Origin of the sequence: Thioalkalivibrio sp. ALMg11 (assembly GCF_000377905.1) — a bacterium.
Lineage (GTDB): Bacteria > Pseudomonadota > Gammaproteobacteria > Ectothiorhodospirales > Ectothiorhodospiraceae > Thioalkalivibrio.
In genome coordinates this window covers 1-113,586 of the sequence record NZ_KB898877.1, presented here as the reverse complement: position 1 = coordinate 113,586, position 113,586 = coordinate 1, and the positions used below count along the sequence as shown (strand labels likewise).

The window sequence follows — 113,586 nt, the reverse complement described above, 5'->3', positions numbered from 1 at the left end:
TGCGGGTGTCGGACTGTGCGCGAATGGCTCGGGTTTGCCGGATTTGTGTCGAGGTCGAGCGAATCGCGTGCGGTTTCTGTACGGAATAGCATGCAGATGCCGTGCCAATGACTGATCAGCCGGCGCCTCGCGCGCATTCAAGGCCTGTCGCGGGCGGCCGTTATCCCCATGAGGCGGCGCCAGAAGGCGCATGCACGCGAATGCAAATGACAGGCCGGGGTTGCGCGGTGCACACTTGGCCTTTGAGGCCTGTCCGGTGCTTAGAGCAATCGGGGCAAGGAGAGCGGCACGATGAGTCAATTCATTGACGATGTGAATCAGCGAACCCAGTTGGTGGGGCAGAACCGCATGGAACTGCTGCTCTTCCATCTGGGCGGGTCGCAGACCTTCGGGATCAACGTCTTCAAGGTCCGCGAGGTGATTCCGTCGCCGCCGCTGCGTCAGATTCCCGGCTCCATGAGCGTGGTACGCGGGGTGGCGTCGCTGCGTGGTGGTACCGTGCCGATCATCGACCTGGCGCGAGCGATGGGCCTGCGTGGCGCCGTCGGGGCGGCCGACAACGGGGATCAGAAGGTGGTGGTCACCGAGTTCAATCGTTCGGTGCAGGGCTTCTGGGTGTCAGCCGTGGATCGCATCGTCAACGTGAACTGGCAGGATGTGAAATCGCCCCCGCGCGGAACCGGGCGCGAATCCTTCCTCGTGGCCGTCACGGAGATCGACAACAAGCTGGTCGAGATCATCGACGTCGAACGGGTGCTCTCCATCGTCAATCCGCTGCCCAGCGAGGTCTCGCCATCCATCCGCGAGAACGCCAGAGAGGCCAGCGGGCGCAAGGTCGTGATCGTCGATGACTCTGTGGTGGCGCGCAAGCAGATCGAGGGCGCGATCAAGGGGCTTGGCTTCGAATACGACGTCTTCAAGGATGGCCAGGAGGCACTGGATTTCCTTGAACAGAAGGCCGCGGAAGGGCCGGTGGGTGACCAGATCGAGATGGTGATCTCGGATATCGAGATGCCACGTATGGACGGCTACACCCTGACCGCGCGCATCCGGGACAATGCCGCCCTGAAGGACCTGAAGGTGCTGCTGCATTCCTCGCTGAGCGGGGAGTTCAACACGGACATGGTCAAGCGCGCGGGCGCGGATGCCTTTCTCTCCAAGTTCAATCCCGACGAGCTGGCCAATGCCGTACTGGATCAGACCGGACGCGAGAGTCAGCAGGCCGAATGACCGATGGGGCGGAATCGGGTTGCCGCTCGGCAAGCCCGGAGCGGCGATGCGTGGCCGGAAGTCGGTGCGTGTCGTGCCTTGTGCGCGACGCCGTATACTGAGGCTGAATTGTTGCGTTTTTCGCCGGTTTTCGGCCAGGCTGCCCCCTTGTCAAGGACTCGTCACCAGGATGCCTAATCACGATGAACTGCGCTCAGGGATGAATCGGTGATTGATTCCCGCGACTACGAGGAGTTCTCCCGCTTTCTGCAGGCCTGCTGCGGCTTGGTGCTGGGCGACAGCCGCCAGTACCTGGTTTCCAGTCGCCTGTCGCGGCTGCTCGATGAGTTCGACTTCAAGACCGTTCCGGAACTGCTGCATGCCATGCGCCAGGCGCCGAATCCACGCCTGCGGACTCGCGTGATCGACGCGATGACGACCAACGAGACGTCCTGGTTCCGCGATGGCTTTCCGTTCGAGATCCTGCGCCACGTGCTGTTGCCGGAACTGGCCGCGAAGGGGGGCAGCATCAAGGTCTGGTCCTCGGGCTGCTCCAGTGGGCAGGAGGCCTACACGATCTCCATGGTGGTCTCGGAATGGGAAGAGTCGCGGCCCAGCCGGAAGGTGCCGGTGTCCATTCTGGGGACGGACCTGTCAGAGAAGATCCTGGACGATGCCCGACGGGCCGTGTACGACGGCCTGAGCATCGTGCGCGGGCTCAGCGAGAGCCGGCGCGAACGTTTCTTCGAGACGGTCGCGGATGGCCACAAGGTGGTCCCGGATGTCCAGCGGCGCTGCCGTTTTCAGAAGCTCAACCTGATCGACAGCTATGCGGCGCTGGGTAAATTCGACCTGGTGTTCTGCCGCAACGTGCTGATCTATTTCTCCGGAGACACCAAGCGACAGGTTCTTGACGCTATCGCCCGGCAGATGAATCCGGGTGGCTATCTGTTTCTTGGCGCTTCCGAGACCGCAGGGCCCTACACCCAGGCCTTCGAGACGGTGCGAACCGATTATGGATCGGTACTCCGCCTGAAGTCCTGACGTAATACCGCCCCGGGACGGAATCCCGGGAACGCCCGTGCAATGCGGGCGGCGAGTCGTTCCATCCCTTCCCCTGTCTGCCCGCTGTGCCTGCACCCATGTGGCACGTCGCTCGAGAATGGCATAACGATTGCATCAGTCCCCCTGCGAAGGGCCGCAACAGTTGCGTCCCGGTTCTCCAAGCGAGGGTCCGCCACGGGCGGACAGGGCGGAAGCGATGAGTCTCTCTCTCGACAAGGCGATGGGCATTTCTCCGCAGGCGGTGAATGTGCGGGCGCAGCGCATGGAGCTGCTGGCCTCGAACATCGCCAATGCGGATACCCCGAACTACAAGGCGCGGGATATCGATTTTCGTGCGGTGCTCGAATCCGCGGCCGGCGGCGGCAATCACTTGCCCATGGCGCGCAGCCAGGCGGCGCATCTCGACCCCAACGCTGGCGCGATGAACGGGCAGGTTGAGGCGCTTTACCGCGTCCCCTCGCAGGCGTCCCTGGATGGCAACACGGTGGACCCGCAGATGGAGCGGGCCGCCTTTGCCGAGAACGCCGTTCAATACCAGAGCAGTCTGGAATTCCTCAATCGCCGGGTCTCCGGCATCCGCGAAGCCCTTAGGGGCGATCGCTAACGTGACGCGGACCTGATCGGGAGATCGATGTCGTGAGCAACCTTTTCAGCCTGTTCAATACCTCCGCCTCGGCGCTGTCGGCGCAGTCGGTGCGCCTGAACACCGTGGCCTCGAACCTGGCCAACGCGAATACCGCGGCGACCAACCCGGACGAGGCCTATCGTGCCAAGCAGGTGCTGTTCCAGAGCGTGATGGACCAGGCCAACCCGAACGGTTCGTCGACCGCGGTGCGGGTGGCCGGCGTGACCGAGTCGCAGGCGGCGCCGCATGCGCATTACGAACCGCATCACCCGCAGGCCAACGAGGAGGGCTACATCTTCCGTCCGGCCATCAGCGTGGTGGAGGAGATGGCCAACATGATGTCCGCCTCGCGCAACTACGAAGCGAACGTGGAGGTGATGGAGACCTCGCGTCAGCTGCTCCAGCGCACATTGCAGATCGGTCAAGGCTAGGGAGCCCTCGATGACACAGATATCCCCCGAATTGCTGGATCGCCTGGGCCTCTCGCGCCCCGAGCAGAAACAGGACAAGGACATGGACCGCCTGGGCCAGTCCGACTTTCTCAAGCTGATGACGACCCAGCTGGAAAACCAGGACCCGATGGAGCCGATGGACAACGGCGACTTCCTGGGCCAGATGGCGCAGTTCTCGACCGTGACCGGCATCGAGGAACTGTCCAAGTCCTTCCAGCAGCTGGCGCAGTCGTTGGGCCAGAACCAGACGCTGCAGGCCGCCTCACTGGTGGGCAAGGACGTGCTGGTTCCCGTCGAGTTCGGCGAGCTGGGTCCGGACGGCATGGTCAAGGGTGCGGTGGATCTGGATCGCTCCACGGAGGAGTTGCAGATCGATGTGTACAGCCCGAACGGCGAGCGCATCCGCCGTATGAACATGGGGGCCTCCGGCAGCGGCCTGCAGGAGTTCAGCTGGAACGGCATGCGCGACGACGGCACCTTCGCCCCGCCGGGGGTCTACGAATTCAAGGCCACGGCCCGCTCCGGGACCCAGTCCGAGGCGGTAGATACCTTCCTGGATGCCCGCGTGGAGAGCGTCGCGGTGGGCAACGATTCCGGGCTGGCACTGACCGTGCAAGGCCTGGGCGAGATCAGCTTTTCGGATGTACGGCGGATTGGCGGTTGACGCCCAAACCGCGACGAAAGAACCCTAACGGAGGAAACACCCCATGCCCTTCAATATCGGATTGAGCGGACTGAACGCGGCCCAGGCCGACCTGCAGACCACCGGCAACAACGTCTCCAACTCGGGGACCACCGGATTCAAGCGCTCGCGGGCGGAATTCGGTGACGTGTTTGCCCAGAGCTTCGGCGGCATCAGCCAGACGGCGATCGGCTCCGGCACGCGCCTGCAGGCGGTGACCCAGCAATTCTCGCAGGGCCGCACGGAGTTCACCGAGAACGGCCTGGATCTGGCCATCAATGGCGAGGGCTTCTTCGTTCTGAACGACCAGGGCAGCACCGCCTATACCCGTGCCGGGGAGTTCCAGGTCAATCGCGACGGCTTTCTGGTGAACAACCAGGGTCAGCAGTTGCGGGGCTACCCGCCGCAGGATGCCAATACTGCCGATCCGAATTTCAACACGGGGCAGCTCGAAGACATTCGTTTGCAGACCGGTGCGGCACCGCCCAACGCCACCACCGATATCGAGGCTCTGGTGAACCTGCGTTCTGATGCCGAGGTGCTGGGTGAGGAGTTCGCGCTGAATGACCCCGAGAGCTATAACTTCTCGACGTCGCTTACGGTTTACGACTCGCTCGGGACCTCGCGCGACGCGAGCATCTACTTCGTGAAGGGTGACGAGGACCTCAAGTGGACGGCCCATGTCGGGGTGGATGGCGAAGTGTACGATCCGCCATACACGCTTACCTTCGATGGCAGTGGCGCGCTCGACGCCGTGCAGCGTGACCCGCCTGAAGTGACCGTGGCCTTTGACAATGGCGCGAACCCCCTCGAGTTCGAAATCGATTTCGGCGGCACGACGCAGTACGGCGGGGATTTTGCGGTCAATGACCTGAACCAGAACGGGTTCGCATCCGGGCGCCTGACGGGTGTGGATATCGATGACTCCGGGGTGGTTTTTGCCCGCTTCACCAATGGTCAGTCGACGGTACTGGGGCAGGTGGCGATGGCCAGCTTCACCAATCCGCAGGGGCTGGAACAGCTGGGCAACAACAACTGGGCCGAGACCTTCGCGGCCGGCGAGCCGGTTTTTGCGGCACCCGGGACCGGCAACCTGGGAAGCATCCAGTCCGGGGCATTGGAGGCCTCCAACGTGGACATCGCCCAGGAGCTGGTGAACCTGATCACCGCGCAACGCAACTTCCAGGCGAACGCGCAGACGATCTCCGCGGCCGATCAGGTTACCCAGACGATCATCAACATCCGCTAAGTAGTGGATGAGACGCTGAAGAGGGCTTGAGCATGGATCGATTTCTGTACATCGCGATGTCCGGTGCGAAGGAGACGATGCACGCACAGGCCATCAACAACCACAACCTGGCCAACGCCAATACCGACGGCTTTCGCCAGGCGCTGGCAACGGCAGATACCTTGCCGGTACGCGGGCCGGGCCATGCCTCGCGCGACTACACCCAGATCGGCAACGATGCGGTGGATTTCAGCAAGGGCAAGATGCAGAGCACCGGGCGTGACATGGACATCGCCATCGAGGGCGAGGGCTTCATCGCGGTCCAGGGCCCGGACGGGGAGGAAGGCTACACCCGCGCCGGCTCGCTGCATGTGGACGCCTTCGGGCTGCTGCGCACCGCGCAGGGCCACCAGGTACTGGGGGATGGCGGCCCGATTGCCATCCCGCCGGCGGAGCAGATCGAGATCGGCACCGACGGAACCATCAGCGTGCGCCCGCTGGGCGTCGGGCCGGAGGCGCTGGCGGCGGTGGAACGCATCCGCCTGGTCAACCCGGACACCGACGAGCTGCAGCGCGGGGATGATGGCCTGTTCCGCCTGGCGGAAGGGGGCGAGGCGCCGGCGGATGCCGAGGTGCGCGTGGTCTCGGGGATGCTGGAGGGCAGCAACGTGAACACTGTGGAGGCATTGACCCGGATGATCGAGCTGTCTCGCCACTTCGAGATGCAAGTGAAGATGATGGACAGCGCCAACACGCTGGAACAAAGCAGCAACCGCCTGCTCGGCCTCGGCTGATGGGTGGCTTCGAGAGTAACGACAGGAGAACACCATGAACCAGGCACTGTGGATCGCCAAGACCGGCCTCGACGCGCAGCACACGCGCATGTCGACGGTCTCGAACAACCTGGCCAACGTGAACACCACCGGCTTCAAGAAGGACCGGGCGGTGTTCGAGGACCTGATCTACCAGACCGTGCGCCAGCCAGGTGCCCAGGCCACCCAGGATCAGCAGCTGCCCTCGGGCCTGCAGATCGGTACCGGGGTGCGCGCCGTCTCCACCGAGAAGATGTTCCAGCAGGGCAACCTGCAGCAGACGGACAACTCGCTGGACATGGCCATCGAGGGTCGCGGGTTCTTCCAGATCCTGATGCCGGACGGGAATGTCGGCTACACCCGGGACGGCAGTTTCCAGCTGAACTCGGACGGCCAGGTGGTGATGTCCAATGGCTATCCGCTGCAGCCGGGCCTGTTCGTGCCGGAGGACACCCAGTCCCTTTCGATCGGCAAGGACGGCACGGTGACGGCGCAGATCCCGGGGCAGGCCGCCCCGGTGGAGCTGGGCAATGTCCAGCTGGCGGACTTCGTGAACCCGGCCGGCCTGCAGGCGGTGGGCGAGAACCTGTTCCGCGAGTCCGCGGCCTCGGGTGTCGCGCAGCAGTCCCTGCCGGGCATGAACGGCACCGGCACGGTGGTGCAGGGCTCGCTGGAGACCTCGAACGTGAACATCGCCGAGGAACTGGTGAACATGATCGAGACCCAGCGCGCCTACGAGGTCAACTCCAAGGCGATCTCCGCGGCCGACCAGTCGCTGCAGTTCGTCAACCAGACGATCGGGTGATCTGATGACCCGCCTCGGAATCGTTTTCCGCCCGGCCCTGGCCGTGACCGCCGCACTGCTGCTGTCCGCCTGCGCCGCCACCCAGCCGACCAAGCCGGACGACAACCCGGACTATCAGCCGGTGATGCCGGCGCAACCGGTGCCGCAGTCACAGAACAACGGCGGTATCTATCAGGCTGCGCACTCCCAGGGACTGTTCGAGGACTACAAGGCGCGCAACGTGGGCGACCTCCTCACCGTGATCCTTGCGGAGAGCACGAACGCGCAGAAATCGGCCTCGACCTCCACCGGCAAGGATTCGAATCTGGAGCTGGGCAATCTCTCGGCCTTCGGGCGCGATGCCACCTTCAACGGGCGCCCCCTGTTCGGAGCCAGCAACTCGAGCTCGCGGGACTTCGACGGTTCCGGGGATTCCTCGCAGAGCAACCAGCTCGATGGCGAGATCACCGTGACCGTGGCCGAGGTCCTGCCGAACGGCAACCTGGTGGTGCAGGGTGAGAAATGGCTGGGCATCAACCAGGGCGAGGAGTACGTGCGCTTTCGCGGCATCGTGCGCCCGGTGGATGTGACCACCAACAACACCGTGCTCTCCACTCAGGTGGCGAACGCCCGCGTGTACTACGGCGGCTCCGGCGTGCTGGCGGACAGCAACACCCCCGGCTGGATCACGCGCTTCTTCAACAGCCCGATCTGGCCCTTCTGACCCGGCATGACCGCGGCGAGGTACGACATGGACTCCACACGCACGACACAACGCGCTTCCGGCTCTTTGGCCGCGCCGTTCGGCGATTGGCGCCGATTGGGGCTACTGCTCCTCGCGGCGCTCCTGGTCGCGGGGCTGGGGAGTGCCGCCGTCTCGGCGCAGACCGCGATCCAGCAGCAGGCGGCCATGCAGGAGCGCAGCTACATGGAACGGGTCAAGGATGTGGCCAGTGTGTCCGGCGTGCGCGACAACCAGCTGATCGGCTATGGCCTGGTGGTCGGCCTGGACGGGACGGGGGACCAGACCACCCAGACCCCGTTCACCGTGCAGAGCCTGAACAACATGCTCGGCCAGCTGGGGCTGACGCCGGACGCCGGCAATCCGCAGCTGCGCAATGTCGCGGCCGTGATGGTCACGGCGGAGCTGCCGCCGTTCGCCAAGCCCGGACAGCGGATCGATATCACTGTGTCGTCGATGGGTAACGCGACCAGCCTGCGCGGCGGCACGCTGCTGATGACGCCGCTGAAGGGTGCGGATGGTCAGACCTACAGTATCGCCCAGGGCAATCTGATCGTGGGCGGTTTCGGTGCCGAGGGCAGCGATGGCTCGCGCATCACGGTGAACGTGCCCAGCGTCGGGCGTATCCCCAACGGCGCCACCGTGGAGCGCGAGGTCCCGACGGCGTTCGCCCAGGGTGATCACGTCACCCTGAACCTCAACCGCCCGGACTTCACCACCGCCAACCGCCTGGTGCAGACGGTGAACGATACCTTCGGCCATGGCGTGGCCAATGCGCTCGACGGCTCGTCGGTGCGGGTGCGGGCGCCGTCGAACCCGGATCACCGGGTCGGCTTCGTGGCCGAGCTGGAGAACCTGCCGATCGAACGCGGCACACCGCCAGCGCGAGTGATCGTGAACTCGCGCACCGGTACCGTCGTGATTGGCTCCAGTGTGCAGGTGACGCCTGCGGCCGTCTCCCACGGCAGCTTGACCGTCACCATCAGCGAGGCCCCGCAAGTGGTCCAGCCCGCGCCCTTCGGCGAGGGCGAGACGGCTATCCAGCCGGATACCGACATCGCGATCGAGGAGGGCGACAACACCATGTTCCTGTTCGACCCGGGCACCTCGCTGGACGAGATTGTCCGCGCGGTGAACAACGTGGGCGCGGCCCCGGGTGATCTGGTCGCGATCCTGGAGGCCCTGCGCGAGGCCGGTGCGCTGCGTGCGGAGCTGGTGGTGATCTGATGATTGGCTCGGGCATGGATACGCAGATGCAGGCCCGTTCGGCCCTGGCCCTGGACCCTAGCGGTCTGCAGGACCTGGCCCGGGGTGCGCGTTCCGGCGACCAGCAGGGTCTGGAGGCCGTTGCCCGCGAGTTCGAGGCGATGCTGATCGGGCAGATGCTCAAGCACATGCGCGAGGCCTCGCTGGGTGATGGCCTGTTCGACAATGACCAGAGCAACATGTATCTGGAGATGCAGGATCAGGAATTCGCCAAGGCGATGAGCCAGGGCGAAGGGATCGGTCTGCGCGATGCCCTGATGGCCCAGCTCTCGGCGCAGCAGCCGGTCGATCCGGAGACGTTGAACGACCCGGATCGCCAGGCGGGCCTGGAATTGCCGCGTCGCCGCTCGGAACTGGACACCCTGCGGGCGCTGCAGGGCGAGACGGAGCCGGAGTTGCGCCCGGTGGGCCCGCAACGCCCGGAAGCCGAGGTCCCGGAAACCACCCCGCAGGCGGCGCCGCAACCGGCCCCCATCGCCTGGCCGCCGCGGGACGCCGCGGACTTTGTGCAGACCCTGGAACCCCTGGCGCGGGATGCCGCGGCGGAGCTGGGCGTCGAGCCCGGCATCCTGCTGGCGCAGAGCGCGCTGGAGACCGGCTGGGGGCAGCACGTGCCGTCGCGGGCCGACGGCCAGCCGAGTTTCAACCTGTTCGGGATCAAGGCCGACAGCCGCTGGGATGGCGATCGTGTCTCCGTGGGCACGCTGGAGTTCCGCGAGGGCGTCGCCCAGCGCGAACAGGCACGCTTCCGGGCCTATGCCGATCCGTCCGAGTCGTTCTCCGATTACGTCGAGTTCATTCGCAACAATCCGCGTTACCACCGGGCCCTGCAGGCCGGCGATGACGCGCAGTACATCCGCGAGCTGCAGGACGCCGGCTATGCCACCGACCCGGCTTATGCGGACAAGGTCCTGCGGGTGCGCGACCAGATGGCCGCGCATCGTGACAGTGGATCGACTCAAGTCGCGGCGGATGCCGCCGTTACCCGTACCAAGGGGTAGAGCATGAAGAAGAAATGGCCCAGTCCGGTGATTGAACAGGCGTTGTCGCGGGAGGCACGGGCATGAGCGCGTCCGGCATCGGCACCTCCGCGCTGCTGGCGTTCCAGCGCGCGATCGGCACGACCAGCAACAACATCGCGAATTCGGCGACCGAAGGCTACAGCCGCCAGCGCACCGAACTGTCCAATCTGACGCCGCAGTTCCTGGGGGGCAGCTTTCAGGGCCAGGGTGTGCAGGTGGACACGGTTCGCCGCATCTCCGACGACTTCGTGAACACCCAGCTGCGCAACTCGATCTCCGATCAGTCGAATGCCGAGTTGAAGGCCTCACTGGCCGGGCGCATCGACGACCTGCTCGGCAGCTCCAGCTCCGGCCTGACACCGGTGCTGCAGGACTTCTTCGATGCCGGCCAGGATCTGGCCAACGATCCGACCTCCAGCGCCGCGCGCACGGTCTTCCTGACCGAGGCGGAGTCTCTGGCCGAACGATTTGGCTCGATCGACCGTCGCATCGAGGAGCAGCGCGACATCATCAACGGCCAGATCCGCACCAACGTCGACGAGATCAACTCGCTGACCGAGGCGGTCGCCGGGCTCAACCGCGAGATCGTATCCAAGTCGACGCAAGGCAGCCCCAACGACCTGCTGGACCAGCGCGACCGCGTGCTGAACCAGCTGGCGGAGAAGGTGAACGTCCGCATCACCGAGCAGGACGACGGCGCGGTGAATGTGTTCGTCGGCAATGGCCAGGCGCTGGTGCTGGGCGGCAACAATCGCGAACTGGTCGCCGAGTCGCTGACCGGGGACCCGCGTTCACCGGATATCGGGCTGGCCACCAGCGGGGATCCGGTCAATATCTCCCGCTTCGTCCAGGGCGGCGAGCTGGGCGCGCTGCTGGAGACGCGCGGCGGGATCATCGACGAGGCGCAGAACACCCTGGGCCGCCTCGCGATCAGTATCGGTGAGGAATTCAACCAGCAGAACAACCTCGGGCTGGACCTGGAGGGCAATCTGGGTGCGGATATCTTCGGGATCGGCGATCCGGCAGTGCGCGGATTTCCGGGTAATGATTCCAATGACGTTCCCGGGGTCGAATTCACGGATGTTCGCGCGATCACCACGTCCGATTACCGCCTGCGCTATGACGGCAACGAATACGAGTTGACCCAATTGTCCGATGGCACCTCGGTAACATCCGACAACGGCGTGCTCAAATTGGACGGGATCAGCGTAGATACCGCCGCGATCGGGGGTGCCGCGGACGGGGACGAGTGGCTGATCCAGCCGACCCGGAACGGTGCCCGTGATTTGTCTGTGGAGATGACAGATCCCTCTAGGATTGCAGCTGCGGCCGCTGTGCGGGCCGACCTCGGCAAGGACAACAACGGGGATGCAAAGATCGCTTCGGTTCGAGCCGTGGATGCCGATGACCTCACATTGGACCCGATTACCGTTGAATTTAATGATGACGAGGGTCGGTTTGAGATCAATGGGAATACGTTCTTCCCACTAGATCCCGATGGGCACGGGGTGACAACCATCGAGCATCAGGGCTGGGAGATGGAGATCCGGGGCACGCCGGAGGACGGGGACACCTTCGATGTGAGTAGCAACGTGGGCTATCCGGGCGATAACCGCAACATGCTGGCGATGAACGATCTGTCGGATGAACGGCTGGTGGGCGGTGACCGTACCTTCGGGGATGGCTACAACAGCCTGCTGGCCAATGTCGGCACGCGCACGCGCCAGGCGCAGGTCGCGCAGGAATCCGCCGATGCGCAACTGGAGCAGGCGCGCGCCCAGCGCGAGGCGGTCTCTGGCGTCAACCTGGACGAAGAGGCCGCGGATCTGATCCGCTACCAGCAGGCCTATCAGGCGGCGGCCCAGGTCATCTCGGTCAGCAATTCGCTGTTCGATACATTGCTCGGCGCAGTTCGCCGCTAGCGCCCACCGGGAGACACGGACATGCGCATTTCGACCACCCAGATCTTCCAGACCGGAATCGACCAGATCCAGCGCGGCCAGACCGAGCTCAACCGGACCTCGCTGCAGATGGGGCGGGGCGAGCGCATCCTGTCGCCGTCCGATGACCCGAGCGGTGCGACCCAGGTCAATCAGTTCGAACGCATCATCCAGGCCACCAAGCAGTACCAGCGCAATATCGACAACACCCAGCCGCGCCTGCAGCAGGAGGAATCGGCCCTGCAAAGCGGGACCGACCTGCTGCAGCGCGCGCGCGAACTGGTCGTGGCCGGGAACAACGACAGCCAGACCAACGAGACCCGTAGCTATCTCGCCGGCGAGCTGCGCCAGCTGCGCGAAGGGATGTTCGATATCGCGAACACAAAGGATCCGAACGGCGAATATCTCTTCGCTGGCACGAAGTCCCTGGATCAGCCCTTCCGCCAGAACGGCGACGGGGAAGTCATCTACGATGGGGCCAAGGGAACGGGCAGCGTTCGCGAGGTCGCAATCTCCCCGAACCGGAAGGTTGCGGTGGGTGACACCGGCGAACGAGTGTTCATGGCCATCCCCGAGAACGACGGACGGGTTGGGGCCGCCGCGCATCCCGAAAACACCGGTCGGCTGGTTGTGGAGCAGACTGGGGTAAGTGACCAGGCCGCCCTGAACACCACTGATAACTTTCTGATTCGGTTCGAGGGAAACGAAGATGGCAGTTTTAGCTATGGCGTGTACCAGGCGGACGAGAATGGCGAGGTGGCGAACGAAGACGATGCAGTTGTAGAAGGCGATTACGTCCCGGGAGCGGCGATCGAGTTTGAAGGCCGTTCCGTCACGGTGAGTGGCACGCCTGATGAGCTGGACATGGTCCTGTCCAGGCCGGCGCAGGACAAGAGTGTCTTCGATACCCTGGATGCGGTCATCTACGCCCTGGAACAGGGCGGAGCCGATGGTGCCAGCCGGGCGAATCTGGCCACGGCCAGTAACACCGCGCTGGCGGATCTGGATGCCGTGCTTGGGAATTTCAGTGACATCCGCGCCGAGGTGGGGTCGCGCCTGAAGACCTTTGACCAGCAAAAGGACCTGAACGAGGACCGCCTGGTGGACCTGAACAGCGCGGTCTCCGAGATTCGCGACCTGGACTATGCCGAGGCGATCAGCCGTTTCAACCAGCAGCAGGTGGCCCTGCAGGCCGCGCAGCAGACCTATACCCAGGTGAACCGCCTGTCGCTGTTCGACTTCCTCTGATCAATCCCCGGTCGGGCGGATCATGGTCGTGCCTTTGTGCGACCATGACGCCATTGTGATCTGCGAGAGTCCGGCATGGCCAAGAACAACGAACCCTCCGCGCCCATCCAGTACCGTTCCACGGGGCGTCCCCCGCGTTATCTGATTGTCCTGCTGATCCTGGCTGCATTGTGGGCGGGCTTCTGGGGTGTGATCCACCTGCAGTCGGGCGAGCCCGAGGCGGTGACGCTGGACGTCGAGGAGCAGGCCGAGCTGGAGGCCAAGTTGCAGGCGCTGGGGCCGCGCGATGCCGAGCCCCGCCCGGATCAGGCGCCCGGAGACCCGATCATCGATCTCGACGCCGAGGCCGAGCCGCTGGTCCCGGAACTCTACGAGGAACGCGCCGAGGCGCGCGAGGTGCGCTTCAGCGAGCGCGAACTGAATGCCCTGATCGCCCAGGACCCGGACTTGGCCGGGCGCGTCGCCATGCGTCTGACGCCGGGGCAGGTCAGCACTCGGGTGCGTATTGATGTTCCGGCCGATATCCCACTCCTTGGGGGCCGTGTCCTGAATGTCCGCTCGGGTGTCCGCTTCGAGACCGAGGATGGGCGGGTGCATGCGCGCCTGGTCGGTGTCAGCGTCGCCGGAATCCCGCTGCCGGATGCATGGCTGGGCGGGCTGAAGGACGAGGACCTGCTTGCGCTGGAGCCCTTCCAGCAACTGCGCGCGGGCATCGAGTCCATCGAGGTGCGTGACGGCGAGCTGGTGCTGGAACTCGCCCGCTAAAGCCGCCCCCGAGTCCGTCCGCGAATCACACCGTTTCCCGCACGCGTTCATTTTTCCGTCAATGCCTCTACTAGGCGCGGAGGAGTGCGGGGCGGTTGCGGTGCCCCTGATGTGCTTCGATCCTCAGGGAGACGCAACGCATAAAGGGCGATGGCATGGAGTCCCAAGCCCATCGGCCGCCCGGATCCTCACCGTGAGCCCGTCATCCCGGAAACCGCGCAGGGGTTATCCGGGATCTCCATCGTTGGAAGGCGTAGAGACGCCGGGGTGTTCGTGCGTGAGGAGATCCCGGCTCTTCGCTGCGCTACGGCCGGGATGACGGGGAGGGGAGCGCTACGGCCGGGATGATGAGAATGGGAGCGCTGTGGCCGGGATTATGGGAAAGGAGGATCCCACCGGGATAACGGCCGGGGGGATTCGGGCTGGATGGATGCACCCACGTTCGGAATGACCGTCTGACCCTCAGAATGACCACCCAACCCTCGTCATCCCGGAAACCGCGCAGCGGTTATCCGGGATCTCCATCGTTGGAGGTGGCAGAGACGCCGGGGTGTTTGTGCGCGGGGAGATCCCGGCTCTTCGCTTCGCTCCGGCCGGGATGACGAGAAGGGGAGCTGTGGCCGGGATGATGGGAAAGGAGGGTCCCGCCGCGATAACGGCCGGGGGGGGTGGGGCTGGATGGATGCACCCACGTTCGGAATGATCGTCTAACCCTCGGAATGACCACCCAACCCCCGTCATCCCGGAAACCGCGTAGCGGTTATCCGGGATCTCCATCGTTGGAGGTGGCGCAGACGTCGGGGTGTTCGTGCGTGGGGAGATCCCGGCTCTTCGCTGCGCTACGGCCGGGATGACGGGGAGGGGAGCGCTACGGCCGGGATGACGAGAATGGGAGCGCTACGGCCGGGATGACGCTTGGGGGATGTTTGCTGCGGGCGTCGGCTTGGGCTGCGTACGGCCTTGTGGCGCTCGTTGGTAGCCCGCTGAGGGGCGGTTTACGGACTCTACATATCCGAGGGCTATCCCTGATCATGAACGACGTAGGGTGCCAATGAGCGCAGCGAATTGCACCGATCGAGGCCGGGGGTACCCGGGGGTCGGGGCCCGCATGGATCGGTGCGGTTCGGCTAGCGCCTCACGGCACCCTACGGGATGGACTTGCGCGCTAACGCGGGCCGACGCGCAGGGTCTCGGCGCCCAGGGCCTGCAGGCGTCCACGCACGCTGAGGTTCAGGGTGGAATGCCCGGCCTCCAGTGACGGCTGGCTGGCCGACTCGTCCATTGCGCGCATGGCCATCATGGGTTGTGGCCGATCGTAGTGGTCGTCCGGCAACTCCACTTCCAGCGTGCGCAGGTGCGTGGCCCCCAGCGAGCGGGCGATCAAGCGCGCCTGTTCCTTCAGGTCTTCCATTGCCTCTTCGATCATCGCCTCGCGATGTTCCTGGCGTGCCTCGGCACTGAGGGAAAAGCGGATCTGGCTGACGGTAAGGTCCCGCTGCTGGAGTGCGCCGACCAGTTCGGTCAACGGGTCGAAATCACTGCTGGTCAGTTCCAGGTTCTGCTGGACCTGCCAGGCACTGATGCGGCTGCGGTCATCGGCGTCGTGGATGGCGCGGGTGGAATAGCCGATGGTGCGGGCTTCGATGTCATCCTGTTCGGCGGCGCGCTCCAATGCGGCCTCCATATTTCGGTTGACGGTCGCAGCGGCCTCGGCGGCCTCCGGGGCGCGCGCCTCGGTCGTCATCAGCACGGTCATGTGATCGTTGGCGACCTGGCGCTCGGCCTTGCCGGTCAGGCTGAGCGTGGTACTGCCGTCACCGGAGACGGCAGCACCCGGTAATGCCAGGACCAGGGCGGCGAGCCCGGCCAACATCCAGGGTAGCCGGGCGCCGTTACGGATTGCGTGGTGTCGCATCATGAGAAGCCTCTAGAGGTCGCGCGCAAGCCGGAGGCCGGCGAACACGTGGCGTTTTTCCGGGGTGAAGAAGTTGCGCATTGTAGAGCGGGTGAGCAACGGATCGCTCCAGGCGCTGCCACCGCGCAGGATGTAGTGCTCTCCGTCGAACCAGGGCAGGGAGTATTCCTCGTAGGGGAACGGCTGGAAGCCCGGGTAGGGCTGAAAGGTGTTGCCGCACCATTCCCATACCTGGCCCGTGGCGCGCAAGCGGCCGGCCTGGGCGGCGTGTTCCCACTCGTGTTCGTGGGGAAGGCGGGCACCCACCCAGCGGGCATAGGCCGAGGCCTCGAACCAGGATAGCCCGACGGCGGGTGCATGCGGATCGAGTGCCTGGGCGCCCTGGGGGAGGGTTTGTACCTGCGTCCCGTCGGGTAGCCGCCACCAACCCAAAGGGGCCTTGATGCCCGTTTGTTCCAGCCAGGTTCGACCCGCAGGGCCCCAGTGGGGACCCGGGCGGTAGCCTCCGGCCTCGATGAATGCGGCGATCTCGGCATTGGAGACCGGATGCGAGCGGAGGGCGTGGGGCGCCAGCGGGACGGTGTGGAGGCCACGCTCGTTGTCGAAGGCGGTCGCCGCGTCGCTGCCGGTGACATGTTCGCCACCCGGGCACTCGATCCAGTCGCCGCTGGCCGCCAGTGCGCGTTTTGACTCATACGTTCGGGGTGGCTCGGGGCGCTGCAGGCGGGCGAACCAGCGCACCTGTTCCAGGCTTTCCAGGTGCATGGCGTGGTGCTGCGCGAGGAAGCCGGTCAGGTAGTCCCGCTCGAGCAGGGGGTGGCGACGCACCTCCGGATGGGAGCGCAACAAGTCCATGTGGTGTTGCTGGCATGCCTGGCCCCATTCCAGGAGGTATTCCCGCGGCGGAAGTCTACCGCCACGGCGCCATTTCGGGCTCTGTTCCGGGAAGTAGAGATCGTGCCAGTCGCGCCGCTCGGGCGGTGGTTCACCCAGGATGCGTTCGTGCAGCCACACCGCTTCGATGAAATGGCAATGGGCGTAATGCCAGCCGATGGGGCTGAGGTCCGGGTGGTATTGATTGCGCCATTCGTTCCCCGACGTGGACGCCAGCGCCGCGTTCAGGCGGTCGTGCTGGGTCGCCAGGCAGTCCATGAAGTCGGAGGGGTGCGGGTTTGCACCTGGCTGCGGATGGGCGGCATTCATATCCGATGGAGCGTGTTACAACGCCAGGAGTTCCGGCGGTTCGTCAGGATCGAGGATCAGCAGGTGGCCGGGCGGGACCGGGCGCCAGCGTTCGCGGTCGGTGAGGGGCTCGGAGGCCACGACCACGCTGTCGTCGGGGAAGGTCTCGTCATCGGTGGTGTAGTAGAGGCTGGGGCAGGGCGCATTGACCGCGTGGCGGCTGGCGATGATGCGGCGGCCGTCGGACAGGATCACGTTCAGCAAGGCGGTGTCGACACCCAGCCAGGTCTCCACGGTGGAGAACGCCTCGCCCAGGGCGCCCTCCAGCGTCGCGTTTTCGTCATCGGCCAGGTACTGCCGGACCAGTGCGAACAGGTATTCGGAATCGGTGGTCCCCTGGATGCTCGATTCGACCTCTTGGCTGAGGATGTTCTGGATCTGGCGCCGGATATCGGGACGGAAGCGGCTGATCAGCCCGTTGTGGCTGTACAGCAGGCCATCGCGGGCGAATGGCTGGGCGTTGACGGTGTCCCCGCCGAAGCCGGGGGTCGCACTGCGGATGGCCGCAACCCATAGGGGCTGGGTCATGTCGCTGGCCAGATCCTCCAGGTTGGGATCCTGCCAGAGTGGATCGGCGCGGCGGTAATGACGTGCAATACCGTCGTCGCCAAACCAGCCGAAGCCGAAGCCGTCGGCGTTGACGCGCGCATACACCAGCTCCTGCGGGGCCATGGCCTGTTCGATCAGGTTATGCGGTGGGTCCAGGATCAGGCTACGCAGCGTGATCGGAGGGCCCAGATAGGCGAGGTGTCGGCACATGGCTAGGGTCAGTTGGGGCGTCCGGGGTTTCGTGCTAGCGTGCCGCAAACCACCCCGATACGGAAGCCCGTATGTCCGCCGACCCCAGCGTTGTCTCCAATTCCCCTCGTTACAGCCGCCAGGTGGTGGAGGAACGCGACGCCCACGCCGAGTTGCTGGCCGATTTCCGCGCGGGGATGCTCGAGCCGCCCCGGTCCCTGCCGCCGAAGTATTTCTATGATGCGCGCGGATCGCAGCTGTTCGATGCGATCTGTGATACCCCGGAGTATTACCCCACGCGCCTGGAGGCCGACCTGCTGGAGCGGCATGCCGAAGCGATCCTGGAGGCGTCCGGGGCGCGCACGCTGTTCGAACTGGGCAGCGGGACTTCGCGCAAGACCGAGTACCTGCTGGCGGCGCTGGAAGCCCGCGTCTCCGCGCCCCATTACGTCGCGAACGACGTCTGTGCCGAGATCCTCGACGAGGCCGGCGCGCGACTCCTGCAGCGCTTCGATCACATGCGGGTGGACAGCCTGTGCGGGGATTATGCGGCGGCGCTGACCCATCTGGCAGACGTTTCCGGTGGGCAAGCTGACGGTCCGCGTCTGTTTGCCTTTCTCGGCAGCAGTCTGGGCAATTTCGAGGACGCCGAGGCGGCCGCGTTGCTGCGACGAATCCGCGAGACCATGAACCCCGAAGACCGGCTGCTGCTGGGGCTGGATCGGGTCAAGCCGCGCCCGGTCCTGGAGGCGGCCTACAACGATGCGGCGGGGGTGACCGCGGCATTCAACCTGAACCTGCTGTCGGTGTTGAATACCGAGTTGGGGGCGGACTTCGATCCGGACGGTTTCGAACATCGCGCTCCGTTCGTCGAAGAACTCTCGCGGATCGAGATGCACCTGGTATCGCGGCGGCAGCAGACGGTGCGCGTGTCGGAGCCGGAGGCACTTCTGGAGATCGCCGCAGGCGAGGTGATCCGGACCGAGATCTCGCGCAAGTTCAGCCGCGAGGCCATCGACCGTCTGCTGACGGCCGCCGGGCTCGAGCATACGGCACAGTGGTCGGCACCCGAGGACTGGTACTCCCTGTTTCTGCTGCGGCCAGGGGCGGCCTGAGCGGGATGCGGGCACCGCGACTGGTGTTGGTCCGGCACGCCCAGGCCGGGAATCCCGGTGACTGGGACGGGGCGGATCGTGACCGGCCGCTGACCGAAAAGGGGCAGGTGAGTGCGGTACGCATGGCGCAGGCGCTCGGGGATCTGCTGCCGGGATCGGTCGAGCTCCTTTGCAGCCCCTATCTGCGCGCCCGTCAGACGGCGATCCCCCTGTCCCAGGCGCTGGACGTCCCGGTGCGGCAGAAAAAATGGCTGGCGCCCGGGCAGCCCACGGGGCTGGAGGTCGAGGCCCTGGCCCGCAACCTCCCGGCGGATGGCGGCCTGGTGATCGTTGGACACGAGCCGGATCTGTCGCTGCTCGCGAGCTGTCTGCTGGGCACGACGGGCGGGCGCAGTCTTGTCCGTATGGGCAAGGGTGATGCCTGCGGACTGACGGGCGCACTGCCGGGCCCGATGCAGCTCGCCTGGCACCTGCCCCGACGTATCCTGGAACGGTTGGCCGGCGGTGAGGCGGATTGAATATGCGCACGGAGAACGATGCGGAGACGGTTGCGGCCGTCGATCTGGGTTCCAACAGCTTCCACATGATCGTGGCCCGGCGTCAGGACGGCGAGGTCCTGAAGGTCGACCGGATCAAGGAGACGGTGCGTCTCGCCAGCGGCCTGGATCCCGACGGACAGATGGATCCGGAGGTGGGGCAGCGTGCCCTGGATTGTCTCGATCGCTTTGGCCAGCGACTGCGCCAGCTGCCGCGCGGCCGCGTGCGCGTGGTCGGGACCAACACCCTGCGCCAGATGGGCGACAGCCGCGCGTTCCTGCGCGCGGCGGAAGAGGCCCTGGGGCATCCGGTGGAGATCATTGCCGGGCGCGAGGAAGCGCGGCTGATCTACCTGGGCGTGGCGCATGCGCTGGCGGACGACAGTGGCCGCCGGCTGGTGATGGACATCGGGGGTGGCAGTACCGAATTCATCATTGGAGAGCGCTTCGAGCCGGTCCTGGCCGAGAGCCTGGAGATGGGCTGTGTGACGTTCACCCGCCGCTTTTTCGCCGATGGAAAACTGACGCGCAAGGCCTTCACGGCCGCGCAACTGCAGGCGCAGCGGGAGCTGCAACCGATCGCGAGCGCGTACCGCGAGGCCGGCTGGGATCAGGCGCTGGGGGCTTCCGGAACCATCCTCGCCATTGATCGCATGGTGCACGAGGGCGGACTGGACGAGGCACCCGGCGTGAGCCGCGAGAACCTGGAGCGGCTACGCGATGCCCTGATCGAGCAGGGGGCCACCAAACGGCTGAAATTCCCCGGTCTGGCCGAGGACCGGGCGCCCGTGATTGCCGGTGGTCTTGCGGTGCTTCTGGGTGCCTTCGAGGCGTTGGGTATCGAGCGGCTCCACCCCTCGGACGGGGCCCTGCGCGAGGGCGTGATCCATGACCTGCTGGGGCGTTTTCGGCACGAGGACGTGCGTGGCAGCACCATTCACCATCTGCGCCGGCGCTTCGCGGTCGATTCGTCCCAGGCGGACCGGGTGCAGGCAACGGTGGCGCGCCTGGTGACGGCCGTTCGCGCCGCCTGGGAGCTCGGCGAGGATGACGCCGAGCGCCTGGAATGGGCCGCCGAGTTGCACGAGATCGGCCTGGCGCTGGCTCACAGCAAATACCACAAGCACGGCGAGTACATCCTCACTTGGGCCGACCTGCCGGGTTTCTCGCAACCCGAACAGGCCGAGTTGGCGTGGCTGGTGCGCCTGCACCGGGGGGGGCTGAAGCCCAAGTTGTTGTCCGGGGTGCGTGAGGATCGTGCGCGGCCGCTGCTGTTCATGGCGGCGCTGCTGCGTCTGGCCGTGTTGCTGCATCGTTCGCGCGCGCCGGATCCGGTGCCGCTGGAGCGCATCGAGGCGACGCCGGAGGGTCTGACGCTGACCTTCGCGCCCGACTGGCTGGACGCCCACCCGCTAACGCGCGCCGATCTGGATGCAGAACGCGAGGACTGGGCCCGTCACAAGCTGGATCTGGAGTTCGAGTGAGCACCCATTCCGAACCTGAGCAAGGAACCCAGGATGCTGACATTGGTGGTCTGGATCTACGTACTCGCGGTGCCGCTGTGGATCGGCATCTGGTGGTCGGCGACCGGGTTTCGGCTCATGCGCGACAACAAGCTGTTGGCGCTGCCGTTCTTGCTGAGCCTGGCCTACGTGATTGGCAATGCCATCCTGGTGGCGGGGTTCGGTGGGCTCAGCGAGGCGACGCACGAGGAGAGCCGCACGATCTTCATTACCGATCGGGCGATGATCGCGGTTCAGGCCACTGCGAGCGTGTTGATTGTGGCGACCATCGTGTACGGGCTCAGCATCCGGCGGGTGCCGGTCCACTTCATCCGCTTCATGGTGTATGCCTTCGTGGCGCTGCTGGGCATCATGGCGCCGATCCTGTGGATCCCGGCGCAGGAGGCCGAGTTCTTCTTCGTGTTGCGCCATGTACAGTCGATCGGCCTCAATTTCGGCCTGTTCCTGTTCCTGTGCGTGGCGGGCATCGTGGTGTTGTTGCAGGACCTGCTCCGACACGGTGATGCCGAGGTCAGCCTGCTGGGCGGGCTGCATGACGTGCCACGTGCGCAGGACCGGGAGGGCGAGGAACGCTGACGCAGCGTCTACGGCATTCCTGCAATGCGGGATCAGCCGGTGGCGGGCCCCGCGAGCTTCGCGTTAAGGAAATCCTGGGCGGAAAAGACCTCCTGCCCGTCGGCGGGGCGCGTGCGGGTATAGCTCCCGTCGGGTTGCAGCACCCAGGCGGTGGCGTTGTCGCGCAGGTAGATGAACAGGGATTCCTCGGCGACGCGGTCGCGCAGTTCCGGGTCGCGTATGGGGAAGGCCACCTCGACGCGGCGGAAGAAGTTGCGCGGCATCCAGTCGGCACTGGACAGAAACACCTCGGGATTCCCGTCGTTTTCGAAATAGAACACGCGCGAGTGTTCGAGGAACCGCCCCAGCACCGAGCGCACTTCGATGGTCTCCGAGATGCCCGGGACCCCGGGGCGCAGGCTGCAGATGCCGCGCACGATCAGCTGGATGGGTACGCCTGCCTGCGAGGCCTGGTACAGGGCCTGGATGATCTTGGTCTCGTTCAGCGAGTTCATGCGCGCGACGATGCGCGCGGGTTTCCCGGCGCGGGCATTCTCGATCTCGCGTTCGATCTTCTCCAGCATCGCGTCGTGCAGGCGGAACGGCGCCTGGATCAGTTGGCGCAGGCGCGTCACCTTGCCCAGGCCGGTGAGTTGCAGGAAGACGCGGTGGACGTCCTCGGTGAGCACGGGGTCGGCGGTCAGCAGGCCGAAGTCGGTGTAGGCCTTGGCGGTGCCGGAGTGATAGTTGCCGGTGCCCAGGTGGGCATAGCGGGTGATGCGGTCACCATCACGGCGTACCACCAGCGCCATCTTGGCGTGGGTCTTGTAACCGACCACGCCGTAGGTGACATGCACCCCGGCGTCCTGCATGCGGTTGGCCAGTTCGATGTTGTCGGCCTCGTCGAAGCGGGCGCGCAGCTCGATGACGACGGTGACCTCCTTCCCGGCCTGGGCGGCCGCCATCAGGGTCTCGACCAGCGGCGAGCGGGTGCCGGTGCGGTACAGCGTCTGCTTGATCGCCAGTACCCGCGGGTCGGCGGCCGCCTGGCGCAGGAAGTCCACCACCGGCATGAATGACTGGTACGGGTGGTGTAGCAGCATCTCCTGCTCGCGGATGGCGGCGAAGATGCCACTGCCGGTGGCCTCGCTGCGCGGCAGGGCCGGGACCAGCGGCGGGAACTTGAGATCCGGGCGTTCCACCAGTTCGTGCACCGCCATCAGGCGGTTCAGGTTCACCAGGCCAGTGACCTGGTAGAGATCCTCGGACGCGAGCTGGAATTGCTGCAGCAGGAATTCGGCGACCTCTTGCGGGCAGTTGTCGGCGACCTCGAGGCGCACGCCGGCGCCGTAGTTGCGCTGGGGCAGCTCGCCCTCCAGGGCATTCAGAAGGTCGTCGATCTCTTCTTCCTGCACGAACAGGTCCGAGTTGCGGGTCAGGCGGAACTGGTAGCAGCCGGTGACCTTCATCCCCTGGAACAGTTCGTCCACGTGCGCGTGCAGGATGGACGACAGCAGCACAAAGTCGTTGTCGCCGCTGGCGACCTCGCGGGGCAGGCGCACCAGGCGCGGCAGCGAGCGCGGGGCCTGGACCACCGCCCGGCCGGATTCGCGCCCGAAGGCGTCCTTGCCCTTGAGCGTGACGATGAAGTTCAGGCTCTTGTTGAGGATGCGCGGGAACGGGTGGGCCGGGTCGAGGCCGATCGGGCTGAGGACCGGCTGCAGTTGCTCGCGGAAGTACTGGCGCACCCAGTCCCGCTGGGCTGCGTCCCAGTGCGTGCGCCGAACGAAGTGGATCCCCTCCGTTGCGAGCGCCGGGATCAGCTCGTCGTTCAGCGTGCTGTACTGCTGTTCCACCAGGTCGTGGGCGCGCGGCGCGATCTGGCGCAGCTGTTCGGCGGCCGAGAGGCCATCCGGCCCCGGGGCCTGCACGTTCAGCTCGACCTGCTGGCGCAGCGAGCCCACGCGGACCTCGAAGAATTCGTCCAGGTTGGTGGAGGAGATGCTGAGATAGCGCAGGCGTTCCAGCAGCGGGAAGGCCGGGTCCTGGGCGATGGCGAGTACCCGGCGGTTGAATTCCAGCAGGGACAGCTCGCGGTTGAGGAACAGGTCGGTTTGGGTCACGTCGGCATCCGGCATGCACGACTCGCGGCAGAAGTGGGACCGCGAGTCTATGACAGCATTATGTCAGTTCCGTGACCGGGGTTGGTTGGGACGGCCGGAAGGGGCCTGGAAGTCCCCGGGCGGCGTACCTGAACTGCCCTGCCTCGGCGCTGGTGGCTATACTTGAAGACTTGATCATGCAGCGCAAAACCCGCTGCCGTAAGGAGAAGTCCGTTGGCCGAATTTACCCTGACACTGCACGCGCGCGACGAGGCACAGCCGGAGCTGCACAAGGTCTCGGTGGTCGCCGAAGGCGAGCTGCCCGAATACGGTCAGGTCTGGGTCTGGGACATCCTCTACGCTCGGCAGTTGTTTGCCCTGGGCGAGGTGCAGGCGGCCCAGGATCTCAAGGAGACCCTGGAGCTGTGGGCGGTGAACATGTCCAGCAAGGTGTTTCAGCCCCACGGTCATATCCTGTCCAAGGGCTACCTGGACCTGTCCGAGAACCTGCAGCTCGTGACTGGGGACGATATCCCCGCTGCGGCCGAAGGCGATCGCCAGGTGGTGGTCTCGGTCGATGGGCAGGCCGGGCAGCTGCCGGATGTCGTGGTGTCGCCGGAGAGCCTGACAGCCGAGGAGCGCCAGGATCTCGTGCTGGGGCTCGGGCAGTACTTCAACTTCGAGAACCCGATGTTCGCGCGCGAGTTGCCGATCCATGTGCTCGCCATGCGCAAGTACTACGCGGACATCAACTTGCCGCATACGCAGATCGCCCTCGACGAGGCCCCGTTCTTCGCCATCCAGAAGGCGATGGAGTACTTCCAGGCCGCCAACCAGGGCACCGTGCAGTAGGCGCCGCCGCTGCGTCGGGTCCGGGCTGCGTGCTACGGTCGCGCTCATGAGGACCGTCTATTCCGCCGCCGACCCGGTGATGGCCGGGTTCATCGAGACCCTGCTGCAGGATGCCGGCATCCCGGCCTATGTGAACCAGGCCGGCCTCTATAGCGCTGCCGGCGGAGTCCCGCCGACCGAGACCTGGGCCCGCATCATGGTGGTGCACGAGGAACAGGCCGAGGAGGCGCGCGCCATCATCCTGGAGTACCTGGAGGGCGAGCCGGAACACGACGGCAAGGACTGGAAGTGCCCGCGCTGCGGCGAGGTGATCGAGCCACAGTTCACCCAGTGCTGGAACTGCGGGCGGGAGAAGCCTAGTGTCCTTTAACATTAGATCGCATCAATAATAATGCGAACTAATGTTAAAGGACACTAAGGTCTGAGACCGGTCAGTCGAGTCGTCCGTTGCCGCCATACTGGGCGCGGATGCGCTGGATGTAGTTCTGCGTCTCGCGAAACGGGGGCACGCCGCCATGCCGTTCCACCGCGCCGGGGCCGGCATTGTAGGCGGCCAGGGCGAGATCCAGATTTCCCTCGAAGCGATCCAGCATGGCGGCCAGGTAGCGCGTTCCGCCATCGATATTCTGGGCGGGATCGAAGCGGTCGGTAACCCCGAGATCGGCCGCGGTAGCGGGCATCAGCTGCATCAGGCCGTGGGCGCCCACCCGCGATACTGCCTGCGGATCGAAGCAGGACTCCACGTGAATCACCGACTGCACCAGCGCCGGGTCCATGCCCTGGCGGTGGGCGGCGTTGTGGATGAGGTCCGCGAATTCGCCACCGCCGGTGGCCAGGGCATGGCGGGCGCGTGCGCCGCAACGTGCGCGGGCGGTGGGTCGACCGTAGGTAGCGATCAGCTCCATGCCGCTATCCTGCTGGCGCTGGTTGGTGATCAGGCGCTCGCCCCCCGGGCCCTGGAATACGAAGATCTGACTGGGTGACCAGTTTCCGCCGCCGGGCTCCGAGGTGCCCGTGCCGGCGCCGCCGCGCGAGCGGATCGTCTCGTAGGGAATGCCCTGCGGGCGCTCGTCGGTCAGGACGCGGGCCCCGGAGGCATCGCGAAAGGAGTAGAGCTCGGCCGCGCTGGTGCCGGCCAGGGTCAGCCCCGCCACCAGCGTCAGCAGCAGGCGCAGCACCGTCCGACCGGAATGCTTACCATGGTGCCTTGTATGCAAGCCCTGTTCCCCCTGGCCCGGATGCGAGCCGAGTACCGATCCCGATGACCGAGACCCCATTCACAGTCTGCATTATGGCGCCGGAGAGCGCACGCCTGAAAGAGCGTGTCGATTGCCTGGTCGACGGGGCCGGTGTGACGGCGCCAGCGGTCGAGGTGCTGGCGTCGGTGGACTCGACCAATCGCTATCTGCTGGAGACCCGGCCCGAGGTGGGTGACATGCCACGCGCCTGTGTGGCGCAGGCCCAGACAGCGGGTCGCGGGCGGCGCGGTCGCGCCTGGCATTCGCCTCCGGGGGCGAGCCTGGCCCTGTCGCTGGCATGGCCCATCACGCAGGGGCGGGTGCCGCCCGCCTATCCGGTCGGGGTCGGAGTTGGCGTCATCCGTGCGCTGGAAGCGCTGGGTCTGGAAGGTGTGCGGCTCAAGTGGCCCAATGATCTGATGGTCGATTCCGCCAAGCTGGGCGGCATCCTGGTGGAGCAGCGCGCGGCGAGTGGTGGCCAGCCGGGCTGGCTAGTGGTCGGGATTGGTCTCAACCGGGAAGGCGCCGATGCCCTGGAACTGGAGCGCGCGGTGACCGATCTCGCGACCCAGCTCCCCGGCCCGGTTCCGGATCTCCCGGAGCTTGCAGCCCGGGTGATCGCGGAGCAATGTCGCCTGCATCCGCTGTTGATGCGCGAAGGGATTGTGCCGCTGGAGCGCGAGCTGGTGCGGCTGGACAGCCTGCGCGGCCGGCCGATCGAAATTCTGGATGACGGCCTCCGCGGGCAGGCGCATGGCATCGATGCGGCGAGCGGCTGCCTGGTTGTGCAGTTCGACGACGGTGCGATCCGGCACCTGCATTCGGGCGAGGTCTCGGTACGGAGTTGTAAAGAACATGTCTGACATTGCTCTGGTGGATATTGGCAGCACCCGCGTGAAGTGGCAGGTGCGCAACGTGGAGGGCGAGGTCCTGGGGTCCGGGGCGAATCGTGACCCGGCCGGTTGTGTCCGCGGTCTGGCCTCCATGGCACGCGAGGCGCCGATCACGGCCGTCTGGCTCTCGCGCGTCGGGCCGGGTGAACGCGAAGTGGCGCTCTCGGCCGAACTGGTGGCTGCCGGGATCGACGCGCCGGTACACGCGGTGACGGTGCCGGCGAACGGGCCGCATGGTCTGCGGATCGACTATGCGGCGGGGCAGCTGGGCGTCGATCGCTACTGCGCGCTGGTCGCGGCGCGGGCCCGCTGCGATGCGCCGGTGATCCTGGTCGATGCCGGCACCGCCGTCACCGTCGATGTCCTGGGGGCGGACGGCCGCCACGCCGGGGGCTATCTGCTGCCGGGGCGCCAGCTCGGCTGGGAGGCGTTGCAGGCGCGCCTGACAGATCGCATTGCGCCGCGCGCGGCCACCCAGTGGCCGGATGATCTGGAGACCGCGCCGGGTCTCAACAGCACCGAGGCGCTGGAGCGCGGATGGAGCCTGGGGCTGGCCGGCGCGCTGGATGGGCTGATCGCGCGTTCACGAACCGCGGAGCGGGCGGGCGCGGCCTGCTGGCTGACGGGGGGCGATGCCTACTGGCTGGCGCCGGTGTTGCGCGAAGAGTCCACGATCTTCCCGAACCTGGTGCTGGACGGCCTCTGGGAGCTGTCGCGCTGGGAGGGCGCCGGATGCGCTGGCTGATCCTGTTTCTCGTTCTGCTGAACCTGGGGTATTTCACCTGGGTCTGGCACGACGGCCGCCTGAACCCCGATCCCTACGCGGACGTGCCCCCGCTGGAGCGCGACCGTGGAGGGGTCAGGCTGCTCGACGCCTGGGTCGAGGAGGATTCGGATTCCCCGCAAGCGCCGAGGATCGATTAGGCGCTGGTGGTGGTCCGGGAGGCGCTCGCTATCCCGCGCCCAGAGCCGTAGCGGTGTCGCTATTCCAGCCGACCCGTACGCCGCCTTGATGCTCGATGACCGGGCGCTTGATGAGCGCCGGGTGCTCGAGCATCAGCGGGATGGCGCGTTCCGCATCCAGTCCCTCGCGCTGGTCTTCCGGGAGCTGGCGCCAGGTCGTGCCGCGGCGATTGACTAGGGTCTCCCAGCCGACGGCCTCGACCCAGTGGCGTAGCCGGTCTTCCTCCAGCCCGTCCTTGCGAAAGTCCACGAAGCGATAGCCCACGCCGGCCGCATCCAGCGACCGGCGTGCCTTGCGGACGGTATCGCAGTTGGCGATGCCGTAGAGCGCGATCTCAGACATCGCGCAGCAGGGCGTTCAGGCCGACCTTGGCCTTGGTCTTCTCGTCCACACGCTTCACGATCACGGCGCAGTACAGCGAGTACTTGCCATCCTTCGACGGAAGGTTGCCGGAGACGACCACGGAGCCGGCCGGCACACGGCCGTAGAGGATTTCGTCGTTCTCGCGGTCGTAGATGCGGGTGGACTGGCCCAGATACACGCCCATGGAGATGACCGCGCCTTCCTCGACGATCACGCCCTCGACCACCTCGGAGCGCGCCCCGATGAAGCAGTTGTCCTCGATGATGGTCGGGGCGGCCTGCAGTGGCTCCAGTACGCCGCCGATGCCCACGCCCCCGGAGAGGTGCACGTTCTTGCCGATCTGGGCGCAGGAGCCGACGGTGGCCCAAGTGTCGACCATTGTGCCTTCATCCACATAGGCGCCAATGTTCACGTAGGACGGCATCAAGACCGTATTCGGGGCAATGAAGCTCCCGCGGCGGGCGGTGGCCGGCGGGACGACGCGCACGCCGGCCTCGCGGAAGTCGCGGCTGGAGGTGTCGGCGTACTTGGACGGGACCTTGTCGTAGTAGTTGGTGAAGCCACCCTTGATGAACTCGTTCTCCGAGATGCGGAACGACAGCAGCACGGCCTTTTTCAGCCATTCGTTCACCACCCATTCGCCGTCCTTTTTCTCGGCGACGCGGGCGCGGCCGGTGTCCAGCATATCCAGCGCCTCGTTCACGGCGTCGCGGACGTTGGTTTCCACGTTGCGCGGGTTGATGTCGGCGCGGCGTTCGAAGGCGGTTTCGATAATGCTCTGGATATCGGACATGAGGAGTTCCCTTTAAGGCAATGAAAAATAAATAAAATATTGGTGTTATCGATAAAGCGCAGTGATCCGTTCGGCCGCCTCGATGCAGGCAGCGGGCTCGGCGACCAGCGCCATGCGCACGTGCCCGGCCCCGGGATTGTGCCCGGTCTCCGGATCCGTGCGGGAGAGGTAGCGCCCCGGCAGGACCGTGACCCCCGCCTCGCCGTAGAGGCGCCGGGCAAAGCCCTCGTCGTCGCCATCCGGCACGCGCGGCCACAGGTAGAAGCCGGCAGCGGGTGTTTGCACTTCGATCACCTGTTCCATGATCGGGACCACCGCAGCGAACTTCTCGGCATAGAGCGCGCGATTCTCGGCCACGTGGGCTTCGTCCGACCAGGCCGCGCGGCTGACCGCCTGGGATGGCGGCGGCAGGGTGCAGCCGTGGTACGTGCGATACAACGCGAAGCGGTCGAGCAGCGCGGCTTCCCCGGCGACGAAGCCGGCGCGCAGACCCGGCAAGTTGGAGCGTTTGGACAGGCTGTGAAACACGATGCAACGCTCGAACGCCGCGTTGCCCATGCGCGCGGCGGCGCCCAGCAGGCCGGCCGGCGGTTCGGCATCGGGGTGGTAGATCTCCGAGTAGCACTCGTCCGCCGCGATGATGAAGTCGTGGCGCTCGGCCAGGCGGATCAGGTCCTGCATTGCGGCCTCGGACATGCAGGCCCCGGCCGGATTGCCCGGGTTGCAGATGTAGACGAGTTGCACGGCGTCCCAGGTGGCTGCATCGACTGCCGCGAAGTCGGGCAGGTAGCCATTCTCCGGCGCCAGGTCGTAGAAGGCCGGCTCGGCCCCGGCGAGCAGCGCCGCGCCCTCGTAGATCTGATAGAACGGATTGGGCATCAGCACGCGGGCGCCGGGTTTCTCCGCAACGACCGCCTGGGCGATCGCGAACAGGGCCTCGCGCGTGCCGCTGACCGGGAGTACCTGCCGTTCCGCGTCCACCTTGTCCAGAGCAAAACGCCGCTGCAGCCAGGTCGCGATGGTCTCACGCAGCGCAGGCTCGCCGCGCGTGGTGGGGTAGTGGTTGTACCCCTGCAGGGAGGCGCGCAGCACCGGCTCGACGAACCCTGGCAGCGCGTGCCGCGGCTCGCCGATGGACAGTGCGATGGGCTCCCGGTCCGCGGGCATTTTCAGGTCCGCGAACAGCCGGCGCAGGCGTTCGAACGGGTAGGGCTGTAGCCGGTCGAGGCGCGGGTTCATGGGAGCTCGGGCGTCGGGAACAGGGGGAGAGTGCGAAAGACCACGCAGTATACCGGAGCAGCCGGGGAGACGCGCCTCCCGCGCGGCAAGGAGATGCGAGGCAATCAATGCCCGCAACCTGCGCGGAAAGTACATGTTGTGATGACTGGTTCTCGGCAGCCGCCCTTTCTACAGTTAGGAGAAAGCGCTCCGGTTCGGGTGGAAACCCAGCGTTTGCGCACAACATAAAGAAGGGCACATCCGAGGTGAACGGGATCGGCGCAAGTCGATCGATGCGAAACCAAAGAATGGAGCCGCCCCGGTGGTTCCGAGAACCCCAAGGAGTATTCCCCATGAAGATTGACCGTCTCGCCCATCGCTGCCTGAAATTGGTGTCGGTTGGCCTGCTGGCTGCACTGCTGATGTGGCCCGCCTCGCAGGCGCTGGCGTTCGATGATCGCAACATCGCCTGGCATGTAGGGTTCGATAATCCCTCCCAGTACAGCTCCATGCTCGGCAGCATCAACAGCATGGTGGAGGCCTACGAGGGCCGCCTGATCGACTACGACATCGTTCTGGTGTTTCGCTCGGCTGGGATCCGCTTTGTGACCGACGACAACCTCGAGGGGACCCCGTTCGAGGTCGATCCGGATCGCGAATTTGCCGAGCAGCGCGACGAGTTGCGCGCGCGGCTGTTGTCGTTCGTGAATATGTACAACGTGCGCCTGGAGCTCTGTGACAACACCCGCCAGGCGGTGGGCCTGCCCCTGGAAGAATTCTACGAGCCCGTGGAACTGGTGGATTCAGGCATCGTTCAGCTGGGTGACCTGCATCATGAGGGGTATGCCGTGATGCATGCCTACCGAAACTGAGGAGAACCCCTACGTGAAACCAATGAAATTTGCTCAAACCATGCTGCGCCGCTCGCGCGGCTTGTTCGCGGGCGCCCTGGTGGCAACCGCGGCGTTCGGCGTCTCTGCGGCCGCGGTCGCCGACGAGGCCCTTTGGGAGGCCCTTGCCGAGGGCGGCAAGGTCGTCCTGCTGCGTCACACCGAGTCCGAAGAGGCGGAGGCCGAGAAGTCCATGCACCTGGCTGCGGACGGCGACTGCAGTACGGAGGTGCAACTGACCGACGATGGGCGTGCCCAGGCCCAGGCGTTGGGCAAGGCCCTCAAGGAGCGCGGGATTGAAGTCGGCGAGGTGCTGAGCAGCGATTTCTGCCGGGCCCGGCAGACGGCCGAGGGGGTGTTCGGTGAGTACGAGCGCTGGGATGCGCTGAACCTGATTGCCGCGATGCCGGAGGGCGAGTCCGAGTGGTTGCTCGAGGATGTACGCGACCGGATGAGCGAGTTCGAGGGCGAGGGCAACCTGTTCCTGGTTACGCACCGGCCCAACATCAACACCATCGTGTTCGAGAATGTGGAAGCGGGAAGCCTGGTCGTGATGCGTCCGGAAGGCATGGGCAGCGTCGAGGTGCTCGGCGTGATCCCGGTGGAGAGCTACCATTAACCGGTTTTGATGCGCCCTCACTGCGATTGCCGTGGCGTAAAACGAAGTGGAACGGGGCCCATTCGGGCCCCGTTCTTTTTCCGGGCGCGCCGTCGCGAGCTATTCCCGAACCAGGAACACGGGTTCCTGGTCCGCCGGCATTTGTTCCAGTTCCTCCTGCGTGAGCATGGCGTAGATCTCGATCAGCGTGCCGTCCGGGTCCTTCAGCCACAGTTCGTGCAATGGCGTTCCACGCCAGGTGGTGCGCGGCGGCTTCTCGACGTGGAAGTCGTTGTTGCGCGCGGAGTGATAGGCGCGCACGACCGTGTGCTTGTCCGCGACGCCCATCCCGAGATGGAACAGCGTGTCGTGATGCAGGGTCATGCCGTCGTTCACCAGCAGCACGAAGTTGGTACGCGTGTCCGGGCGCAGGAAGGTCACGTAGCGGTGGGTCCATTCGGCAGGTTCGACCCCGAACATCCAGGTGTAGAAGCGGGCCGAAGCGGCGAGGTCATGGACACGGATGCTCCCGTGCAGCTCCTGCGAGGCGAAGCCCGGGTCGAGATCCCGCACCGCCTGCAGGATGCGGACGCGCTCGCGCAGCTTGGGTTCGATCTCGCCGTCGACGTCGTCCGCCCCGAGATTGTCGAATAGCAAGTCCCAGTTGTAGAAATCCGTCCCCATCTCGCGCAGGGCGCGCGAGGCCGTTTTGTCCAGTGAGACGGGTTTTCCGTGCCCTGCCTGTTCCACGGTGACCGGCTCCGGGCGCACACCGAACTCGCCCAGGACGCGCTCGAGCAGGGACTGATAGTGCGGTTCCAGTGAGCCGATGACGGGCAGGGTGTGGACCATGTCGTTCCTCCGGAATGTATTTGACAACATTTCAACGATACTTGAAGCTTTGCCCCATGAACAAGAGCACTGCTACCGACATGTTCGAGTCGCTGGCTTCCGGCATACGGCTGGATATTGTCCGCCTGCTGGTGCGCCACGGCCGTAAGGGACTGGTCGCCGGAGAGATCGCGAGTGCCCTGGATCTACCGCGTACCAACTTGTCATTTCATCTGAAGACGTTGACGCGTTCCGGGTTGCTGACGGTGTCGCAGGAGGGGCGCTATCAGCGCTATCGCGCAGACCTGGCAGCCATGCAGCGTCTGATCGGATACCTGACCGACCACTGCTGTGCGGCGGAGGTGGGTGACTGCGAGTTGCCACTCGCAGGCGACTTTTCTACAGGGACGCGAAAGCAGAACGCGTCCTAGTACTTCCGGGGCTCGCAACACGAGTTACTGCGACGTTTCCCCACTAACGGAGTCACGAATGACGGATCAAAACACTTCCGTTGAGGAGGTCTCGACGAAGGAAGGCATGGGGATCTTCGAGCGCTACCTGAGTGTCTGGGTGGCGCTGTGCATCGTCGCGGGTGTGGCGCTGGGGCAGTTCCTGCCCGTGGTGCCGGAGACGCTGTCGCAGTGGGAATACGCGCAGGTGTCGATCCCGGTGGCGATCCTGATCTGGGCGATGATCTACCCGATGATGGTGCAGATCGACTTCTCGGCCATCCTGGGGGTGCGCCGGGAGCCGAAGGGCCTGGCCATCACCACCTCGGTGAACTGGCTGATCAAGCCGTTCACCATGTTCGCGCTCGCCTGGTTCTTCTTCATGGTGGTCTATGCCGCGTGGATCCCCGAGGAGCTGGGGCGCGAGTACCTGGCCGGGGCGATCCTGCTGGGTGCGGCGCCGTGTACCGCGATGGTGTTCGTCTGGAGCTACCTGACGCGCGGCGATGCCGCCTACACGCTGGTTCAGGTGGCGGTGAACGATCTCATCATGCTGGTCGCCTTTGCGCCGATCGTGGTGCTGCTGCTGGGCGTATCGAACATCCACGTCCCCTGGGACACGGTCGCGCTGTCGGTGCTGCTGTACATCGTCATTCCGTTCGCCGCCGGCTACCTGACGCGTGTCTGGCTGATCCGCAAGAAGGGGATCGAGTGGTTCGACAACGTGTTCATGAAGCGTCTCGGGCCGGTCACGCCGATCGGGCTGTTGGTGACGCTGGTCCTGCTGTTCGCCTTCCAGGGCGAGCGCATCCTGGAAAATCCCGGGCATATCGTGCTGATCGCGATCCCGCTGATCATCCAGACCTTCCTGGTGTTCTACATCGCCTATTACTGGGCGAAGGCGTGGCGCGTACGGCACGCGGTGGCGGCGCCCGGCGCGATGATCGGCGCGAGCAACTTCTTCGAACTGGCGGTGGCCGCCGCGATCGCGATGTTCGGCCTGCAGTCGGGTGCGGCCCTGGTAACGGTAGTGGGCGTGCTGGTGGAGGTGCCGCTGATGCTGGCGCTGGTGCGCATCGCCAATCGCACGCGCCACTGGTTCCCGGCCGATGCCAAGGCGCCTTCGGCATGACCGAGGTTACCGTCGCCGGTGCCGCGCGCGACTGGCTGGCCGGCCAGGGCGGCGAGGTGACGTTGCGGCTGTCCACGCGTCATGGCTGCTGTGGCGGCCAGGCCGGGGTGCCGGTGGCCGAACCGGGCGCGCCGCGTAATGCGGACGGCTACACGGCCCGGGAAATCGATGGTGTTCGGGTTTTCGTTGCCGACGATCTGGGCGCGGGCCCCTATCATATTGATGTCGAGGGCCTGTTTCGCTGGCGCCGGCTGGTGGTGGAAGGCGCAATGGGACAAAGCCAGGATTAAAGGCTGGGAGAGTACGATGTTCGAACATATTCTGGTTGCAGTGGACTTCTCGCCTGCCTCGGCCCGGCTGGAGACCCAGCTCGAACGCCTGCGGGCCCTGGGTTGCCGGCGGTTGACCCTGGCCTACGTGCTGGTCGAGGGCTACACCCAGGCCCCCGAGCTGGGGCATGGCCCGTATTACGAACAGCGCCTGGAGGAGATGGCTGCGAGGCTGCGCGAGCGCGGCTTCGAGATGGATACGGCCGTCTGCGCAGGTGCGGTGGCGTCCGAGCTGGAACGCGTGGCCCGCGAGCGCGGCGCCGGCGTGATCCTGGCCGGCAGCCATGGTCACAGCACGTTGCGCGACATCTTTCTGGGCAGCACGGTGCTGGACCTCGCGCGCCGCGCCCGGCGGCCGTTGCTGCTGGTACCCACCGATGGCGACGTGGTACTGGCCGAGGCCCCGGTGTGCCGCCCGCTACTCGCCACCGATGGCTCGCAGGCCGCTGAGGCGGCGGAAGAGGTCTTTCTCAAGGTGCTGCCCGAGTGCCGTCGCGGGGTGGTGGTCGCGGTCGGGCGCTGGGACGATGATCCCGATCGTGCCGACGAACGTCGGGCCATCGAGGCCCATGTCGAGGGTCTGGTGCAGCGAGCCGGGGAGCGCGCCTTTGATACCGTGCTCGTGGGGCAGGGCAAGCCCTCGGTCGTGATCGGCCGGGTGGCGGAGGAAAAGGCTGTGGATCTTGTGATCATCGGCAAGCGTGGCCGTAACCCGGTCACCGACCTGCTGCTCGGCAGCACGGCCGAAGCCGTATGCCGTCAGGCCCGGCGCCTGACGTTGCTGGTGCCAAGCCAACACTGAGCACGCTAACCGTATGCAACACAAGGAGCGGACCATGAGCGATGCACAACGGGCCCTGAAGGTGCCCAAACTGGAACAGGCCTCCATGAATGAGGACCACCACGAGGCGGCGCGCCTGCTCGACCAGGTCGGGCAGGCCCGGGCGGCGGGCGACGACGCGGCCCTGCACGCGGCCTTTGCCGCCTTCGTGGACTACAACCGCGAGCACTTCGCCCGCGAGGATGCGCTGATGGAGCGCGTGCGCTTTCCTCAGGCGGACTATCACCGCCAGGAGCACGCGGCCCATCTGGCGCGCTGGGAGGCGCTGCTGGCCGGGCTGGAGGACGGTTCGGTGCAGGGCGGGGATCTCGCGGCCGCCCTGGATGACGAGATCATCCCCTGGTATCAGCGCCATTTCACCACCATGGATGCCTTGCTGGCCCAGTTTGCGCAAAGGGCCGACGCGTAGGCGTTTTTTCCCTCGTCGTTGCGAGGAGCCAAAGGCAAGGGGGGCAATGAACCCCTGGGGCGGGGCCGTGCCTTGTTTGTGGCGTCAGGGGGCAATCCCCGTGTCCCGTGGCGTGGAGCGGTCAGTCCTCGGCATTGTCGACCTGCAGGATCTGGTACTGCACGCACAGGGTTCGCCCGGCCAGCGGATGATTGCCGTCGAGGATCGCGCCCTTCTCGGTAAGCCGAACGACCTTCAATTGAAAGACATTCTGTTCGCCACGGCTGTAGAGCCGCTGGCCCGGTTCCAGTGCGATGTTGTCGGGCAGATTCTCGCGTACGGCTTCGAAGACCAATTCCGGCCGGTGTTCGCCGAAGGCAAGCACCGGCGGAATGGTGAGTTTACCCCGGTCGCCGGCCTGCATCCCCTGTAGCGCGGGCGCCAGACCGGGCAGGCCGGCGTCCTCCTGGCCATGCACATAGCGTATCGGCTCGTCCGCGGGATGTTTCAGCCAGTCGTCCAGTGGGCTGCCGTCGGCATCGTCGCGAACCGTGTACAGCAGGGTCACGGCCTGGCCGCGTGCAATGGTTCCCGGTATCACGTTATCTCTCTCCCATGCGAAAAATATTTCGGAGGCTCTCGGTCTGCGGCCACGCCTTTGCCGTGCGCGGCGGTAGCGACTCGCTACCCCTCAAACAAAACATATAAAAAAGGGCCGGCGCCAGGCCGGCCCAACAGAGGTGGCGTTGGAAGCACGCCGGAGATGCACATGGGCGTTCGGCTAGGGATGCCGTCGCCTGCAGTGTCCCTAGCAACCATCGGGCCATGTAACGGTATCCGGGATACGTCCTGAGGCCACCGGCATCGCCACAAGGCGCTACGACACAGATTTTGGGTCGCCGATTTGTGGGCCATTTCCGCTACGGCCTGAGCGGCCGCGTGGACGGACCCACTCGGGGTTACCAACCGGTAACCACTTCTGAGCTGGAAATCTCGAAACCGTTACCGCTGGGTAACAAGGCTGCGCGCCGCAAGTCCGGCGCGTCGTTGCCGGAGCCCGTCAGGTGGCCGATGGGAGGCTTCTGGCGTGATCTGGCACACGCTTTGCAACTCGATCCCTATATAACCGAGACGCTGGCCGTGAAGCGGCCTGCCATGGTCGCCGACATCCGGTGAGTCCGGTCCCAACCTGGGGGATTGAATGCGGGAAACCACCGCACCACAGCATGCCTATCAGCGTTTGCACCCGGATATCCCCGAGGTGGCGTTTCTGGCTTCCGCTTGTCTTCCCGGGCGTTCGCCGCTGTCGCGGTGCAGCGACTGCGCCGATGCCTGCCCGGCGGACGCACTGGAAGGCGCAAGGGGAACGCTCACGCTTGCGGACACCTGTCTGCGTTGCGGCCAGTGTGCCGCGGCGTGCCCCACTGGAGCGCTGCGTGTGAGCGGATTCCCGCGTTCCGAGAACCTGGACGGTCCGGTCGAGGACAGCGCGGCAGAGTTGCCGGTCGAATGCTGGCGCGTCCCGCGCGAGGCCATGGACAGTGGGGCATTGCGGGTTCCCTGTCTGGCGGGCCTGGACAGCGGCACCCTGGCCGAATTGTCGGCCCTGCGTGGTGCGCCCCTCGTGCTGATCAACCGCGGCTGGTGCGAATCCTGTCCGGCCGGGGGGCAACCCGTCCCGATGGCGGAGTCGGTGGCCGTTGCTGCGTCTGCTCTGGAGTCGGCGGGGGCCCCGCCGCATCGTTGGCCCCGGGTAGAGGATCGGCCGTTGGCGGCGCGCCGGGCGACGAGCCAATCGATTCCGTTGCCCGAATGCGAGACGCGCTTCGGCCGACGGGAGTTGTTCCGGCAGATGGCGGGACGCTCCGCGGGTGGCGCACTGAGTGGCGCCGGTCTGGATGCCCCTGCGGAGGGCGCCGCGGAAACGCGTCCCCTGGTGGACAAGATCGCGGCCCTGCCGCGCCAGCGACTGTCGCGGGCGGTAGGGACGTTCGCGAGCACGGTTCCGGCGTCGATGGCTCCCCGCCTCGGTGTGGACGAATCGCGTTGTTGCAACCAGCGCGTGTGCGCGTCGCTTTGTCCGACCGGGGCGCTCCGGGCGGTCAACGACGAGGACGGGAGTGGACTCGATTTCGAGCCCGCGGATTGCATCGCCTGCGAGCTGTGTGTCCGCGTGTGCCCGGAACGGGCGCTGGAACTGGCACCCGAGGACGGTGTGTCCGGGCCGCTGATCCGGCATGCGCATCAGTACTGCCGCGAATGCCGGGCGTTCTGCCCCGGCAATCGTGAAGAGGGGCTCTGCGCGTCCTGCGCGAAGAAATACGGGCTACTGGCGGATGGCGGTTACGAGCTGCTGTTCGGAAAGCCCGCCGAGCATTCCCGGGACGCCGCCGTCGCCCCGGGTCGCGACGAAACACCTCCGGGCCACGCCGGCACGGGGCCACGAGAAGAGCTGAAGGGAGTGGAGGAGAATCTATGAAAGCCATCCTGGAAAAAATGCTGAACCGCAGGCGATTTCTGCAGGCCACCGGTGCGACCGGGGCCGTGGCGGGGGTTGCCGGCATGGGCAAACTGGCCGGATTCACGGCCGCCGCGGGATCGGCGGGTGTGACCAGTACCGCGAGCGCCGCGACCTTTGCGGATGCCCAGGTGACCAAGAATATTTGTCACCAGTGCCCGGCCCGTTGCGGAATTAACGTGTACACGCATAACGGCCGCGTGACCTCCATCTATGGCGACCCGGGCAATCCGATCGCGAACGGCAAGCTCTGTCCCAAGGGCCATCTTGGAACCTATTTCCTGTATGACCCTGACCGGTTCAAGGGGCCGATGCGGCGAACCAATCCGCAAAAGGGCCGGAACGAGGATCCTGGCTGGGAGCCGATCTCCTGGGATGAGGCCTATGACGAGATCGCCACCCGTATCAATGAACTGCGCGAGAACGGTGAGGCGCACAAGATCGCGCATTTCTACGGGCGTGGCTGGGGCCCGAGTGATGCAGGGCTGTACGGCGCGTTCGGGCAGTTGGTCGGCACGCCGAATTCCGCCATCGGGCACGCCTCGATGTGCGCGGAGGGGTCGAAGCGGGCCAAGGCCGCCACTGACGGCAACAATTCGTACAACTCTTATGACTACAAGAATGCCAACTACCTGCTGACCTTCGGGGCCAGTTTCCTGGAGGCCTTCCGTCCCTACAACTACCTGATGCAGGTATGGGGACATATGCGCAGCAAGAGCCCGCGCACCCAGGTCACTGCGGTGGATGTGCGGATGAATCCGACCATGGCGGCCGCCGACCGCTATTTGATGGTGAAACCGGGAACGGATGGGGCCCTGGCCCTGGCGATTGCCCATGTGATGCTGACCGAGGGTCTCTGGGACCGGGAGTTCGTGGGCGACTTCGACGACGGTCGTAACCGGTTCCGTACCGGGCAGCACGTGAGTCGCAACCGGTTCGAGGAGAAGTGGACGCTCGGCCTGGCCGACTGGTGGAACGCCGAACTGAAGGACCGCACCCCCGAATGGGCGGAAGGCATCACCGGCATTCCAGCCAGTGACATCCTCAAGACCGCGCGCGAATTCGGTACCACCCGACCGGCGATGGCGGTCTTTGAACGCGGCCCGACTTCGCATACCAATGGTGTGTACAACGGGATGGCCATTCACGCCCTGAACGCGCTGTCTGGCGCGATGTTCGCCGAAGGGGGGCTGTTCTACCAGATGGGGCCGTCCTATGGCTCGGGCCCGGCCGATGCGGGCGACTACATGGACGATATCGCGCGCGATATGGCCGGCAGGCATCCCCGGATCGACATGGCGGGGACTGAACGGTGGCCGTTTGCCGGAACCATGATGCAGGAAACGGCGAAGAACCATAACGCCGGCGACCCCTACAAGCTGAAGATGGCGATGTTCTACACCACCAACCCCATCTGGACCGCGCCGGATGCGCCGGAATGGGAAAAGATGATGAGCGAGATCTTCGTGGTGGATACCTCGCCCTACCCGGGGGAAACGGCGAAGTTCGCCGATCTGATCCTGCCCGAATCCACCTATCTGGAACGCTTGCAGGACTCGCCAACCTATCCGTTCGAGGGTTGGCCGATGACCGCGCTGCGGGTGCCGGCGGTTGAGCCGCTCTACGACACCACCGAGTTCGGCAACATGATGATCGAGATCGGCAAGCGCATTAACGGGCCGACCGGCGATTACTACCGTCAGATCGACAGCGTCGAGAACCTCCTGCGTCACCTGGCGCGGGGCTTCGAGGACGACCCGGGCGATAACGGTGTCGACAGTTACGAGTCCTGGGTCGAGAAGGGTGTCTGGTACAAGAAGCCGTATCACTGGAAACAGCACCGGGGTGTGTTCCTCGAGTGGGATGGTGACGGCTACAACCGCGAGATGTCCGAAGAGGAGGTCGGGGAAAAGCTGCTGCGCACCCAGTCCGGCAAGTTCGAGTTCAAGTCCTCGCATCTCGAGGAACAGGCTGACTACATCACGCAGCATCTGGCTGTGGACCGTGACCGCGTCGGGTTCCCGCAATGGGTGGCGCCCGAATACACGGGCGGTAACCGCGACCTCTTTTTCGTGACGCCCAAGACCCCGATGACTGCGGAGGGGCGAAGCGGCAACATCCCGCACGCCATTGCCCTGATGCAGCCGAGCGTCGGGGGCAATGATCGCACCTACGTGGAGATGCACCCGAGTACCGCACGTGAACGCGGGATCCGGGATGGCGATCGGGTCCGCATCACCGCGGATCTCGGGACCATCGAAGGCTATGTCCGCTTCATGCCCCAGAATCGCCCGGACACCATTGTGCTGCCGTACGAACACGGGCACTGGGCGCAGGGTCGCTGGGCCGAGGCGCAGGAGCGCTCGGTGGCGCCCGGGAACCCCAACGAGATTACCGCCAACGTGTCGGATCCGATCTCCGGCCTGGTTGCCTACTACACCGGCAAGGTGGATGTGGAACGGGTCTAGGCCCGACACCTTGATGCGAACGATTTCAGGAGACTAGAAGATGGCAAAGTGGGGAATGGTCATTGACCTCGACAAGTGTACTGGCTGCCAGGCCTGTACCACTGCCTGTGGCATGGAGAACGACACCCTGCCCGGCGAGAACTGGCAGGACGTGCTGTTTTACACCGAAGGGGAGTACCCGAGCGGCCAGATGAAGTGGCTGCCGCGGCCGTGCATGCAATGCGAGGACCCGTCCTGCGTGCACGTCTGCCCCACCCGGGCGACCTACAAGGATCCCGACGCCGGTGGCATCGTGTTCATCGACTGGGACAAGTGCATCGGCTGCAAGTACTGCATGATCGCCTGCCCTTACGGCGTGCGCTTCTTCGCCGACGAGGCCCCCCTGGTGGAGCCGGACCTCAAGGAGGTCTTTCCCGGCAGTGGCGGGCAGCTCTGGGATCCGCCGGGCCAGAGTCCGGATCAGGACCCGAGGCGTGGCATTGGCGTCCAGCCGAAAGGCGTGGTGTCGAAATGCACCTTCTGCTACCACCGCGTGAGCAAGGCACCGGAAGGTGTTCCGGACCTCGACGAGGACGATCCGGACTTGGTCGACTACGTGCCGGCCTGCGTGCGGACCTGTCCGCCCAAGGCACGTTTCTTTGGCGATCTGGATAACCCGGACAGCAACGTGAACAAGCTGATCGCGAACAAGAAAGGGATTCGGTTAAAGGATCACACCGGTAACCGTCCGCAGGTCTACTACCTCGGTGCCGGCGCCGGTATCCCCGCGTTCCAGCCGAAATCCTAAGGGAGAGAAGTCATGAGTGCAGATACCATTGATCGCAAGAACACGGGGCTGATGACGGGCATGCTTGTTGTGGGGGGCGTCATTGCGGTCGTGACGTTCGCCATCGTTGCATTTGCCCTGCTCACTCGGGGCCATGCGGCCTTCAACATGGACGCCAATGTGGCATGGGGGCTGCCGATCGCCACCTATGTCTATTTCGCCCTGATGTCCTCGGGGCTGACCCTGATTGCCGCACTGGCCATGGTGTTCGGCTTCAAGCAGTACTATCCGCTGATCAAGCGGGCCATCTGGCTCGCGATCGTAACGCTGGTGGCGGGCCTCGCAGTGCTTGCGATGGAGCTGGGTCACACCTTCCGCATGCTGTGGGCGATCCCGCTGAACCTGCAGATCGAGTCCGCGATGTTCTGGATGGGGGTGTTCTACCTCCTGGATTTGATCTTCATGGCCTGGAAGTTCCACATGATGGAACGGGGCGACTGGACCAGCTGGCTCAGCCGCCAGCTCGGGATCGCATCGTTCATCGCCGTACTACTGGCGGCCGGTACGCTTGCGCTGGTGTTCGGGATGATGGGCATGCGGCCGTTCTGGTTCGATCCGACCTTGCCGGTCTGGTTCTACGCCACGGCGGCGCTCTCGGGTGTCGCGGCGCTGGTGTTCTTCACCCATCTTTCCTACGGCATGAATCGTTCGCGTATGCCCGAGGCTCTGCGCATGGATGTCGAGGGCCCACTGCCGAAGCTGTTTCTGTCGCTGGCCGGGATCACGCTGGTGTTGTTCCTGTCCCGGATGACGACCGGTCTGTACGCGAATGCACCCGAGGTCAACGTGGTGTGGAGCGAGTATCTGCTGGCTTCCGCTTGGTTCCACTTCGCGGTGTGGGGTGGAATCCTGCTGCCGTTCGTGCTGCTGCTGGCGCGGGGTATGCGCAACGCGCCGGGTGTCCAGATGCTGGCGGCCATCCTGGTGCTGGTCGGAATCTTCATCGAGCGGCTGTACTTCGTGGTCGGTGGCCAGGTGGTCCCGCTATTCAAGGGAACCTGGGAGCGGGGGCTGGTGGAATATGCCCCATCCCCCATGGAATGGGTGCTGACCGTGATGGGTATTGCGCTGGTTTTCGCCCTGTATGCCCTGGGTGAACGCCTGTTCAATCTTTCCGACAGCCCGATGGCGTTTGCGGGCGATGAGTCCGTGCGCGGCCGACAGGCGACCGTCAGTTCCTGAGTTGGATGCGGCTAGCCGGGAAACCCGGAGGCTCGGATGGTTCCGGGCCTCCGGCGTTTTCCGTTGTGATTCGGATATGAATGCCCGACGGTGAAACCACTTGCGGGAAGCCGTAGCAGCGACCTAGGAGTCGACATGAACGATACGGAGAATCCATCCCTGCTTCCGCTTGGTGAGGCCATGCTCTGTTTGGGGCAGGCCTTTTTGCCACCGCGCGATCGCACCCGGGTCGAGGCGATGCAGGGGCCCCTGATCGAGGACTTGCAGGCGCTGAACAGTGAACTCAATTTCGCCGCGCAAGAGGACCTGGACGGGCTGCAGCACGCCCTGCGCGAAACAGGAGACACGGAGGGCGGGCTGTTGCGCATCTACAGCCGGTTGTTTCTTTCACCGCCATTTCCGGCTCCCCTGAACGCCGGGATTCAGCTCCAGGGCAGCCTGATGGGCTCGTCCACAGTGGAGATGGAAGCCTTCTATCAGCGCTACGGGCTTGCACGGGATCCGGATTTTCGCGATTTGCCGGATCATCTGGCCCTGCAACTGCAGTTTGTGGGTTACCTGCTCGGGCTTGCGGCGGATGCCGAGGACCAGCAGGAGCGCGAACGGATCGCGGCGGAGGCCGGCAATTTCGTCCGCCGGTTTCTGAATCCATGGTTACCGAATTTCCAACGGCAACTGGACGAGGCGGTGGGGCATGCCCCCGCCGCCGAGGGGTATCGACGCCTGGCCATCGTACTGCGCGGTCTGGTGTCGAAAGTGACCGAGTGCCTGGAAGGAATCGCCCCCGTAATCGAGCAGGAGGTTTCGGTAGCCGCGAAGCCTTCACTGGAAGAGGTGGTTCGGGCGCGGATGCCCGAGGGCGACCAGGAGATCGAGACCGGGCCGGCCGCGTGTCGGGTATGCGGAGCAGATTTCATTCCCAGCGGAGACCTGGCCTTTATGGTGCGGCAACTGGAGGAGCGGGGTCTGGCGACCGATCACATGTATGTCTGTCCGAACTGTCGGGACGGCGAGATGGGCCTGAGCCGGATGAAGGTCAAGCTCCCGGAAAGCGCCCGCAAGCAGATGTAGGGTCGACCGGCCTCGAAGGCTCGGGGTAAGCGGGTTGATATACTGCCAATGCTAGGCAACCTCGGAGGCAGGGCACGTCGTATGAAGCGCCGCAACTTTCTGGGGTTGGTGTTCCTCGCACCGGGGATTTCGGGGGCGGCAACGGCGCGGTCGTCCGTGCGGATTGGCCTGACGCCGGTGTTTCTGAACGACCAGACCTTCCTGAATCGCTGGCAGGGGTACCTGGAGGAACGGCTTGGCAGGTCGGTGGAGTTCGTCCAGCGCGGCAACTATCGCGAGATCACCGAACTGGTCCTGAATGGGCGTGTGGATTTTGCCTGGCTCTGCGGGTATCCGTATGTCCGCTATCGGGAGCATATGGATGTGCTGACGGTGCCCATTTATCAGGGCGAACCCTTGTACCGTTCGTACCTGATCGTCGGGGCGGATGATGCCCGGACCGAGACCCTCGAGGATCTGGAAGGGCGGCTTTTTGCCTTTTCCGATCCGCTGTCGAATTCGGGGTGGCTGGTGCCGCAGGCCCGGCTGCTTGCCGCCGGTCATGATCCCGAGGGCTTCTTTGCACGGACCTTCTTTGCCGGTGCGCACCGTAACGTGATCGAGGCGGTTGCGGTGGGCCTGGCGAATGGCGGGGCGGTCGACGGGTATGTCTATGACGCGTTGGCCCGTCTGCATCCGGAATTGACCGAACGCACCCGGATCATCTGGCGCTCGGAGACCTACGGGTTTCCCCCGGTGGTCGCCCGGAACGGCGTCGATCCCGAGTTACGGGGACGGTTTCGGGATGCCTTGCAAGGTATGCAGGGTTCGGGGCAGGGAAGAGCCCTGCTGGAGCAATTCTATCTGGACGGCTTCGGAGACCCGGACGCCGAGTTGTATACCGGTATCGAACGTTTAATGCGGCACGTCGAACGCGGTTGAGATGCGACTTCGGAACCTCAGCTACAGGGTCAAGACGCCATTGAGCGCGGTGCTGGTGATCCTGCTGACGGCGCTGATCCTGTCCAGTGTGCTGCTGGTGCGGGCGTATCAGGACAGTCGCGATGATCTGATCTCGAATGCTCTCGACCTGGGGACGGTCCTCAGCCAGACCCTGCGTCCGGCAATGAAGCGGGACGAGGTGTGGATGGCGTACGAGACGATCATGTCGCCCCTGGAGAGGGATGCCGGCTGGCAGTACGCGGTGGAGCAGGGCGAGCAGCCCGCGATCCCGGTTGAGGGCAAGCCCGAACGCGAAATCTATGTACTGGATACGCGGAGCCGGGTGTATGTGGCGTCGCGTCCACGGGAATACCCGATGCTGGACGAGCTGGCCCGGCGTGGCGCCGAACATGCGGAGCTGGTGCGTCGGATCGAGGCCCGTGACGACCGACGCCCGGTGGTGTTCGATGATGTCTGGCCCGGACGTTACGTGATGGTAGTGCCGATCCTTGCGGAGGACTCGGCCCCCCTGGGGACCCTGGTCCTGAGTTATTCCAGCGCCCTGCTTGTGCCACGGTTCCTCAACGCGCTGGAACAAGTCATCCTCGGAACCTTGCTGGTGCTGGTCATCTTGCTACCGCTCGGCTGGTACTGGGGTAAACGCCTGACCGATCCGCTCGCACACCTGTCTGCCTGCATGGGGCGGGTGGGGACCGAGGTGCCCAGTGATATCCAGTGCGATCTGTACGATGGGCGGGACGAGATCGGTCAGGTCTCGTACCGCTTTCGGCGCATGCTGGACGAGCTGCGCGAGAAGGAGGAGCTGGAACGCAGCATGGTGGCCTCCGAGCGGCTCGCGGCTGTCGGGCGTCTTACCGCGGGTATCGCCCACGAGATCAACAACCCGTTGGGTGGCATGCTGAACGCGATCAGCACCTACAAGCGCCATGGCGACGAGCGCGACCCGGTGGCGGATCGCACGATCTCCTTGCTGGAGCGCGGTCTGGTCCAGATCAAGGGCACGGTGGGGGCACTGCTGGTGGAGGCGCGTCTGGAGAGTCACGCGCTGACACCGGATGATCTGCAGGATATCCGCACGCTGGTGCAGCCGGACATCCAGCGCAAGGGGCTGCGCCTGGTCTGGGACAATGCGATCGATGCGCCGGTGGCGCTGCCGTCGTCCCAGGTGCGCCAGGTCCTGCTGAACCTGCTGCTGAATGCGGTGCAGGCGAGCGACGAGGGCGGCGAGGTGCTCTGCTGGCTGCGGGCAGACAACCGCTTCTTCCACGCTGCCATCTCCAACGGGGGGAAGCACATCAGCCGCGGACGCATGGCCCACTTGTTCGAGCCATTCGCTACCAGCAGCGGCGAGGGGCATGGCCTCGGGCTTTGGGTGACGTACCAGCTGATCCAGCAACTGGACGGACAGATCGAGGTGACAAGCAACGAATCGGTGACCATCTTCGAGGTGACGTTGCCATTGTCGGAAGGGGAGAGCTCATGAACGAACGTCCGCTCCTGTGCCTGATCGAGGACGACGAGATCATGGGCGAATCCCTGTGTGATCGCTTCGAGCTGGAAGGCTATGCAGTGGACTGGGCCCGGAGCATTGCCAAGGCTCGGGAACAACTGGCAAGGGGTGGCTACGCGGTCGTCCTGAGCGACATTCGCCTGGGCGATGGCTATGGCGACGAGTTGTTCCTGGAGTGGCAGGAGGCCCACGGTGTCCAGGCACCCTGGCTGTTCATCACCGCCTACGGCGCGGTGGATCGCGCCGTGGCGCTGCTCAAGCGCGGGGCGGCCGACTACATCACCAAGCCGTTCGATCTCGATGCACTGGTGGACAAGGTCGCGGATCTGGCCAGCGACCATGGCGAGGATGCCTCGGGCGAGACCACGCTGGGTACCTCGGCCGCGATGAGACGCATCGCCGCGCTGCTGGGACGGCTTGCGGAACAGGCCAGCACCGTATTGATTACCGGCGAGTCGGGCACTGGCAAGGAGGCCGTGGCGCGCGAGCTGCACCGCCTCGACCCGGTACGTTCGGATCAGCCCTTCGTGCCGGTGAACTGCGGTGGCCTGACCGAGACCCTGCTGGAGGCCGAGCTGTTCGGCCACGAGAAGGGGGCCTTCACCGGTGCGGTGCGGGCGCGCCCGGGCGTTTTCGAGCAGGCGCATGGTGGGACGCTGTTCCTGGACGAGGTGGGGGATATGCCGCCGGTCATGCAGGTCAAGCTCCTGCGCGCGATCCAGGAGCGCCAGATCGTGCGGGTGGGCGGGGAAAAGGCCATCCCGGTGGAGCTGCGTCTGATCTGCGCCACCCACCGCGATCTGCTGCAGATGGTGCGCGAGGGGCAATTCCGCGAGGACCTCTACTACCGTATCCACGTGATCCACCTGCGCATCCCGCCGTTGCGCGAGCGCCCGGAGGACATTCCCTGGCTGGTACGGCGTTTCCTTGATGGGTACGCGCGGGAGCACGGGGAGCCGCGCAAGATGCTCACGCCCGCCGCGGAAAACGCGCTGCTGCGCCACCCCTGGCCGGGCAATATCCGCGAACTCAAGCACGCGATCGAACGTGCCTGCATCATGAGCCCCGGCCCGAATCTGCAGGCCGACAGCCTGTTCGACGAACCGGGCGAGGAACCCTCCACGGGGGATGATGCGGAAGGCGCGCGCCTCCGTCAGTACCTGCAGGTCTGCGAGGAAAGCTACATCCTGCGCGCGCTGGAGTTACACGATGGCCATATCGCCAATACGGCGGCCAACCTGGGCATCAGCCGCAAGAATCTATGGGAGCGCATGAAGCGTCTCGGGTTGTCGTCGGATACCGGTCGCCAGGGCTGAGGTACCCCGGGTTCCGGTTCCGTCACTGGCGTGGCCGGGTGTACCAGAACCAGCTGAGGCGGCGGGAACGCAGGCTCCAGGGGAACAGCAGGACCTGCGTCACCACGAGGACGTGGCGGCCCGGATGGAACCAGTCCGCCTTGCGGCCGGAGGTCAGGACGGGGGTGTCCAGGATCTCGACGCGCTGGCCGTGCGCACGGCTCCAGCGTCTCAGCGCCCGGGACAGGAACACCTCTTCCCCCGCGTACACGGCCTCGCTGAAGCCGCCAACCGCCGCGAAGGCTTCGCGGGTGCAGAAGACGTAGCAACCCGCCGCCAGGCTCAGGCGCGCGGAGAGGGTGTTCCACGCGGTGGCACCCCAGCGATAGATCCGGTGGCTGAGGTGGTCGAAGGTGACCCGTGCGCCGCCCCCGCAGACGTCGCCGCTGTCCAGTGCTTCCAGTGTCGCCTGCAGCAGGGCGCGGTCGGGCCAGGTGTCGGCATCGACGAACAGGAGGTAATCGCCGCAGGCTGCGGCTGCGCCGGCATTGCGGGCGCGGCTGATGCGGCGCTCGGGTTCGAACACGACACGGCATCCCGCGGCCTGGGCAATCTGTGGCGTGCGGTCGGTCGAGGCGTTGTCGACCACGATGATCTCGCTGTTCCGGTGGATGCCGGATAGCGCTTGCTGGACCGCCGCCAGGGTGCGCGGTAGCCATTCGGCCTCGTTCCAGGCCGGGATAATGACCGACAGGGCAGGTGCGCGGGACAAGCGGTTCAGTAGGTCGGCATGTGGGGATCGACCTCGCGCGCCCAGGCATCGACGCCGCCGGTCAGGTTGATCACGTGCTGGAATCCGGCCCGGTCCAGGAACCCGCAGACCTGCTGGCTGCGCACCCCGTGGTGGCAGATGACGACGATCTCGTCCTCGGCGTTCAGATCCGGATACTCCGTCGGGATCTGCCCCATCGGGAGCAGTTGCGAGCCCTCGATGTGGCAGTGCTGATATTCCCAGGGCTCGCGTACATCCAGGAGCAGCGGCGGGTTCTCCGCCTGGGCGAGGTAGTCCTTCAGTTCTTGGGGAGACATCTGGCGCATGGGTCGATCCGTGCCTGAGTAAGGCCGCCACGCTAGGGTGCAGCGGGCCCGGGTGCAAGAAACACGATCATTACCGCGCCGAGAGGGATCGGCCGGCATGCGGCGGCTGGGGGAGGCCCTGATTAACGCGTACGGCGGCGGGTCGCGGCGCTCGGGATCGAGTCGCCTGGTTTGCGGCTGGAGGACAGGCTGGACATCGCGGCGGTCCTGGACCCTTATGACCGTGGCGGTGGGGAATGGGGGGGCATGCGAGAGCATGCGGATGGCACCCGGACCCGCGACGTTCGTGGTGGATGGGCCCGGCACAAGCCGAGCCACTCAGGTCGATTCAGGGGATGGGCTGGTCAGCGAGACATCGCCAATGTGTCCCTCGGCGCCAGGCCAGGCGGTGTTGACAGTAGACGATGGTATTCGGCCCGGACCGACGCATAGCACTCGCAGGCACACGCCTCCAGCCCGGGCCGGTCGAGCACGGTGATGTGCCCCCGGTGATACTCGATCAGGCCCGCTTTCTGCAATTTTCCGGCGGCGCAGGTGATGCCTTCTCGGCGCACACCCAGGATATGCGCGATCAGTTCCTGGGTCATTTCGAGTGTGTTCGTGTGCAGACGGTCGAGATTCAGGAGCAGCCAACGGGCGAGCTGCTGGTCCAGGGTGTGATGGCGGTTGCATACCGCCGTTTGTGCCATCTGGGTCAGCAACGCCTGGGTATAGCGCAACAGCAATTGCTGCATGTGGCCGCCGTGAGTGAACTCCTCTTTCAGGATCGGGGCCTTCATCCGGAACCCGTGGCCGGCGCTATGCACGACAGCGCGGCTGGATGTGCTCTCGCCGCCCATGAACAAGGAGATCCCGACCATGCCCTCGTATCCGACAATGGCGACCTCGGTTGTTGCGCCGTCCTGCATCACGTTGAGGAGTGACACGATGGCCGTCGTGGGGAAGTAGGCGTAGCGCATCGGGTGGCCGGGCTCGGCCAGGACCTCACCCAAAGGCATGGGCACCGCCTCCAGGTGCGGGGAAAAATGCGCGTACGTGTCGAGCGGAAGTTCTGCGAGCAACTGGTTCTCCCGCGGTCTATCCGAGAACGGCATCCTGGCTCTCCTGCCCTAAGGTTCGATCAGCACATAACCCCCCCCGGTGGCCGCGAGCGCGACTGCGCTCCATCGCTGGCTGAATTGTTCAAGGATTCGGTCGTCGTTGTACCTTCAATTTGTTTTAATAGCCTCACAGGTGCTGGGCGTCAACGTCAACGCACGAGTTAAACAAGCGTGAGTTCGGTAGCGTTTTTTCGGGGGCGTCCACCCTCATGCGTGTCGCCCCGAGCCGCGCGGGCGCGCACCCGAGCTTGAAGGGCGGACAGATCGAGCAACACCCGGGCGCAACAGCGGTTTGGATGTTCCAGGTTCAATGTGTGTGTCCAATTGGCGTGACCAACGGGCCTGCACGCACTCGTGGAGGCACATAGACGGCAAGGTTCGCCGCCGGGGGGGGCGGAAGGTGCCATGGTACCGCGGGCGCAGTGTGTGGGACCGAACATACGGTGAGCGCGCCTGGCCCCAGTATATGTTGCAAGTGTACGGCTTTCGGACCCGGTAGTATCGAGACCGAAAGCCCGATGTCAGAAACAGGCTCGCCGGCAATGGGTTTCGAACCCGGAGGCTGGATGTCGGGCCAAGTACGGAGTCCATGCATGGAGCCACAAGCCGCGGCTGTCGAACCCACCGATGATCCCCGGGCGTTACAGCGCGCACTGTCCGCGTATCGTACGCCGCTTCTCGCTCGCGCCATCTTTGAACTGGTCGTTACCGTGATCCCGTTCGGCCTTTTCTGGTTCCTGACCTGGGCAAGCGTGAGTGCCGGCTACTGGGTCGGCCTGGTGCTGGCCATTCCCGCTGCCGGATTTCTCGTGCGGCTATTCATGATCCAGCATGACTGCGGGCACGGGTCATTCTTCCCGTCCCGGCGCGCGAACGACTGGGTGGGGCGGGCCCTGGGCATATTGACGCTCACGCCCTACGACTTCTGGCGCCACACGCACGCCCTCCATCACGCGCACTCCGGCAATCTGGATCGCGCGGACGAGGGGAGCATCGAAACCTTGAGTGTGCGTGAATACCAGGCGCTGTCTCCCTCGCAACGCCTGCGTTACCGGCTGTACCGGCACCCGCTGATCCTGTTCGGGCTGGGTCCGGTGTACCTTTTCATGTTGAGCAACCGCCTACCCGTCGGGTTCATGCGCGCGGGATGGATGCCCTGGCTGAGCACCATGGGTACCAATGTGGGCATTGCGCTGGTCGTCGTTGCGATGATGTGGCTGGTGGGTGCGGGCACCTTTCTCCTGGTGCACCTGCCGATCGCGGTTCTGGCGGGCGCGATCGGCGTCTGGCTGTTCTATGTCCAGCACCAGTTCGAGAATACGCGCTGGGCGCACGACGAGGAGTGGAGCTTCCAGGAAACGGCGCTCTACGGCAGTTCCTATTACGAGCTGCCTGCGGTTTTGCGCTGGATGACCGCGAATATCGGGGTACACCACGTCCATCATCTCGCCAGCCGCATCCCGTTCTACCGGTTGTCCGAGGTGCTGGAAGACCATCCGCAGCTTCGCAACATCAGTCGTGTCACGCTGAAGCAAAGCCTCCATTGCGCCCGGCTCGCCCTGTGGGACGAGGAACGGCAGCGTCTGGTCCCCTTTGAGCACGCAAGCACGGAGACGCCTCCGGTACGCGCGTAAGCGTACAGAGCGAGTTCTCCGGCAGGGCGCTCGGGGGGGCGTCGGGCACGGAGGCCGGACGTGCGAATGGATCAGGGGTCTCCCTGGGGGTCTCCCTGGCGCGCAACCGGCGAATGGGGGTGCGGCGCCCGGGCCGCACCCCGTCTGAAGGATGGGGGCCTGTGATTGCTTCCTGAGCGGGCCGGTGGGGTGTTCGGCAGCCAGCAAAAGTCGCAGGCGGAAACACCGCCGCGACGATGCGGGGCCTATCGAAGTCCGAAGAAGCCCAGGATGAACAGGACGATAACGATGGCGCCGACGATGTAGATGATCTGGTTCATAAGCTTTTCCTTGGTTTGGACGGGCTCAGCGACATGCTGTCCGAACCCGGTGACTCGCCTTTCAGGGTATGCGTGGCCGGATCGCCCGTCGGTGCGGCACCGCACAGGGAGTTTCGGGGCTCGTTCGAGCTGGCAGCGAGCGCTGAGTGTCCGCCGCATTGTCCGGCTTGTGGCGAACAGACGCCCGCACTGCCGAATGCCAATCTCGGGGCGGGCTGCGTCTGGCTGCCGGGTTGTGTTCGGCAGCAGACAGACGCAGGGCTCGGGGCCCGCGTAGCTTGGCGCTAGCGAAACGCCGAGAACGTGGGCGAGTCGCTCGAGTGCGCCGGAGACCGCATCCGGGACGCGGGCCGGGCCCCCCGTAACTGAATGACGGATGGGCCGAGCGGCTATCCCGGACGTGACTCCTTTTATCGACAACCGTTGACGGGAGAAGGACATGAACAAGGACCAGATCAAGGGCCGCGTCGAAGAGGCCAAGGGCCAAGCGAAGCAGACCGCCGGCAAGGTCGTTGGCAACAAGGAACTGGAAGCGAAAGGAAGCGCTCAGAAGGCGGGCGGAAAGCTTCAGGCGGGATATGGCGACCTGAAGAAGGACGTCAAGGATTCCACCTGACCCGGGCTTCCCGCGGGTGATCCCGGTCACCGGCTTCGCTCGCGGTGCCGCCCCCGGGAAGCAGAATGACCAGGGACCGGGCTATCATGCGCGCACCAGGGGCGGTGATCTCTGGTTGATTTAATTGGAGGACCGATGCGGAAGCTGAGCCCGGAATACGAGAGACAGTTGCAATTGCGCCAGGACGCCGAGTCCCGGCTTAAAGAGGGCTCGGCTCCGACCAACGGTGGCTGGACGGTTGGCCCGGATTCGCTGACGCTCCTTTACCGGCTAGCAAGCGATCCCGATACCGCCGCGGACGCGCTCAGGTTGTTGAGTGAATTGCAGACCCACCAGGTCGAGCTGGATCTGCAAAATTCCCAGCTGAGAACCGACCAGGAGGAACTGGAGCAGGCCATGGCTCGTTATCGGGGCCTCTATGAGTTTGCGCCAGTGGGTTACCTGGTCGTCGGGCTCGATGGAAGAATCCTCGAAGGCAATCGTGCGGGCGCCGAGCTGCTCGGCACGGAACCGAATGGACTCGAGGGCGAGCCCCTTGCCTCGTGGTTCGCACAGGGCAGCCAGTCGGCGGTTAAGGGCGTGGTCGAAGCGTGCCGTGAAGGCGCCGCGGGGGTCTGCTGCTCGGTCGAATCCAGCGGTCTAGGGAGCGGCGGCGCAGAACCCTTGCAAATGACCGCGAGCCTGGGGCCGTCAGGCGAGGAGGTGTTGCTGATTGTATCGAGGTGCGAGCCATCGCCGCGATGAACCTGCTTGGGGGACCGCGCATGGGTGACCGATCCTTTGCAAGCCGTCCGGAGGCGCCGCGCATGATCGGTATCGGCGCTTCAGCCGGGGGTTTGGTCGCGCTGGAGGAGTTTTTGGAGCGGATGCCACCCGACAGCGGTATCGCTTGTCTCGTGGTGCAGCATCTTGATCCGACTCAGAAGGGGTTGCTGCCCGAGCTGCTGCAGCGGGTCACCGCCATGCCGGTGTGTGCGGCCGAACAGGACATGCGCATTGAGCCCGGTCATGTGTACGTGATTCCGCCGAACACGGAACTCACGGTGGTCGGCACGACGCTGCATCTGGCCGCACCCGGGGCGCCGCGGGGTATGCGCTTGCCGGTCAACATCCTGTTCTCGTCGCTGGCCAGTGGGCAGGGTGAACGCGCCATCGGGGTGGTGCTGTCCGGCATGGGCTCGGACGGTACGGCGGGTCTGCAGGACATCAAGGCCGTGGGCGGTCTGACTGCAGTGCAAGACCCCGAATCGGCGCAGTTCGACTCGATGCCCAGAAGCGCGATCGCGGCGGGCTGTGCTGATATCGTTGCGCCGCCGAGTGAGCTGCCGGAGCGGATTCTGGCGGTCGTGGCGGCGCAGCCGAGTGGTCAGGGCGCGGTCACGGATGACACGCCACCCGCGGAAACTTCCCCTCCTCTGGAACGGATCGTCGCCTCGCTGCAACAGCGGATCCGCCATGATTTTTCGATGTACAAGACCAGCACGCTGCTGCGCCGGTCGGAACGGCGCATGGCGATCCATGGGGTTTCCGCCCTGGAGCAGTACGCCGAGTTCCTCGAACACAACCCGAAGGAAGTCGAACTCCTGTTCAAGGAACTGCTGATTGGCGTGACCAATTTCTTCCGCGATTCCGCAGCCTGGGAGCGTCTGGCGGAGACGGTATTGCCGGACTTGCTGGCGCGGCCGACGGGGGAGCACAAACTGCGCGCCTGGGTGGTCGGCTGCTCGACCGGCGAGGAGGCCTATTCGCTGGCCATGGTTTTCCGCGAGGTCATGGATCAATTCCCGCAGCCGCATGCCTTCACGCTGCAGATCTTCGCATCGGATCTGAGCGCGGACGGAATTGCGGTGGCGCGGCGGGGCCAGTACCCGCTGGCGATCGCGGACGACGTGTCTCCCGAGAGGCTGGCCCGTTTCTTCACCGCCCATGAACGCTACTACCAGATCAAGCAGGGTATCCGGGACATGGTGCTGTTTACGCGGCATGACGTGATCCTGGACCCGCCCTTCACCAAGCTCGACCTGATTGCCTGTCGCAATCTGCTGATCTATTTTGGGTCGGAGCTGCAGCGCAGACTGCTGCCCCTGTTCCACTACAGCCTGCGCCCGGGTGGGGTGTTGTTTCTGGGGACTTCCGAGACCATTGGGCAATTCGACAATCTGTTCACCCCGATCGACTCGCGGCTGCGGCTCTACCAGCGCCAAGATCACGCTCACAAGGGCGGGGGTGTTTTTTTGCAACACGCCTTCCCGCCCCTGTCAGGCACGAACAAGGAGCATTCCGTGTCCCCAGCCGAGAGTTCCACGCGACACATCGATCCGCTGCAGGCGGAGGCTGATCAGGTCCTGCTGCAGGTGTACGCCCCGGCCGCGGTCGTGCTCAACGCCGAAGGGGATATCGTCTACGTCAGTGGCCATACCGGAAAGTACCTCGAGCCGGCCGCCGGCAAGGCCAACTGGAATATCTTCGCAATGGCGCGCGAGGGTCTGGGCACACCGCTTTCCAGTGCATTGAAGGAGGCGGCCAAGGCCGAGCGCCCCGTACACCTGCACAACCTGGAGGTGCCCACGCCCGCCGGCGTGCAGCGTGTCGATATCACCGTGCAGGCGTTTCATGACCCATCCCCCTTGCGGGGCATGAGCATGATCGTATTCCGTGATCTACCCCCGGGTAAGGCGGGCAAGCGGGGTGGACGCACGGACGAGGGTAGAACTGCGCATGACGCCGAGCTGCAGCAGTACCGCGCCGAGATCGAGTCCTTGCGCGAGGAGGCGCGTACCTCCCGGGAAGAATCGCAGGCGGCCAACGAGGAATTGCAATCCGCCAACGAGGAACTGCAATCGACCAACGAGGAACTCAACAGCTCGAAGGAAGAGATGCAGTCGATGAACGAGGAACTGCAGACGATCAATTCCGAGCTGCAGGCCAAGCTGGATGATCTCGCGCTCGCGCAGAGTGATATGCAGAACGTGCTCAACAGCGTCGACATCGCCATCCTGTTCCTGAATCAGAATCTGCATGTCCGACGTTATACCGAAAAGGCGGCCAAGCTCTTTTCTCTTCGGGAAAGCGATGTCGGCCGGCCGCTCAGCGATCTGACCACCAGCCTGGAATACCCGGAATTGCAAGACGACGCGTACGAAACCCTGCGCACCCTGACCCCTTCGGAGAAACAGATCACGACCGACGACAGCTGCTGGTTCGAGGTGCGCATCATGCCTTATCGGAGGCTGGACAACGTGATCGACGGGGTGGTGATCACGTTGCTCGATATCACCGAGACCAAGAGGCTGGAAGCCGCGTTGCGGGAGTAAGCAAACCGTAGACGGCCCGCCCAAATGGGCGGGCCGTCATGGCGAATGGACGAGTGGAGGCGCGCCACCGCGATCGCGACCTTGGCATGGTGGCCGAGCGTGCGTATCGGGGGGGCGGCCTGTCGCGTCCGGCCGCTATTTGAGCTGCATGTTGTTCTCGACCGACCTTACGCCCTCGACGCCACGTGTAATCTCGACGGCCTTGTTGATGTCCTCCTGGGAACTGACAAAGCCGCTCAACTGCACCCGCCCCTCGTAGGTCTCGACACTGACTTCGAATCCGCTCAGGGATGGCTCGTTGAACAACGCCGCCTTCACCTTGGTGGTGATTACGCTATCGTCGACGTACTCGCCGACAGTCTGTCTTTCATTCGATGCAGCGCAACCCGCGAGGAGCAGGGCCAGCAAAAGGGTCAGGAAGATCGGGGGTACAACTCGCAACTGTCTCATTTCTTGTTCTCCAGATGGGTACAGGCCAGGTCGACATGGACCGGGTCGGTCAGGTGCCGCCCTGGGTTCGGGGGCGTCGGTTGTTGCATGTCCTTCGTCAGGAACGCTCGGATCTAGATTCGGCCAGTTAGTAGCAGTATGAGCAGGATGATCAGCACGACACCGATCACGCCGCCCGGGGCATAACCCCAGTTCCGGCTATGCGGCCACGTGGGGATCACGCCGATCAACAGAATGACAAGGACGATGAGCAGGATGGTTCCCGTTGTCATGGCGTTTCTCTCCGTGTGATGGGCCTTTTGGGTCGAGCCTTCATGGCTCGAACCTGTTGAAAAGTCTGGCGCAAGTGCAGTGGCCCGTCTGTACGATGTCGCACACATAGCGGGTCCTTTCGGGAGACGGGAAAGGGGGCGGTTGCGAGGACCAGGATGCGAAGCCGACGGGCAAGCACGCGGCCTTGGCTTCCACCGGCGTGCGGACGATCAAACCCGCGTCTGGCCATGGACCGGGGCAGGTTCGGATCTCCTGCGGGCCTGGGCGGTGGCCGGGGGTGGCCGGGTGGCCCGTGCACGGATGATCACTTTGTTCGGCGGCGAACAGAGCTGGCTCCGGCGGTATGGCATCCTTCCCTTGTACCGTTGCTCGGATTCCATGTCGGGTCAGTCGGCGAGGGGACGTTGATGAATTCGCACGTCCGCATTGGTGCCCCATGTGTTCCGAGACCAGGCGCGCTGCGCAGTGCCGTAGTCACTCTACGGTCCCGTGTCGATCCATGGGGCGCAACGCAGGATCGGGAAACATGGGGCACCAACCCCTTGAGGGTTCGGACGCGTTTGCCTTTTGAATTCGCGCCCGCAGACGACATTGCGGTTTGCAATTAAGGTTCGGCTACACATCACTCGCCGCGCCTTGAAAGCCAAGAACCATCGACTCGAAGGCGGACGTGCGAATGAATCAGCGTCTCCCTGGCAGGCCGTGGGCTCTCTTTCTCCCGGGGGCTGTGCCTGGGGATGCGGTGTGGCGCCAGCGCGACGGGACGTGTATCCACCCACCCCGGAAACAGGAGAACTCATGACAGCCAACGAACTCGGAAACGCCGCCGATGATGCAATCGGCCGCAAGGGCACTCGCGCAGACAGGGGAGCGGGCGCTGGCGCCGCGTTTTCCAGGAGTGCGCTTGCCAGAATCTGGAGGGGTCAGGAACAGCTGCGGCAGAAGATGCTGACCGCGAACTCGACGGGAGCTTCTCGCCGCAATACTTAAGAGCCCGGTTTCGCGTGCCGCAGGAGGCGCTGAAAACCCTCCAGTGGCAACGGGGCGCTGAACAGGAAACCCTGGAAGGTGTCGCAACCCTCGGCAGCGAGGAAGTGACGTTGTGCCTCGGTCTCCACGCCTTCGGCAACGGTCGCCAGGCCGAGGCTCTTGGCCAGGGCGATGATGGCGGACACAAGGGTCGTGTCGGTCCCCGCTTGACCCATGTTGAACACCAGCGATCGGTCGATCTTGATTTCCTGGAGTTGAAGCCGTGTCAGGCGAGACAGGGACGACCAACCCGTTCCGAAATCGTCCACCGACAAGCGAACGCCGAGTTCCCTGAGCTGTCGCGCCCGGCACATGGTTTCTTCACTGCTGTCCAGAGTCGCGCCCTCGGTCAGCTCCAGGGTCAGCTTCTCCGGACTGGCGCCACTGGAATCCAGCGCCTGGCGGACCATGTCGAGGAAATCGGACTGCCGGAACTCCAGGGCGCTGATATTGACCGCCAGGGTGAGTTCACGGGTGGCTGGATCCTGTGACCAGGTGGCGAGCTGGGCGCAGGCGATTTCCAGCACCCAGCGCCCGATGGGCAAGATCAGACCCGTTTGCGCGGCGATCCCCAGGAAGTCGTTGGGCGTCATCAGACCGTGTTTCGGATGCCTCCAGCGCAGCAGAGACTCGGCCCCCACCACACGCCGTTCTCCATCGAATCGGGGCTGATAGTGCAGTTCGAGCTGTCCCTCGCGCAGCGCGCGGCCCAGGGCGTCCTCCAGCCGGCCCCGCGCATCCAGCACCGCCTGCATGGACGGGTCGAAGAAGATCACCCGATTGCGACCGGCCGATTTCGCCCTGTACAAGGCCAGATCGGCATGCTGGAGCAATTCCGCCTGCGTTTCGCCCGGGCCGAACAGGCGCACCCCGATACTGGTCGTGCAGTGGAACACGAACTCCCCGAGATCGACGGGCTCTGCAATGCTCTGCCGCAGCTTTTCGCCAATGTTCTGGGCGAGCAGGGCCGCGCTTTCCTGGGTCGGGCCCAGGCCGTCCAGGATCACTACGAACTCGTCGCCCCCCATGCGCGCCACGGTATCGCCTTCGCGCAGCCCGGCACGCAGGCGCTGTCCCACCTCGGCGAGTAGCCGATCGCCGGCGTCGTGACCCCGGGTATCGTTGAGCACCTTGAAATCGTCGAGGTCGAGAAACACGATCGCGCCGTAGAGGCCCTTGCGCTCGGATGTCGCCAGCGTCTGGGCCAGGCGGTCCAGTAGCAGGCGGCGGTTGGGAAGGCCGGTCAGCGCATCGAAATAGGCCAGCCGGTGGATCTCTGCCGCGGCCTCGGCGCGTTCAGTGATGTCGAAGAACGCGATGCGCATGGTGGTCCCGGTGTGGGAGGGGTCCAACGCGCCGCATTGCAGTTGGGCCGGGAACTGCGAGCCCTCCGCATTTTGGAGTAGAAGCTCGGCCTCCTGGGGCGCGTCGAGGGTGCCCGCCCACACGGCCGCGGACTGTTCCTTCCATCGTTCCCGGTCGCAGGGGGCAATGAACTGGTCGAAGGTATATTGCAGAAGCTGTGCCGGGGTGCGTCCCAGGAGCCGGGTGGCGAGCTGATTGGCGTCCGTCAACCGGCCATCGCGCGCAAGGATGACATAGGCCACCGGGGCGGATTCGAAGAGATCGACATAGCGGTTACGCGATTCTTCCAGTTCATGCTGGGCCTGACGCAGGGCCTCGTTCTGCATCTCCAGTTCGATCTGGTTAACCTGGAGTTCGTGCACGAGCGCCTGGGAGGATTCGGGGGACTCCTTGGGTGTGGCATCTTCGAGCCGGGCCTCCGCCGCGAGCCGCAAGGCACTCCTCGTCTGGTGTTTCTGCCCCATGGTGTTGTCCCTATTGTGTTCGAGGCTCGGTGCCCTTTGTGTCCCCATGCGTCTACCCCCGTATCAGTTCGCATAATCGGCTCGACCGGGCACGTGATGATGGCAACGCCGCGCGGACACCGCGCCGGGTCGAACGCTCTTGCGCCACCGTGGCACCGATACCACAGGGGGGTCTGTGCGTTACCGTACACGCCGTTAGTTCGATGGGTGTCGCCATGTCTCCTGGCTCGTTGCCCAGGGTGCTTGGGCAACCCTGCCTCTGTCGCTGGCCGGTGCGGGCGTGATCACGCCTTTGTAACGAGATGGAGTTCGACATGATGCTCCTGGTGGTCGTCCACCAATGGGATGCGTGAATCCGGCTGCTCGACACCGTCCACCGTCATGCGGGTCTCCTGACCTACTGGTTCCCCGCTCGGCCGGATGGTGATGTGGTAGACCGTCTCGCGGTAGCGGTAGTGGATGCGGTAGGCGTCCCAGTCCGCAGGGACGCAGGGCGCAATGCGCAGATGGTCCGCTTCCAGGTGCAGGCCAAGCAGGGTCTCGACCGTTAGCCGGTACATCCAGCCCGCCGCTCCGGTATACCAGGTCCAGCCGCCGCGGCCGGTATGCGGTGGGGCGCCGTAGATATCCGCGCACATCACGTAGGGCTCGACCCGGTAGCGTTCGATCGCCTCCGGGGTACTGCCCTGGTGGATGGGATTGAGCATGGCGAAGAATTCCCAGGCGCGTTCCGTGTCGCCCATCCTGGCGAATGCCATCGTGGTCCAGATCGCCGCATGGGTGTATTGGCCGCCGTTTTCGCGCACACCGGGTATATAGCCCTTTATGTACCCCGGTTCCAGGTCGGAGTGATCGAAGGGCGGGTCGAGCAGCTGGATGATCCGCTCGTCGCGTCGCACGAGGTGCGTGTCCACCGCCGCCATCGCCTGGCGGGCGCGCAGCGGATCGCCGCCACCGGAGAGGAGCGCCCAGCTCTGGCTGATCGAATCAATCCGGCACTCCTCGTTGCTGGACGAACCCAGGGGCGTGCCGTTGTCGAACCAGGCGCGGCGGTACCAGGCACCGTCCCAGGCTTCGGCTTCAATGTTGCTGCGAAGCGCTTCGGCCTGCGCGGTGCACAACTCGGCAAAATCCGAGTCGCCGTGGTTGCGCGCGAGGTCGGCGAATAACTCGAGGTTCTCGAACAGGAACCACGCCAGCCACACGCTCTCGCCCTTGCCCTCGTTACCGACCAGATTCATCCCGTCGTTCCAGTCGCCGCAGCCCATCAGTGGCAAATGGTGCACGCCGAAACGCAGGCCGTGCCGGAGGGCGCGGACGCAGTGTTCGTAGAGGCTGGCCGTTTCGGCCGAGGTTTGCGGCTGGTCGTAGTAGGCCTCCTCGTCGGCCTGGAGTTCGCGGCCTTCCAGGAAGGGAATGGACTCGTCGAGCACGCCGGTGTCGCCCGTGGCCGCCACATAACGACAGGCGGCATACGGTAGCCACAGGTAGTCGTCGGAGAACCGGGTGCGCACGCCCTGGCCGTTGGGCGGGTGCCACCAATGCTGCACGTCGCCCTGCGGGAACTGGCGTCCGGCACAGCGAAGCAGTTGCTCACGGGCCAGCCATGGCGTGGCATGCACGAGCGCCATGGTGTCCTGCAATTGGTCACGGAACCCGTAGGCACCGCCGGACTGGTAATAGCCGCTGCGGCCCCACAGCCGGCACGATATGGTCTGATACACCAGCCAGCCGTTGGCCAGCACGTTCAGGGCGGGGTCGGGGGTGTCGACATTCACTGCGCCCAGCGTGTGATTCCAGTGTTCCCAGACCGCTTCGAGTGCGTGTCGCGCGCCTGCGCGTCCGCCGAATCGCTGGATGTACTGGCGCGCCTCGTCGGCGTTGGCGGCCGCACCGAAGACGAACACGATCTCTTGTTCCTCTCCTGCGGCCAGGTCGATCCGGGTCTGGAGCGCGGCGCACGGGTCGAGGCCGGGGCCGGTCTTGCCGGACAGTCGTTTACGGCGCATCGCCTCCGGGTTGGTTAGCGAGTGGTTGCGGCCAATGAATTCGTCGCGACTCCCGCTTATCCAGCGCTCGCGCCCGCCGACATGGGCAAACACGACCCGGTTGGCGCATTCGCGGCCGTAGGCATTGCGTGCCAGCAGCGCCCCGGTTTGCGCATCCGTTTCGGTGACGATGTGCATCATGTTCGCGTGCCGCCACTCGCCGAGCACCAGTTCCCAATACCCGGTCAGCGACAGGCTGCGTGGCCGCTGCGATGTGTTGCTCAGTTTGACCCGCACGATCTTCACCGGAGCGTCCATGGCGACGTAGGTATACAGCTCCGAGGTGATCTCCGACTCGGCGTGCTCGAACACGCTGTAGCCAAACCCGTGCCGGCATACGTAGCCGGATTGGCCGCGGGCCGGCAGCGGCGTGGGCGACCAGAACGTCCCGGTCTCCTCGTCGCGGATGTAGAAGGCCTCGCCGCTGGCGTCGGAGAGCGGGTCGTTGTGCCAGGTGGTGAGGCGGAACTCGTGCGCGTTCTCGACCCAGGTGTAGGCACTGCCGCTCTCGCTGATGACCGTGCCAATGTAGGGGCTGGCGATGACGTTGACCCAGGGCGCCGGGGTCGTCTCGCCGGGTTCCAGGGTGACCACGTATTCATGCCCGTCGGGGGTGAAGCCGCCCAGCCCGTTGCTGAAGACCCGCTCGCGTGACGCCAGCGGATGGATCACTTCGGTGGTGGCTGGCTTTGCGGGCTCCAGCAGGTCCGAGGCACGCGTCGCGGTCACGCGCCGGTCCACCGACCGGCCCAGCTTTGAGCGGCGCCGATCGACCGACCGTCCCATCTTCGAGACTCGCCGATCCAGCGACTTTGCCGACACCCTCCGCTCCATCTCTTCGCTCAGGGTCTTGGCCGTGTCGCTGAAGACGATCCGGGCCACTGTCTGTAGCAGCACCCGTTCGTCCTCGGTCAGTTCCTCGGCACGCCGCACGAAGACGCCGCCGGGGTGGTCGACGACCTGCGCCTCGGGTCCTGCGTGGATCAGCCCCAGGATCCGATCCTGGAGCAGGGCCCGGTAGCCCGAGAAGTCCTCGTTCACGATCACCAGGTCCGCGGCCAGGCCCTTCAGGCGCCAGTAGGTGTGGGCCTGCAGAATCTGTCTGACCAGCCCGATGCGATCGAGGTCGCGGATGTGCAACAGGACGATGGGCAGGTCACCCGAGATACCGAAGCGCCACAGCCCGGACTGTCCCAGCCGGTTGCGGGCGATGGTGGCGGGCTTGGCGCGGCGCAGGGCGTTGCCGTAGACGACCGAACTGGCCAGGCGACCGAAGACCTGGGCATCGACTTCGGTGGCATTGATGTGGCGCAACACCTCCTGGCTCTGGAACCAGGCCATCTCGAATGCCCGCTCGACGAAGTAGCGATCGCAATACTTCTCCAGCAGGGCGAGTGCGGTCTCGCGGGTATCCACGGCCCCGGAGATGATCTGCACGCTGGCCGACTCGTCGGGCGCCAGGGTCAGGGTGCGGCGGATCGCTACCACGGGATCGAGCACCGGCCCATCCGTATTGGACAGGGCCGCCTCGCTGTCCGGGTTGTCGAGCACCAGCGGGTTGGCTGCGCTGCGCCCGCGGCCGATGAAGCGGGCACGGTCGGTCTCGTAGGAGGGTTCGTCGGTCGTCGCACCCGGGGCCGCCATCAGGTGGAACATCCACGGCACCTGTTCGCCCGGCGTGCGTGGGCGCCGGGTGCAGAGGATCGCCTGGCGCTCTGGCAGGATCTCCGTTTGCACGAACAGATTGCTGAACGAGCGGTGCGCGAGGTCGGCGTTCAACGGCGCAAGGACCACCTCCGCGTAGCTGGTCACCTCGATGTGGCGGGTACTGGACGACTGGTTGGTCAGGGTGACGCGGCGGATCTCGACATCGTCCTCGGGCGATACACAGATCTCGGTGTGGGCCTCGATGGCGTGATCGCGGCGGCGGTATTCCGCGCGCCCCTGGACGAAGATCGCCTCGTAGTGGTCGGCGCGGCGCAGGGTGGGTTGGTGCCCTGTCGACCAGTATTCCCCGCTGTCGCGGTCGCGCAGGTAGATGAACGTGCCCCAGCCATCGGTGGTGGCATCCTCGCGCCAACGGGTGACGGCGAGGTCGCGCCAGCGGCTGGCGCTGCCTCCGGCATGGGTTGCCACGACGTGGTAGCGGCCGTTCGACAGCAGATGAACCTCGGGCATCGGCGTGTCCGGGTCGGTGAATACGCGCATGATCGAACCGGTGTCCGCGCCGGAGGGGCGGGCGGCGGCGCTGACCTCCGCGGCATGCGGGTGCAGGGTGGCGCCCTTCTTCGGCACCCGTTCCTGGAGCAGCAATTCGGTCGCCCGCACCAGCGGGTCGGACATGAAACGGCGCTGCATTGGCTGGTCGAGCAGGACATGGGCAAAGGCGAGCAGGCTCATGCCCTGGTGGTGTGCCATGAAGGAGCGCACGACGGCATGCGGATTGCCGTGCGGCACGCGCGTCGCCGTGTAGTCGATTGCCTCGTAGAACCCGTAGGCGCCGAGGAACCCCTGATCGGCCAGGGTCTGGAGGTTACGGCAGGCGTCCTGCGGTGCCACGGTCAGTGCCAGGGCGCTGGCGTAAGGCGCGATCACCAGGTCATCGCCCAGCCCGCGCTTCAGGCCGAGGCCGGGCACGCCGAAGGCGCGGTACTGGTACACCTGGTCGAGATCAGTGGCGCTGTAACAGGACTCGGATATTCCCCAGGGCACTGCGCGTTGCCGGCCGTATTCGATCTGGCGCGCCACTGCCGCCTTGCCGGTCTGATCCAGCAGGGTATGGGCGTAGCTCGGCATGATGAGCTGCGGCATCAGGTATTCGAACATGGAGCCGCTCCACGAGATCAGGCTGACGTTGCCTCCATGGCGGGTCAGCAGGCGGCCGAGGGTGAACCAGTGCTTCTGCGGCACCTGCCCCTGCGCGATGAGCAGGAAACTGGCCAGGCGGGCTTCCGATGCCAGCAGGTCGTAGCACGATGGGTCACGGCGCCGTTCGGTGACGTCATAGCCGATGGCCAGCAGGTCGCGCGGTACGTCGTAGAGAAACTCGAAATCCATCGTCGCCAGTGCCCCGCAACGACCGATCAAATCATCGATGAGGTCAATCTGCGCCCGGGCGCCGGCACCTTCGGAATCCGCCCGCGCCAGTTCCGCCAGAGTCGGGAGGCCGTTGTCCGGCCATGTGGCGGGAACCAGCGTTGCGAACTCTTCCTGCAGGGCCTGGGACTGTCGCTGGAATGCCTGCGTCCAGGCATCCAGTTCAGGGTCGATGTCGGTACCTGGCGGCGGCTCCTCGAGGAGCACGCCACCGAGGCGTTGAAGCTCGCTCAACGCACTGCTGGCGTCCGCCAGGGTTTGCGCGGGTCCGTTCAGTAACAGGGCGCGCAGGGTCTCCTGCAGCCGGCCGACGGTTTTCGTCAACTCGGGCGCAGAACCAGGGGGCAAGTGTTCGGCGAGCACCTGCAGGGTGTCCTGTAGTCCCTGCCATGCGTTCGCGGCCAGTATCGGTTGATGCTTCAGTTCCTCCAGCCCGGCCTGCAGGGTGAGCAGGCTGCCGGCCAGGTTGCCGCTGTCCACCGACGATACGTACTGCGGCTGGAGGGGTTGCAACGTGCGGGTGTCGTACCAGTTGTAGAAATGCCCGCGGTAGCGTTCCAGCTTTTCCATTGAGGCCACGGTATTGCCGAGGCGCTGCAGGCATTCCCCGGTCGTGAGATAGCCGAAATCCACCGCCGCCAGATCGGCCAGTAGCGCCATGCCCATGTTGGTCGGCGAGGTCCGGGTTGCGATCGCCGGTGCCGGGGATTCCTGGACATTGTCCGGCGGGAGCCAGTGGTCTTCGGGACCGACGACATCCAGGAAATAGCGCCAGGTGCGTCGGGCCACGGCCCGCAGGAAGGCGCGTTGATCGTCGGTCAGGTCCGGGGTGGAAACGATCCGCGGCCGACTGATCCACCAGCCGAGCGCCGGTGAGACCAGCCACAGCAGCAGGATGGGGGCGGCGGCAAGCCAAACCGCCACCGGACTTCCCGTAATGGTCAGTAGCCCGCCCAGCACCACAGCAAGACCGGGTGCGATCGCCATCTCCCGGAAAAAGCCGACTGGCGTCTGGCGGGCGTTGCGGCGGGCGTACGAGGGCAGGTGCCACAGCAGCAGGCCGCTTCGCGTGTACAGCATGCGGATGCCCGAGTGCAGGATCGCACCCACGCTGATCCGCGCGTCGTAGGGCAGGAAGGCCAGGGTCAGCAGGGAGAGCAGAAGCGGCCGGCCGGTCGACCGTCCGGTCAGATTCAAGTGATCCGCCCAGTCGCGTCCGCTTGGCTTGTCGATCAGGTCGATGATGCTGGACAGCAGGGTGGGCAGGAACACCACGCCCGCGACGAGGAGGGTCCACAGCCACGCCGGACCCAGCAGCCAGCCCCCTGCGAGGAGGAGCACAAGCGCGGGCGCGACCAGGCTGCGCCGCAGGTTGTCGAACAGTTTCCAGCGCGACAGGGCCGAGAGCGGGTTCGGCTGGCGCGGTCCCATGGATCCGTCGGGGCCGGGCGGCCCCGGTACGCGCGGCCGCAGCCAGCCGGCCAGTTGCCAGTCGCCGCGTATCCAGCGGTGCCGCCGACTGGCCTCGATGGCAACACTGGCCGGATGCTCCTCGATCAGTTCGATATCGGTCACCAGGGCCGAACGCGCATATCCGCTTTCGAGCAGGTCGTGACTGAGGATCAGATTGTCCGGAAAGCGTCCGTCGACGGCCTGCCGGAACGCATCCACGTCATAGATGCCCTTGCCGATGAACGAGCCTTCGCCGAACACATCCTGGTAGATGTCCGAGACTTCACGGGTATACGGGTCGAGGCCGGATTCACCCGCAAACAATCGGCTGAAGTTCGACTGCTCGGCGCTGGTCAGACTGATCGTCGCGCGCGGCTGCAGGATCGCATAGCCCTCCACCACGCGGCCCTTGTCGGGATCGTAGACCGGGCGATTGAGCGGATGTGCCAGATTGCCGACCAGGGCGCGGGCGGCGTCGCGCGGCAGTTGCGTATCGGTATCCAGGGTGATGACGTACTGGATCTCCGCGAGCACGGACGGATCCCCAACCATATCGGTGAAGGCGGTCAGGGCTTCGCCTCGGAGCCGCGCGTTGAACTGCTCCAGCTTGCCGCGCTTGCGCTCATGGCCCATCCATATCTGCTCGAATGGATTCCACACCCGGGGTCGGTGGAACAGATAGAAGATGCAGGGGCGGTCGTCGGCGTAGGTCTGGTTGAGTTCCTCGACCGCGCGACGGGCATGGGCGAGCAGGGTCTCATCCCCGGGCATGGTTTGTTCGGGAGCGTCGCGGAAGTCCGTCAGGAGGGCGAAGAACAGATTGGGATCTCGATTGCCGAGATAGCGGATCTCCATGGCCTCGAGCAGATCATCGACGTCCTGCGGGCTTCCCAGCAGGGTGGGCACGACCACCATGGTGCGGTGGCGGTCGGGAATGCCGCGGGAAAAGTCCATGCGGGGCAGGGCGCGCGGTGGCAGGACGCGCGTGAACAGGAGGTTGACCAGCGAGATCGCGAGCGCCGAGGCGGCGATGAAGAGCGGAAGCGCAAGCAGCCAGGTCCGCCCGTCACCGGGCCCGAACCCTCCGAGGGCTGCCACAACGGCCGCCACGAGAAGCGTGAGCAACAGGATGGGGCCCAGATACAGGGGCAGGCTCTGCTCTCGAACCACCCGACGGAGACGGGATCGCCACGAGGGCTGGTAGCCCGCTGCATGCTCCAGGTCCTCCCGGCCCCGGTCGATCAGGTAGTAGCCCACATGCGCATGGCGGTCCCGGTGGTTCCCGTGCGTGGCCGCTGCCTCCGCCAGACCGATGGCTTCGCGTGCCACCGTCGCTTCACTGCTGCCGCTCTGTCGGGCCACTTCCTCGATGACGTGCCGATAACGGTCGCGGGTCGCGAAGTCCTGGCTTGCGTAGCTTGCCATTGGATCCTCGCGGAGGATCCGTTCGACGACGCTGAGGGACTCGACATACTGCTTCCAGTCCATGGCGGCAATGAAGCGCAGGCTGCCGATGCTGTTGGCGATGGAAATCTGGTTGGCGGCAGCCGTGCGTCCATACGCCTCGGACAATCCGGTGGTGCTCACCCCCTGTTCCAGCAATCTCTGCTCGACCCAGGTCTGCACGAAGGCCATGGCCGGCCCCTGGGCCTGGAGCCGGCCGTAGAACTCCTCCACGAACGGCGCGGTCAGCGGCACGTCGGCACTGGCAAACTCGGCCAGCAATTGGATCAGCTGTGTGGGTTCGCGTTCGGCCGAGGCGAGCATGCGGTCCGCCCAGGTGATGGCCGCGTCGCGCTCCACGCGTCGCTGGGCGATGCGCACCCCGACGCGGCGCAGGTTTTCCAGCAGCGCCAGCTGGAGCATGATCGGGAATGCCCACAGCTCACCCAGTTTCAGGGGCTCGACGGTTTGATAGGCGGCGATGAACTCGGTGGCGTTGTCGCCATCAACGCGGCCGTCCATGTGCGAGATCAGTCCCAGCGCCAGATCGTAGATGCGCGGGAAGCCCGCCGACGGGCCATTGGCCAAGTGCGGAAGCTGCCGGCTGTAGCCGTCGGGCAGATGCCGCCGCGCCATCCCGATCTGCTGCTCGATCAGGTAGAAGTTGTCGAGTAGCCAGGCCTCATCCGGCACGATGCGTTGTCCCGCTGCCTCGGTACGCTTGCCGGTGACGACGTCGTAGGCCGCGATCAGAACCCGCTCATTGTCCGCCAGCCGGGGCAGCAACCGGTCCGGCCCGGGGCGGGGATCAATACGATGCTGCTCGGCCAGCGTCACCGCGTGGCGCTTGAGCTGCTCGATGCTCAACAGCTCGGAACGCAGCAACTCGGTGTCGCGGTCGTGGCGAAGCGCCTCGCGCGTACGCGAGGAAGATCCGAACGCCTTGATGTCGATGACCTTCTCCTTGTCCGGACGCAGGCGGGTCAGGGCCGGGCTGGCCTACCCCGTCGTTTGCAGCCATTTCAGTCTTGCACCATGCACTGCCCCCGTATGTTCGCCAGCGCACCGTCGCCTTGACTCCAACGTGATTCGGCGGGAAGTGGAGGTCTCCAGCCTGGCCAGGGAAACACTGATCGCGTGAGGGGCTCGGCTGGAGCGGTCGGAACAGGGCTGGACGCGGCATGAAGTCGCCTCGACTCTGGGAGGTTGTCCGGAGGCCGAGAGCGCAGCGCGGATGGTGGACGAGGAGTTTCTCGAGCAGCGGGTGCGACAGGGCGATGTCGGGCGCTGAACGTTACCGCCCTTGGCCATGAGATGGCGTTGACGCATTGGTCAGCGCCGAAATTGGCAGAGGAGGAGACGTCGTTTTCGACCTTGCAACCCAAGTGCCGGACGTGGAGCCATCTTCATCTGGCCTCGCACTCGATCGGCCACCCGCTGGAGGTACGGTTTTCCCTGGGGCATGACGTGCCTGGCACTCGATCGGGTCGCCCGGAACTCGCAGCGACAAAAAAGCCCTTTTCAAACGGCCCGCAGAAACGGGGTCGAACCCCCTGGGGCACCAAACCCACAAGCCATTGTATGCAGGGGCTCGAGTCACTTTTGCGCGCGCACGGCGTTGCGGCTCCCTTGTGCAGAATGACTGCACGGCGGTCACCGCGCCTTGTTCGCACGCAAAAGTGACTCGAGCGCGAACGTGTACATTAATCAGTGTTTCCCTAGTCCCGGACCAACGCTTCCGCTAACGGATGTATTGGGGCGTGTTCAGGGCGTAGCTTTAGACGCTGCGGATCCTTGGTTCGCAGCGGACCCATGCAATCCACGAAGAACAAGGAGACGGACGAGATGAGTGATCGCGAACAATACGTCGAGAAGATGAAGGCGAAAATTGACGAGTGGAACCACGACCTGGGAAAGCTGGAGGCGAAGGCCAAACAGGCGGATGCGGATCTGCGCGCCAAGTACGAAGAGCAAATCCAGGAACTGCGTAAACGGCGCGACGAGGCCGAGGAACGGCTCAGCCAGTTGCGCGAGGCGAGCGAGGATTCGTGGAAGGAGTTGCGGGAAGGAATGGAGTCCGCATGGGATGACATGGCAAAGGCACTGCGGAACGCTTCGGAACGCTTCCGGTAAGAACCAGGCCTGGCGAAATCGAAGCGGTCGGGCGAGCCGCGTAGCCGCCCTGATCGTCTTTTGATCTGCCCGGCCAAGTGCCCGGTGTTGGCAGAGGCGTGGCCGGCGGTCCGTCCGGGAGCGGCGTGTCCCCCGGACGGAGGCAGGTCGTCACGGTGGGTTCAGTCCAGTGTGGTTTGGCCCGCACCTGTCAGATCGGCAATAACCGCATCACTCGTGGGCGTCCGCCCTCGGCGCGTTGTTTCCGAGTGTGGAACTGGCCCGCACCTCCGCAACCGGTGCCTGGGTGTGGATCAGAAAGAAGACACCCCGGTAGCCTCCATCATGCGATAGCGCCAGTAGCGCAGCCGGGATTCATCGGCGTGTTCCTGGTAGGGGAGACTGTGAACCCGGCCCGGCTCGTTGTGCCAGCGGGTATCGAAAAAGTCGGCGGCATCGGCCATCACCGGGGCTCCGGCCTCGGCCTGAATCTGCACGTTGGTCTCCAGGTTGAAGTTGTCCAGGTTGCGCCGGGTGAAGTTCGCGGAGCCCGCAAGCAGCGTGGCATCGCCATCGCGAGGACGATGCAGGAGCATCTTCGTGTGGCACTGCTCGCCCTGGGTATTGCACCAGCGCACCGAGACGTCCCCGGCGTTCAGTTCCAGCGCCACTTGCCTGTTGGGTATTCCCTGCTTTTTACGGCCGAATGCATCACGGTTCGGATCGAGAAGTACCCGCAGGTCGACGCCGCGCTGCTGCGCGGCCAGAAGGGCCTTCACGATGGCCCGGTGCGAGAGGTAGAACATCCACAGGTCCAGCTGGTCCCCGGGACCCGCGGCGTCAATCATCTCCAGGGCGGCGTCGCGGATCCGTGACTCGGTCAGGATTCGGATCCGGACGGGCGAATCAACGGCTCCGTTCGCTTCCACGCGATCCGGAAGGGCCGTTCGGGTTCCATTCGAGAACTCTGCGACCGCGCGCTCGGTGTGTAGCAGGTCGATGGCCGCGGCGCCCCGGAAACGCACGGCGATGTTGTCGTGCCGGCTGCTGGCGTCATGCGGATTTCCCGAGGTCACCAGTCCGGTCCAGCCGTCCGGCCCATTCGTGACCAGCGTCTTGCGGTGGTTCGCCTTGAAGTTTAGGAGCGCAAGGTACGTGCGCAGGCTCACGGGTGTATCGCCCACCGGGTTCGGGAGCCAACCACCGTGCGAACTGTTGCCGAACCACTGACAGCAGATGCGCCAGGCGGCTGACCACAGGGGATTGGGATCCCGCAGCGCCCGCAGATCCGTCTCGATCACGGGGATTCCATGCGCCTCCAGCCGCGAGAACAGGGGCTGCTTGATGCCGCCGTAGAGGGTGTTGAAGGGATCGGTGATCAGTAGCGCCTCGACCCCGGGTCGTTGTGCGTGCCACTCCGCCAGTCCGAGGACGAACTCGCTTGAGAGTGGACGATGCGCAGCCCCGGACGTCGCCGCAAACTGGTTCACCAGAAAGAAATCCGCGACAACAAGCGACTGCGCCTGTCCGATCATCTCCAGGGCGGCATCGAATATCTCCTGCTCTGTGTGCTGATTGCCCTGTGTGTCGGTCCACGTGGCATCCGCGAGGAACTCGACCCCCTCGGCGGGATGGTAGGGCGTGACGACATCGAGTCCCTCGGGAAGCGGTTTGTACAGGTGGTAGGCGCCGGTCGAGAGGTAGACAGCCAGCAACCCGAGCAGGAACCAGCGCCCCCGCCTCATGCCCGCACCGAAGCGCCCGCTGAGGGCGAACGCAGCGGCGTGCCGGTCCTGACACCATCCCCGATCAGGCCGTGATCCTTGATCGGCACATAGGCGTCCCGAGGTGGCGGGGGCATTTCAGAGACGTTCAACGGGACCCCTCCGATGGTGGGCTACACTGATGTTAGGGAAGCCGGCGGTGGTGGCGGGTGGTCCCTGAAGCACAACTGCTTTTCCGGGCGGTGGGAGCACGTAGCGTCTCCCATAGAGACTGGGGTTTGCTGGCGAAGTCTGTCAATGCGCAGGCGGGTGGCCGGGGCGAGAGCAGCGCCGCGATCGGTGTGCTGCTGGAAATGGGCCGAGATGCCGGTGTGAAGACCGGCCTCGGAGGTCAGGCCCCGAACGACGACCCGGAGTTCGCCGCGTTTCGTCTAGAGCAGGGGATCGACCGCATCTCGGTGAGTGTTCGGAGAGCTTCATGGCGATGAAGCGGATGGTTGCGCAGGCCGAATGCAAAGAGGAACTCGCAGCCGATGAGTGGGGCGCTACGCCGATACCCGGATGCGGTACTCGTGAATATCCGCACGCAAGCACCGGAGGAAATGTATGCAACCGATTGTCACGCTGACGATGAATCCCGCACTCGATGTCAGCACGTCGGTGGAGGAGGTGGTCAGCAAACACAAGCTGCGCTGCTCGGGTGCCCGTTTCGATCCCGGTGGCGGCGGCGTCAATGTCGCCCGCGTGATCGAGCGTCTGGGAGGCGAGGCGACGGCGCTCTACGCGGTCGGCGGTGCGATCGGCGACGTGTACCGCGGGTTGCTGGAGGCCGAGCTGGATGGGGCACAGGCGATTGGAATCGAGGGCAACACCCGCCAGAGCTTTAACGTGAACGAGGACTCGACCGGCAAGGAATATCGCTTCGTGCTGGAGGGCCCGGAGTGGCACGAGAAGGAGTGGCGCGGGGCGCTGGATCGTGTGGCGGAGTCGCTTTCGGAGGGTGGCTATCTGGTGGTGAGCGGCAGCCTGCCGGAAGGGGTCCCGGACGATTTCACGGCCCGGGTGGCACGGCTCGCAAAGCAGGCAGGGGCGCGCTGTGTTGTCGATGCTTCCGGCGCCTCCCTGGAGGCTGCGCTGGACGAAGGGGTGTTCCTGGTCAAGCCGAACAAACAGGAATTGCGCCAGCTAACCGGGGCCGATCTGGATTCGCGGGAAGAGCAGGAGGCCGCGCTGCAGAAGATCCTCGACGATGGCGGCGCGGAGATCGTCGCGCTGAGCCTTGGCGGGGAAGGGGCGCTGTTTGCCTCGTCCGAGGGTGCCTTTCATGTTCCCTCGCCAGAGGTTGAAGCCCGCAGCGCGGTGGGTGCGGGCGACAGCTTCGTGGCTGCTCTCGTACTCAGGCTGGCTGGCGGAAAGTCACTCGGGGGTGCGGCCCGGTATGCCGTCGCCGCGGGTGCCGCCGCGCTGTTGAGCGAGGGTACCGTGATGTGCCGTGCCGAGGATGTCGAGCGGTTGTTTCGGGAGACTCGTGGTGAAGACAACGATCGGTCCGGTCCGGACGATCTCCCATAACCGGTGGAAGTCCGCATGAAAAATGGCCTGGAAACAGGCGATCCTCGTTGAAACACCCGCGCCTTGGGGCGACCCAGGCCCGGGGCGTGTGCCCTGATCTCCGGGCCGGGGGTGATGATCAGCCGCTTGGCGAACTCGATTGGCTAATCACTCTGAAAAACCCCGTTCAGCACGACAGTCGGCGCGCTCATTATCTGCGCGAGGGTGATATCCGTGCCGCGTGGCGGCGGCAGGGTTTCATCGAAGATCAGGGTTTCTTGGCGAAATCTGTCCATGCGTATGATGAGAGTGGGGGTTGCCTGCAGGCGCCGCCATTCGACCGAGGGATTTCATGCAGCGGGAGGCCCGCATGAAGGATCAGGCGGAACGAGGGGCAAACACCAGGGCCGTGCTGTTCGATATGGACGGGGTGGTCACGGATACGGCAAGCGCCCACGCCGCGGCCTGGAAGCACCTGTTCGACGAGTTCCTCGAGGCGCGCGCCGAGCGTTTCGGAGAGACGTTCGAGCCCTTCGACGCCGATGCGGAGTATCGCCGGTATGTGGACGGGCGCCCTCGTGCCGAGGGCATCCGCACGTTTCTTGACGCGCGCGGCATCGAACTGCCGGCCGGCAGCGACGAGGACGGCCCGGAGGCGGAGACGGTCGCGGGCCTGGGCCGGCGCAAGAATCGGTATTTCCATGCCTGGCTGGAGGCAAACCGGGTGCAGCCGCTCCCGGGCACCCTGCGACTGCTTGATGTACTGCGCCGCGGTGGCATCCCGGCCGCGGTGTTCTCTTCCAGTCGCAATGCGGAGGCCGTCCTGCGCAGCGCCGGCTTGCTCGACGCCTTCGACGTACGGGTGGATGGCAACGAGCTGGCGCGGCTGGATATCCCCGGCAAGCCGGATCCGGCGATGCTGCTGGAGGCGGCGCGGCGACTGGGCGTAGCGCCGCAGGAATGCGCGGTCCTCGAGGATGCGGGCAGTGGTGTCGAGGCAGCGGTGCGCGGCCGCTTTCGGCCCGTGATCGGCATGGCCGGTCCCGACCGTGCCGATGCCTTGCTCGAGCTCGGCGCCGACCTGGTGGTCCGCGATGCCGCCGAGCTTCGCTACAGTCGTGCCGCCGGACTGACCCGACGCACGCTCGTCGATCTGCCCCGTGCCCGGGATCGCGAAAGCGAGATGTTCGCTCGCCTGCAGGCCGCGCGTCCGGTGGTGTTTCTGGATTACGACGGCACCCTGACGCCGATCATCGAGGATCATACGCAGGCATGGCTGGCCGCCGACATGCGCGCGACGGTGGCGGCGCTGGCCCGGCACTGCAGCGTGGTCATTGTGAGCGGTCGCGATCTGACGAAGCTGCGGGAGCTGGTCGCGCTCGACTCCGTGTGGCTCGCGGGCAGCCACGGCTTCGAGATCGCCGGTCCGAAGGACGATGGCCGAAGTCTGGAGATGGGCGGTGAGTTCCTCCCCGAACTGGATGCGACGGAACAGGAACTGACGCAGCGGCTGGCCGGGATTGAGGGCCACATGGTGGAGCGCAAGCGCTTCTCCATTGCCGTGCATTACCGGCGTGTTGGCGCTGCGGAGGTGGATCGGGTTGGCTCGATCGTCCGCGAGGTGCTGGAGGCACACCCGAAACTGCGTCTCGGCCACGGCAAGAAGGTGCTGGATATCGGTCCGGGCATCCACTGGAACAAGGGCGAGGCCGTGCGCTGGATTCTCGGCGAGGTGGACGGCCCGGGCGAGAACCTCGTGCCGGTGTATGTCGGCGACGACCTGACCGACGAGGACGCCTTCCGCGCGCTGGCGGGGGAGGGTATCTGCGTCGCGGTGCGTCACGACGAAACCCGGGCGACCGCCGCCGACTCGGTGGTGGAGGACGTCCTCGGCGTGAAACGCCTGCTCCAGTCCCTGGCCGGGATCCTGGCGGCCCGCGTCTCCGATGCCGCGACGGCGGATACACGGGCAAGGGGGGGCTGGGTGCTGCGCTACGCCGGCTACCGCCCCTGGCAGGAGCGTCTGCGCGAGGCGCTGTGCACGCTGGGCAACGGCTATTTCGCGATGCGAGGTGCCGCGCCGGATGCGCGGGCGGATGACGTGCATTACCCGGGCACCTATCTCGCCGGCGGCTACAACCGCCTGATCAGCGAGGTGGCCGGTCGCAAGGTCGAGAACGAGGACCTGGTCAATCTGCCCAACGCGTTGCCGCTGACCTTCCGTGTGGACGACGGCGACTGGTTCCGGCTCGACGACACGGAGATCCTGTCATTGGCACAGGAACTCGATGTTGATCGCGGCCTGTTGCTGCGCAGCCTGCGTTTCCGCGATCCGGCGGGCCGTACCACGCAGTGGCGCGAGCGTCGGTTGGTCAGCATGGATAACCCGCACCTCGCGGCCCTGTGCGTGGAGCTGACCGCGGAGGACTGGTCGGGACGGGTCGCCCTGCATTCCGCGCTCGACGGCGGGGTGGTCAATGATGGTGTGACGCGCTACCGGGGGCTCGAGAACCGCCATCTCGAGATTCTCGAGGCGGACCACCGGGGCGACGACACCCTCTTTCTTCGGGCCCGGACGAACCAGTCCCGGCTCGACATTGCGCAGGCCGCCCGCACCCGCGTCTACCGCGACGGCGTGGAGGCCGGGGTCGAGCGGCACACGCGGCGGGAGGCGCAGGGTGTGGCGCAGGAGATCGTGCTCGATCTGCCGGAACGCGCGAACCTGCGGGTGGAGAAGGTCCTCGCGCTGTACTCGTCGCGTGATGCCGCGACCTCCGAACCCGGCATCGAGGCCCTCCGAACGCTCGGGCGCGCCGGTGACTTCGAAGCCCTGCGCGCCCGCCACGAGATGGCCTGGCGGCACCTGTGGGGGGAGTGCGATATTGCACTCGAGGATGACGCGGCGCCGGATACCGAACTAAAGCTGCGGATCCACATCTTTCACCTGCTGCAGACCACCTCGAAGCACTCGGTCGATCTTGATACCGGCATCCCCGCGCGGGGCTGGCACGGCGAGGCCTACCGCGGACATGTCTTCTGGGACGAGCTGTTCATCTTCCCCTTCCTGAACCTGCGTATTCCGATGCTGACCCGGGCGCTGCTCCGCTACCGCTATCGCCGTCTCGGGGAGGCCCGGCAGGCGGCGCTTGAGGCCGGCTATCGGGGCGCGATGTATCCCTGGCAGAGCGGCAGTGACGGACGCGAGGAGACGCAGCGACTGCATTTGAACCCGACTTCGGGGCGGTGGCTCCCGGATACCTCCCACCGGCAGCGGCACATCAACTCCGCGATCGCCTACAACCTGTGGCAGTACTTCCAGGCCACCGGTGACCAGGAGTTCATGAACTTCTACGGGGCGGAGATGCTGCTGGAGATCGCCCGGTTCTGGGCCAGTGCATCGGTCTACAACCCGAACCTGGACCGCTACGAGATCAAGGGCGTGATGGGGCCGGACGAGTATCACACCGCGTATCCGGACGCCGACCCCGAGGCCCAGGGCGGGGTGGACAACAATGCCTACACCAATGTGATGGCGGCCTGGGTACTGACCCGCGCGCGGGACGTCATCGACCTGCTTCCGGAGATCCGCTGGCGGGAGCTGCGGGAACGTGTCGGCTTGGACGACGTGGAACTCGATCTCTGGGACGAGATCAGCCGCAAGCTGCGCGTGCCGATGGACGCGGACGGGATCATCTGTCAGTTCGAGGGCTATGAACAGCTCGCAGAGTTCGACTGGCAGGAGTACCGGGAACGCTACGGTGATATCCAGCGCCTGGACCGGATCCTGGAGGCCGAGGGCGATTCGTCAAATCGCTACAAGGTCTCAAAGCAGGCCGACGTCCTGATGCTGTTCTATTTGTTCTCGGCGGAGGAGCTGGCGATGCTGTTCGAACAGCTCGGCTATCCGTTCGATCCGTCGATGATCCCGCGCAACGTCGATTACTACTTGGCCCGCACCTCGCACGGCTCGACTCTGAGCCACGTGCCGCATTCCTGGGTGATGGCGCGGTCTGACCGCTCCCATTCCTGGGATCTCTTTCAGCGCGTCCTGGACAGCGACCTTGAGGACATCCAGGGCGGTACGACGCCCGAGGGCATCCATGTTGGCGCGATGGCCGGGAGCGTCGATCTGGTTCAGCGTTGCTATCTGGGGATCGACATGCGGGGCAACGTACTCCACTTTGATCCGGTGTTACCTCCGGAACTGCACTGCGTGAAGGTCCGGTTGCATTACCGCAACCAGACGCTGGAGGTGGAGGCCACCCGCGAGTTGCTGGAAATCCGCAGCGGTGCCTATACCACCCACTCGATCATGGTCGCCTACCGCGGTCATTACCGGGAGTTGGTGCCTGGCGACGACTGCCGCTTCCGGCTGCTGAAGCCGGAGGAACGCGTGCGCGACGAGAATCGCACCGGCGGGGCCGAGCCCGACGTGGCGCATTGATCCGTGTTTTCCTGGAGGTTTCCGGATGACTGCCCAGACGATCGCCGAACGCCTCACCTCCCGGTCGCCGGAAGAGGGGCAGGTAGCGGTTGTCGCCATGACCCGCGATGGCCTCGGACGAGCGAGAGATTGGCCGCACCCTGCAGTCTGTGCTGGAGGAACGGGGCGCTGCGGAAGAACCCGGCAGGTAACCACTACGGTGACCGATAGGGCGTGAGGGTATGTCTGGCGTCAACTACGCTGGCTGGCAGCTGAAGCGTCACTCGGGAATGCGGCGTGGAATGCCGTCGCGGCGGGTGCCGGCGCGCTGTTAGGCGAAGGAACCGTGATGTGCCGCGCAGAGGATGTCGAGCGGTGGTTTCGGGAGGCTCGTGGTGAAAAATGCGATCGGTCTGGATCGGACGATCTGGCGTAACCGATGGTGCCAGCATGAAAGATCGCGTGGAAACAGGCGATCCTCGTTGGGAGATCAGTCGGGTCACGCACAGGCAAAGCCTCCAGTGCGCGCAGCTTGCCCTGTGGCACGAGGAACGGCCGTGTCTGGTTCCCTTCCCGCACGCGTAGCGCGCCTTCTGCGGAAGGGGCCGTTGCCTTGGGGGCGCTACGCCATTCAGTCGGGCGGTGCTGGTCCGCGGGACCCGTGGACTGCCTGCGCAGGCCGACCTAGAGAATCGGCAGGTCTTCGTTCTCTCCCTGCTCGTAGACCACGTTCGCCCGTCCCACGAGCAGGGGGTCGATTGGGCCGATGTCGGTCTGGTCCTTGTCAGTGTACGGGAGTTTGTGCAGTACGTAACGCATGGCATTGAGCCGCGCACGCTTCTTGCAGTCCGACTTGACCACCGTCCAGGGCGCATCCGCGGTATCGGAATAGAAGAACATCGACTCTTTGGCGCGGGTGTAGTCCTCCCACTTATCAAGCGAGGCCAGATCGATGGGGCTTAGTTTCCACTGTTTCAGGGGGTGGGCCTCACGCTCATTGAAACGCCGCTTCTGTTCGTCGCGGCTCACGGAGAACCAGAACTTGATCAGATGAATGCCGCTGCGCACCAGATTGCGTTCGAATTCCGGGGCCTGGCGCATGAATTCCGCATACTCCTCGTCGCCGCAGAATCCCATGACCCGTTCCACGCCAGCGCGGTTGTACCAGGATCGGTCGAACAGCACGATCTCGCCGGCGGTGGGCAGGTGCTGGATGTAACGCTGGAAGTACCATTGCCCCCTTTCGGTTTCGGTGGGCTTCTCCAGGGCCACTACCCGGGCACCGCGGGGATTGAGGTGTTCCATGAACCGCTTGATGGCTCCGCCCTTGCCTGCCGCGTCGCGCCCTTCAAAGATGATCACTACCCGTTGTCCGGTGGCGCGCACCCATTTCTGGAGTTTCAACAGCTCTACCTGGAGTCGATATTTCTGTTTCTCGTAGTTCTTGCGGCTCATCCGGTTTTTGTACGGATACCCGCCCTTGCGCCAGTCATCCGCGAGTTCGTCGTCGGCCTTGACCCCGGTCCTGAAGGTGGCCGCGATCTCGTCCTGGAACAGGGTGCGGCGCAACATCGCGATATCGTCCGGGGAGGCGCCCTGGAGGATTGCACCCAGATGTTCGGCCAGGGCGTTGATATCCGATCCGCCATCTCTCCTGATGATGTCCTCGATGCCGATCCTCTTGGAGTTTTGTGCGCCGTCCGTTGCCCCACTGGAGACATGCCGCTCAATGCCCTGAGGCGATAAATCGGGTGATGTGTCTCCCGCGTTCACGCGCTGGGTGCGGGACCGAGGCGTCGCCGGTCGCTTGGCGCCCTTGGATTTGGCTTTGGCTTTGGTTTTGGTTTTGGACTTGCCCCGGGGTAATGCATCGGCGTTCGGCTTGTCGGTTGTCATGAGGGTCTCCGTTTTCGTGCGAAAGGATGTCTCGATTGTTTTTCGTGGTGACCGGGCTTGCACAGCCGAATGCCCTTGCTGTTGTGGCTTCCGGCTCTTGCGAGCGGGTTTTATGGGGCGACCATAACCGGCCTGGACCGATCCGCCTTGAGCCGCTCAACCCAGCGGTGGGTCGCCATCGCGCCTACCCTTGTATTTCGCGAGACTTGTCTGGCCCTTGTCTACCACGATCCCGAATCTGACACGTAGGGGCGAATATGATTCGTTGCTATCTATCGAGGACGATGGGCGAGCACAAGCGGAAGATTGCCGAAGTTGCTCGGGCAACTGGACTGAATTGAAAGACCATTACATTGCTCTGCCAAGATGCGGCGACGCGGGTGGGTCTCCCAGCAGTGGGTGCGTTTTGCACCTAGTTCAATTGTCAGGTTGGGGGCCTGTTCGAGCACGTTCGCGAGGGGGAGAACCTGCGGAGTAGGGCGCAGGATCGGTCACAGCACCAGGGGGTCAATCGGATGGCTTGTACGACGGGGTCTTGGCGCGACTGGTCACAAGGCGGTCACAGATTTGGTCACAGGAGCGCTGGAGCCTAAAACGAAAAAAGGACCAGCGACGGTAAGTCACTGATCCTTTTTTCTTAAATATGCCGCGCCCGGAAGGATGGCGGCGCCGTTTCGCGTCTTGCCCTTGCGGGTGTCGGCCGTGGGCCGACACGGTCCTCGCTGCGCTCGGGATCGAACCGGATTGTTGAACGGAGGTTCGAATCCTTTGGGCTGACCCAAACGAAAAAGGGCACCCGGATATGGATGCCCTCTCTCTGGAATATGGCGCGCCCGGAAGGATTCGAACCTCCGACCACCTGGTTCGTAGCCAGGTACTCTATCCAGCTGAGCTACGGGCGCATCGACTGAAGGCGCGCATTATCGCGATTGGTCCCGAGGGATGCAAGTCGTCGCGACGGATTCTTTGTTTTTTCGGGCACAACATGGCTTTGGCAGTACGGGCTGCAGGCGCCCCAAGCAACGTCAGGGCGTGCGCGAGACCCGGATTGCCGGGATCGTGAGGTGCCGCGGGGCCGGTTTGCTGGCGCAGGCCCGGCCCCGGGCATGCATCAGAAGTTGTAGCCCAAGCCTACGGTGTAGGCGAACGCACCATCGCGGAAGGCATCTTCTGCATCGCTGGAGCGGCTGAAGAACCACTGGTATTCGATGCGGCCCAGGACGTAGGTGTTTTCCAGCACGTAATACTTCACGCCGCCTTCCAGGCCGGCGAACGCGCTGTTTTTGACCCCGTCGCCGTAGATGAAGCCCAGGCTGCCACCACCAAAGGGACGCAGCCTGCCGTCCGTGGTTTGGAAGTTGAGGTAGCCGCGGGTGGCTCCGTTCCAGTAGTCATCGATCAGGGACTCGCCCTCGAGGTCGGCGTAGTTGATGCTCTGGCGGACCCCGACGATCATGTGATCTTGCAGGTACCAGCCCATATCGCCCGAGACGCCAAAGTTGGTGTTGTCGAATTTGCGGCTACTGCTGCCGCTTCCGGAAAGCGAGAACTCGCGGTCGCCCATGGAGGGTCCGAAGTTCGCCGTTGATCCTGCTTGCTGGGCTTGGGCGGCGAGGGGCAGTGTTCCGGCCAGGCACAGAGTGAGCGCGATTAGGCTTTTCTTCATTATGGTTCTCCTGATGGGTTCCCATCCGGCGCGGGATGGGGTGGATGTCTCGGTGGGTTTTGGGCGTGGCCGGGATGGTCCCGGTCGATACTTGGCGACAGATTACGTTTCCAGACATGGGGTATCTGTACGTTGGCGCACATAGGCATCCGGATGCGCTGTGTCCTGGTTGGCGAAAATCAAGAGAACCCTGGATTTCTCGAAGCTGCGGACCCAAATGGTGCTCTTCTAGGTGGAAAGGATCCTTGATGGGCAGACCGAAGGTGTGAATAGCGGGCAGGTTTGTGCGGCCCCGCACAGACGCGCACGGTTGTGCTCCGCAGGGTTTCGGTTCGGTTGGCAATCAGGCCGACCAGCCATGCGGAGGAGTGCGAGATGAACTGGAATATGGCGAAAGGTCACTGGACGCAGTTCAAGGGCAAGGTCAAGGCGCGTTGGGGCGAGTTGACCGACGATGAACTGGAAACCGTGGCGGGCGAACGCGACGAGTTGGTGGGCTGTATCCAGGAGCGGTATGGCGTGACCCGTACCGCGGCCGAAGGGCAGCTCGTGGAGTTCGAGAGGAAGGTGAGTCGGGTCCACCACTGAACCGCCAGCCGCGGGGGCCGGTCCTGGGCCGCCTGGGCTCAAGTCCAAGGTTCGGTGATTGGCGTGTGTCCGGGCAGACGGCCGTAGTGGCGGGCGACCTTCTGGCTAGGTGTCGCGAGCTACTTCGAGCCTGGGTCCCGTATTGTGCGATTCTGCTGTGGCGCTTGCCGGTACACCCGAGGGATGTGACATCCCCCGGGCGAGGACGACTAACGCGTTAGTCGCGTTCGTATTCCGGCGTTTCCTGCAGCGTGTCTTCATTCATGTCGATGTAGAGCTTGACCTCTCCGTCTTCGGTCGTACGCTCGATACGGTCCCAGGCGATCGCCACGTCCTTTCCGCCGAGGCCGAGAACGCCGCTGCCCGTGCCGATAACGACCGCGACGATACGACCATCCCGATCGACGACCAGATCGTGGATTTCGCCGATCTCGTCTTGGCTTTCACGGCTATGGATCTTCTGGTCCATCAGGTCCGAGACGTGCAGCCCCTGGTCCGGCATGCGCTGGATATGGGGGGCATCATCGCGGGCGTCCGCACGACGTTGATCCATGGCATCGCGATCGTGGGCTTCTGCGCCACGTTCTTCCATCATCTCGTGGTCTTTCGAGTCCCTCTCGTGTTCACCGGCCATGGTGCCGGTCATGACGCCGCCCAGGCCAAAGACGAAGATCGGGACCGTGGCCGCGGCGAGTTTGAGTGAGGCAAGTTTTTTCATGGTGTCGCTCCTTGATGGGTCCGGCGTTCAATCCGGGAGTCGATGTCGCGTGCATCACGCGGGCACTTGGACCCAGCGATGCGAACGCACCAACGATGTTGCGGAGCGCTGTCACCCACGTCTGTACGTTGAGGCACACACTTGGTTCGTAGCCAGGAAGTCTATCCAGCTGCGCTCGCATCGACTGGATGCACGGTGGACCGCGATGGGCCCCGAGGCAGCAAGCCGTCGCGGTGAGTGTGTTGTGGTTTTCCGGCCCCGTCCGCCGTCCTTATCCCCTCGGGATGGGGTGATAGGGCGTACTGCGTACTCGGTCGTGTTCATGCATGCGGTAATGGACGAAGGCGTCCTTGTCGTCAAAGTGCAGGAAGGGGTTGCCCGCATCCTCCTCCGCCAGTGTGGATTCCGCCTTTTCCGCGTAGTTGTGACCCGGATGGATGCAGGTATGGGCCGGAAGCCCCTCGCGCAGGCCGTTGAGGGTATGAAACATCTGTTCCGGATCGCCGCCGGCCAGGTCGCAACGGCCGCAGCCGAAGACGAACAGGGTGTCGCCGGTGATCAGGTCGTCGCCCGCCGGCATGTGGAAGCAGGCGGAACCGGGGGTGTGGCCGGGTGTATGCAGGAAGCGGATCTCGGTGTCGCCCAGGTGCATATCATCGCCACCGTGGTGCAGTTCCGGGCGTTCCAGCTCCTTGCCCCAGAACTCGGCCTCGGGCTTGAGCAGGTGCAGCCGCGCATTCGGATACTGTTCAAGGATTGCCTCGACCCCGTTGATGTGGTCGTGGTGGCTGTGCGTCAGCAGGATGTCGGAGATCTCGACCTCGTTTTCGCGGGCCTGACGGATGATCGCCTCCGGATCCCAGGCTGGATCCACCACCGCCCCACGATGGCTGGCGCGATCCTCGATCAGATAGACGAAGTTCTCCATCGGGCCGAGTTCCTGGCGGTGGATGCGATAGGGCAGTTGGGTACGGTCCATCGAGGTCTCCGGGAGTTATTCGTGGTTTGGTAGGGTCTATGCGTTTCCTATCCTGTGCCGAGAAGGGGAGTGATGCCAAATTCCGAAGATTCGCCGGTTGATTCCGAAGCTCTGGATCCCAAGACCAACTGGGAGGCCCGCTATCAGGCGGGTTCGACCCGTTGGGACCGCGGCGCGCCCAGCCCTTCGCTGGAGCGTTGGCTGGAGGTCACCGCGCTGGGGCCCGGCGCGCGGATCGTGGTGCCCGGTTGTGGCTTTGGTCACGAGGTGCCGGCTCTCGCTGCGCGGGGTTTCCGTGTGACCGGGCTGGATGTGGCGCCAACGCCGGTAGAACAGTTGCGCCGCGATCTGGCGCAGGCCGGGCTGGAAGCGGAGGTGGTGCAGGCGGACATGCTCGCCTGGCAACCCGAGGTGCCAGTGGACGGGATCTACGAGCAGACGTCTCTTTGTGCCCTGCCGCCCGAGCAGTGGCCGGCGTACGAGGCGAAGCTGCATGGCTGGTTGCGTGAAGGCGGCGAACTGTTTGCGTGTTTCATGCAGACCGGTCGCGAGGGCGGGCCGCCCTACCATTGCGCGGTGCCGGAGATGCGTCAGCTGTTTCCTGCCGATCGTTGGGATTGGCAGGACGACGTAGGCCGTACCGACCACACCAATGGCAAGTACGAGCAGCTCTACTGCTTGATCCGGCGTTAAGGAGACGCTGTGGATCCTGTCGGGCGGCCCGCGGCCCGCGGCCCGTGCGCCGATGGGGAATCTCCCGCGTCCAGGCGCGGTAGAAGCGGTGAAGTGCATGCGCATGATCTAGATTCGGACTAGGGAGGGCCCGCAAGGGTTTCGGCCGGCGGGCTCTCCCGTCCACCCGAACCAGGAGTGCGCGATGAAAGTCTGGATGTTCGTTTTGTTGTTGCTGCTGCCTCTTCCGCTGGCTGCGTCCGACTCGACGGACGGGGACGAGGCGCTGGATCCTGAAACGTTGCAACAGATGGTTCGGCATAGTGCCGAGATTTTCAAAATCGATGATGGTGTCAGCATCGACGAGGCCATCGAGTCGATGAAGTTGCGGGCCAATCTGCGCAACTTCCAGGAGGTCGCCGATTTGCCGCTGTCGGATCAGGTGCAGGCGATGGGTGGCGAAGGCAACTACATGCGCATTCTCGCCTTCTGTGATGCCCTCATCGCCAATCAGATGGTGAAGCACGACATCATCTTTGCAAGCTTTCTGCCCTGTCGTATCGCAGTGGTGGAGGATGACGAGGGGCAGGGCTGGATCGTCACCACCAACATGGACATGATGCTGCACGCGACGGATCTCCCCGAGGATCTCGAGGTCGTTGCCCGCGAGGTACGCGACACGATCTATAGCATCGTCGAGGCGGGCCGTACCGGAGATTTCTGAACGTCCAAATGAAAAGCCCGCGGCTCCTTTCGGAGGCCGCGGGCGTTGTGTCGTACGCGCTTTTGGGTCGCCGCGCTTAGCCGTTGGCGGCCTTGCGCTTGATCATTAGCGTGCCGTCCGCGCGCGAGCCGGCGTTCTTGGGCCCGCTTGCACCCTTGCGTGCGGGTTGTTTGCCGGGCGCGGCGGCATAGGCCGGGCGCTTGCCGTTGGCCGGGGCCGGGCCACGCTTGGCCGGGTGGGGCTTGCTGGTTGGCTTGGACTTGCCGCTCGCCTCTGGTTTGTCACTGCGCGGCTTGGTCGCCTTGCGCGGGGCAGGCTTGCGCGTGTCGTCCTGGTTTGCCGCCTGGCCCGGGCGAGGCGCCTGAAGGGTCAGTTCCAGCTTGCGGTTGGCAATGTGGATGTTGCCCAGGCGACGAATCGCGGCTTCGTCCAGCGACGCCGGCAGATCCACATGGCTGTGGTCGTCACGCAGGCCGATGCGGCCGATGTCGCGGCCGTTCAGGCCGCCCTCGTTGGCCAGGGCGCCGACGATGGCACCCGGCGCCACGCCGTTGTTGCGGCCGACCGGCATGTAGTAGCGCACCATGTCGCCTTCCGGCTCGCGATCCTTGCCGCGCGACGGGCGCTCGCCCCGGGGCTTGCTGTCCCGGCGGTTGTCGCCGCGCTCGGAATAGGGGGCACGCGCGGCCGCCAGCAGGGGATCGGCACCCTTGTTGGCGTTGGCATCCAGCGGGCTGCCCGCGGTGGCCAGTCCGACCAGGGCGGTGGCGAGTTCGCGTTCGGATACGCCGCTGTCGGTCAGCAGGCGGTCGACCAGGGCTTCGTGCCCGGAGTCCTTGTCGCTGCCCAGGAGGGCCTGTACGCGTTCGGCGAAGCGCGTCTCGCGGCGGGCCTGTACGGCCTGGCGGTCCGGGACCGGCTGCTCGCGCACCGGCTTGCCGGTGAGGCGTTCGATGTCTTTCAGCATGCGGCGCTTGCGCGGCTCCAAGAACAGGATGGCGCGGCCCTTGCGACCGGCGCGGCCGGTACGGCCGATGCGGTGAACGTAGACCTCGGCATCGCCGGGGGCGTCGAAGTTGAAGACGTGACTGATGCGCGGCACATCGATGCCGCGGGCGGCGACGTCGGTGGCTACGATTACATCCAGGCGGCCATCGCGCAGGTCACTGACCACACGCTCGCGCTCGCCCTGTTCCATGTCGCCGTTTAGCGCGGACGCGGCGATGCCGGCCTGGCCGAGTGAATCGGCGATCTCGACCGTGGAGGCCTTGGTGCGGGCAAAGACGACCGCGCCGTCCAGATCTTCCTCGGTCTCCATCAGGCGGGTCAGGGCCTCCACCTTGTGGCGGGCATCGACCAGGCAATAGCTCTGATCGATATCGGTGCCTGCCTCGTTGCCGGCACCGATCTTGATCTCTTCCGGCTCGCGCATGTGGCGGTGCGCGATACGGCGGATGGGGGCCGGCATGGTGGCGGAGAACAGGGTGGTCTGACGCGCTTCCGGGGTCTGTTCCAGGATCCACTCGATCTCTTCGACAAAGCCCATGCGCAGCATTTCGTCGGCTTCGTCCAGCACCACGACGCGCAGGGCGTCGAGGTTCAGGGTGCCGCGTTTGATGTGGTCGACCACGCGGCCGGGCGTACCGACCACGATCTGCGGGCCCTTGCGCAGGGCGCGCAGCTGCTCGCCCATCGGTTGGCCACCGTAGACGGGCAGGACGTCGATGCCGCCGACGCCGCGGGCGAATTCAGTCAGGGCACCGGCGACCTGGTTGGCCAACTCGCGCGTCGGAGCCAGCACCAGTGCCTGGGGCACACGCTTGCCGGCGTCCATCAGGTCGATCAGCGGCAGGCCGAAGGCGCCGGTCTTGCCGGTGCCGGTCTGGGCTTCGCCCAGAACATCGCGGCCTTTCAGCAGCGCGGGGATGCAGGCGGCCTGGACCGGGGTCGGGGTAGAAAAGCCCATGTTCGAAAGGGCATGAACCAGCGACTCGGAAAGCCCGAGCTGGGAGAAGGAGGGGGAATCAGACATTTAGGGTACTCACACAGGCCGGAAACGAAGGCCCGGCGAAAATCGGATGGCAACTGCCAACCCCGCATCATACACGAATCGAAGACGTAACGAGCGAAAACGTCGGACATCTTCCAGGGAGATGCGGCCGGATGTTCGAAATGCCGCAACCGGCTTGCTCGTCCTGGACTGGGGCGGAATCGCGGGGGTCTATTCATTGTCCGACCTGAGCTGTCGGGATATAGTTCGTCCAAGGATTTTTGCTGGATACGGTATGTCGCTTAACCCTACGGACCTGTTCAACTTGCTGGCCGACGAGACACGGCTTCGCTCGCTCTTGCTGATGCAGGCGGAAGGGGAGCTGTGCGTCTGCGAGCTGACCCACGCTCTGGAGATGTCTCAGCCGAAGGTGTCGCGTCATCTGGCCGCGCTGCGCCACTCCCAGGTGGTGTGTACCCGGCGCGCGAGCAACTGGATCTATTATCGACTCTCGCCGGAGCTTCCGGAATGGGCCGGGGAGATCCTGAAGACTGCGGATCGTGCCGTCTCCCGAACGGAGCCATACACAAGTGATCGGGGGCGGCTCAGCACCGCACCCAGTCGTGCGGAGTGCCTGGATTCGGCCTGAGGGTCGTCGCGCGCAGAAGCAGCTGCAATAACGTCAAAACGGCCGGACTACCAAGAGGGTAGTCCGGCCGTTTCTATTTGGATGCGAAGCCTTGCGCGTGACCGGTCAATGCGGCTCGCGGTGGACGCAGGCGAGGATCGCCGTCGCAATGTCGTTGGCTTCGATGCCCGGTGCGTCCAGGCCGATTTCCTGCATGCAGGTGGTCGCGGCAGTGCGCAGGGCTTCTTCTTCCAGTGGCTGGCCGTGCAGGGCATCCGCGATGCGGTCCATGCCGTCTTCCGGGAAGACGGTGAAATCGCCGGAGAGCAGGAGATCGGCGATGTGGTCGTCCTTTTCCATCAGCTGGGCCCGAATCAGCCCGCCGGGGGCCTTGTGGGCACCTTCGGTCAGGTGGGTTCCGGCGGCGATCTTCACGCCCATCTCGACGAATTTGCGGCCCTTGCGGTAGGTCCATTCGGGGTCGGTCAGTTCGGCGACCTGTTCCTCGATGGCCGCATTTTCCTCGGCGGTGGGCTCGCTCATTTCGACTTCGACGGCGAGATCACTGGCGACCCGTTTCAGGAAGGCATCGCGTACGGTTTCGCGGGCCGGCATCTCGCCCAGTTCGCGCGACAGGGTGGTGATGTAGTCCTCCATGCCGGCGCGCAGCTTGTCGCGGAATTTCTCCGACGGCACCTTGAGGCAACGCGCCATGGTGGCGGTGTCGAAGTCGAACATGAAGCTGCCGACCATCACCGTGGCATTGCCGATGCTGGCGGCGCCCGTACCGCCGATCTTGCGCCCGTCCACGTGGATGTCGTTCACCGGGCGGAAGGTCGCGTTCACGCCGAGGTCCTGATAGGTGTTGATCACCGGATCGATGAACTTCTTGTAGATCTCCGAGACGATCCGTGGCGCCTTGGACGACGGATAGATGAAGTGGAAGAACATCTGGTTGTGGTCCAGATACACCGCACCGCCGCCGACATGGCGGCGGATGATCGGCAGGTTCTGTTCCTTGCAGAAGTCTTCGTCGGCCTCCAGGGCGATCTCCTGGTGCAGCCCGACGCAGACATACGGGTCGTCGGGGTTGACCAGGGTGAGCACCGGATCGTCGTCCTTGCCCATGGCCTCGGCGATGCCGTGGTAGACCGCCTGGGAACGCACGGCGGGCTGCTGGCCGAAGTCGATTACGCGTAAACGCATGGTGTTGTCCTTGTCTTGTCTTTGGGGCGAAGGCTTCGGCCGGTCTAGAACTCGGCGTTCCAGGTCAGCCCGAAGCTGCGGCCGGGGGCCCAGATGTCCTGTACGCCATTGGCCGGGTCCAGGCGCGCCTCGGTCATCTCGTTAACGTGCTCGCGGTAGGCCTTGTTCGCGATGTTAGTCACGCTAAAGGTGATCTCGTTGGAACGAAAGCCGGCGCTGGGCCCGAAGCGGTAGCCGACCGCGAGATCGGCGGTGGCGAAACCGGAGGTGTTGCGTTCGCTGTTGTCCGTGAAGGTGTCGGCCGTCCGGCTCTGGCTCGCGACGGCGCGGATGCGGGCATCCCACTGCCAGCCCTGCGCGACCGAATGGTTGAGCCCGATACTGGCTTCAGGCGGCGGCATCTGGGTCAGCGGCTCGTCAAAGCGGCTGTCGCGGTTCTCGCCGCGAATCCAGGTGCCGCTCGCGTAGCCGGTGACCGCAGCGGTAAACGCGTGCTCCACCAGGGCCTCGACGCCGTGGATGCGGGCCTCGTCGAGGTTGATCGTCTGCTTGATTTCGGAGCCGATTACTTCGCCACCTATGTAGTCGCGGATCCGGCTTTCGTAAGCGGATACGGTGTAGGAGGTCGCGCCGATCTGGCCGCGTGCGCCCACCTCGAACGTGCGGTTCCGTTCCGGGTCCAGCTGCGGATTGCTGAGCCAGGTGTAACCGTCGCTGTAGGGATAGGTGAGATAGCGTTCCAGCAGACTGGCAGAGCGATAGCCCTCGGAGAGGCTGAAATACGGGTTAAAGGCCTCATCCAGGTGCCAGGTCAACCCGGCCGACCAGCTGAGGTTACGGTCGGTCTTGTCGAGTGGGGGGGCGACCATGAACGCATCATCCGCTTTCCCGGAAATCTCGTCGTACCGAACACCAAGATTGACCGTGGCCCAGTCCAGGTAGGTCTCGTGCTGCGCGAATATCCCAACCGACTCAATGCGTCCGTTCTCTACCAAAGGCTGAGGCGTATCGATAAACGGATTGACATACTCGCCTGGTTGGAACTCATTGCTCTCGGTCCCGAAATACGATTCGGGGCTTGCACGAAGACGCCAGGCCTCGGCTCCGACCAGCAGGATCTGGTCATCGGTGGGTATCAATTCGGCCTGAAGACGCAGTCCATCAGTCGTGAAGTCCGTGTCGGACGTGCGGTAGTCCCGTCCGAGCTGTTTGTTCCAGTCGTAGTTGCCGCGCGATAGTTCGTGGCGGTAGACCGAGGCTTCGACACGCGGTGCCCAGGTGCCATTCAGTTCGCCTTCGTACCGGAGTTCGTACAGGTCGCGGGTCTGGCGCGGGGTGTAGTGCGTATTCAGCCCCATCGGCGGAGCAATAGATCCTTCCTGGGGTTCATCGGTGTTGAAGTTGCGCGAGGCGAGGTACCAGACGTCCTTGCGTTCGTCGCGCTGGGCGCGGAACTGGACCTCGTGGCCTGGTGCGAGCTTGCCGCGGTAGCGCAGGTGGTAGGCGTTCTGTTCGGTGCCGGAGTCGCGCAGGCGCTCGCCGTCGCCGTTTTTGTAGTCGTCGGTGTTCAGGTAGGCGGTGGAGAGGTCCAGCACGTTGCGGTCGTTGGAGACGGTCACGCCGATCGCGCCGCGGATGCCTTCGTCGACCGAGGTGACGCCCAGGCGCGAAAAGCCGCGGGTCTCGGGTTCGTCGGTGAAATCGCCGCCGCGGGTGATGATGTTGATCACGCCGCCCATGGCACCGGCGCCGTAGAGCACGGAGCCCGGGCCGCGTACGATCTCGATGCGTTCGATCAGGTCGACGTTGACATAGGAGGCGAGCGAGCCGCGGGCCGGTGGCTGCATCGCGTTGATGCGCACGTCATCGACCAGAACCAGCACCTGGTCGCGCTTCAGGCCGCGGATGATCGGATCGGAGCCCACCGATCCGTCCACGGCCGTGGCGACACCCGGCTGGCCGCGCAGAAGGTCGCCGAGGGTGCGTGCCTCGCGGTTGCGGATTTCGCTGGCCTCGATCACGGTGACGGAAGACGGCGTCTCGTCGATCAGCGTCTCGTACCCGGTGGCCGTAACCGATACGGTGCCCAGTGTCTGAGCGGCCTCCTGGGCATGGGCGAGGGCAGGTGATGCAAGCAGACTGGCCAGCGTCAGATGACCGACAACACGACGTTTCATGACTCGATGGCTCCCCAATAAGCGTTTCAGAACGCGCTAAAGTAGGTGCGTCGATCACGAAGGGCAATTTAAACCCCTAATGGCCAGGCCCATTCTGGGCATGTCATGGCCGTCGGCGAACAAGGGCCAGAGGAGGGATCCGCCATGCTGGAACTGGGAATCGTCGCGCTGGCCACGTTCTTCGTGACCATCGGGCCGGTGGATGTCGCGGTGGTGTTTGCGGTCCTCAGTCGGGGCGTGGACCCAGCCCAGCGCCGCGCCATGGCCATCCGCGGGGCGGCGGTCGCTGGCGGCATCCTGTTGCTGTTTGCGCTGGTCGGGGAGGCGCTGTTGTCGCTGCTGGGGATCTCGCTGGCGGCGCTTTATACCGCGGGCGGGATCCTGCTGTTGCTGATCGGCATCGACATGGTGTTCGCGCGCAGTTCGGGCGCGGTGTCGGCAACGGCGGCCGAGACGCAGGAGGCGCGCACTCGCAAGGACTTGTCGATCTTTCCGTTGGCCACGCCCTTGCTGGCCGGCCCCGGCGCGATGGGGGCCGCGATCCTGATGATGAGCCGGGCCGAGGGCGACTGGGCGGCCCAGGCCGTGGTGCTGGGCGCATTGGTGGCCGTAATGGTGCTCGCGCTGGTGTGCTTGCTGGTGGCGTCACGTCTGCAGCATTGGCTGGGTGTGACGGGCGCGCATGTGCTCACCCGCATTCTGGGCGTGCTGCTGAGCGCGCTGGCGATGCAGTTCATCTTCGACGGGCTTCAGCGAAGCGGCTTGCTGGGCGCCTGAAACGGTCGCGTGATCATGCGATGAAGGGGGCCCTCCGCTTATGCGAGAAGGCCCCGGGCGTTGGTGGGGATCAGAGCAGGTCTTCGGTGATGGCGTCGATGCCGGCTGCTGCGCATTCGTCATCGACCTGTCCGCTGGGGGCGCCGGAGATGCCGATGCCGCCGACGATCCGACCATCGGTCGTGATCTGCTTGCCGCCGCCCAGAGTGCTGACGCCTGGCAGGTGCTGGATGCCATAGCCGGCCTCTCCCGGTTCGGTCATCTCGCGAAGCTCCAGGGTGTCGGTGCGGAAGCTGACGGCGGTCCAGGCCTTGCGGATGGCGGTATCCACAGTGTGCGGACCTGCAAATCGGTCGCGCTTCAGGGCCTGCGGCGTCCCATGTCGGTCGACCACGGCTGCGGTGATCTGGGTGTCGCGTTCGCGGCAGGCCTCGACCGCGGCCTCTGCGGCCTTGACCGCAAGCTCGGGGATCAGGGTTGGGGTGTCGAAGGTACCCTCGCTGGCGTGCAGGGGCGCGGCGGAAAAGGCGAGCAAGATCGGGGCAGCAAGGCAGTAACGCAGGGTCTTCATGATGGGTCTCCAGAGAGCTGTGGTTTCGCACTCTGGTAACTAGATGCCCGGGCACGGCTCTTCAATGCGCCGAGACCCCGCGCTAAGTGGTATCCACTTTCTATCAAGTAAATCCTCCTATCCGACAGTAAGGTACGGAAGAAGTCTTATAAAACGGATTGAATAACGCCACGCCTGGCGGCTGTGCAGCTGGCGCCCGTTGGACGGGCCGATCAGGCGGCGCCGCTCGCGGCTTCACGCTCGCGACGGGCGAGGTCGCGCAGGGCGTGGCGCAGGGCCGGGCGCAACGGGGTATTCAGGTGAGCCCTCGCTCGGGACGGCGGGATGGCGTGCTGCCGGCAGAACAGCCCGAGGGCGTAGGCAAGGTCGTCGCGCGAGAGTGCGGTTTCGCGTTCGGCGCTCGGCCCCTTGCAGGCACCGCACTGATTCACGCGGACCTGGAAGGCGGTATTGGCCAGCATGACCCCGAAGCCCATCTGGGTGGCGAGGAGCTCCGCGATATGGGCCTCGTTGCCCTCCAGGGCGGGTGGGGGCTCGCCAGCCGTGGCGAGCAGGCGCAAGGCGATCTCGCGCGCGAAGTGGGCAATCAGCGCCTGGGAATGGGCGACGAGCTCCGGATCGTAGCGGATGCCGACGCCCCCGGACTGGGGGGCCGCCGGGTTGCGGCTCGGTCGGGCCGTATTCATCGCATCCCAGGGGATGGGGTCGTCCATCAGGTTTCCAGGGTGCACGAGCCGGAACGGGCTGTCCGCGAGTCCGGCATGGTCCAGCACGCGATCGAACACCAGTTGAGCCATGGCCTGGCGATTGTCGGCCTGCCCGGGGAAGTGCTCGGCGGTGGGCAGTACCAGATGTGCCTTGCGCAGCATCGGCCCCAGGTGCGGCTCGTTCCCGGCCCAGTCGAAGATGGCGTGGATCCATGCCCGGCTTTCGGGGTCGAGGGCCGGGGCGCGTTGAAACAGGCGGGGAATGAGCGAGATCACATGCGATCCTGAACGGCGGACGTAGGCTCATTGTAAGGCAGGCGAGCAGGCCGTCGCGATGGGCGCTGTTGCCGGTCGGTTGGCCTGCTATGTTTGTTGGATCAGGGCCGAATACCGGCACGGCGTGCCGGTGGCTGCATCAAAGGAGATCAGCATGAAGATGATGAAGGCGGCGGTTTTCGTCGAACCCGGACGGATCGAGCTGCAGGAGCGTCCGATCCCGGAGATCGGACCGACGGACGCCCTGCTGCGGGTGACGACCACGACCATCTGCGGGACCGATGTGCATATCCTCAAGGGCGAATACCCGGTGGAGGCGGGCCGCATCGTGGGGCACGAACCGGTTGGGGTGATCGAACGCCTCGGGGACGCAGTGACCGGCTATGAGGTCGGCCAGCGGGTCATCGCGGGGGCGATCACGCCCTGCGGGCAATGCCATTCCTGCCAGGAGGGCATCTCCAGCCAGTGTGGTGGCAAGGCCATGGGTGGCTGGCAGCTGGGAAACACGATCGATGGCTGCCAGGCGGAGTACGTGCGTATCCCCAATGCGCAGGCGAATCTGACCCCGGTGCCGGATGGCCTGAGCGACGAGCAGGTGCTGATGTGTCCCGACATCATGAGCACGGGTTTCGGCGGCGCCGAGCATGGGCATATCCACATCGGCGATACCGTGGCCGTGTTCGCCCAGGGCCCCATCGGCCTTTGTGCCACGGCGGGTGCCAAGCTCATGGGGGCCACCCGGATCATCGTGGTGGACGGGGTGCCGGAACGCCTGGAGACCGCCCGCAAGCTGGGGGCGGACGTGGCGATCGACTTCCGCGAGCAGGACCCGGTCGAGACGATCATGGAGCTGACTGGCGGGCGCGGGGTGGATGTGTCCATCGAGGCCCTGGGGCAGCAGGAGACGTTCGAGGCCTGCCTGCGCATCCTGAAACCGGGCGGGACGCTTTCCAGTCTCGGGGTGTATTCGGGCAAGGTCTCCATGCCGCTGGATGCAATCGCCGCCGGCCTGGGCGATCACACCATCGTGACCACCCTGTGCCCCGGCGGGAAGGAACGCATGCGGCGGTTGATGGAGGTCGTCGCCTCGGGGCGCGTGGATCTGACGTCGATGGTGACGCACCGTTACAAGCTGGCGGATATCGAGGCGGCCTACGACCTGTTCTCGCATCAGCGCGACGGCGTACTGAAGGTCGCCATTACCCCGTAGTGAAGCACTGACTGAACCAGGCGGCCGCGAGTTCGGCTGCCTGTTCCAGAGTGCCCGGTTCCTCGAACAGGTGGCTGGCGCCAGGCACGATCTGGAGCTCGCAGCGCGCGTGCATAAGCGCCTGCGCCTGGCGATTCAGTTGAATCACCATGGTGTCGTCACCGCCCACGATCAGGAGGGTGGGGCTCTGGACTCGGGGCAGGGCCTCGCCTGCCAGGTCCGGTCGGCCGCCGCGCGAGACAACGGCCCGGATGGTCTCCGGCGCGGCCGCGGCGGCCTGCAACGCTGCGGCGGCGCCGGTGCTGGCGCCAAACAGCCCGAGCGGCAGGGGAGCCAGACGAGGCTGGGCGGCCGCCCATTGGCAGGCTTGCACCAGCCGCCGGCCGAGTAGCTCGATATCGAAGCGGTTGGCGTAGGTGCGATCCTCGGCCTCGGTGAGAAGGTCGAACATCAGGGTGGCGATGTTGCTTGCCTGCAGTGTCTGAGCGACCTGGTGGTTGCGCGGGCTCAGGCGGCTACTGCCGCTTCCGTGCGCGAAGATCACGAGTCCGGCGGGCGTCTCGGGCAGGCCGAGAATGCCCAGGTGGACCTGGTCGTCCAGGACCAGGGCGACAGTCTGTTCCTCAGCGCGAGACATCGGGTTTTTGCGCGTGGTGGACCGAGGCCATCAACGCGATGACCTCGTCGTCGGAGGTCTGGGCGAAATCCTCGTAGTACGCCCCCACCGAGCCGCGGTAGTACTTGGGGATGTCCAGGGTGACGAGTTCATCCACCTCGTTTTCCAGGAGCGCCGCGGTTTCCGCTGGTGCCACCGGGATCGCCACGACCAGGTGGCGAGGCTTGCGCTGACGCGCGTCACGGATCGCGGCGCGCATGGTCAGTCCGGTGGCGATCCCGTCGTCGACAATGATCGCCAGCTTGCCGCCAACGTCCGGGGAGGGTGCCGTGCAGTAGAGCGCGCGCCTGCGTTGGGCTTCGGCGCGTTCGCGTGCCTCCGCCTGGTCCAGCCAGTCCGGATCGACGCGTTCGGCCTCGCGCGGATTACAGACCCGCTCGCCCTGCTCGGGCACGGCACAGATCGCGTACTCGGGATGGAACGGGTGGCCGATCTTGCGCGGGATCAGGAGATCCAGGGGCATGCCCAGGTGCCCGGCGACAGCGACCCCCAGGGGGACTCCACCGCGCGGCAAGGCGTACACAACGCCGGGCTGTCCGCGATAGCGGTCCAGGGCGTGTGCGAGTTGCTCGCCGGCTTCGTTTCGGTCTCGAAAACGCATTTGGCCTACGCTCAGCGTGAGTTGGCATCACCTGAAGTGTAGACAGGCGTTGATTGATCACTCGCGGGCGACGCAAACAAAAAGGCCCGGGACCAGCGGTACCCGGGCCTTGGAAGAGGTGGGGGCCCCTTGGTTTTAGTTGAAGGCTTCCCCGGGCTTCACGCCCATCGCCTTCAGGATCATTGCCAGCGGGCAGAAGCCGGTGAAGGCGGACTGCAACAGGTTGGCGCCGACGAACAGGGTGAGGATCAGCCACATCGAGGAAAAGACCCACGCGAGGATGGCGCTGATGATCACGACGGTGCCGGCAAAGGCGAGGACGATGCGGTCAATACTCATGAATGGTGTCTCCTGGTTAAGTATTAGCGAATACTAATATGCAGTCTGGCGCTCACGAATTCAAGGGGCGCCAGGCTGATGGCGCTCTTCGCCCCCGATGCGTGGGACCGGGTTCAGGGGAAGATTTCGCCGGGCTTGAGCCCCATCGATCTCAGGATCATTACCAGCGGGCAGAAGCCGGTAAACGAGGCCTGAATCAGGTGGATGCCCATGAAGACGGCGAGCAGAAGCCACCAGGGGCTGGCCAGCCAGGTGAGCAGTACGCTGACCAGGACGACAATACCGGCAAACAAAATGAAGAAACGGTCGGTGGACATGAGCACTTCCTCCCTTGTTACTACCCAGTAGATAGCACCGGCGCAGGGGTTCGGCAAGCATCCGTCCGAATGCCAGCCTGGGGAAGGCTGATCAACGCACGCGTTCGCGCTTGAGCCGCAACGCTGTCGGTGGGCAGATTCGGCCAGGCCCTGGCGTTCAATCGGTCGTGGCGTTGGTACCCCACGCTCCCCGATTTGCGTTGCGACCTCCAAAGAGAGGACACAGGCCAGTAGCACGCCTACCCGTCTGCGTGCCGTATCGGGTCTCGGAACACATGGGGTAGCCGGGAATGCGTCTAGCGTTCCTCGATGGAGGTGTAGTCGCGCGAGCGGTAGCCGGTGTAGAGCTGGCGCGGTCGGCCGATGCGGGATTCGGGATCCTGCATCATTTCGTTCCAGTGCGAGATCCAGCCGACGGTGCGGGCGAGGGCGAAGATCACGGTGAACATGTTCAGCGGGATGCCCATCGCGCGCAGGATGATGCCGGAGTAGAAGTCCACGTTGGGGTAGAGCTTGCGCTCGATGAAGTAGTCGTCCTCCATCGCGATGCGTTCCAGCTCCATGGCGACGTCGAACAGCGGCTGGTTATCCGCCCCCATGTCGCCCATTTCCGCCAGCAGGTCGTGGCACATCGCGCGGATGATCTTGGCGCGCGGGTCGTAGTTCTTGTACACGCGATGGCCGAAGCCCATCAGGCGGAACGGGTCGTTCTTGTCCTTGGCGCGAGCGACGAAGTCTTCCACGCTCTTGTCGGAGTGCACGATCTCCTCGAGCATGCGGATGACCTTCTCGTTGGCGCCGCCGTGCAGCGGGCCCCACAGCGAGGCGATGCCGGCGGAGATCGCGGCGAACGGGTTGGCCTCGGAGGAGCCGGACAGGCGCACGGTGGAGGTCGAGGCATTCTGCTCGTGGTCGGCGTGCAGGATCAGGATCAGGTCCAGCGCGCGTACGAACACCGGGTTCGGCTGGTAGGGCTCGCTGGGCACGCCGAACATCATCGCCAGGAAGTTGGCGGTGTAGGACAGGTTGTTGTCCGGGTACATGAACGGCTGGCCATTGGCGTACTTGTACGACCATGCGGCAATGGTTGGCATCTTGGAGATCAGCCGGTGCGCGGCGATGCGCCGATGTTCCGGGTTATGCACGTCTACGTTGTCGTGATAGAAGGCCGACAGCGCGCCCACCACGCCGACCATGATCGCCATCGGGTGCGCGTCGTGGCGGAAGCCGTCGAAGAAGCGGCGCACCGCCTCGTGCAGCATCGAATGCTCCTTGATGATGCGCGAGAAGTCGTGCAGGTCGTCGGCGGCGGGCAGGTCGCCGTTCAGCAGCAGGTAGCAGACCTCGAGATAGGTGCTCTCCTCCGCCAGCTGCTCAATTGGGTAGCCACGGTAGAGCAGGGTGCCCTCGTCGCCGTCGATGAAGGTGACGTCGGAACGACAGCTGGCCGTGGACATGAACCCCGGGTCATAGGTGAAGTAGCCGAGCTCCTTGTACAGGGTGCGGACGTCCAGGCAGTTGGGGCCGTGCGAGCCCTCCTGGATCGGCAGCTCGATGCTCTTGCCGGTGGTGTTGTCGGTCAGCGTGACGGTTTTGCTCATGAAACGGCCTCGTAGCGAAGGGGTCGTCCGGATGCGGATTAGGTGAATGGTAAACCATCGACCGCCCTGCGGCAGAGGGGGGCGTGAAGTGTGTTGCGCCCGGATGAAACGGGCGGCCGCGCTTGTTGGGCGAGGGCGTCAGGGCCCGGGGGTTGCGCGGCGCTGGCGCTTGTCGGCGTACATTGCGGCATCGGCGCTGGTCTGGGCCTCGGGCAGGGACCCGCTGATGGTGCGGCAGGCGTAGCCGATGGAGGCCGCCACACCGGCCTCCTGCAGCGCCGCACGCAGCCGGTTCGCGATCCCGGGGAGGTGGTCGGCCGGGGTCTCCGGCAGCAGCACGCCGAACTCGTCGCCGCCCAGGCGGGCGACGATGTCGATCTCGCGACTGGCATCACGCAGGGCCTGGCCAGCAGCCGCGATCAACCGGTCGCCGGCGTCATGGCCTTCGTGGTCGTTGACGGTCTTGAGGTTGTCGAGGTCGATGGCGATGAGACCCGCCGGGAGGCTGTGATCCTGGCAGCGCTGTTCCTCGGCGCTCAGCGCGAGTAGCCAGCCGCGTCGGTTGTAGGTGCCGGTGAGGGCGTCGTTGTAGGCCTCGAGTCTCAGGGCCTCGCGCTCGCGTTCAAGTTCGTCGATCTGGCGGCGCTGGCGGATCAGTGACTCGATGACGGTGACGGCCGCCTGGATTTGTTCGGATTGCGCCTCGATATCGGCCGATATGGGCTCCGGGTTCATCGCGCAGAGTACACCGTACATCTCGTACTCGCGGTCCTGCACCGGAAACCCGATGTAGCTGCCGATGGCAGGGGGATCGGGTTGTGCGGCCAGGGCTTCCTGGTAGGCGGGAACCTGTTGTACGTCCGGGGCGATTCGCGGGCCGCGTTCGGCGAGCATGCGTATGCAGAAGGAGTTGCCCCAGTCAAAGGCCGTGCCTGCATGAATGCCGTAGCCGCGGTCATCGGCGCGCACCACGATCTGCTCGTTGTCCTCGATCCGGGTCAGCATCCAGACGTCCAGGGGGACGATCCGGTGGAGCAGTTTCAGGATGTGGTCGACCCCGAGGTTGAACGGGGAGGGCGCGGTATCGGGGATGTCGAAGATTCGGGCCATGGGACATTCCGTCGGGACGGTGGGGGCGGCTGTTAGCCGCTGAGGGTGGGAAAAGTTTAGGAGATCGCGGGTTGCGGTGCCGGTCGCAGTTCGCGTTCCGCGCGCTTCAAGGCGTGTTCCAGGCTTCCTGCACCTGGTTTGCGCATGGCGTGGCCAATCGCCGCGGGGATGGCCTTTTCGAACAGGGCCTGGTGGATGTGTCGCGCTTGTGCCGCCAGGGGTTGCTCCCTCAGGTCGATCGCGAGCAGGCCAAAGCGGGTGCCACCCAGCCGACCGATAAGGTCGGTGGGGCCTGCCAGACCCTGCAGGGCGAGGATCGCGCGAACCAAGTCGGTGTCATCCTGGATGCCGGTGCTGTCCGCGCCCGAGTCCCCGGGGAAGAGATCCAGCAGGATGATGCCGGCGGGTTGACCGCTCTGTTGGCAGCGGGTCTCCTCCGCGTCCAGCGCGAGTTCCCAGCCGTGGCGGTTGAGAACGCCGGTCAGGGGATCACTGTGCGCGGCCAGGGCCGCGTGCTGGCGCAGCCGGTCCAGCCCCTCGGCGCGCTGGCTGAGGCGCAGCAGGTGCCCCAGCGATGCTGCCAGGGCGCGGACGACCGGCTCATGGTGTTCGATCGCGGGGTCCATGGGCTCGGGATGCAATCCGCAAAGCGTGCCGAAGAGTTCGCCATCGGCATCGTACAGCGGGAACCCGATGTAGCAGCCGATGGTGGCGACGTCATTGATCGGGGCGCTGGCATAGGCCGGAACCGTGCGTGCGTCCGCGGCGATGTTCGGTCCGTCTCCGGCGTTCATGTGCACGCAGTAGGAGTGTTGCCAGCTGAACTGGGCCCCGGGGCGGATGCGCGGTGCGTGGCCGTGGGTGTGCAATACCACCCAGTCGTCCGACTCGACCCGTGTGAGCATCCACATGTCCAGCGGGATCAACGCCTGCAGGGCGCTCAGCGTGGCATCGACGGCTCCGGAGAAGTCGTCGGCCAGTGCGGTTGCAAGGGTGGCCCTGGGCATCGGAGGCTCAGCTCGGTTGGGTCGGGCCTGTCATCCTACAGACGCGGGAGTTCGGGGTGCGACAGCTGCCCACCGTGGACGTGCTGGCGCCCGAACTCGGCGCAGCGGGCAAGGGTGGGGATGGCCTTGCCGGGGTTGAGCAGCCCCAGCGGGTCAAACGCGCGCCGCAGGTGGTGAAACTGCTCCAGTTCCGGCGCGGCGAACTGTACGCACATGCCGTCCAGCTTTTCCACGCCTACGCCGTGTTCCCCGGTGACGGTGCCGCCCACCTCGACGCACAGTTCGAGGATCTGCTGGCCGAAGGCCTCCGCCGTTTCCAGTTGCCCGGACTGGTTGGCGTCGTAGAGGATCAGTGGATGCAGATTGCCGTCTCCGGCGTGGAACACGTTGCACACGCCCAGGCCATACTCGCGCGACAGGGTGTTGATCCGCTCCAGCACCGTCCCGATCTGGTGGCGCGGGATGGTCCCGTCCATGCAGTAGTAGTCCGGCGAGATACGCCCGGCGGCAGGGAAAGCGGCCTTGCGCCCGGCCCAGAACAATGCGCGCTCGGCGTCATCGCGGGCGGTGTGCACCTCGGTCGCGCCCAGGTCCAGCAGCTTCTGGCGGACCACCATGATGTCCTCGGAGACCTCGGCGTTGGTGCCGTCGAGCTCGCACAAGAGGATCGCGGCGGCATCCACCGGGTAGCCAGCGTGGACGAAGTCCTCCGCGGCACGGATGGCGGCGTTGTCCATCATCTCCAGCCCGGCCGGGATCAGGCCGGCGGCGATGATTCCCGCCACCGCCCGCCCGGCGGTATCGACCTGGTCAAAGCTGGCCAGCAGGACCTGGGTGCGCTCGGGGCGGGGCAGCAGGCGCACGGTGACTTCGGTGACGATGCCCAGCATGCCCTCCGAGCCGACCATGAAGGCGAGCAGGTCCAGCCCGGCGCTATCCAGGGTCTTGCCGCCCAGCCGGATGATCTCTCCATCCAGGGTGACCAGTTCCAGCCCGATCACGTTGTGCACGGTGAGCCCGTATTTCAGGCAATGCACGCCGCCGGCGTTTTCGGCGACGTTGCCGCCGATGGAGCAGGCGATCTGCGAGGAGGGGTCCGGCGCATAGTAGAGCCCCTGCGGCGCTGCCGCCTCGGAGATCGCGAGGTTGCGCACGCCAGGCTGGACGACCGCGCAGCGGTTGTCGGCATCGATCTCCAGGATGCGATTGAAGCGCGCCAGGGATAGCAGCAGCCCGGTCTCGCTGGGCAGCGCGCCGCCGGACAGCCCGGTGCCAGCCCCGCGCGGCACGATCGGGACTCCGTGCTCGCGGCAAAGCCGGAGGCAGGTCAGCAATTCGTCGCGGGTGCGCGGCAGGGCCACGGCCCCGGGAATCTGGCGGTAGGCGGAGAGGCCGTCGCACTCGTAGGCTCGGCGTTCCGCGGCCTCGACCACCAATGCATCCGAAGGCAGCTCGGTGGTCAGACCCTCAATGACCGCAGCCAGCGCCTGTGCGGCGGCCTCGGTCGGGGCGATGGACAGATCGGCACTCATGGCCTCGATGGTAGGGGCCTGCTGGGTGCGTGCGAGGTGATCGCATAAACTGTAGGCCTTTTCCGCGAGCGGGACGTGACGATGGGCATTGGGCTGGGCTCGTATCTGGCAGTGGCGGCAGGCGGTGCGCTGGGCTCGGCACTGCGGCTGGGGATGCAGGAGTGGATGGTGGCGCACTTCGGGCGTGCCTTCCCCTGGGGCACTTTGAGTATCAACATCCTTGGCTCGTTCCTGATCGGTGTGCTGGCCGTGGTGCTGGTGGAGCGCCTGGAACTGCAACCCGTCTGGCGCTTGTTGCTGGTAGTGGGGGTGCTGGGGGGCTTCACCACGTTTTCCACCTTCTCCCTGGAAGTCGTTCACATGGTGGATGTGGGCGCCTGGGCGCGCGCGCTGGGCTACATGCTCGCCAGCCTGCTGACCTGTGTGCTGGCCGCGGCAGCCGGGCTCTACGGCGCCCGATTCCTGCTGGGGGTCGGGCCGGTCGTATCGTGAGGGCGTGGGTCACGACCGTGGACGCCACGGGGCGGCAACCGTAGACTTCCCCGTCGTTCTTTCAACCCCTTACCGGAAACCCGTCATGCTTGATATCCACAGCCTGCGCCAGGACCTGGATGCGACCGCTACCGCGCTTGAACGCCGTGGCTATACCCTGGACCGCGAGCGCTTCAAGGCCCTGGAGGCCCGACGCAAGGCGTTGCAGGTGCGCACCCAGGAGCTGCAGGCCGATCGTAATACCCGCTCCAAGGGTATCGGGCAGGCCAAGGCGCGGGGCGAGGACATCGAGCCGCTGAAGGCCGAGGTCGGGCGGCTGGCCGACGAGCTCAAGCAGTGCGAAACCGATCTGCACGGGGTCCAGCAGGAGCTGGATGCGATGCTGATGCGAATCCCGAATCTGCCGCAGGCGGACGTGCCCGACGGGCTGGACGAGAAAGACAACGTCGAGATCCGGCGCGAGGGGACCCCGCGAAGCTTCGATTTCACGCCGCGCGATCACGTGGACCTGGGCCTGCCCGGTGGCTGGCTGGACTTCGAGGCCGCAGTACGGGTGGCCGGTTCGCGGTTCGTGGTGATGCGTGGTCAGATGGCGCGCCTGCACCGGGCACTGACCCAGTTCATGCTGGATCTGCACACCAGCGAACACGGCTACCAGGAGACCTACGTCCCCTACCTGGCCAATCCCGAATCGCTGGAAGGGACGGGGCAGTTGCCGAAGTTCGACGATGACCTGTTCTCGGTCGACTGTGACCAGCGCTACCGTCTGATCCCCACCGCCGAGGTCACCCTGACCAACCTGGTGCGCGAGCAGATCCTCGATGCCGAGGCCTTGCCGCTGAAGATGGTGGCCCACACCCCGTGTTTCCGCTCCGAGGCGGGCAGCTATGGCCGCGATGTGCGCGGCCTGATCCGGCAGCACCAGTTCGAGAAGGTGGAGCTGGTGCAGATCGTGCAGCCGGAGAGCTCGGATGCCGCACTGGAGGAACTTCTGGGCCATGCCGAGCGGGTATTGCAGGCGCTGGAACTGCCGTACCGCGTGATGCTCCTGAGCGCCGGCGATATGGGCTTCGCCGCGGCCCGCACCTACGACCTGGAAGTCTGGCTGCCGGCCCAGGATGCCTACCGCGAGATCTCCTCGTGCTCCAACTTCCAGGCCTTTCAGGCGCGCCGCATGCAGGCGCGCTTCCGGCCGAAGGCGGGCGAGCGCCCGGAGCTGGTGCATACCATCAACGGGTCCGGGGTTGCGGTGGGCCGGGCCCTGGTCGCGCTGCTGGAGAATCACCAGCAGGCAGACGGCTCGATCCACATCCCGGAAAAACTGCGCCCGTATCTCGGGGGAACCTCGGTGATGGAGCCGCCGTCCGAATAGGAGGTCCACCGGGAGTTCGCTTGACGTGAATAACGCGCTTGGCAGGAAGAGTTGGTTGGGTCGGCTGGCGAGTCTCTCGCTGGCATGCATGGTGGTGGTATTGTTCGCGACCGCCCCTGTGGCGGACGAATCCGTCGAACCCGACGAGGGGATCGTGTTCGACGACACCCCGCGCCCGATTGGACTGCATACACCCGACTGGTTCGAGCTGAGCTTCCTCGATCTGCGCGAGGACCTGGACGACGCGGTGGAGCAGGGAAAGATGGGGCTGGCCGTTTACTTCGGCATGGATGACTGCCCCTATTGCGAGGCGCTGTTCGACAAGAACTTCGCACAGGACGATATCCGCGAGTACCTGGCGTCACATTTCAACGTGGTGGCCATCGACGCACTCGGTACACGCGAGGTCACGGATCTCGACGGCGAGACCTGGATGGAGCGGCGCTACGCAGCCGAGAAACGTCTGAATTTCACCCCGTCGATTGCGTTTTATGACGAGAATGGCGAGCGTATTCACCAGATGCGCGGTTACTATCCACCTTACCGTTTCCGTGCCTTGCTGGAGTACGTGATCGATCGGCACGATCGTGACGTGAGCTTTCGCGACTATCTCGACCGGGCGAATCCGCCGCCCAAATTCGACCTTGATGACATCAACCAGCGGGATTTCTTTGTCCGCGAGCCGTATGCGCTGGATCGGAGCCGGATCCCCGCGGAACGCCCACTGGTGGTGTTCTTTGAGCGCGAGGCCTGCCACGCCTGCGATATCATGCACTCCGAGCCGCTGCAGCAGGACGAAGTGCTGGAGCGCATCGCCCTGATGGATGCGGTGCAGCTGGATGCCGACGATGCCGATACGCCGGTGCTGACGCCGGGTGGCGACCGCACCAACGCGAAAGACTGGGCCGCGGAACTGGATGTGCACTGGGCGCCCACGCTCATTTTCTTCGACGAGCGCGGCGAAGAGATTATCCGCATCGATTCGGTGGTCCACCAGAATCGGCTGCGCAATGTGTTGGACTTTGTCCTGACCCGTGGCTACGAGGAATATCCGACCTTCGAACGCTGGCGTGCCCAGCAGCCGCCGCGCCCCTGACCACGCCGCTGACTCAAGGAATCATCCCTTTGCATTTCGAACGTGACTTCGTGATCCGCAACCGTGACGTGCTGGAAGGTATCGTTGCCCGTTCCCACCGTGTGGCGCTGGGGATCTTCGCGCTGACCTTCGGGGGCTACGGGGCGGCGGTGTGGCTGTGGTTTCAGGACAATGTGTGGGCCGCCCTGGTGGTGGCGACGCTCAGCTACCTGGTGTTCCGCCAGTTCCGCATGCTGGCGCTGGGAGTGGCGCGTATGCCGCTGCGTGGCGATCCGCAGGCGGTGGAGGCGCTCAAGGCGATCGACATGGCGCTGGAGCAGGACAAGCCCCACCCGGTACTGGCTGAGGTCGAGGCGCATCTGCGGGCGCTGGAAGAGGCGCCCGCGACGCAGGAGGAACGCGAGGCCGCTGGCCCGGACGATACGAAGAAGGGGACCGGCAAGGGCGACTGACAGCGGCCTGCGGTCGCCGGATCAGAGCTCGACGGGTACGCCCAGTTTCTGCTCGATGACGCGCACCAGGGTCGCGTGCAGTTCTTCGCCGTTGCGGTCGTCGACCCAGGTGCTTTCTTCTTCGGAATAGCCGAAATGGGCCGGCCCCTCGGGCGAGGAAAGCCAGATCTGCTGTGCGGCCTCCTGGCGGTTCAGGATCATCTGGGCGCCATCGTCGAATTCGATCGTCATCACGCCGTCGATCAGGTCAATGTCCAGGTCGTCCAGTGCGCTTTGCTCGGTCAGGCGGGTCTGGATGTCGTCCAGGGTATTTTCGGCGAATACGGCGAAGGAGGTCTGGCTCATGGGGCTCTCGATACGGTCGGGAAGAGTGGGTTCGGCTGCGCCGCGATTATAGGTCAGCCGCGCCAGGCGGCAATGGCCAGCCCGGCCCAGCCGAGGATAAACGCGGTCCCGCCCAGCGGTGCAATCGCGCCCAGGATGCGGGGTGCGCCCAGCGCTAGGGCATACAGGCTGCCAGAGAACAGCAGGACGCCGATCACGAACGCCACGGCACTGGCGGCGGCCCAGCCGTTGGCCAGGTGGGCCCACAACGCCGCGACCAGCAACAGGGCCAGGGCATGGATGAAGTGATACTGGACGCCGGTATGCCAGGTCGCGAGGGCCTGTTCCGTCAGGCGTTCCTGCAGGGCGTGGGCGCCGAAGGCGCCGAGGACGACGGCAATCCCGGCCAGCAGGGCAGCGATGACAATAAGGGGGCGAATCAGCGGTTCGCTGGCCCCCATCAGGCGTCGTCGCCCATCTCGCTGTCGATGTCCTGGCCGGCGACCCAGCCGTGTTCACGGGCCCGGTCGATCGCTTCCTGGTGGATGCGTTCGTGGCGTTCGCGCAGTTCCGGCGGCAGGTTGCTGATGCGCAGGCTGTATTTGTCCCACTCGGCATTGACCTGGTCATGCAGCATCTGGATGCGCGAGACATCCCAGCCATCGCAGGTTTCGGTCTCCGGGAGGATGCCGAATACCCAGGCATCGCGGATGAAATTGCCGATGGGGGTCATGCCGGCGTACATGTCGTTGTACAGGCCGACGTAGGTGCGACTGGAGCGTTTGGGTGCATTCATGCCGCATAGTCTAGGGAAATACTGATGAATGTACACACTCGCGTTGGCACCCCAGGTTTTCCGAGACAAGGCGCGTCGTGCAGTGGGTAGTGGTTCTACCCGCAAGCGGCGCAACGCAGGATCGGGGAACCTGGGGTGCCAACCCCACAAGCTATTGAAAGACGGGGCTCGGCCGCTTTTGAGCGCGCACGGCGTTGCGGCTCCCTTGTGCAGAATGACTGCACGGCAGTCGCCGCGCCTTGTTCGCACGCAAAAGCGACTCGAGCGCGAGTGTGTACATTCATCAGTATTTCCCTGGGCGCGTGCCCGGCTCAGGCAAAGCCATTTCGACGCGGGTTCCGGAGCTTCCGGACAAGAACGGGGATAACAGGTGCAGGCTGCAAACGACTCGCTGGTACGGGTGCGCATCCGTGCCCTGATCAAACTGATGGTGCTGGGCGCCGCCCTGCTGCTGGTGGTGGTGATGCTCCGGTACGCCTTTTCCGGGCCGGGCGATACCCGCGGCGAGACGCTGCGGGTGGATCTTGCCGAGATTGCCCCGGGCGAGGCCCGGCGTGTGATCCATGGCAACCGCCACGTGCTCGTGGTCCATCGCGATGCCGCCTGGCAGGCCGCCCTGGCAGGTAATGACGAGCTGGTCGACCCCGAGGCCCGCCGGGGCCAGCAACCGGACGGGCTGGATCGGCCGTTGCGCAGCTTCCGGCCCGAGTGGCTGGTGGTGATCGGCGAAAGTGCGGATCTGGGTTGTGAGCTGGACCTGGTTCACCCGGACGAGGCCGACGGCTGGAGCGGCGGCTTTGTCGACCGCTGCCGGGGCGGGCGCTACGACGGGGCCGGCCGGGTATACGTGGATCAATCGGCCCGGCGCAACCTGCCCATCCCCGACTATCGCTTCGCCGGTGATGACCAGCTGATCCTCGGGAGTCCGTAAACCTCGTCTGGCGGGCGTTCCCGGCTCTTTCTAGGGGGGTGTCAGGCACACCGCTGGCTTGGCGGCTGCAAGTGCCGCACGGGGGCTGCCGTATTCCGGGGTCGGCGTTGCGCGCTGATCCGCTTGTTCAGGCTTAACTGTTATCCCGCAAGGCGAGGGCGGGGTAGAGGTCAAAGCGCACGCTCTTGCCCTTGACGCTCGCCTGGGGCGAGTCGGGGCCGAGGGCGGGCGCATGCAGCGGGCGCTTGACGATGACGCGGCGTTCCACGTTCTGGCGCAGGGTGGCCAGCGTTTGCTCGGCGTCGGGGTCGGCCGCGTCGGGCATCAGGGCCTGAATCAGCTGCATGTCCTTTTTTACCGCGGCCCGCTTGGCCCGTTCAGGGAACATGGGATCAAAGACCGCGGCCATCGCCGGGACGGCCAGATGCGCCGGATCGGCCTTGCCCTCGCACAGGGTGATGCGCTGGATGATGGGCGCGAGTTCCGGGCTGGCTGCGGCGCGTTCGAGGGCGTCGGCGAGCAGGTGGTATACCACTGGATGCCGTTCCCAGGCCGTGACCCGGAATCCATGCGCGGCCAGCAGGAGGGTGTCGCGCCCGAGACCGGCGGAGGCATCCAGCACATGACCGTCACGCGGGAGCTTGCCGAAGGCGCGGATCAGGCCCTCGCGCTGGTGACCGGCATGGGCGAGGCGGTAGCCCTGGCGGCCGGCGGCGAAGTCCAAGTGTAGTCGCAGCGGCGGGTGTACGTCCTCGCGCACCAGTTCGATCCCGCGATCTCCCGTCTCCAGCACTAGCTCGGCGCCCCCGGCATGCTGGTAGCCGCGGGCGGCCAGGGCCTCGCGTAGTCTGTTGGCGTCGGCCTCGTGGCCGGGGGCCGAGCGTACGATGAGTGGCATGGGCGTCAGTAGTGCGGCGGGGGTGGTTCGGCGCCCTCTGCGCCGCCGCCATGCTCCTCGAGGTCGCGCAGGCGATCGCGCAGCCACCGGACCTGCTGACGCAGCTCGGTATTGGCCTGCTGCAGCTCCAGTTGCACGCGGGCCTGCTCCTCCTGGGTGTATTCCTGATGGGCCAGGCGGATCTCCAGATCCTCGATGCGCTTTTGCAGGGCTTCCGAATCCATTTGGGTTACTCCACCACGTTGCGCGGCTGGCCGCTCGCGAAGGCGCGGATATTGGCCGTGACCTCGTCGATCACCCGCTGCCGGGCGGTTCGTGCGGCCCATGCGGTGTGGGGCGTGAGGACGAGGTTGGGGATGTCGTCGGCCAGCAAGGGGTGATCCGGTTGCGGGGGTTCCGGTTCCAGCACGTCGATGCCGGCACCCGCCAGATGCCCGCTACGCAGGTGCCTGACCAGAGCCTCGGGATCGACCAGGCCACCCCGGGCGGTGTTCAGCAGCAGGCCTCCCGGCCGCATCTGGCGCAGGGCGGCATCATCGATGAGGTGCCGGGTGGTCGCGGTCAGGGGGCAGTGCAGGCTGATGACGTCGCATTGTCCCAGCAACCGTTCCAGCGGCACGCGATCCTCTTGTGATGCGCGGTCCGGATTCAGGCTCTCGGCAACCAGCACCTCCATGCCAAAGGCCTCGGCGACGCGCGCGGTGGCACGGCCCAATACGCCCCAGCCGATGATGCCGATGCGCATCCCGGCCACCGTGCCGATGGGGTGGTCGAGGAGACAGAACTGATCGGAGGCGCTCCAGCGACCGGCGCGGATATCCGCGCGGTAGGCGTCCAGTTGGGTGACCAGCGTCAGCAGCAGGGCGAAGACGTGCTGCACCACGGAGTCGGTGGCGTAGTCGCGCGCATTGCTGACGACGATGCCCAGGCGGCGGGCCGCCTCCAGGTCGATATTGTTGGTCCCCGTAGCGGCGGCACAGACGAGTCGCAGGCGGGGGGCTGCGGCCAGTACGTCGGCGTTCAGTTCGACCTTGTTGGTGATGACCACCTCGGCGTCGCCGATCCGGTCCGTACGCTGATCCGGCGCGGTACGTTCGTGGACGGACCACTCGGGAAGGCTGGCCCGGAGTTCGGTCAGCTCGAGATCGTCGCGGTCAACCGTGGCGAGATCGAGAAAGACGCCGCGCTGGAGCTGGGTCATGATCGACGTGTCCCTGGGTTCAATGAAGACGGCTCCCAATGAAAAGGGCCCCGCACAGCGGGGCCCTGGACATTCCTGCGGTGTGGCGCGTAAGCCTAGTTGTCGCCCGAGAAGGCGTGGAACAGGTTCAGCAGGTGCAGGAACATCACGTAGAGGTTCGCGTACAGCGAGACCGTCATCACGACGTAGTTGGCCTCGGGGTCGTGGATCATCCGGCTGGTGTCGAACAGGATGGCGGCCGACAGCAGCAACACAACCGCCGCGGAGATGGCCAGCGACAGGGCCGGGATCGCCAGGAACAGGTTGGCGACGATGGCCAGCAGGGCGACGATCAGGCCGACGACCAGGAAGCCGCCGAGGAAGCTGAAGTCCTTCTTGGTGGCCAGGGCGTAGCCGGAGAGCGAGACAAACGCGACCGCGGTGGCGGCGAAGGCGTTGCCGACGATCTGCGGCCCGTTCGGAAGACCCAGGTACATGCTCAGGATCGGGCCAAGGAAGAAGCCCAGCACGCCGGTGAAGGCGAAGGTCAGGACAATGCCCAGCGCCGAATTGCGCGCGGCGTGGATGGCGAACGGGCCGCCGATCAGTACGCCAATCATTATGATCCAGTGCACCGGTGGCGCGTTGACCGCCATGGCGATGAACGCGGTGATCGCGCTGAACGCCAGGGTGAGCGACAGCAGCATGTAGGTCTGCCGGATCACCTTGTTGGTGGAGATGGTCTCGCTGATGGAACCAGTGCTGGACGGATTGCGACTCGAGCGGACGATCTGGTCTCGGGACACGGGTCAACTCCTCATTGGATTCGAAACAAAGACAGTGTAGCGACAAGCGCTCCGGGTTGCAGCGTTTCCCTTGCGGTTTCAGGGCTGCGGGCCGATCACGGGGCGATCGGCCCGGCGCGGGTTACTTGATCGGCTCGCCGACCTTTTCCGAGATGGTCTTCACCGCATGGTCGGTGGACTTGAAGATGTTGTCCTTGCCGATGATGTCGTCCAGCCCGGTGCGCTGCATGACCTCCATGATCTGGGCCTTAACGCCGGCGAATACCAGGGTGATGCCGCGCGCCTTGAGGCGGTGCACCAGCTGATGGATGACCTCCTCGCCGGAGGCGTCGATCTCGTTGATGCCCTTGCCGACGACGATCAGGTACTTCGCCTGCGGATGACGGGCGAGCAGGTCCAGTACGGCATCTTCGAAGTAGGGGACGTTGGCGAAGTACAACGACCCGTCGAAGCGCATTATGCCGACCTTCTCGTTGGTCTCCAGGCCGTAGCGCTGGGCTTCGCGCAGGGTGCCGTCTTCGTAGCGTGCCAGTTCCGAGACACGCGGCTTCATGGTGCGGTACAGGTACAGCACGATGGCCAGACCGGCACCGATGAGGATGCCGTAGTCCAGGTTCGGAGCCATTGCGAGGGTCGCCACGAAGGTCACGATGGCGGCAGCGCCATCGTGTTTGTTGGCCACCCATGCGTGCTTGATGGCCTTGAAGTTCACGAGCCCGGCAACCGCCATCATGATGATGGCGGCGAGCACCGCCTGAGGCAGGTGATAGATCAGCGGCGTCAGGAACAGCAGGGCCACGCCGATGAGCACCGCAGTAAAGACCGAGGACAGGCCGGTCTTGGCGCCGGAGTTGAGGTTGACCGCCGATCGCGAAAACGAGCCGCTGACCGGATAGCCCTGGGTAAAGCCCCCGGCGATATTCGCCAGGCCCTGACCCATCAACTCCTTGCTGGGGTTCAACCGCTGACCGGTCCGCGCAGCCATGGCCTTGGCGATCGCGATGGCTTCGGTGAAGCCCACCAGCGCGATGACGAAGGCGGTGGTCAGCAGGGTGGTGAACGTGCCGAAGGTGATATCCGGGATCGAGAACCCGGGCAGGCCCTGGGGCACATTGCCCACGACGGCGCCACCGCCGTTCAGCTGGACCTCATCCTCGCTGACTCGCACGATCCGCCACGAGGTGCGGTCGGCCCGCTCGCGTTCGGCCTCGGTCAGGTGGTCGTCCGCGATAAAGCGCACCGGCTGGTCGTTCGCACCGGGGACGCGACGCAGCGTGATGTCGCGGATTTCCTCGCGCATGCCGGCAAGTTCGGGGCGCAGTTCATCGCGTTGTAGACGCAGCTGGTCGGCCTCGTGGCGCAGGCGGACGGCCTCGGCGCCCTCCTGTTCCTGGAGCTCTGCTTCCAGCGCACGGATCTGCTCGTCGAGATCGGCGAGGCGCTTGCCTTCGTTCTCGATGGACTGCGCGAGGGTCAGAACCTGGGCCGGCGCGATCTGCTGGAGAGATGTCGCGGCCTTCTGCTCGTAGCCGATGGCCCAGCTCACCAGGATCGCCACGACCACGGCTACGAGGACCCCCGGGATCTTCGGCAGGAACCGCTTCATCAGCACCATCAGGGCGATCGCGCCGACGCCGAACGCAAGCGTCGGCCAGTGGACGCTGCCCAGCTCCATTACCACGCCCCAGAGGCCCAGCATGAAGTGACCGCTGGTATCGATCGGGACCCCGAGAATCTTGTTCAGCTGCGACAGGGCGATGATGATGGCCGCGGCATTGGTGAAGCCTACGATGACCGGATGCGAGATGAAGCTGACCAGCGCGCCCAGCTTGAACAGCCCCAAAATCAGCTGAATCACGCCAACGATGAAGGCCAGGGCAATGGCCAGCATGATGAATTCGGATGAGCCCTCGGCGGCCAGCGGGATCAGCGCCGAGGCTGTGAGGAGCGACACGACCGCGACCGGGCCGGTGGCGAGCTGGTTCGACGAGCCCCACAGCGCCGCGACCATCACGGGCAGCAGCGAGGCATAAAGTCCGTACACGGGGGGCAGGCCGGCCAACTGGGCGTAGGCCATGGACTGCGGGATCAGGACCAGGGCGACCGAGATGCCGGCGATGAGGTCCGCGTTGAGGGTTTGCTTCGTCGGGCGCCAGCTGAGGAAGGGGAACACTCGCAGCAGAATCGAATTCATCGGGTCGCTCGCTTGGCCAGTTCGTGAGGATCGACGACGGCCGGAACCGATGCAATGGGCCCAAGAGCGGTCCGGGCCGGGGCTTGCCAGGGCCGTCGTCACAATACTGGCAGCCGGTGCTGGGCCCGGTCGGATGCACGGGCGCAGTCGCGAAAGTAGCGCCAGATTATAGGCGGTTAGTTCATTTTCTTCTATCTAACTTGTTCTATATGACACATAACAGATGGGCTATGTGTTGGGGTGGGGCTGAGAGGGGAAGCGTTACCGGGGAGGGCCGAGAAAGGCCTTCGGCCCGGGACACCGGAAATGGCGGAGAGGGAGGGATTCGAACCCTCGAGGGGCTTTCACCCCTGCCGGTTTTCAAGACCGGTGCAATCGACCACTCTGCCACCTCTCCGAGGCTGAGCATTGTCTGGCAAGGGGGGCGGGCTGGCAACCGGGGGTGGCCCGCGTGGCCTCGCGGCCACGAGAGGGAGGGATAGATTCGGACCTGCGGTCCTCACCCTTCGGGCGTTGCCTGGCGGCAACGTCCTGCGGCGGCTGCGCCGCCTTGTCGAACCCTCGAGGGGCTTTCACCCCTGCCGGTTTTCAAGACCGGTGCAATCGACCACTCTGCCACCTCTCCGAGGCTGGGCATTGTCTGGCAAGGGGGGCGGGCTGGCAACCGGGTGGCCGGGTTCAGTGGTTGCGTCGGAGCCCCTGGCGGGCCAGCGCCGATGCAGCGAGGAGGTAACCTGCGAGGAACAGGGCAATGGTCGACATGGTCAGGCCCTGATCGAGGAGCATCCCGATTGTGACTGGTGCCACCGCGGTGGCGAGGATCATCGCGGCTTGTCCCACCGCACGGATGGCGCCCAGGTGGCGGATCCCGTACAACTCCGCCCAGACGACCCCCATCAGGGTGTTGGCGATGCCCATGCCGAGTCCCGCGAGTCCGAGATAGACCGGGGCGAGCCAGGGGCCGGCGTCGAGTTGCAGGGCGAACAGGGCGAGCAACAGCGGGAGCAGATGCAGTGGCAGGAGGCGGCGCGATCCGAAGCGATCCACGAGGGGTCCGGCCAGGAACAGGGAGACGAGATGGGCGGCGGCAAAGGCCACGAAGCTCGCGGCCAGCCAGTCGAGTGCCCACGCCTGTTCCTCGGCCAGCGGGACCTGGTGGAAAAACAGCGAGGTGATCACGAATGGCGCGCCCATCAACGCCGGGAGCACGAGGTAGAAACGCGGATCGCGCAGGACTTCATGACGCGTCCAGTCGCGGGAGGCGGCTTGTTCGGAGCCCGTGGAGTCCGTGACGGGGATGTTCCGCCCGAGGAGTGCCAGCACAAGCGCGGCGAGGACAACCAGGGCGGCGGCGGTCAGCCCCCAGGTGCTGCGCCAGCCAATCGCCGTCATCAGGCCCACCATCAGGGCGGGTACGATGGCCTCCGCCACTGGCAGCCCGGCGGCCGCCAGGCTGACGGCCTTGCCGCGGTTCTCATGGAAGGCGCGCGCCACCGCCGTCTGTGCGGTGTGGACCATCAACCCCTGGCCAAACAGCCGCAATACGAAGAATCCCAGCGTCAGCAGGATCACGCCAGTGCTGAACGCGAGAATCAGACTGCCGGCGGCGGCCCCGAACAGCACCAGCAGGATCATGCTGCGCAAGGGCACATGATCGATCAGCCGGCCTGCCTGTAGCAGGAGCAGGGCGCTGGCCAAGGTGGCCAGGGAATAGGCCATGCCCAATTGGCCGTGGGAGAGCCCGAAGGCCTCCCGCCACTCGCCTCCGAACAGCGAGAGCACGAAAGTCTGCCCGACCGCCGAGAGTCCGACGAGCAGGAAGGACGCGGACAGGAAGCGCCAGTGGGGGATCAGGGCATTGGGCGGCATGGGCGGGTCGCGTGATCGAGAAAGGGCTATCTTAAATCGCGCGTCCAGAGCTTGACGTCCGGCCGCGCGAACCCTAATCTTTGTCGCGTTCCGGGCGGTTAGCTCAGCGGTAGAGCACTGCCTTCACACGGCAGGGGTCACTGGTTCGAACCCAGTACCGCCCACCAGATTCGGATCTTAAGAAAGCGGCCTCGGGAAACCGGGCCGCTTTTTTTGTGTTTGCGGGACGGTGACACCAGCGAATGTGGCGCAAGGGGCGCTTGTGGAATCTGGCGGAGAGGGAGGGATTGCTCGGCGCGTTGCGCCTCACCCTTCGGGTCGTCGCCTGCGGCGACGTTCTGGCGCCACTATGTGGCGCCAGTCGAACCTGAATTTCTTTATTCCTCGGGTTCGAATCTCCAGGCATCTGTGGCCAAGAACGCGAAAGGGGCCACTAGGGCCCCCTTGCTTGAATCTGGCGGAGAGGGAGGGATTACGCACGGCTTCGCCGTCCGCCCTCCGGGCCGCCTTCGCTTCGCTGCGGCGTTCCGGTGTCGCGT

General features: G+C 65.2%; 101 protein-coding genes, 4 tRNA genes and 1 other RNA gene. 58 read left to right on the top strand and 48 right to left on the bottom strand.

Annotated elements, in window-relative coordinates:
- The first annotated feature begins 291 nt into the window (after window positions 1–291).
- From D578_RS0112130 to D578_RS0112065, 14 genes are all read left to right on the top strand, one after another.
- A complete protein-coding gene (locus tag D578_RS0112130; protein WP_018950212.1) occupies window positions 292–1,230 on the top strand; it encodes a chemotaxis protein CheV in 939 nt (312 codons plus the stop codon).
- A gap of 207 nt (window positions 1,231–1,437) precedes the next feature.
- Complete coding sequence (locus D578_RS0112125) at window positions 1,438–2,253, top strand: protein-glutamate O-methyltransferase CheR (RefSeq protein WP_018950211.1); 816 nt, start codon at window positions 1,438–1,440, stop codon at window positions 2,251–2,253.
- Between the two features lie 217 nt (window positions 2,254–2,470).
- Window positions 2,471–2,878: a flagellar basal body rod protein FlgB gene (flgB, locus tag D578_RS0112120; RefSeq protein ID WP_042798454.1), complete on the top strand. Its 408-nt coding sequence runs from the start codon at window positions 2,471–2,473 to the stop codon at window positions 2,876–2,878.
- Between the two features lie 32 nt (window positions 2,879–2,910).
- On the top strand, window positions 2,911–3,330 hold the full coding sequence (gene flgC / locus D578_RS0112115; RefSeq protein ID WP_018145464.1) for a flagellar basal body rod protein FlgC: 420 nt from the start codon (window positions 2,911–2,913) through the stop codon (window positions 3,328–3,330).
- Between the two features lie 10 nt (window positions 3,331–3,340).
- On the top strand, window positions 3,341–4,015 hold the full coding sequence (locus tag D578_RS0112110) for a flagellar hook assembly protein FlgD (RefSeq protein WP_018950209.1): 675 nt from the start codon (window positions 3,341–3,343) through the stop codon (window positions 4,013–4,015).
- A gap of 43 nt (window positions 4,016–4,058) precedes the next feature.
- On the top strand, window positions 4,059–5,282 hold the full coding sequence (flgE, locus tag D578_RS0112105) for a flagellar hook protein FlgE (RefSeq protein WP_018950208.1): 1,224 nt from the start codon (window positions 4,059–4,061) through the stop codon (window positions 5,280–5,282).
- Window positions 5,283–5,314: 32 nt separating this feature from the next.
- A complete protein-coding gene (gene flgF, locus D578_RS0112100; protein ID WP_018145467.1) occupies window positions 5,315–6,055 on the top strand; it encodes a flagellar basal-body rod protein FlgF in 741 nt (246 codons plus the stop codon).
- 34 nt (window positions 6,056–6,089) lie between these two features.
- Window positions 6,090–6,878 (top strand): flagellar basal-body rod protein FlgG, encoded by a 789-nt coding sequence (gene flgG, locus D578_RS0112095; RefSeq protein WP_018950207.1) that lies wholly within the window; start codon window positions 6,090–6,092, stop codon window positions 6,876–6,878.
- A 4-nt stretch (window positions 6,879–6,882) separates the two neighbouring features.
- Window positions 6,883–7,581, top strand: a complete 699-nt coding sequence (flgH, locus tag D578_RS0112090; RefSeq protein ID WP_018950206.1) for a flagellar basal body L-ring protein FlgH — start codon at window positions 6,883–6,885, stop codon at window positions 7,579–7,581.
- A gap of 27 nt (window positions 7,582–7,608) precedes the next feature.
- Entirely contained in the window at window positions 7,609–8,826 is a 1,218-nt protein-coding gene (locus tag D578_RS0112085) for a flagellar basal body P-ring protein FlgI (protein WP_026289331.1), read from the top strand.
- Window positions 8,826–9,866, top strand: a complete 1,041-nt coding sequence (gene flgJ / locus D578_RS0112080) for a flagellar assembly peptidoglycan hydrolase FlgJ (RefSeq protein WP_018950204.1) — start codon at window positions 8,826–8,828, stop codon at window positions 9,864–9,866. Before D578_RS0112085 ends, flgJ begins: the two co-directional genes overlap by 1 nt.
- Before the next feature lie 62 nt (window positions 9,867–9,928).
- The gene (gene flgK / locus D578_RS0112075; RefSeq protein WP_018950203.1) at window positions 9,929–11,809 is read left to right on the top strand and encodes a flagellar hook-associated protein FlgK; all 1,881 of its coding nucleotides are present in this window, start codon (window positions 9,929–9,931) and stop codon (window positions 11,807–11,809) included.
- Between the two features lie 21 nt (window positions 11,810–11,830).
- A complete protein-coding gene (gene flgL, locus D578_RS0112070) occupies window positions 11,831–13,075 on the top strand; it encodes a flagellar hook-associated protein FlgL (protein ID WP_018950202.1) in 1,245 nt (414 codons plus the stop codon).
- Between the two features lie 75 nt (window positions 13,076–13,150).
- Window positions 13,151–13,840, top strand: a complete 690-nt coding sequence (locus D578_RS0112065; RefSeq protein ID WP_018950201.1) for a hypothetical protein — start codon at window positions 13,151–13,153, stop codon at window positions 13,838–13,840.
- 1,165 nt (window positions 13,841–15,005) lie between these two features.
- Here the strand turns inward: D578_RS0112065 and D578_RS0112060 are convergent.
- The 3 genes from D578_RS0112060 to egtC are packed head-to-tail and all read right to left on the bottom strand — an operon-like array spanning window position 15,006 to window position 17,756.
- A complete protein-coding gene (locus D578_RS0112060; RefSeq protein WP_026289330.1) occupies window positions 15,006–15,755 on the bottom strand; it encodes an SIMPL domain-containing protein in 750 nt (249 codons plus the stop codon).
- 12 nt (window positions 15,756–15,767) lie between these two features.
- Entirely contained in the window at window positions 15,768–16,958 is a 1,191-nt protein-coding gene (locus tag D578_RS0112055; protein ID WP_018950199.1) for an SUMF1/EgtB/PvdO family nonheme iron enzyme, read from the bottom strand.
- 15 nt (window positions 16,959–16,973) lie between these two features.
- Window positions 16,974–17,756 carry an ergothioneine biosynthesis protein EgtC gene (gene egtC / locus D578_RS0112050; RefSeq protein ID WP_018950198.1) on the bottom strand — a complete coding sequence of 261 codons (783 nt, stop codon included), beginning with the start codon at window positions 17,754–17,756 and terminating at the stop codon, window positions 16,974–16,976.
- A 71-nt stretch (window positions 17,757–17,827) separates the two neighbouring features.
- On the opposite strand from egtC, the gene egtD reads away from it, so the two are divergent.
- From egtD to D578_RS0112030, 4 genes are read left to right on the top strand one after another with little or no spacing between them, the layout of a single operon-like run.
- Complete coding sequence (egtD, locus tag D578_RS0112045; protein WP_018950197.1) at window positions 17,828–18,850, top strand: L-histidine N(alpha)-methyltransferase; 1,023 nt, start codon at window positions 17,828–17,830, stop codon at window positions 18,848–18,850.
- A 5-nt stretch (window positions 18,851–18,855) separates the two neighbouring features.
- Window positions 18,856–19,368, top strand: a complete 513-nt coding sequence (locus tag D578_RS0112040) for a histidine phosphatase family protein (protein WP_018950196.1) — start codon at window positions 18,856–18,858, stop codon at window positions 19,366–19,368.
- Between the two features lie 2 nt (window positions 19,369–19,370).
- Complete coding sequence (ppx, locus tag D578_RS0112035) at window positions 19,371–20,870, top strand: exopolyphosphatase (protein ID WP_018950195.1); 1,500 nt, start codon at window positions 19,371–19,373, stop codon at window positions 20,868–20,870.
- A gap of 33 nt (window positions 20,871–20,903) precedes the next feature.
- Window positions 20,904–21,485, top strand: a complete 582-nt coding sequence (locus D578_RS0112030; protein WP_018950194.1) for a hypothetical protein — start codon at window positions 20,904–20,906, stop codon at window positions 21,483–21,485.
- Between the two features lie 32 nt (window positions 21,486–21,517).
- Here D578_RS0112030 and ppk1 read toward each other — a convergent pair whose 3' ends face one another.
- Entirely contained in the window at window positions 21,518–23,602 is a 2,085-nt protein-coding gene (ppk1, locus tag D578_RS0112025; RefSeq protein WP_018950193.1) for a polyphosphate kinase 1, read from the bottom strand.
- A 198-nt stretch (window positions 23,603–23,800) separates the two neighbouring features.
- Here ppk1 and D578_RS0112020 point away from each other — a divergent pair, with 198 nt between their 5' ends.
- The gene (locus D578_RS0112020) at window positions 23,801–24,418 is read left to right on the top strand and encodes a hypothetical protein (RefSeq protein WP_018145483.1); all 618 of its coding nucleotides are present in this window, start codon (window positions 23,801–23,803) and stop codon (window positions 24,416–24,418) included.
- 46 nt (window positions 24,419–24,464) lie between these two features.
- Window positions 24,465–24,788 carry a DUF2007 domain-containing protein gene (locus D578_RS0112015; RefSeq protein WP_018950192.1) on the top strand — a complete coding sequence of 108 codons (324 nt, stop codon included), beginning with the start codon at window positions 24,465–24,467 and terminating at the stop codon, window positions 24,786–24,788.
- A gap of 61 nt (window positions 24,789–24,849) precedes the next feature.
- Here D578_RS0112015 and D578_RS0112010 read toward each other — a convergent pair whose 3' ends face one another.
- On the bottom strand, window positions 24,850–25,635 hold the full coding sequence (locus tag D578_RS0112010; protein WP_369772760.1) for a lytic transglycosylase domain-containing protein: 786 nt from the start codon (window positions 25,633–25,635) through the stop codon (window positions 24,850–24,852).
- Between the two features lie 74 nt (window positions 25,636–25,709).
- Here D578_RS0112010 and D578_RS0112005 point away from each other — a divergent pair, with 74 nt between their 5' ends.
- From D578_RS0112005 to D578_RS0111995, 3 genes are read left to right on the top strand one after another with little or no spacing between them, the layout of a single operon-like run.
- Entirely contained in the window at window positions 25,710–26,519 is an 810-nt protein-coding gene (locus tag D578_RS0112005) for a biotin--[acetyl-CoA-carboxylase] ligase (RefSeq protein ID WP_018950190.1), read from the top strand.
- The gene (locus D578_RS0112000; RefSeq protein WP_018950189.1) at window positions 26,512–27,294 is read left to right on the top strand and encodes a type III pantothenate kinase; all 783 of its coding nucleotides are present in this window, start codon (window positions 26,512–26,514) and stop codon (window positions 27,292–27,294) included. The genes D578_RS0112005 and D578_RS0112000 overlap by 8 nt, the downstream gene beginning before the upstream one ends.
- On the top strand, window positions 27,282–27,473 hold the full coding sequence (locus tag D578_RS0111995) for a hypothetical protein (protein ID WP_018950188.1): 192 nt from the start codon (window positions 27,282–27,284) through the stop codon (window positions 27,471–27,473). The genes D578_RS0112000 and D578_RS0111995 overlap by 13 nt, the downstream gene beginning before the upstream one ends.
- Before the next feature lie 28 nt (window positions 27,474–27,501).
- Here D578_RS0111995 and D578_RS0111990 read toward each other — a convergent pair whose 3' ends face one another.
- Genes D578_RS0111990 through dapC form a run of 3 tightly spaced genes read right to left on the bottom strand, consistent with a single transcriptional unit; the run spans window position 27,502 to window position 29,908 of the window.
- Window positions 27,502–27,855 (bottom strand): ArsC family reductase, encoded by a 354-nt coding sequence (locus D578_RS0111990; protein ID WP_018950187.1) that lies wholly within the window; start codon window positions 27,853–27,855, stop codon window positions 27,502–27,504.
- On the bottom strand, window positions 27,848–28,669 hold the full coding sequence (dapD, locus tag D578_RS0111985; RefSeq protein WP_018950186.1) for a 2,3,4,5-tetrahydropyridine-2,6-dicarboxylate N-succinyltransferase: 822 nt from the start codon (window positions 28,667–28,669) through the stop codon (window positions 27,848–27,850). Before dapD ends, D578_RS0111990 begins: the two co-directional genes overlap by 8 nt.
- Before the next feature lie 45 nt (window positions 28,670–28,714).
- Window positions 28,715–29,908, bottom strand: coding sequence for a succinyldiaminopimelate transaminase (gene dapC / locus D578_RS0111980; RefSeq protein ID WP_018950185.1), 1,194 nt, complete (start codon window positions 29,906–29,908; stop codon window positions 28,715–28,717).
- Window positions 29,909–30,240: 332 nt separating this feature from the next.
- Between dapC and D578_RS0111975 the strand changes: the two genes are divergently transcribed.
- Both D578_RS0111975 and D578_RS0111970 read left to right on the top strand, forming a co-directional pair.
- On the top strand, window positions 30,241–30,759 hold the full coding sequence (locus tag D578_RS0111975) for a DsrE family protein (protein ID WP_018950184.1): 519 nt from the start codon (window positions 30,241–30,243) through the stop codon (window positions 30,757–30,759).
- Between the two features lie 22 nt (window positions 30,760–30,781).
- Window positions 30,782–31,396 carry a histidine phosphatase family protein gene (locus D578_RS0111970; protein WP_231364119.1) on the top strand — a complete coding sequence of 205 codons (615 nt, stop codon included), beginning with the start codon at window positions 30,782–30,784 and terminating at the stop codon, window positions 31,394–31,396.
- Window positions 31,397–31,495: 99 nt separating this feature from the next.
- Here D578_RS0111970 and D578_RS16070 read toward each other — a convergent pair whose 3' ends face one another.
- A complete protein-coding gene (locus D578_RS16070; RefSeq protein ID WP_018950182.1) occupies window positions 31,496–32,227 on the bottom strand; it encodes a VOC family protein in 732 nt (243 codons plus the stop codon).
- A gap of 56 nt (window positions 32,228–32,283) precedes the next feature.
- On the opposite strand from D578_RS16070, the gene D578_RS14975 reads away from it, so the two are divergent.
- The 5 genes from D578_RS14975 to D578_RS0111940 are packed head-to-tail and all read left to right on the top strand — an operon-like array spanning window position 32,284 to window position 35,366.
- Complete coding sequence (locus D578_RS14975) at window positions 32,284–32,637, top strand: helix-turn-helix transcriptional regulator (protein ID WP_018950181.1); 354 nt, start codon at window positions 32,284–32,286, stop codon at window positions 32,635–32,637.
- 58 nt (window positions 32,638–32,695) lie between these two features.
- Window positions 32,696–33,787, top strand: a complete 1,092-nt coding sequence (arsB, locus tag D578_RS0111955; RefSeq protein WP_018950180.1) for an ACR3 family arsenite efflux transporter — start codon at window positions 32,696–32,698, stop codon at window positions 33,785–33,787.
- Window positions 33,784–34,077 carry a CC/Se motif family (seleno)protein gene (locus tag D578_RS0111950; protein ID WP_018950179.1) on the top strand — a complete coding sequence of 98 codons (294 nt, stop codon included), beginning with the start codon at window positions 33,784–33,786 and terminating at the stop codon, window positions 34,075–34,077. The genes arsB and D578_RS0111950 overlap by 4 nt, the downstream gene beginning before the upstream one ends.
- A 16-nt stretch (window positions 34,078–34,093) precedes the next feature.
- On the top strand, window positions 34,094–34,918 hold the full coding sequence (locus D578_RS0111945; RefSeq protein WP_018950178.1) for a universal stress protein: 825 nt from the start codon (window positions 34,094–34,096) through the stop codon (window positions 34,916–34,918).
- 34 nt (window positions 34,919–34,952) lie between these two features.
- Window positions 34,953–35,366 carry a bacteriohemerythrin gene (locus tag D578_RS0111940; protein WP_018950177.1) on the top strand — a complete coding sequence of 138 codons (414 nt, stop codon included), beginning with the start codon at window positions 34,953–34,955 and terminating at the stop codon, window positions 35,364–35,366.
- A 121-nt stretch (window positions 35,367–35,487) separates the two neighbouring features.
- On the opposite strand, the gene D578_RS0111935 is transcribed toward D578_RS0111940, so the two are convergent.
- Window positions 35,488–35,946 carry a peptidylprolyl isomerase gene (locus D578_RS0111935; RefSeq protein ID WP_026289327.1) on the bottom strand — a complete coding sequence of 153 codons (459 nt, stop codon included), beginning with the start codon at window positions 35,944–35,946 and terminating at the stop codon, window positions 35,488–35,490.
- A 600-nt stretch (window positions 35,947–36,546) separates the two neighbouring features.
- Between D578_RS0111935 and D578_RS14970 the strand changes: the two genes are divergently transcribed.
- The 8 genes from D578_RS14970 to D578_RS0111890 all read left to right on the top strand — a co-directional run bounded on the left by D578_RS14970 (window position 36,547) and on the right by D578_RS0111890 (window position 47,178).
- Window positions 36,547–37,824: a 4Fe-4S binding protein gene (locus D578_RS14970; protein WP_081617373.1), complete on the top strand. Its 1,278-nt coding sequence runs from the start codon at window positions 36,547–36,549 to the stop codon at window positions 37,822–37,824.
- Window positions 37,821–40,331: a molybdopterin-dependent oxidoreductase gene (locus D578_RS0111920; protein ID WP_018950173.1), complete on the top strand. Its 2,511-nt coding sequence runs from the start codon at window positions 37,821–37,823 to the stop codon at window positions 40,329–40,331. The genes D578_RS14970 and D578_RS0111920 overlap by 4 nt, the downstream gene beginning before the upstream one ends.
- A 40-nt stretch (window positions 40,332–40,371) precedes the next feature.
- Complete coding sequence (locus tag D578_RS0111915) at window positions 40,372–41,118, top strand: 4Fe-4S dicluster domain-containing protein (RefSeq protein WP_369772759.1); 747 nt, start codon at window positions 40,372–40,374, stop codon at window positions 41,116–41,118.
- Window positions 41,119–41,130: 12 nt separating this feature from the next.
- A complete protein-coding gene (nrfD, locus tag D578_RS0111910) occupies window positions 41,131–42,339 on the top strand; it encodes an NrfD/PsrC family molybdoenzyme membrane anchor subunit (RefSeq protein ID WP_018950171.1) in 1,209 nt (402 codons plus the stop codon).
- 135 nt (window positions 42,340–42,474) lie between these two features.
- A complete protein-coding gene (locus tag D578_RS0111905) occupies window positions 42,475–43,410 on the top strand; it encodes a molecular chaperone (RefSeq protein WP_018950170.1) in 936 nt (311 codons plus the stop codon).
- Between the two features lie 81 nt (window positions 43,411–43,491).
- A complete protein-coding gene (gene phnD / locus D578_RS0111900; RefSeq protein WP_018950169.1) occupies window positions 43,492–44,331 on the top strand; it encodes a phosphate/phosphite/phosphonate ABC transporter substrate-binding protein in 840 nt (279 codons plus the stop codon).
- A 1-nt stretch (window position 44,332) separates the two neighbouring features.
- Entirely contained in the window at window positions 44,333–45,835 is a 1,503-nt protein-coding gene (locus D578_RS0111895) for a HAMP domain-containing sensor histidine kinase (RefSeq protein ID WP_026289326.1), read from the top strand.
- Window positions 45,832–47,178: a sigma-54 dependent transcriptional regulator gene (locus D578_RS0111890; protein ID WP_018950167.1), complete on the top strand. Its 1,347-nt coding sequence runs from the start codon at window positions 45,832–45,834 to the stop codon at window positions 47,176–47,178. The genes D578_RS0111895 and D578_RS0111890 overlap by 4 nt, the downstream gene beginning before the upstream one ends.
- 22 nt (window positions 47,179–47,200) lie before the next feature.
- On the opposite strand, the gene D578_RS0111885 is transcribed toward D578_RS0111890, so the two are convergent.
- The 3 genes from D578_RS0111885 to D578_RS0111875 form a co-directional block, all read right to left on the bottom strand.
- On the bottom strand, window positions 47,201–47,929 hold the full coding sequence (locus D578_RS0111885; protein ID WP_018950166.1) for a glycosyltransferase: 729 nt from the start codon (window positions 47,927–47,929) through the stop codon (window positions 47,201–47,203).
- Between the two features lie 5 nt (window positions 47,930–47,934).
- Window positions 47,935–48,255 carry a rhodanese-like domain-containing protein gene (locus D578_RS0111880; protein WP_018950165.1) on the bottom strand — a complete coding sequence of 107 codons (321 nt, stop codon included), beginning with the start codon at window positions 48,253–48,255 and terminating at the stop codon, window positions 47,935–47,937.
- Window positions 48,256–48,599: 344 nt separating this feature from the next.
- Window positions 48,600–49,253, bottom strand: coding sequence for a Crp/Fnr family transcriptional regulator (locus D578_RS0111875; protein WP_026289325.1), 654 nt, complete (start codon window positions 49,251–49,253; stop codon window positions 48,600–48,602).
- Between the two features lie 695 nt (window positions 49,254–49,948).
- Here D578_RS0111875 and D578_RS0111870 point away from each other — a divergent pair.
- From D578_RS0111870 to D578_RS0111850, 4 genes are all read left to right on the top strand, one after another.
- On the top strand, window positions 49,949–50,989 hold the full coding sequence (locus D578_RS0111870; protein WP_018950163.1) for a fatty acid desaturase: 1,041 nt from the start codon (window positions 49,949–49,951) through the stop codon (window positions 50,987–50,989).
- Between the two features lie 759 nt (window positions 50,990–51,748).
- Window positions 51,749–51,925: a CsbD family protein gene (locus D578_RS0111860; RefSeq protein WP_018950161.1), complete on the top strand. Its 177-nt coding sequence runs from the start codon at window positions 51,749–51,751 to the stop codon at window positions 51,923–51,925.
- 135 nt (window positions 51,926–52,060) lie between these two features.
- On the top strand, window positions 52,061–52,669 hold the full coding sequence (locus tag D578_RS0111855) for a PAS domain S-box protein (RefSeq protein ID WP_018950160.1): 609 nt from the start codon (window positions 52,061–52,063) through the stop codon (window positions 52,667–52,669).
- A 20-nt stretch (window positions 52,670–52,689) separates the two neighbouring features.
- Window positions 52,690–55,239, top strand: coding sequence for a chemotaxis protein CheB (locus tag D578_RS0111850; protein ID WP_026289324.1), 2,550 nt, complete (start codon window positions 52,690–52,692; stop codon window positions 55,237–55,239).
- A gap of 135 nt (window positions 55,240–55,374) precedes the next feature.
- Here D578_RS0111850 and D578_RS0111845 read toward each other — a convergent pair whose 3' ends face one another.
- The 4 genes from D578_RS0111845 to D578_RS0111830 all read right to left on the bottom strand — a co-directional run bounded on the left by D578_RS0111845 (window position 55,375) and on the right by D578_RS0111830 (window position 67,744).
- Window positions 55,375–55,689 (bottom strand): BON domain-containing protein, encoded by a 315-nt coding sequence (locus D578_RS0111845; protein ID WP_018950158.1) that lies wholly within the window; start codon window positions 55,687–55,689, stop codon window positions 55,375–55,377.
- 113 nt (window positions 55,690–55,802) lie between these two features.
- Window positions 55,803–55,961: a DUF3309 family protein gene (locus D578_RS15635; RefSeq protein ID WP_018950157.1), complete on the bottom strand. Its 159-nt coding sequence runs from the start codon at window positions 55,959–55,961 to the stop codon at window positions 55,803–55,805.
- A 987-nt stretch (window positions 55,962–56,948) separates the two neighbouring features.
- Window positions 56,949–58,718 carry a GGDEF and EAL domain-containing protein gene (locus tag D578_RS0111835; RefSeq protein WP_026289323.1) on the bottom strand — a complete coding sequence of 590 codons (1,770 nt, stop codon included), beginning with the start codon at window positions 58,716–58,718 and terminating at the stop codon, window positions 56,949–56,951.
- 386 nt (window positions 58,719–59,104) lie between these two features.
- A complete protein-coding gene (locus D578_RS0111830) occupies window positions 59,105–67,744 on the bottom strand; it encodes a GH36-type glycosyl hydrolase domain-containing protein (protein ID WP_018950155.1) in 8,640 nt (2,879 codons plus the stop codon).
- A gap of 927 nt (window positions 67,745–68,671) precedes the next feature.
- Here D578_RS0111830 and D578_RS0111825 point away from each other — a divergent pair.
- A complete protein-coding gene (locus D578_RS0111825; RefSeq protein WP_018950154.1) occupies window positions 68,672–68,992 on the top strand; it encodes a hypothetical protein in 321 nt (106 codons plus the stop codon).
- A 293-nt stretch (window positions 68,993–69,285) separates the two neighbouring features.
- Here D578_RS0111825 and D578_RS0111820 read toward each other — a convergent pair whose 3' ends face one another.
- Complete coding sequence (locus tag D578_RS0111820; protein ID WP_026289322.1) at window positions 69,286–70,716, bottom strand: phospholipase D-like domain-containing protein; 1,431 nt, start codon at window positions 70,714–70,716, stop codon at window positions 69,286–69,288.
- Window positions 70,717–70,973: 257 nt separating this feature from the next.
- On the opposite strand from D578_RS0111820, the gene D578_RS0111815 reads away from it, so the two are divergent.
- The 3 genes from D578_RS0111815 (at window position 70,974) to otsB (ending at window position 76,690) form a co-directional block, all read left to right on the top strand.
- Window positions 70,974–71,183, top strand: a complete 210-nt coding sequence (locus tag D578_RS0111815; protein ID WP_018950152.1) for a hypothetical protein — start codon at window positions 70,974–70,976, stop codon at window positions 71,181–71,183.
- Window positions 71,184–71,301: 118 nt separating this feature from the next.
- Window positions 71,302–72,267: a 1-phosphofructokinase family hexose kinase gene (locus tag D578_RS0111810; protein WP_018950151.1), complete on the top strand. Its 966-nt coding sequence runs from the start codon at window positions 71,302–71,304 to the stop codon at window positions 72,265–72,267.
- A gap of 331 nt (window positions 72,268–72,598) precedes the next feature.
- Complete coding sequence (otsB, locus tag D578_RS0111800; protein ID WP_018950150.1) at window positions 72,599–76,690, top strand: trehalose-phosphatase; 4,092 nt, start codon at window positions 72,599–72,601, stop codon at window positions 76,688–76,690.
- 663 nt (window positions 76,691–77,353) lie between these two features.
- On the opposite strand, the gene ppk2 is transcribed toward otsB, so the two are convergent.
- The 3 genes from ppk2 to D578_RS0111785 form a co-directional block, all read right to left on the bottom strand.
- Window positions 77,354–78,565, bottom strand: coding sequence for a polyphosphate kinase 2 (ppk2, locus tag D578_RS0111795; protein WP_026289321.1), 1,212 nt, complete (start codon window positions 78,563–78,565; stop codon window positions 77,354–77,356).
- Window positions 78,566–79,390: 825 nt separating this feature from the next.
- Window positions 79,391–79,467, bottom strand: a tRNA-Arg gene (locus D578_RS0111790).
- A gap of 209 nt (window positions 79,468–79,676) precedes the next feature.
- Window positions 79,677–80,231, bottom strand: a complete 555-nt coding sequence (locus D578_RS0111785) for an outer membrane beta-barrel protein (RefSeq protein ID WP_026289320.1) — start codon at window positions 80,229–80,231, stop codon at window positions 79,677–79,679.
- A 375-nt stretch (window positions 80,232–80,606) separates the two neighbouring features.
- On the opposite strand from D578_RS0111785, the gene D578_RS0111780 reads away from it, so the two are divergent.
- Window positions 80,607–80,819, top strand: a complete 213-nt coding sequence (locus D578_RS0111780; RefSeq protein WP_018950147.1) for a CsbD family protein — start codon at window positions 80,607–80,609, stop codon at window positions 80,817–80,819.
- Window positions 80,820–81,036: 217 nt separating this feature from the next.
- On the opposite strand, the gene D578_RS0111775 is transcribed toward D578_RS0111780, so the two are convergent.
- On the bottom strand, window positions 81,037–81,537 hold the full coding sequence (locus D578_RS0111775; protein ID WP_018950146.1) for a PRC-barrel domain-containing protein: 501 nt from the start codon (window positions 81,535–81,537) through the stop codon (window positions 81,037–81,039).
- Between the two features lie 271 nt (window positions 81,538–81,808).
- A complete protein-coding gene (locus D578_RS0111770; protein WP_018950145.1) occupies window positions 81,809–82,516 on the bottom strand; it encodes an MBL fold metallo-hydrolase in 708 nt (235 codons plus the stop codon).
- A 72-nt stretch (window positions 82,517–82,588) separates the two neighbouring features.
- Here D578_RS0111770 and D578_RS0111765 point away from each other — a divergent pair, with 72 nt between their 5' ends.
- A complete protein-coding gene (locus D578_RS0111765; RefSeq protein ID WP_018950144.1) occupies window positions 82,589–83,209 on the top strand; it encodes a methyltransferase domain-containing protein in 621 nt (206 codons plus the stop codon).
- A 184-nt stretch (window positions 83,210–83,393) separates the two neighbouring features.
- Window positions 83,394–83,912, top strand: coding sequence for a DUF302 domain-containing protein (locus D578_RS0111760; protein WP_018950143.1), 519 nt, complete (start codon window positions 83,394–83,396; stop codon window positions 83,910–83,912).
- 76 nt (window positions 83,913–83,988) lie between these two features.
- Here D578_RS0111760 and D578_RS0111755 read toward each other — a convergent pair whose 3' ends face one another.
- Window positions 83,989–85,944 carry a DEAD/DEAH box helicase gene (locus D578_RS0111755; protein WP_026289319.1) on the bottom strand — a complete coding sequence of 652 codons (1,956 nt, stop codon included), beginning with the start codon at window positions 85,942–85,944 and terminating at the stop codon, window positions 83,989–83,991.
- A 253-nt stretch (window positions 85,945–86,197) separates the two neighbouring features.
- On the opposite strand from D578_RS0111755, the gene D578_RS0111750 reads away from it, so the two are divergent.
- Window positions 86,198–86,551, top strand: coding sequence for a metalloregulator ArsR/SmtB family transcription factor (locus tag D578_RS0111750; protein ID WP_018950141.1), 354 nt, complete (start codon window positions 86,198–86,200; stop codon window positions 86,549–86,551).
- A gap of 105 nt (window positions 86,552–86,656) precedes the next feature.
- Here the strand turns inward: D578_RS0111750 and D578_RS0111745 are convergent, their stop codons facing one another.
- Both D578_RS0111745 and D578_RS0111740 read right to left on the bottom strand, forming a co-directional pair.
- The gene (locus tag D578_RS0111745) at window positions 86,657–87,736 is read right to left on the bottom strand and encodes a lipoate--protein ligase (protein ID WP_018950140.1); all 1,080 of its coding nucleotides are present in this window, start codon (window positions 87,734–87,736) and stop codon (window positions 86,657–86,659) included.
- A 44-nt stretch (window positions 87,737–87,780) separates the two neighbouring features.
- Window positions 87,781–89,913 (bottom strand): TonB-dependent siderophore receptor, encoded by a 2,133-nt coding sequence (locus D578_RS0111740; RefSeq protein WP_018950139.1) that lies wholly within the window; start codon window positions 89,911–89,913, stop codon window positions 87,781–87,783.
- Between the two features lie 144 nt (window positions 89,914–90,057).
- On the opposite strand from D578_RS0111740, the gene D578_RS0111735 reads away from it, so the two are divergent.
- Window positions 90,058–90,690: a MarC family protein gene (locus D578_RS0111735; RefSeq protein WP_018950138.1), complete on the top strand. Its 633-nt coding sequence runs from the start codon at window positions 90,058–90,060 to the stop codon at window positions 90,688–90,690.
- 70 nt (window positions 90,691–90,760) lie between these two features.
- Here D578_RS0111735 and D578_RS0111730 read toward each other — a convergent pair whose 3' ends face one another.
- Together D578_RS0111730 and D578_RS0111725 are read right to left on the bottom strand one after the other, a co-directional pair.
- Window positions 90,761–91,261: a heme-binding protein gene (locus D578_RS0111730; protein ID WP_018950137.1), complete on the bottom strand. Its 501-nt coding sequence runs from the start codon at window positions 91,259–91,261 to the stop codon at window positions 90,761–90,763.
- Between the two features lie 212 nt (window positions 91,262–91,473).
- Window positions 91,474–92,244 carry a hypothetical protein gene (locus tag D578_RS0111725; RefSeq protein WP_018950136.1) on the bottom strand — a complete coding sequence of 257 codons (771 nt, stop codon included), beginning with the start codon at window positions 92,242–92,244 and terminating at the stop codon, window positions 91,474–91,476.
- 154 nt (window positions 92,245–92,398) lie between these two features.
- On the opposite strand from D578_RS0111725, the gene D578_RS0111720 reads away from it, so the two are divergent.
- Window positions 92,399–93,454 carry an NAD(P)-dependent alcohol dehydrogenase gene (locus D578_RS0111720; RefSeq protein ID WP_018950135.1) on the top strand — a complete coding sequence of 352 codons (1,056 nt, stop codon included), beginning with the start codon at window positions 92,399–92,401 and terminating at the stop codon, window positions 93,452–93,454.
- Here D578_RS0111720 and D578_RS0111715 read toward each other — a convergent pair.
- The 8 genes from D578_RS0111715 to D578_RS0111680 all read right to left on the bottom strand — a co-directional run bounded on the left by D578_RS0111715 (window position 93,444) and on the right by D578_RS0111680 (window position 100,637).
- Entirely contained in the window at window positions 93,444–94,091 is a 648-nt protein-coding gene (locus D578_RS0111715; protein ID WP_018950134.1) for a dienelactone hydrolase family protein, read from the bottom strand. The genes D578_RS0111720 and D578_RS0111715 overlap by 11 nt on opposite strands.
- Window positions 94,078–94,731, bottom strand: coding sequence for a phosphoribosyltransferase (locus D578_RS0111710; RefSeq protein WP_018950133.1), 654 nt, complete (start codon window positions 94,729–94,731; stop codon window positions 94,078–94,080). The genes D578_RS0111715 and D578_RS0111710 overlap by 14 nt, the downstream gene beginning before the upstream one ends.
- 135 nt (window positions 94,732–94,866) lie before the next feature.
- Window positions 94,867–95,070: a DUF2892 domain-containing protein gene (locus D578_RS0111705; RefSeq protein WP_018950132.1), complete on the bottom strand. Its 204-nt coding sequence runs from the start codon at window positions 95,068–95,070 to the stop codon at window positions 94,867–94,869.
- Between the two features lie 113 nt (window positions 95,071–95,183).
- A complete protein-coding gene (locus D578_RS0111700; protein WP_018950131.1) occupies window positions 95,184–95,387 on the bottom strand; it encodes a DUF2892 domain-containing protein in 204 nt (67 codons plus the stop codon).
- 296 nt (window positions 95,388–95,683) lie between these two features.
- Window positions 95,684–96,988 (bottom strand): citrate synthase, encoded by a 1,305-nt coding sequence (locus D578_RS0111695; RefSeq protein WP_018950130.1) that lies wholly within the window; start codon window positions 96,986–96,988, stop codon window positions 95,684–95,686.
- A gap of 138 nt (window positions 96,989–97,126) precedes the next feature.
- Window positions 97,127–98,098 carry a sensor domain-containing diguanylate cyclase gene (locus tag D578_RS0111690; protein ID WP_018950129.1) on the bottom strand — a complete coding sequence of 324 codons (972 nt, stop codon included), beginning with the start codon at window positions 98,096–98,098 and terminating at the stop codon, window positions 97,127–97,129.
- A 56-nt stretch (window positions 98,099–98,154) separates the two neighbouring features.
- Entirely contained in the window at window positions 98,155–99,105 is a 951-nt protein-coding gene (locus D578_RS0111685; RefSeq protein WP_018950128.1) for a GGDEF domain-containing protein, read from the bottom strand.
- 35 nt (window positions 99,106–99,140) lie between these two features.
- Entirely contained in the window at window positions 99,141–100,637 is a 1,497-nt protein-coding gene (locus D578_RS0111680; protein ID WP_018950127.1) for an FAD-linked oxidase C-terminal domain-containing protein, read from the bottom strand.
- 81 nt (window positions 100,638–100,718) lie between these two features.
- Here D578_RS0111680 and crcB point away from each other — a divergent pair, with 81 nt between their 5' ends.
- The 4 genes from crcB (at window position 100,719) to D578_RS0111660 (ending at window position 104,049) form a co-directional block, all read left to right on the top strand.
- Window positions 100,719–101,129: a fluoride efflux transporter CrcB gene (gene crcB, locus D578_RS0111675; protein WP_018950126.1), complete on the top strand. Its 411-nt coding sequence runs from the start codon at window positions 100,719–100,721 to the stop codon at window positions 101,127–101,129.
- 85 nt (window positions 101,130–101,214) lie between these two features.
- A complete protein-coding gene (gene serS, locus D578_RS0111670) occupies window positions 101,215–102,501 on the top strand; it encodes a serine--tRNA ligase (RefSeq protein ID WP_018950125.1) in 1,287 nt (428 codons plus the stop codon).
- Between the two features lie 55 nt (window positions 102,502–102,556).
- Complete coding sequence (locus tag D578_RS0111665; protein WP_018950124.1) at window positions 102,557–103,597, top strand: thioredoxin fold domain-containing protein; 1,041 nt, start codon at window positions 102,557–102,559, stop codon at window positions 103,595–103,597.
- A gap of 29 nt (window positions 103,598–103,626) precedes the next feature.
- On the top strand, window positions 103,627–104,049 hold the full coding sequence (locus D578_RS0111660) for a hypothetical protein (RefSeq protein WP_018950123.1): 423 nt from the start codon (window positions 103,627–103,629) through the stop codon (window positions 104,047–104,049).
- Window positions 104,050–104,070: 21 nt separating this feature from the next.
- On the opposite strand, the gene cyaY is transcribed toward D578_RS0111660, so the two are convergent.
- The 3 genes from cyaY to D578_RS0111645 are packed head-to-tail and all read right to left on the bottom strand — an operon-like array spanning window position 104,071 to window position 105,169.
- The gene (gene cyaY / locus D578_RS0111655) at window positions 104,071–104,394 is read right to left on the bottom strand and encodes an iron donor protein CyaY (RefSeq protein WP_018950122.1); all 324 of its coding nucleotides are present in this window, start codon (window positions 104,392–104,394) and stop codon (window positions 104,071–104,073) included.
- Between the two features lie 53 nt (window positions 104,395–104,447).
- Window positions 104,448–104,834: a DUF423 domain-containing protein gene (locus tag D578_RS0111650; protein ID WP_018950121.1), complete on the bottom strand. Its 387-nt coding sequence runs from the start codon at window positions 104,832–104,834 to the stop codon at window positions 104,448–104,450.
- The gene (locus D578_RS0111645; protein WP_018950120.1) at window positions 104,834–105,169 is read right to left on the bottom strand and encodes a hypothetical protein; all 336 of its coding nucleotides are present in this window, start codon (window positions 105,167–105,169) and stop codon (window positions 104,834–104,836) included. Before D578_RS0111645 ends, D578_RS0111650 begins: the two co-directional genes overlap by 1 nt.
- A gap of 370 nt (window positions 105,170–105,539) precedes the next feature.
- Here D578_RS0111645 and D578_RS0111640 point away from each other — a divergent pair, with 370 nt between their 5' ends.
- Complete coding sequence (locus D578_RS0111640; RefSeq protein WP_018950119.1) at window positions 105,540–106,100, top strand: hypothetical protein; 561 nt, start codon at window positions 105,540–105,542, stop codon at window positions 106,098–106,100.
- Between the two features lie 133 nt (window positions 106,101–106,233).
- Here D578_RS0111640 and D578_RS0111635 read toward each other — a convergent pair whose 3' ends face one another.
- The 8 genes from D578_RS0111635 to D578_RS0111605 all read right to left on the bottom strand — a co-directional run bounded on the left by D578_RS0111635 (window position 106,234) and on the right by D578_RS0111605 (window position 113,047).
- Window positions 106,234–106,998 (bottom strand): class I SAM-dependent methyltransferase, encoded by a 765-nt coding sequence (locus tag D578_RS0111635; protein ID WP_018950118.1) that lies wholly within the window; start codon window positions 106,996–106,998, stop codon window positions 106,234–106,236.
- 5 nt (window positions 106,999–107,003) lie between these two features.
- Complete coding sequence (locus D578_RS0111630; RefSeq protein WP_018950117.1) at window positions 107,004–107,222, bottom strand: SlyX family protein; 219 nt, start codon at window positions 107,220–107,222, stop codon at window positions 107,004–107,006.
- Window positions 107,223–107,227: 5 nt separating this feature from the next.
- Window positions 107,228–108,199 carry a D-2-hydroxyacid dehydrogenase gene (locus D578_RS0111625; RefSeq protein WP_018950116.1) on the bottom strand — a complete coding sequence of 324 codons (972 nt, stop codon included), beginning with the start codon at window positions 108,197–108,199 and terminating at the stop codon, window positions 107,228–107,230.
- A 95-nt stretch (window positions 108,200–108,294) separates the two neighbouring features.
- Window positions 108,295–108,984: a Bax inhibitor-1/YccA family protein gene (locus D578_RS0111620; RefSeq protein WP_018950115.1), complete on the bottom strand. Its 690-nt coding sequence runs from the start codon at window positions 108,982–108,984 to the stop codon at window positions 108,295–108,297.
- 121 nt (window positions 108,985–109,105) lie between these two features.
- Window positions 109,106–111,178 (bottom strand): SulP family inorganic anion transporter, encoded by a 2,073-nt coding sequence (locus tag D578_RS0111615; protein ID WP_018950114.1) that lies wholly within the window; start codon window positions 111,176–111,178, stop codon window positions 109,106–109,108.
- A gap of 307 nt (window positions 111,179–111,485) precedes the next feature.
- Window positions 111,486–111,575, bottom strand: a tRNA-Ser gene (locus D578_RS0111610).
- A 68-nt stretch (window positions 111,576–111,643) separates the two neighbouring features.
- Window positions 111,644–111,803, bottom strand: a tRNA-Ser gene (locus D578_RS15955).
- A 53-nt stretch (window positions 111,804–111,856) separates the two neighbouring features.
- A complete protein-coding gene (locus tag D578_RS0111605; RefSeq protein ID WP_018950113.1) occupies window positions 111,857–113,047 on the bottom strand; it encodes an MFS transporter in 1,191 nt (396 codons plus the stop codon).
- Window positions 113,048–113,139: 92 nt separating this feature from the next.
- Here D578_RS0111605 and D578_RS0111600 point away from each other — a divergent pair.
- Window positions 113,140–113,214: transfer RNA gene (locus D578_RS0111600), tRNA-Val, on the top strand.
- Window positions 113,215–113,317: 103 nt separating this feature from the next.
- On the opposite strand, the gene D578_RS15620 is transcribed toward D578_RS0111600, so the two are convergent.
- A non-coding RNA gene (locus D578_RS15620) (RtT sRNA) lies at window positions 113,318–113,449 on the bottom strand.
- Between the last annotated feature and the right edge of the window lie 137 nt (window positions 113,450–113,586).

Bases quoted from the DNA above. Each gene is read 5' to 3' on its own strand.
- D578_RS0112130 (WP_018950212.1), top strand. From the start codon at position 292: ATGAGTCAATTCATTGACGATGTGAATCAGCGAACCCAGTTGGTGGGG.
- flgB (WP_042798454.1), top strand. From the start codon at position 2,471: ATGAGTCTCTCTCTCGACAAGGCGATGGGCATTTCTCCGCAGGCGGTG.
- D578_RS0112110 (WP_018950209.1), top strand. From the start codon at position 3,341: ATGACACAGATATCCCCCGAATTGCTGGATCGCCTGGGCCTCTCGCGC.
- flgE (WP_018950208.1), top strand. From the start codon at position 4,059: ATGCCCTTCAATATCGGATTGAGCGGACTGAACGCGGCCCAGGCCGAC.
- flgF (WP_018145467.1), top strand. From the start codon at position 5,315: ATGGATCGATTTCTGTACATCGCGATGTCCGGTGCGAAGGAGACGATG.
- flgG (WP_018950207.1), top strand. From the start codon at position 6,090: ATGAACCAGGCACTGTGGATCGCCAAGACCGGCCTCGACGCGCAGCAC.
- flgH (WP_018950206.1), top strand. From the start codon at position 6,883: ATGACCCGCCTCGGAATCGTTTTCCGCCCGGCCCTGGCCGTGACCGCC.
- D578_RS0112085 (WP_026289331.1), top strand. From the start codon at position 7,609: ATGGACTCCACACGCACGACACAACGCGCTTCCGGCTCTTTGGCCGCG.
- flgJ (WP_018950204.1), top strand. From the start codon at position 8,826: ATGATTGGCTCGGGCATGGATACGCAGATGCAGGCCCGTTCGGCCCTG.
- flgK (WP_018950203.1), top strand. From the start codon at position 9,929: ATGAGCGCGTCCGGCATCGGCACCTCCGCGCTGCTGGCGTTCCAGCGC.
- flgL (WP_018950202.1), top strand. From the start codon at position 11,831: ATGCGCATTTCGACCACCCAGATCTTCCAGACCGGAATCGACCAGATC.
- D578_RS0112065 (WP_018950201.1), top strand. From the start codon at position 13,151: ATGGCCAAGAACAACGAACCCTCCGCGCCCATCCAGTACCGTTCCACG.
- D578_RS0112060 (WP_026289330.1), bottom strand. From the start codon at position 15,755: ATGCGACACCACGCAATCCGTAACGGCGCCCGGCTACCCTGGATGTTG.
- D578_RS0112055 (WP_018950199.1), bottom strand. From the start codon at position 16,958: ATGAATGCCGCCCATCCGCAGCCAGGTGCAAACCCGCACCCCTCCGAC.
- egtC (WP_018950198.1), bottom strand. From the start codon at position 17,756: ATGTGCCGACACCTCGCCTATCTGGGCCCTCCGATCACGCTGCGTAGC.
- egtD (WP_018950197.1), top strand. From the start codon at position 17,828: ATGTCCGCCGACCCCAGCGTTGTCTCCAATTCCCCTCGTTACAGCCGC.
- D578_RS0112040 (WP_018950196.1), top strand. From the start codon at position 18,856: ATGCGGGCACCGCGACTGGTGTTGGTCCGGCACGCCCAGGCCGGGAAT.
- ppx (WP_018950195.1), top strand. From the start codon at position 19,371: ATGCGCACGGAGAACGATGCGGAGACGGTTGCGGCCGTCGATCTGGGT.
- D578_RS0112030 (WP_018950194.1), top strand. From the start codon at position 20,904: ATGCTGACATTGGTGGTCTGGATCTACGTACTCGCGGTGCCGCTGTGG.
- ppk1 (WP_018950193.1), bottom strand. From the start codon at position 23,602: ATGCCGGATGCCGACGTGACCCAAACCGACCTGTTCCTCAACCGCGAG.
- D578_RS0112015 (WP_018950192.1), top strand. From the start codon at position 24,465: ATGAGGACCGTCTATTCCGCCGCCGACCCGGTGATGGCCGGGTTCATC.
- D578_RS0112005 (WP_018950190.1), top strand. From the start codon at position 25,710: ATGGCGCCGGAGAGCGCACGCCTGAAAGAGCGTGTCGATTGCCTGGTC.
- D578_RS0112000 (WP_018950189.1), top strand. From the start codon at position 26,512: ATGTCTGACATTGCTCTGGTGGATATTGGCAGCACCCGCGTGAAGTGG.
- D578_RS0111995 (WP_018950188.1), top strand. From the start codon at position 27,282: ATGCGCTGGCTGATCCTGTTTCTCGTTCTGCTGAACCTGGGGTATTTC.
- D578_RS0111990 (WP_018950187.1), bottom strand. From the start codon at position 27,855: ATGTCTGAGATCGCGCTCTACGGCATCGCCAACTGCGATACCGTCCGC.
- dapD (WP_018950186.1), bottom strand. From the start codon at position 28,669: ATGTCCGATATCCAGAGCATTATCGAAACCGCCTTCGAACGCCGCGCC.
- dapC (WP_018950185.1), bottom strand. From the start codon at position 29,908: ATGAACCCGCGCCTCGACCGGCTACAGCCCTACCCGTTCGAACGCCTG.
- D578_RS0111975 (WP_018950184.1), top strand. From the start codon at position 30,241: ATGAAGATTGACCGTCTCGCCCATCGCTGCCTGAAATTGGTGTCGGTT.
- D578_RS0111970 (WP_231364119.1), top strand. From the start codon at position 30,782: ATGAAATTTGCTCAAACCATGCTGCGCCGCTCGCGCGGCTTGTTCGCG.
- D578_RS16070 (WP_018950182.1), bottom strand. From the start codon at position 32,227: ATGGTCCACACCCTGCCCGTCATCGGCTCACTGGAACCGCACTATCAG.
- D578_RS14975 (WP_018950181.1), top strand. From the start codon at position 32,284: ATGAACAAGAGCACTGCTACCGACATGTTCGAGTCGCTGGCTTCCGGC.
- arsB (WP_018950180.1), top strand. From the start codon at position 32,696: ATGACGGATCAAAACACTTCCGTTGAGGAGGTCTCGACGAAGGAAGGC.
- D578_RS0111950 (WP_018950179.1), top strand. From the start codon at position 33,784: ATGACCGAGGTTACCGTCGCCGGTGCCGCGCGCGACTGGCTGGCCGGC.
- D578_RS0111945 (WP_018950178.1), top strand. From the start codon at position 34,094: ATGTTCGAACATATTCTGGTTGCAGTGGACTTCTCGCCTGCCTCGGCC.
- D578_RS0111940 (WP_018950177.1), top strand. From the start codon at position 34,953: ATGAGCGATGCACAACGGGCCCTGAAGGTGCCCAAACTGGAACAGGCC.
- D578_RS14970 (WP_081617373.1), top strand. From the start codon at position 36,547: ATGCGGGAAACCACCGCACCACAGCATGCCTATCAGCGTTTGCACCCG.
- D578_RS0111920 (WP_018950173.1), top strand. From the start codon at position 37,821: ATGAAAGCCATCCTGGAAAAAATGCTGAACCGCAGGCGATTTCTGCAG.
- D578_RS0111915 (WP_369772759.1), top strand. From the start codon at position 40,372: ATGGCAAAGTGGGGAATGGTCATTGACCTCGACAAGTGTACTGGCTGC.
- nrfD (WP_018950171.1), top strand. From the start codon at position 41,131: ATGAGTGCAGATACCATTGATCGCAAGAACACGGGGCTGATGACGGGC.
- D578_RS0111905 (WP_018950170.1), top strand. From the start codon at position 42,475: ATGAACGATACGGAGAATCCATCCCTGCTTCCGCTTGGTGAGGCCATG.
- phnD (WP_018950169.1), top strand. From the start codon at position 43,492: ATGAAGCGCCGCAACTTTCTGGGGTTGGTGTTCCTCGCACCGGGGATT.
- D578_RS0111895 (WP_026289326.1), top strand. From the start codon at position 44,333: ATGCGACTTCGGAACCTCAGCTACAGGGTCAAGACGCCATTGAGCGCG.
- D578_RS0111890 (WP_018950167.1), top strand. From the start codon at position 45,832: ATGAACGAACGTCCGCTCCTGTGCCTGATCGAGGACGACGAGATCATG.
- D578_RS0111880 (WP_018950165.1), bottom strand. From the start codon at position 48,255: ATGCGCCAGATGTCTCCCCAAGAACTGAAGGACTACCTCGCCCAGGCG.
- D578_RS0111875 (WP_026289325.1), bottom strand. From the start codon at position 49,253: ATGCCTTTGGGTGAGGTCCTGGCCGAGCCCGGCCACCCGATGCGCTAC.
- D578_RS0111870 (WP_018950163.1), top strand. From the start codon at position 49,949: ATGGAGCCACAAGCCGCGGCTGTCGAACCCACCGATGATCCCCGGGCG.
- D578_RS0111860 (WP_018950161.1), top strand. From the start codon at position 51,749: ATGAACAAGGACCAGATCAAGGGCCGCGTCGAAGAGGCCAAGGGCCAA.
- D578_RS0111855 (WP_018950160.1), top strand. From the start codon at position 52,061: ATGCGGAAGCTGAGCCCGGAATACGAGAGACAGTTGCAATTGCGCCAG.
- D578_RS0111850 (WP_026289324.1), top strand. From the start codon at position 52,690: ATGGGTGACCGATCCTTTGCAAGCCGTCCGGAGGCGCCGCGCATGATC.
- D578_RS0111845 (WP_018950158.1), bottom strand. From the start codon at position 55,689: ATGAGACAGTTGCGAGTTGTACCCCCGATCTTCCTGACCCTTTTGCTG.
- D578_RS15635 (WP_018950157.1), bottom strand. From the start codon at position 55,961: ATGACAACGGGAACCATCCTGCTCATCGTCCTTGTCATTCTGTTGATC.
- D578_RS0111825 (WP_018950154.1), top strand. From the start codon at position 68,672: ATGCAATCCACGAAGAACAAGGAGACGGACGAGATGAGTGATCGCGAA.
- D578_RS0111820 (WP_026289322.1), bottom strand. From the start codon at position 70,716: ATGAGGCGGGGGCGCTGGTTCCTGCTCGGGTTGCTGGCTGTCTACCTC.
- D578_RS0111810 (WP_018950151.1), top strand. From the start codon at position 71,302: ATGCAACCGATTGTCACGCTGACGATGAATCCCGCACTCGATGTCAGC.
- otsB (WP_018950150.1), top strand. From the start codon at position 72,599: ATGCAGCGGGAGGCCCGCATGAAGGATCAGGCGGAACGAGGGGCAAAC.
- ppk2 (WP_026289321.1), bottom strand. From the start codon at position 78,565: ATGACAACCGACAAGCCGAACGCCGATGCATTACCCCGGGGCAAGTCC.
- D578_RS0111785 (WP_026289320.1), bottom strand. From the start codon at position 80,231: ATGAAGAAAAGCCTAATCGCGCTCACTCTGTGCCTGGCCGGAACACTG.
- D578_RS0111780 (WP_018950147.1), top strand. From the start codon at position 80,607: ATGAACTGGAATATGGCGAAAGGTCACTGGACGCAGTTCAAGGGCAAG.
- D578_RS0111775 (WP_018950146.1), bottom strand. From the start codon at position 81,537: ATGAAAAAACTTGCCTCACTCAAACTCGCCGCGGCCACGGTCCCGATC.
- D578_RS0111770 (WP_018950145.1), bottom strand. From the start codon at position 82,516: ATGGACCGTACCCAACTGCCCTATCGCATCCACCGCCAGGAACTCGGC.
- D578_RS0111765 (WP_018950144.1), top strand. From the start codon at position 82,589: ATGCCAAATTCCGAAGATTCGCCGGTTGATTCCGAAGCTCTGGATCCC.
- D578_RS0111760 (WP_018950143.1), top strand. From the start codon at position 83,394: ATGAAAGTCTGGATGTTCGTTTTGTTGTTGCTGCTGCCTCTTCCGCTG.
- D578_RS0111755 (WP_026289319.1), bottom strand. From the start codon at position 85,944: ATGTCTGATTCCCCCTCCTTCTCCCAGCTCGGGCTTTCCGAGTCGCTG.
- D578_RS0111750 (WP_018950141.1), top strand. From the start codon at position 86,198: ATGTCGCTTAACCCTACGGACCTGTTCAACTTGCTGGCCGACGAGACA.
- D578_RS0111745 (WP_018950140.1), bottom strand. From the start codon at position 87,736: ATGCGTTTACGCGTAATCGACTTCGGCCAGCAGCCCGCCGTGCGTTCC.
- D578_RS0111740 (WP_018950139.1), bottom strand. From the start codon at position 89,913: ATGAAACGTCGTGTTGTCGGTCATCTGACGCTGGCCAGTCTGCTTGCA.
- D578_RS0111735 (WP_018950138.1), top strand. From the start codon at position 90,058: ATGCTGGAACTGGGAATCGTCGCGCTGGCCACGTTCTTCGTGACCATC.
- D578_RS0111730 (WP_018950137.1), bottom strand. From the start codon at position 91,261: ATGAAGACCCTGCGTTACTGCCTTGCTGCCCCGATCTTGCTCGCCTTT.
- D578_RS0111720 (WP_018950135.1), top strand. From the start codon at position 92,399: ATGAAGATGATGAAGGCGGCGGTTTTCGTCGAACCCGGACGGATCGAG.
- D578_RS0111715 (WP_018950134.1), bottom strand. From the start codon at position 94,091: ATGTCTCGCGCTGAGGAACAGACTGTCGCCCTGGTCCTGGACGACCAG.
- D578_RS0111710 (WP_018950133.1), bottom strand. From the start codon at position 94,731: ATGCGTTTTCGAGACCGAAACGAAGCCGGCGAGCAACTCGCACACGCC.
- D578_RS0111705 (WP_018950132.1), bottom strand. From the start codon at position 95,070: ATGAGTATTGACCGCATCGTCCTCGCCTTTGCCGGCACCGTCGTGATC.
- D578_RS0111700 (WP_018950131.1), bottom strand. From the start codon at position 95,387: ATGTCCACCGACCGTTTCTTCATTTTGTTTGCCGGTATTGTCGTCCTG.
- D578_RS0111695 (WP_018950130.1), bottom strand. From the start codon at position 96,988: ATGAGCAAAACCGTCACGCTGACCGACAACACCACCGGCAAGAGCATC.
- D578_RS0111690 (WP_018950129.1), bottom strand. From the start codon at position 98,098: ATGGCCCGAATCTTCGACATCCCCGATACCGCGCCCTCCCCGTTCAAC.
- D578_RS0111685 (WP_018950128.1), bottom strand. From the start codon at position 99,105: ATGCCCAGGGCCACCCTTGCAACCGCACTGGCCGACGACTTCTCCGGA.
- D578_RS0111680 (WP_018950127.1), bottom strand. From the start codon at position 100,637: ATGAGTGCCGATCTGTCCATCGCCCCGACCGAGGCCGCCGCACAGGCG.
- crcB (WP_018950126.1), top strand. From the start codon at position 100,719: ATGGGCATTGGGCTGGGCTCGTATCTGGCAGTGGCGGCAGGCGGTGCG.
- serS (WP_018950125.1), top strand. From the start codon at position 101,215: ATGCTTGATATCCACAGCCTGCGCCAGGACCTGGATGCGACCGCTACC.
- cyaY (WP_018950122.1), bottom strand. From the start codon at position 104,394: ATGAGCCAGACCTCCTTCGCCGTATTCGCCGAAAATACCCTGGACGAC.
- D578_RS0111650 (WP_018950121.1), bottom strand. From the start codon at position 104,834: ATGGGGGCCAGCGAACCGCTGATTCGCCCCCTTATTGTCATCGCTGCC.
- D578_RS0111645 (WP_018950120.1), bottom strand. From the start codon at position 105,169: ATGAATGCACCCAAACGCTCCAGTCGCACCTACGTCGGCCTGTACAAC.
- D578_RS0111635 (WP_018950118.1), bottom strand. From the start codon at position 106,998: ATGCCACTCATCGTACGCTCGGCCCCCGGCCACGAGGCCGACGCCAAC.
- D578_RS0111630 (WP_018950117.1), bottom strand. From the start codon at position 107,222: ATGGATTCGGAAGCCCTGCAAAAGCGCATCGAGGATCTGGAGATCCGC.
- D578_RS0111625 (WP_018950116.1), bottom strand. From the start codon at position 108,199: ATGACCCAGCTCCAGCGCGGCGTCTTTCTCGATCTCGCCACGGTTGAC.
- D578_RS0111615 (WP_018950114.1), bottom strand. From the start codon at position 111,178: ATGAATTCGATTCTGCTGCGAGTGTTCCCCTTCCTCAGCTGGCGCCCG.
- D578_RS0111605 (WP_018950113.1), bottom strand. From the start codon at position 113,047: ATGCCGCCCAATGCCCTGATCCCCCACTGGCGCTTCCTGTCCGCGTCC.